Source organism: Neisseria mucosa, from assembly GCF_003044445.1.
In the GTDB taxonomy this organism is placed as follows: domain Bacteria; phylum Pseudomonadota; class Gammaproteobacteria; order Burkholderiales; family Neisseriaceae; genus Neisseria; species Neisseria mucosa_A.
Map to the genome: position 1 here is coordinate 1 of NZ_POWX01000001.1, position 112,764 is coordinate 112,764.

Sequence of the window (112,764 nt, forward strand, 5' to 3'; positions counted from 1 at the left end):
CTTTTTAACTTCTGGTCTGCTTCAAAGAAACCGACAGGACAATGTCTAAAACATCATCTTGTCTGTCTTTCAAACAGTGTGAGGCTGTCGCACTCACACTTATCGGTAATCTGTTTTGTTAAAGAGCGAAAACGAATTATAAAGCATTTCAAATCATTGTCAATCAAAACCTTTCTCAAAACCTCGAAAAATCAGACCAACTGTGATATACTTGTCAGTTCGTTCAACCGCCGCCGAAGCAGCGAAGAACCGAACTATACCCTCCTCCTCAAAAACCGTCAACTCCCAAACCGCAAAAAATTCTGCAAAAACCGACAACAATCTGAAATTCAACAGCTTTTATTTCAGAACTCTCAACACATTATTTCAAAACACCCTCAATCCCAAATCCAAACAACTCAAAACCACCAACTTACACATCAACAAATAACAAAGGTCGTCTGAAATCAATTTCAGACGACCTTTGTTAATCCAAATACACCATTAACCGAATAACTTTCATCTTAACGCTGTAACAAGATTTCCAATACAAACTTGCTTCCTACATAAGCAAACATGAGACTGACAAATCCGATAATTGTCCAAACGGCGGCTTTTTTACCGCGCCAAGCAGTCATGCTGTGTTTAAGCAGTAAGCCGCCATAAATTAGCCATGAAAGGATGCCGAATACTGTTTTATGGGTAAATGTAACAGGTTTGCCAAATACAGCCTCTGCAAAAAAAGTCCCGCTGACAACTGAATAGGTCAATAAAATAAAACCTACCCACATCCCCTGAAACATGAGTTTTTCCAAACTCAGTAAAGACGGCAAAAAACCGGACAAACTGGAAACACGTCTTCTATGCAGATTACGGTTGAGCAGCAAAATTAAAACGGCAAACAAAGTCACAATACCGAATAAACCGTATGCCAACAGCGATGTACCAATGTGCGACATAAACGGCAAATCATTGATTTGGTAGCCGACATATTTACCCGGAAACAGCGCACCCAATAACAAAGTAAACGCTGCGCACGGATATAAAAGCAGCTGCAATCCGCGCAGACGATAGAAAAAACTACCAACGAAATACACCAGCAGCATTAACCATACAATCAAACTGACGGAATACCCAAAGCCCATAATCAATACTTTGTCTTGAATGACAGGCATGAGCAATACGGCACCGTGCATGGTTAACGCGGCACCCAAAACTGCCAGTTCGGCTTTTAGGGGATAATCTTTAATATCTCGGGTCTTGTGGTTGAACCAAACGAATATACCCAATCCGGCATACACCAGTATCAGGCAAATCAGGATAGTCGGCATAACAAACTTTCTTGGCGCGCATACATAACCGCACGCGATAGTGTAAAATAATCTCAATTTTATTTTAGCAAAGAATGCCCCGAACAGGGCAGCTATTATCATTACCAAGGACAAGCATGTTAGACAACTTAACCAACCGCTTTAGTAAAGTTTTCAAAAATATCCGCGGTCAAGCAAAACTGACAGAAGACAACATCAAAGAAGCTCTGCGGGAAGTCCGCCTTGCCCTGCTCGAAGCGGACGTGGCTCTGCCCGTCGTAAAAGAATTTGTCAACAACGTCAAAGAAAAAGCTCTCGGACAGGAAGTTACCGGCAGCCTGACTCCCGACCAAGCCTTTATCGGCGTAGTCAACGAAGCCCTGATCGAATTGATGGGCAAGGAGAATTCCTCTTTAGACTTGGCGGCTGTACCGCCTGCTGTCGTTTTAATGGCAGGTCTGCAAGGTGCCGGTAAAACCACCACTGTCGGCAAACTCGCACGCCTGCTGAAAAACGAACAGAAGAAAAAAGTCTTGGTCGTTTCAGCCGACGTGTACCGCCCTGCCGCTATTGAACAGTTGCGCCTTTTGGCTGAGCAAGTCGGCATCGACTTCTTCCCTTCCGATTCCAACCAAAAGCCTGTCGAAATTGCCACCGCGGCGATTGATTATGCAAAAAAACACTTTTACGACGTCTTAATGGTTGATACCGCCGGACGCTTGGCGATTGACGAAGAGATGATGAATGAAATCAAAGCCCTGCACGCAGCCGTCAAACCTGTGGAAACCTTATTCGTCGTCGATGCCATGTTGGGCCAAGACGCCGTAAACACCGCACAAGCATTTAACGAAGCCCTTCCGCTGACCGGCGTCATCCTGACCAAAATGGACGGCGATTCTCGTGGTGGTGCGGCATTGTCTGTGCGCCACGTTACCGGAAAACCTATCAAATTCATCGGTATCGGTGAAAAAATCACAGGACTCGAGCCCTTCTACCCAGACCGTATCGCCAGCCGCATCCTCGGCATGGGCGACGTGTTGAGCCTGATTGAAGATGTCCAAAAAGGTATAGACGAAGAAGCCGCTGCCAAAATGGCGAAGAAGCTGCAAAAAGGCAAAGGCTTCGACCTCAATGACTTTAAAGAACAAATCCAGCAAATGCGTAATATGGGCGGGCTGGAAAGCCTGATGTCAAAAATGCCGGGCGAACTAGGTCAGATTTCCAAACAGATTCCCGAAGGCACGGCTGAAAAAGCCATGGGCAAAGTCGAAGCCATCATCAATTCCATGACGCCTAAAGAACGCGCCAACCCAACCCTGCTCAAAGCCAGCCGCAAACGCCGCATTGCAGCAGGCGCCGGCACCAGTGTTGAGGAAGTCAACAAAATGCTCAAACAGTTTGAACAATCGCAACAAGTCATGAAAATGTTCAGCGGAAAAGGACTGGGCAAATTGATGCGTATGGCAAAAGGCATGAAGGGCATGAAAGGAATGTTCCCTGGAATGTAATTAGCAGGAAATATAAGAGAGGTCGTCTGAAAACTGAAATTGGGTTTTCAGACGACCTCTTCGTATTGAGATTGTAGTCAGTCAAAAGCATGGCCATCCACTATTATAAAAAAATAATAGTCATCCCCTAACTGTAAAGCGCAACCGCTTTTACCCATGCAAGCACCTCCCGAGACAGTTTGCGCAAATAATTTAACGTCGAATCACCGCACGCCCCTGAAGCATACAATTCAACAGTTTTACCCTGCCAATAGCGCTTAGCAAACCAAGAGGCTCGCGCAAGATGGAAAGCATCGCTGACAATGATGATTTTGTTCGCATCCCGTAGCTTCGGTACACTCAGCACAATATTTTCATATGTACTTTCCGAATGTTCTTCCAACCGTATTTTTTCGGACGGTACACCCATTTCCACGGCCATATCGTGCATAGTTTGAGCTTCATTGCTGCCGTCGTCGTCCGTTCCTCCGCTCATCAGCAATTCACCCACCTTACCTTGCCGATACAATCTGACACCTGCTTCAACCCGCGAGCGCAAACAAGGATTAGGTTTTCCTCTGCGGTTAACAGCATTACCTAAAACAACGGCAATATCGGCAGAAGACAGGTTTTCAGACGACCTTTTTTCCACATTAACAGCACATAGATGCAGCCAGCTCAAAACAGCACACCATACCAAAAGACAAACGATGCACAATATCCAATACTTTTGCATTAATACTCCGGTGGATTTTGACCTTAGGGCATCATAGCATAATTTCTTTCACCATCTTCCAAGGTTTCAGACGCCCCCTTAGCCGCCAATTACTTATTGCATCCCTCCCCTTCCATCTTTATAATGCGCACACTCTTACGGGAGTAGCCATCTGATGTTTGCTGATCATCAGAGCCGTTATCAACATAATTGACTGAGTTCGACAAAGATCGGTCATGGTGGCGGCATCTTCCAGACAACTGGAAGACAGGCAAGACGTAAGCGTTGTCCATACCCTTGCGGGCGGTATGTGCAACGCTTTTTGTTTTTGCCCGCTTCGGTTGAGTATCTTATGGAAGCATTTTTCTCTTCAATGTTGGGCGTTGCCATTGCCGAAATCGGCGATAAAACGCAACTGCTCGCTCTTTTCCTTGCCGCACGTTTCGCCCAGAAAAACGCGGTAGTCTCCGGCATCTTCATTGCCACTTTATTGAATCATTTGGTCTCCGCATTTGTCGGCGTATGGCTGGCGGAAGCCATTTCTCCTGAGACCGTCAAATGGGTCATCGGCATCAGCTTCATCGCGGTCGGCTTGTGGCTGCTCTTGCCCGATAAAGATGAAAGCCCCGACAGCCGATGGCTCAAATACGGCGCGTTCGGAGCGACGGTTTTCCTGTTTTTCATGGCGGAAATCGGCGATAAAACCCAAATCGCAACGGTCTTGCTGGCGGCAAAATACCAATCCTTATCCATGGTCGTACTCGGCAGTGTCGCCGGACTGATGTTGGCAACCGTTCCCGTGGTTTATCTGGGCGATATGCTGATGAAAAAAATCCCCGCCAAAGCCGTGCGGATTTCCGCCTGCGTACTGTTTTGCGTATTGGGCGTCATCACTTTGTCCGGTGGCGGCATTATGTTGAAATAGGTCGTCTGAAATGTGGGAAATCTTATTTAGACATCCGGATTTTGTTGCCATTAACAAACCTTGCGGCGTATCCGTACATCAGGAAGAGGGCGAAGTCAGCCTGACGCAGACGCTGGCGGCACAGCTCGGTCTTGAGCAGATTTGGCTGCTGCACCGCTTGGACAAGCTGACCAGCGGCGTGCTGCTGTTTGCCCTGAACCCGCAAAGCGCATCGAAGCTGGCGCAGCAGTTTGCCGCGAAAACCATGCGTAAAACTTATTTGGCGCTGGCAACGGACAAGCCGTCTAAGAAGCAAGGTTGGATCAAAGGCGATATGGAAAAATCGCGGCGCGGCGCATGGAAACTGACGCGCGGCATGGAAAATCCCGCCGTGACCGAGTTTGGCAGCCAAAGCCTAGGAGCTGGTCTGCGCTTGTTTGTCCTGCATCCGCACACAGGCAAAACCCACCAGCTTCGTGTCTCCATGAAAAGCTTGGGCAGTCCGATTTTGGGCGATACGCTCTACGGCGGGAAAGCTGCATCGAGGATGTTTCTCCATGCTTGGAAAATCAAATTCGACTATCAAGATCAGACGTTTGAAATCGTCGCGCCCTTGAGTGAGGAATGGCCTCCATTGGATTTCATTCATGAATAAATCCAAAATATCTGACAAGGTTTCGTGTATCGCATCAGATAATCGAAAATAAAAAACCGCTAAGAAAGAGGGTAGTTAGGGCAACACCTTTTCAGAGTCGAAAATAATACGGGCGGCGTGGTTTTCTTTCCAGCGGTGTAGATTGTCGGTATGCCAGCGGCGGGCGATTGATTCAAAGGTATTTAAAGCGGCGGCTTGCCGTTCGCGTTTTTCCTGTTGCTTGGCTTCGCTGGGGTCTTGCCCCGATACAAGCAAGCGGCGGGCATTTTCGGCGGCTTGGCGGGCTTCTACCAGTGATATGGTCGGATATTTGCCGATAGTAAATGTTTTCTCTTTGCCATCTATACGGTATTTCAGGCGGAAAACTTTCCCGCCCGCCGGTGTAATTTCAAGGTACAAACCGCCGCCGTCAAACAGCTTGGTCTTTTTCCCTGTTTCGGCGGGCTTGGCGTTTTTGATTTGTCGGTCATTCAGGGGCATGGTGGGGGTATGTTTTAGGGGGTATTTTCAGATACCCCGAATCATACCCCCTAATATTGGTTGCTTCAATTAAGCTGAATTAGACGGAATTATACAATCAGGAAGAAGACAATAGGATAGCAATCAGTCTGAAAGCCTTGTGTTTATTAGGCTTGGTTAATGGCATTAGACGGGATTAAACGAAAAAAACGCTTAGAATTTCTAAGCGTTTTTGTGTGTTGGTGCCGACAGCGAGATTTGAACTCGCACAGCCTACGGCCACTACCCCCTCAAGATAGCGTGTCTACCAATTTCACCATGTCGGCATTTGAAAAACTGTTATTTCTGCTGCTGAGGAGCGGGTGCAGCAGGTGTGGGTTGGTTTTCAGCGGGAGCGACGGGCTTAGGTGCCTGCTTGGTTTGTTGTACGTTGCTGAAGTCCAAACCGTGTTTGTTTGTATGGGTATGGATATAAACCATTGCCATGCAGGTTGCGAAGAAGAAAGTTGCTGCTATGGCGGTTGCGCGGCTCAGGAAGTTTGCGTTGCCTGCGGAACCGAATACGCCCTGCGCGCTGCCGCTGCCTGACCCGAAGGTCGCGCCTGCGTCCGCGCCTTTGCCGTGTTGCAGCAATACTAACACAACCACTGACAAAGCGGAAATAATATTAATAATCCAGATAAGGGTTTTAAAGGCTTCCATATGTTTTCTACGAGGCTTGTGCTGCGTTGATGATGGCGGTAAATGAGTCATATGATAATGACGCGCCGCCAACCAATGCGCCGTCTACATGAGGTACTGCGAAGATGTCGGCTGCATTGTCTGCTTTCACACTTCCGCCGTAAAGAACGCGGATTTTAACATCGCTTCCGCACAAAGACAAGATTTCTTTGTAGATGAATGCGTGCATGTCGGCAATTTGTTCTACGGTGGCGACTTTGCCGGTGCCGATTGCCCATACCGGCTCGTAGGCGACGGCGATGTTTTTGGTGTCCAGCCCTTGCAATACGGAGAGTTGGTGGGCGATGACTTCGTGTTCTTTGCCGGCTTCGCGCTCTTCGAGGCTTTCGCCGACGCACAATAAGGGAATCAGGCCTACGTTGAGGACGTTTTCCATTTTGCGGCGTTGGATTTCGTTTTTCTCGCCGAAATAGAGGCTTCGTTCGGAGTGTCCGATGAGGACGATGTCTGTGCCGATGTCGGCGAGCATTTCTGCGGAGACTTCACCTGTGTAGGCGCCGTTGTTGGGGAAACGGCTGACGTCTTGGGCGCAGGTGAGGATGCGGTTGTTGAGGACAATCTGCATGGCGTTGTGCAGTTGCAACAGGTAAACGGTCGGGGCGGCGAGGCCGATGAGGACGCGTTCGGCGGTGGGCATGATGCGGAAGCGGTGCATGAGTGCGTTGTTGTTTTGGAGTCGACCGTTCATTTTCCAGTTGCCGATGACCCATTTTTGATCCCACATTCCGATTTGGTGATGCATCTTTTTTGCTCCGTGTTGTGTTTCTTTGGCTGTACGCTGCGTGTAGCGTGATGTAACGTGAAGTTTAGTGGATATGCGACGGGTTCGCAACTTGAAACGGGCGGAATGTTTAGATACGGGATGGCTACTTGGAGTCGTCTGAAATGCTGTTTCAGACGACCTGTTCTATAATAACTGCTTGATATAAACATATATAGGACATGGCTATGCACACGCTTCATTTTTCAGCTTCGGACAAGGCCGCGCTTTATCGGGAGGTGTTGCCGCAGATTGAGTCTGTGGTGGCGGATGAGACGGATTGGGTGGCGAATTTGGCGAACACGGCGGCGGTTTTGAAGGAAGCGTTCGGCTGGTTTTGGGTGAGTTTTTATTTGGTCGATACGCGCACGGACGAATTGGTTTTGGCACCATTTCAGGGGCCTTTGGCATGTACGCGGATTTCGTTCGGACGCGGGGTGTGCGGTCAGGCTTGGGCGAAGGGCGAGACGCTGGTGGTCAAGGATGTGAACGCGCATCCCGACCATATTGCCTGTTCGTCTTTGTCGCGCTCGGAAATTGTGGTTCCGCTGTTTTCAGACGACCTTTGCATCGGCGTGTTGGACGTGGACAGCGAACATCTGGCGCAATTTGATGAAACGGATGCTTTGTATTTGGGCGAACTGGCGAAGATTTTGGAAAAACGGTTTAAGGCTTCGCGTCAGGCGGCTTGAGACTGAAAAAACAGGCGGGCGGCGCGCGCTGAAGTTGGCGCGGCGGTTGTGTGGTTTTATAATGTCTGCCATTGCTAAAACAATTATTTAACGGAGCACAAAATGGATTTTGAAAAAGCGCGGTTCAACATGGTCGAGCAGCAAATCCGTCCGTGGGATGTATTGGATTTTGACGTTTTGGACGCTTTGGAGGAGATTCCGCGCGAGCGTTTCGTGAACGAGTCTTTGCAGGGCTTGGCGTATGCCGACATGGAGCTGCCGCTTGCCAATGGTCATAAGATGCTCGAGCCGAAAGTCGTGGCGCGGTTGGCGCAGGGTTTGAAGCTGACCCAAACCGATACGGTTCTGGAAATTGGCACGGGTTCGGGCTATGCGACCGCGCTCTTGGCGAAACTGGCGGGCAAAGTGGTTTCAGATGACCTCGATGCCGAGCAGCAAAACCGCGCCAAAGCAGTGTTGGACGGTTTGGCTTTGGACAACATCGATTATGTGCAAAACAACGGGCTGACTGAGCCTTCCGCAGGCGCGCCGTTTGATGCGGTTTACGTCGGCGGCGCGGTGGATCGCGTGCCCGAAGTATTGAAAGAGCAGTTGAAAGACGGCGGCCGCATGGCAGTCATCGTCGGTCGTCAGCCGGTACAGCGCGCGCTGCTGATTACGCGCAAGGGCGATCAATTTGAAGAAAAAGTCTTGTTCGACACGCTGGTCGCGCATTTGGACGATAAAGAAAACCGTCCTTTCGGCGATTTCGATTTTTAATCTTTTTTGAACTCAAAGGTCGTCTGAAAACCAGCCGGACATGGCGAAACGTTTTCAGACGACCTTTCATTGTTTCCATCATTTCACACACACAACATCATGACGATTCCACAACTCACCCCGTTGCAACTGCAACAATGGCAGCAAGAAGGCCGCGCGTTCCATCTGTTGGACGTGCGCACCGACGAGGAAACCGCCGTCTGCGCCCTGCCCGATGCCATCCATATCCCGATGAACCTGATTCCACTGCGCCAAAACGAGCTGCCCGACGACGATTTGCCGATTGTGGTTTACTGCCACCACGGCATCCGCAGCCTGCATACGGCGATGTATCTGGCGGACGCGGGTTTTGAAAATCTGTTTAACCTGCAAGGCGGGATTGATGCTTGGGCTTTGCAGGTGGATGGGACGATGGCGAGATATTGATAACGCCAAAAGGTCGTCTGAAAACCTGGATTCTGTTTTTTTTCAGACGACCTTCTTTCATATTCCCGCTTCAATAATGCGGCGGAATTTCATCACGCAGGCTGTAAGGTTCGCGCTCTCCGTTTGCGCCTTTGTCTTGCATTTTCTGATAAAGCAGCCTCAACTGCGCCTGCTGTAAATCCAGCGTCTGCTGCATTTTCGCCACCGTATCGTTCAGGCTGCCAATTAAGTCTTCCTGAAGCACGGTTTGGATTTCCAGCTCGGTGATGCGGTGTTCCAATTCGTCCATTTCGCTCATTTACAGCACCATCGCGGCAATCCAGCCGGCAATCATCAGCGGGATGTTGTAGTGGATAAAGGTCGGGATGACTGAGTCGCGGATGTGGTCGTGTTGTCCGTCAGCGTTCAAACCCATGGTCGGGCCGAGCGTCGAGTCGGAAGCGGGCGAACCGGCATCGCCCAACGCGCCCGCCGTGCCGACGATGGCAACGGTTGCCAGCGGCGAGAAGCCGAGGCTGATACACAGCGGCACATAAATCGCGGTAATAATCGGCAAAGTGGAGAAAGAAGAGCCGATACCCATGGTAACCAATAATCCGACAAACAACATGGCAAATGCCCCCATGCCTTTATTGCTGCCGAAAAGCTGCATACTGTGTTCGACCAGTGGTTTGATTTCGCCTGTCGCAGTCATGACTGCCGCAAAGCCTTGTGCTGCAATCATGATAAAACCGACCATCGCCATCATTTTTATGCCTTCGCCGAACACATCACTGGCGGCATTACGGTTCATCACGCCAAGCATCATGAAGACGGCAAAACCCAGCATCGCGCCCAATACCAGCGAATCTTCATACATCAACTGAATCGCAAAACACACGCCGATTGCGATTGCCGCCACCAGACTGCGGTAAGCTGAAGGTTGCGGTTGTTCGGATGCTTCGCGGTTGTCCTCGGTATCAACGGTATTGGTTTGATAAGAACGCGGTTTGCGGTAATGGATAAACGCCAAAATCAGCCCCGAAACCATACCCAAGGCAGGAATCGCCATCGCGTGCATGACGCTGATGTCTTTTACATCCATACCCGCAGATTTGATGTTGCCCAAAAGAATGTCGTTTAAGAAAATCGCACCGAAGCCGAAAGGCAGGAACATATAAGTCGTAACCAATCCGAACGTAATCACGCAAGTAATCAATCGGCGGTCAACTTTCAAACGGTTAAACACCAGCAAAAGCGGCGGAATAATCATCGGAATGAAGGCGATATGGATAGGCACGACGTTTTGACTCATGATGCCCATCGCCAAAATAATCAGCAACAGCGTCCATTTCACCGAACTCTCGCCTTTTACTGCATCCTGACTGCCATTGAGTTTGCGGATAATGCCGCCCGCAAGCTGCTGCGGCAGCCCGGAATAGGTAATCGCCATCGCGAACGCACCGAGCATCGCATAAGACAAAGAAATCCGCGCGCCGCCCTTCAGACCTTCGTTAAACACGGGAATAATCCCCGACTGAGTAACATTGCCAGCCGCATCCACGACGTTTTCCAGCGGCATTCCGGCCACCAAGCCGCCGACGAACGCACCGACAGTCAGGCTCAATACGACGTGTACGCGCGACAGCGACAACACGAGCATCACGATTACTGCAATCACTACGGCATTCATGCCTTTTCTCCATTTCAGACGACCTGTCGGCCATCTATTTATATATTAAAAGAAACATCATAACCTAACATGATTTAACACGCTAGGGCAAACCGCCTTTCAGACGACCCGCCCTACCCCGCTGCCTAAAATAAAGGTCGTCTGAAAACAAGTGAAACAAGTTTTCAGACGACCTTGGGTGGGTTTTGGGTTGCAAGCACCGCGTGCGTGCGTATCGCATACACCTTATACCCGATGCCCAGTTTCAGTAGGTCGGATTCTCGAATCCGACGGCTATTTGAGATGACAGCGGCTTTTGTCGGATACAAGTATCCGACCTACTGCTGGTTAATCCTTTTTAATCGGCGGATTGGCATTAATCGGCAACGACGAGCGGGAAACTTTAACGTTTGGATAATGCTTGCGCATCAAATGCTGAAACACTTCCGCCTTGCGCTCTTTTCCACTCTTTTCGTAATTCGTTCCCAAAATGACTTCGTCCACAATATCGCGTATATCGGCATAAGGCAGATAGACGGATTTTGTGGTTGGGCAATATTCGATTTTGTCCGAACCGATTTGTTCAATTTTCAGCAATCGGAACTCTTCCTCATCACGGAAAGCAAAATCTTTAAATAGATAGCGGATATATTCCAAAGCTTTTTTGTCTTCATCGCTGATATTATTAGATTTTTCCATTAACTCCATCAACGCTTTTTCAAGCTTGTCGATACGCAATTGATGCCAACTTGGATTTTTTCCTACAGGTTTTAATCGAATGCCGAATTTTAGTTTATTCTTATTCAACAACCATTTACCACATTTCTCTTCAGCAATATATTCATCGTGATAAGCGATATAAGCTACCTGATAAAGCGGCAGGTTTTCATCTTCTGAACCCGCTACATCTGCCTCTATTGACTCTTTGAAACCTTTATTCTGTTTATTTGTAAAACTTCTGAACGAAGCAGAAATATCAGGCTCTTTCAACCAATCCCCGCTTTTATTAAATACCAAGCAGCAACCCGACGCTTCTACGCCGTTTTCTTTACCATACAGGCGGAACTGGTTCAAATCGTTTACGCGGCTGGAAAAGCAGGTAAAGAAAGCATTATAGGCAGGGCATTCAGCCTTGTTTTCCAATTCCAAATCCTGCAGATTCAGCAGCTCCAACAGCCCTTCCCCTTCGGTCGGGTCGTTCATATAAGTGGAGCTGCCAATTCTCATTGGACTAACCTTATTACTGTCAACAGAAACTTTATCATCGGCTTTATCACTGACAATGCCGAATAATCTTTCGCATACTGAAGGCGAAGTATAATGGGCAAGAGGAGTTGATCCTAATTCCATAGGAGGGATATTTAAAACTGCCAGAATGGTAGTGATGGCGTTTATTAATCCTCCTTCTTGAGTTTGAAATAAATCTCGTTGTATTTTCTGTTCTTTCCATTCGAAATATCTGCCCCATCTTTCTTGAACTGATGATAGTAATTTCTTAGAAAGCTCCAGTCGTTGTTGACAATATTTATCATTCTGTTCAAGCTCAGCTGCCACTTCAGTTTCGACCTTTAGGGCCTGCTGAAAATAACAAATGCCTAGTATAGATTCGGCTTCGTTCTGTTTCTGAATGCTGTTTTTGCCCTCCAACTGTTTAGCAAGATACAAATACTGTTGAAAATGCTCAATAGCCTGCCTAAACAACTCATCCGCAGCATTACCTTTGGCTTGTATTGTCTGTATTAAATGGCAAAAACCTAGCCAAGATTGAGCATTGATTTGTTCCTGAATACTGTTTGTGCCTTTCAACTTTTTGGCAAATTCCAACGATTGCTGGAAATGCTCAACTGCCTGTACAAATAACTGTTCCGAATCCTTTCCTCTAACTTTCATCGCTTGCTTTAAATAGCAATGACCTAACCAATGTTGGGCATGGTTTTGTTCTTGAAAGCTGTTTTGTTCATCTACCAGCTGTTCGGCAAGCAATAATTGCTGGTGGAAATGCTCAACTGCCTGTACAAATAACTGTTCCGAATCCTTGCCTTTGGCTTTCATCGCCTGCTCTAAATAGCAACGGCCTAGCCAATGTTGTGCATTGATCAGAATCTTGCTCTTTTTATCTTCAATCCCATCTAAAGCCTGATTCAGCTTCTCAATCGCTTCGTCAAATTTTTTGTTATTAAATAACTCTATGCCTTCATTAATTAAATCTTGAGCATTCATTGTCTTATCCCTTTCTCAAAACAATCTGTTAAACGTCATACCATCTCAATGCGCCTCTTCCCAATTCATTCCCACGCCAACCTCAGCCACCAGCGGCACTTTCAACATCCCTTCATCCACTTTCGCCATAATCTGCGGCAGTTTTTCTTTCACTAAATCCAGCTCGGCTTCGGGTACTTCCAGCACCAGTTCGTCATGCACCTGCATAATCAGTTTGCTTTGCAAGAGATCGTCTGAAAGCCAGCGGGACACGTCTATCATGGCGCGTTTGATGAGGTCGGAGGCGGTGCCTTGCATGGGGGCGTTGATGGCGGCGCGTTCGGCTCCGGCGCGGGCGTTGGCGTTTTTGTTGCGGATGTCGGGCAGGTAGAGGCGGCGGCCGAACAGGGTTTCGACGAAGCCTTGGGCGGCGGCTTGTTCTTTGGTGCGCTGCATGTATTCGGCGACGCCGGGATAGCGGGCGAAGTAGCGGTCGATGAAGGTTTTGGCGGACAGGTTGTCTATGCCCAATGATTTCGCGAGGCCGTATTGGCCCATGCCGTAAATGAGGCCGAAGTTGATGGTTTTGGCGTAGCGGCGTTGTTCGGGCGAGACGTTTTCGGGGGCGATGCCGAACACTTCGGCGGCGGTGCGACGGTGTACGTCTTCGCCGTTTTGGAACGCGGCGATGAGGGTTTTGTCGCCGGAGAGGTGCGCCATGATGCGCAGCTCGATTTGGGAATAGTCGGCGGAAACGATGACGCTGCCTTGCGGTGCGGTGAAGGCGCGGCGTACGCGGCGGCCTTCGGCGGTGCGGATGGGGATGTTTTGCAGGTTGGGGTTGTTGCTGGCGAGGCGGCCGGTAATGGCGACGGCTTGGGCGTAGGTGGTATGCACGCGGCCGTCTTTGGGGGAAATCATTTCGGGCAGTTTGTCGGTGTAGGTGGATTTGAGTTTCGCCAGGCTGCGGTTTTGCAGGATGATTTTGGGCAAGGGGTAGTCGGGCGCGAGCTGTTCGAGCACGGCTTCGTTGGTGGAAATGCCGCCTTTGGCGGTTTTTTTCAGGCCTTTGGTGGGGATGCCCATTTTGTCGAACAGGATTTCTTGAAGCTGTTTGGGCGAGTTGAGGTTGAACGGCTGGCCTGCGGCGGAGTAGGCTTCTTGTTCGAGCTTCATCAGTTCGGCACCGAGTTCGGCGCTTTGACGGGCGAGTTCGGCGCGGTCGATTTGTACGCCGTTGCGTTCCATTTCAAATAAAACCTGTGCGACGGGTAGCTCCATTTTTTCATACATTTCAAGCTGTTTGGCGTCCATTTGCGCGCGCAGGTGCGCTTCGAGGCGCAGGGCGAAATCGGCGTCTTGGGCGGCGTATTCGGTCGCCTGCTCGATGGCGACGTCGGCAAACCCGATTTGCTTCGCGCCTTTGCCGCACAGCGATTCGTAAGTAATGGTTTCCAAGCCCAGCCAGCGTTCGGACAATTCGTCCAAGCCGTGTCCGAGATGGCTCTCGATGATGTAGGAGGCGAGCATGGCGTCGCCGGCAATGCCGTTCAGGGCGATGCCGTAGTTGGCGAAAACGTGTTGGTCGTATTTGAGGTTTTGTCCGATTTTTTTCAGGGCGGGATTTTCCAAATGTGTTTTCAGGCGACCTAATACGTCTTGCAAATCAAGCTGTTCGGGCGCAGCAGTCAGGCTGTGTCCTACGGGAATGTAAACCGCTTCGCCCGCTTGGAACGCGATGCTGATGCCGACCAGCGCGGCGTTCATTGCGTCTAGGGAAGTGGTTTCCGTATCAATGCCGATTGTGTCTGCCTGCGACAGTTTGTCCAACAAAGCGGCAAACTGCGCTTCGGTGGTAACGGCTTGATAATCCAGCTTTTCAGGGGCTGGGGCATGTTCTATGATTTTTTCAGACGACGTTTCCATGTCCAACGCCGCCTGTTCGCCTATCGTATCGCTGCCGAACAAATCGCCGTCCGCCGCTTCGTACATACGGCTTTCCGCTTCTTTCAACCAAGTGCGGAAGCCCCAGCGTTTGAAATCGACCGCAAGCTGCGACCATTTCGGCGAAGTGCGGCGCAGGCTTTCGAGGCCGTCTGAAAGCTCGGTGTGTAAATCCACATCAGTTTTAATCGTTACCAAATCATACGACAGCGGCAGTTGGGGCAACGCGGCTTGCAGGTTTTCGCCCACCTTGCCTTTGATTTCCGCAGCGTGTTCCATCACACCGGCCAGCGAGCCGTAGGCTTCCAGCCACTTCACCGCCGTTTTCGGGCCGCATTTCTCCACGCCCGGCACATTGTCCACCTTGTCGCCCATCAGCGCAAGATAATCGCGGATTTGGTCGGGGCGCACGCCGAATTTTTCTTTTACACCCTCAATATCCAGCGTTTCGCCGCTCATCGTGTTCACCAGCGTCACACGCTCATTCACCAACTGCGCCATGTCCTTATCGCCGGTAGACACCACCACATTCCAACCCGCTTCGCCTGCCATCGCCGCCAGCGTGCCAATAACGTCATCCGCTTCCACTTGCGGAATCACCAGCACCGGCCAGCCCATCAGCCGCACCAAATCCGGCAAGGCTTCCGCCTGCGGACGCAAATCGTCCGGCATCGGCGGACGCGTCGCCTTATAGTCGGGGAACATCTCGTGGCGGAAATTCTTGCCCTTCGCATCAAACACCACTGCGCAATAATCATGCACATAATCCGCCCGCAGACGACGCAGCATATTCAACACGCCGTAAAGCGCACCCGTCGGCGCACCGTCAGGCGCGGTCAATTGCGCCATCGCGTGATACGCGCGGTAGAGATAAGAAGAGCCGTCAACGAGGAGGAGAGTGGGTTTGGACATGGTGAACCTGCTTGAAATAAGTGAAAAATAGATGGATGGATTATAAAGGAAAAGGCAAGAGGTCGTCTGAAAGCAAGTTTTCATGGCATAACACGTTCCACTCAAAACGCCCTTCCCTTTTCGCGACCAGGCCGTTAGACATTGCCGTAAAAAGGTCGTCTGAAATTTCAGACGACCTTTTCACATACCCGCAACACGCTATCCGTCAATATTCCGCCGAATGCCAAAACGGCTGCCCTACGGTCGGCGTACTGGCTTGCGCTTTGGTGCGTGCTTCGACCGGTTCGGCTTCAAATGCCAGCCGTCCGGATTCGACGGCGAGTGCAAAGGCGCGCGCCATGTTGACGGGGTCGCCGCTGCGGGAAACGGCGGTGTTCAGCAATACGCCGTCAAACCCCCATTCCATTACTTGAGCCGCCTGCGAGGGCAAACCCAAGCCCGCGTCGATAATCAGCGGCGTGTCGGGCAGGCGTTCGCGCAGGACGTTCAGCGCGTAGGCGTGAACCGCGCCCAAACCCGTGCCAATCGGCGCCGCCCACGGCATCAACGCCTGACAGCCCGCGTCAAGCAGGCGGCGGCAGGCAATCAGGTCTTCGGTGCAATAAGGCAGCACTTTGAAGCCGTCTTTAATCAGGATTTCCGCCGCTTCGACGAGCTGGAACACATCGGGCTGCAGCGTGTCGTCATCGCCGATGAGTTCGAGTTTGATCCAATCGGTTTCAAACACTTCACGCGCCATCTGCGCCGTCGTTACCGCTTCTTGCACGCTTTGGCAGCCTGCTGTGTTTGGCAGCACGGGGACGCCGCTTTCTTCCAATAGCGACCAAAATCCCTGACCGTGTGCCTCCCCGCCGCTTCCCGCGCGGCGCAGCGAGACGGTAATCATCGCGGGCTGGGCGGTTTGGATGGATTGTTTGAGGATTTCAGGGGTCGGATAGGCAGCCGTGCCGAGCAGCAGCCGTGAAGGGAAAGTTTCTCCGTATAGGGTGAGCATGATGGGTTCCTTTGTATAGTGGATTAACTTTAAACCAGTACGGCGTTGCCTTGCCGTACTATCTGTACTGTCTGCGGCTTCGTCGCCTTGTCCTGATTTTTGTTAATCCACTATAACGTTGTTTTGGGGACAGAGGTCGTCTGAAAAGGCAAAACCGCCTAGCCGCCGACCACCGGCCGCACGATATCGACTTTGTCGTTTTCGTTCAAAACCGTTTCCGCATACGCGCCTTTGGCGACAAATCCGGTATTCACGGCGACGGCAAAGGGCTTTTGCGGCGCGGTTTGGGCGATGAGGTCGGCAACGGTTGTGCCGTGAAGTTCGGCGGGTTCGCCGTTTAAGATGATGTTCATGGTTTCTCGATATTTCTGTATTTATAGCGGGCTAAGTTTTGCCTACACGGTATAGTAGATTAAATTTAAACCAGTACGGCGTTGCCTCGCCTTGCCGTACTATTTGTACTGTCTGCGGCTTCGTCGCCTTGTCCTGATTTAAATTTAATCCACTATAAATCGAACCTTTTCGCTTTCGCAGGTCGTCTGAAATTTGGTTTTCAGACGACCTTATTCATTCCACAAAGCCTGAAACGCTTTAACCACGGCTTCGGGATTTTCCGCTTCGATCACAGCGCGGACAACGGCGAGGGAGGAAACGCCGGTGGCGAGTACGGCTCGGGCGTTGTTCAAATCGATGCCGCCGATGGCGACGACGGGCGTGCCGCCTGCCTGTTTCACATATTCGCGCAGTTTGTCCAAGCCTTGCGGGGCGGTGGGCATTTGCTTGGTTGTGGTCGGGAAAATCGCGCCGCTGGCGACGTAGCTGGGATGTACGGACAGGGCGCGGTCGAGTTCGGCGACGGAGTGCGTACTCAAACCCAAACGCAAACCAGCGGCGGCGATGGCGGCAAGGTCGGCGGCGTCCATGTCTTCCTGTCCGAGATGCACGCCGTATGCGCCCGCTTCTATCGCCTCGCGCCAGTGGTCGTTGATGAAAAGCTGGGTACGGCTGCCCTGACAGGCGGCGACGCAGCGGGTGATTTCACGTTTCAATTCGTCGCCGTGCAGGGTTTTACAACGCAGTTGCACCGTGTCGGCACCTGCTTTAACCATGCGCTCCACCCAATCGGCGGTGGGAACGACGGCGTAGAATTTGAGCGGGGATTTTAGGGGCGGGAAGGTCATGGGGTGTCCTTTTAAATTATCGCTGATGGCGTTCTTGCAGGCGTTCGGTATGCGCCCGCAGTTTTTCGCCATCGGCTTGGTATTCGTTTGAAGACAGCACGGCGGTTGCCGCTTCTATTTCCTGTGGCAGCAATAAGGTCGTCTGAAAACGTCTGATATAGGATGCTGCCTGTCTGATACGGCAGACATTCGGCGGCATTTGCGTTTTCAATTCACAATCACCGAGAAAAACCACCATTGAATGAAATTTTTCTTCCGGCAGTTTCAGCAGTTCGGATAATGCTTTGATGTGTGCGTAATTTTGGCGCAACGGATTTTGAAAGTAGTGTTTCTGCTTATAGACGACTTGAGTCCATTTCGATTGCTTCTCGCTGCCGAAAATCCAACCTGTGTAATTTTTGGTTTCTATGACAAATATCCCGAAAATTGAAACATAGATATGGTCGATTTGCGTCGTGCAGCTGCGGGACGGAATAATCAAATCGTGAAATTCGATATAGGTTTCTTCATCCAAATCTTTTCCGATTACAGAACGGACTGCCCGTTCGCCTATGCGTCCTTTTACTTTGGGATTTTGGAGCAGAGCTTTCAAAAAAAGTAGGGGAATGACGAGCAGGAAAATCCAAAAGATACCTGACAGGTTTCCTATTGCTTGTTCAATCATGACGTTTTCCTTTTTGTTTTGTTGTTTAAGTTAAAGTGAGCAGCTTGGTATAGCCATCTAATGGGGTCGTCTGAAAACATCGAGTATTCACATTCATGCCGTAAAGTAGAAGACGGATGATACTTGATGGGAAGCTTCCCCCTCTTATAACCAACGGCGAACGCGCCGACAGTAAGACTCGTATTCTGCGCCAAATTTCTGCGCCAAAACTCGTTCTTCGGGCATGATTTGAAAGCGTGTCATATAGGCAACAAATGCAGCCAAAAACAACCACGGCAGCGGGTGCGCCAAATAGCCCGCCCATGCGACCAGCCAGCAGCCCATACCCGCATACATCGGGTTGCGGCTGAAACGGTAAACGCCGTCTGAAACGAAGTGTTCGGTTTGTTCGGGGTTGAACGGGCTGATGGTCGTGCGCACACGGCGAAACGCCCACACACCCAATACGCCCAACAAAGTCCCAAACACCATCAAAACAACCGACAGCAATATAGGAAAGCGCGGCAGTATGCCGGCCAAAGCCGACACTTGGACAGAAATGTACATCAACAACGCACAAATAAAACATATCGCCGGCGGCGGAATTTTGGTTTCTAAATTCATATTGTTACCTTTATAAAATTGATAGCACGACGTTTTCAGACGACCTCAAACTTATTTCTCAATATACGCCAAACCGCTTTCTTCATCACGTTCGGGCGCGTCTTTTCCGTCAAACAGTGCCACTGCCAATCTGACGGCGGCCGCGGTTACGGCGGGGGAAATCATGAAGCCGTGGCGGAAAAGGCCGTTGGTTTCAATCAGGCGTCGGGCGCGGCTGTAACGGATTTCGGGATTGTGGTGGTTGAGCGTGGGGCGCAGGCCGGTGGCGATTTCGAGGATGTCGGCTTCGCCGAAGGCGGGGTGGACGGCATAGAGCGCGGACAAGAGTTCCAACCCTGAACGCACGCTGGCGGGGGCTTGGCTTTCGCTTTCGATTTGGGTCGCGCCGATGACGAAGACGTGGTTTTCTTTCGGGGCGATGTAGAGCGGATAACGCGGGTGCAGCAGGCGCACGGGGCGGTTGAGCGTGATTTCGGGTGTGTAAACCCGCGCCACTTCGCCGCGTATGCCGCGCAAGGTGCTGGTGTGTTCGGGAGGTTGGTTCCACGCGGTTTTTGCGCCGTAGCCGCGGCAGTCGATCAGCCAGTCGTATTGGGCTTGCAGGTCGTCGGGGGCACATTCATGTTCCCAGTGGCAAGGGACGTTCAGCCCGTCCAAAGCGTCGGCAAGCGCAGACAGCATCTGCCGCCCATCGAGCTGACCTTCGGTCGGCAGGTAAAGGCCGTCTGAAAAACGTCCTCCGAGTTGCGGTTCGCGTTCGGCGATTTCATCGGCGCGCCAACGGACGATTTCGTCATCCGCCACGCCGCCGCGTTTGAGATGGCGGACGAACTCGCCGGATAATGGTTTGTCCTGCCCGTGCCACACGATCAGGCTGCCGTTCTCCTGCAGCATGGTCGGTGTTTTCAGACGACCTCGTATGTTGCGCCAAAGCGGAATGCTCTGTCTGCCCAGTTTGATGACTTCAGGCGTAGCTTCGACTGCTTCTGCAGCTGGTGCGAGCATGGCGGCGGCAACATAAGCGGCGGCGTTTTCGCCTTTGCGCCCGCCTTTGTCAAAGAGGGCAACCGATAAACCTTGTTCTGCAAGTTGTAAGGCAGTCAGACGGCCGCAGAGGCCGCCGCCGAGAATGGCGATACGGGGCATGGTGGATTCCTTTGCAGTATTTGGGCAGTCGGGAGGACGAAAGATAAGACGGAAGCGGAATCCACCGAATGGCGGGAAATGCGGGAAAGGGAACGGAAGCCTTTTCAGGCGTTTGACAGCTTGTTTCCTACGCAGGCATTACCCCGACAGGTTCTACGGATTCCGCTGGCGCGGTCTCAGCTGTTTGCGGGAACAAGCAGCACTCCGACAAGAAAAATATGAAGTTTATACAGATTTGTTTATTTTGGCAAAAGATCGTCTGAAAATACAAGTTCTCATGAAGTAAATACTTTAAAAAAAGTAATTTTCCAAATCAATCTTGGCACTTTGTTCAAATGAAACGCTCTATTAAAGAAATTTGTTTCAAAACACGAAAATGAAAAACTTCAAACACAAACAAATAACGATAACTAAATAATTACCTAACTAAAAAATAATTTATAGCATGCAATTCAAAATCTTGAATTACCAATAAAAAATGTCATCCGCAATGCGGATGACACTTAATTTCAAAGCAATTATTCGCTAACTGTATTATCAGCTTTATCAACTAATTCAACGAGTGCTAACGGGGCATTATCGCCTTTTCGGAAACCATACTTCAGCACACGAACATAGCCACCATTTCGGGCAGCAAAGCGTGGACCCAATTCATCAAACAATTTAACCACAACATCACGATCACGAGTGCGGTCGAATGCCAAACGACGGTTTGCCAAGGAAGGTTTTTTACCCAATGTAATCAAGGGTTCTACTACGCGGCGCAATTCTTTAGCTTTAGGCAAAGTTGTCACGATAGTCTCGTGAGTCAACAATGAGTTCGCCATATTACGCAGCATTGCAGCGCGATGGCTGCTTGTACGGTTTAATTTGCGGTTACCATTACGATGACGCATGTCATTATCCTTTAATCTTCAAACTTACGGCTTTTCTAAGCCTACAGGCGGCCAAGCTTCCAATTTGGAACCTAGTGTCAGACCTTTAGATGCCAACACTTCTTTGATTTCATTCAAAGACTTACGACCCAAATTCGGAGTTTTAAGAAGCTCTGTTTCAGTACGTTGAATCAAATCGCCAATATAATAAATATCTTCAGCTTTTAGACAATTAGCTGAACGTACAGTTAATTCCAAATCATCTACCGGGCGCAGCAGGATAGGATCAATAGGAGGAGCTTTTTCTTCAACTTCTTCTACTGGAGTACCTTGCAAATCAGCAAAGATAGACATTTGATCAATTAAAATACGAGCGGCACTACGTACAGCTTCTTCAGGATCAATAGAACCATCAGTTTCAATATCTAAAACTAACTTATCTAAGTCCGTACGTTGCTCTACGCGCGCAGGTTCAACTTCAAAGCTAACACGACTGATGGGCGAAAAGCTCGCATCCAACTGAATTGCACCAATCTGACGGTTTTCATCACGGACGACACGACGACCGGAAACAGATTGGTAGCCACGACCCTGCTCAACTTTGATTTCCATCTCAATTTGACCGTTCTCAGCCAAATGACAAATAATATGTTCAGGATTTAAAACTTCCACATCATGTGGCAATTCGATATCACCGGCAACAACTGCCCCGGCACCTGACTTTCTCAAAGTTAACTGAACTTGACCACGTCCATGCAGCTTAAATACAATACCTTTGACATTCAATAAAATATCGACAACATCTTCTTGAACGCCATCAACAGTAGAGTATTCGTGCAACACACCGGAAATGGCCACTTCAGTAGGAGCAAAACCATTCATGGATGACAGTAAGATACGACGCAAAGCATTACCTAAAGTATGACCAAAACCGCGCTCAAATGGCTGCATAGATACTTTTGCACGAGTTGTAGATAAAGTATCGACATCAATTTGACGAGGTTTCAAAAATTCGGTTGTGCTATTTTGCATTTAACTGTCCCTCACTGAGCTAGCATTATTTAGAGTAGAATTCTACCACCAGCTGTTCATTAATATCGCCAGTTAATTCTGAACGATCCGGCATATTTTTAAATACACCTTCCAATTTGTCTGCATCAACAGAGACCCAGTTTGGCAAACCAATTTGAGTTGCCAAAGTTAAGGCTTCTTGAATACGAACTTGTTTTTTAGCTTTCTCACGAACAGCTACAACATCACCTGCTTTAACTTGGAAAGAAGGAATATTTACAACCTGACCGTTAACGGTAATTGCTTTATGAGAAACCAGCTGACGTGCTTCTGCACGAGTCGAGCCAAATCCCATGCGATATACTACATTATCCAAACGAGACTCTAACAATTGCAACAGTAATTCACCGGTAGAGCCTTTACGTCGATCTGCTTCTGCAAAATAGCGACGGAATTGACGTTCCAAAACACCATAAATACGACGAATCTTTTGTTTTTCACGCAGTTGCAAGCCATAGTCAGACAAACGTGGTTTCTTTGCACCATGCTGACCAGGAGCTGAATCAAGTTTACATTTAGAATCCAAAGAACGACGAGCGCTCTTCAAAAATAAATCGGTGCCTTCTCGACGTGCCAATTTACATTTAGGGCCAATATAACGTGCCATGTTTCAATCACTCCTTTAAATACGACGTTTTTTAGGCGGACGGCAACCGTTATGAGGCAACGGAGTAACGTCAGTAATACTGGTAATTTTAAAACCAAGAGCGTTGAGTGCACGTACAGAAGACTCTCGACCAGGGCCAGGACCTTTTATACGAACTTCTAAATTTTTAACGCCATATTCTTGGGCAACTTTACCAGCTGCTTCTGCGGCTACCTGAGCTGCAAATGGTGTACTTTTACGAGAACCTTTAAAACCAGCGCCGCCAGAGGTAGCCCAAGACAATGCATTGCCTTGACGGTCAGTGATTGTAATGATGGTATTGTTGAAAGAAGCATGTACATGCACAATACCTTCGCTTACGGTTTTACGTACTTTTTTACGTACACGCGAAGCTGTGTTTGCTTTAGCCATTAATAAAATTCCTTAAAAATTATTTTTTACCAGCAATCGCTTTACGCGGACCTTTACGGGTACGGGCATTTGTGCGAGTGCGTTGACCACGACAAGGCAAACCACGACGATGACGGAAACCACGATAACAACCCATGTCCATCAATCGTTTGATGCTCATCGTTACTTCACGACGCAAGTCACCTTCTACTTCATATTTAGCAACTTGTTCACGCAAAGCGTCTAATTGAGCCTCGTCCAAATCTTTTGCTTTAGTGGTGGGAGCAATATTTGCTGCCTCGCAAATCAATTTAGCACGAGTAGCACCAATACCATAAATAGCCTGCAAGCCAATTACGATATGTGCATTATTAGGGATATTCACCCCTGCAATACGAGCCATATTTTTTCCTTTAAACGGCAAAGTTCGTCACTATACCACAAAGTCTTACTAAAAGAAAAGTTCCCTTAGCCTTGACGCTGCTTGTGACGAGGATCAGTACAAATTACACGAACTACTCGATTACGACGGATAATCTTACAGTTGCGGCAAATTTTCTTTACAGATGGTTGTACACGCATTATATTTCCTTATATCGTTCTATCTAGCTCGAAAAACAATCCGAGCTCGAGTTAAATCATAAGGTGTCAGTTCTACCGTCACCTTATCCCCAGGAGAGATCCGGATATAGTGCATACGCATTTTCCCGGAAATATGACCTAATACAACATGGTCATTCTCAAGCTTTACTTTAAAAGTTGCGTTAGGTAGAGTTTCAAGAATCTCCCCCTGCATTTGTATGGTATCTTCTTTAGCCATAATTCTACTTACGTGATAAAGATTTCATATCAAGACCGCTCATTAAACTCTCATATTGTTGAGTCATGCGGTAAGAGTTAATTTGGGTACTAAAGTCCATTGTCACTACAACTAAAATTAGTAAAGATGTACCACCCAAATAAAAAGGAACATTCAAAGCTGTTGTCAAGAACTCTGGAATTAAACAAATAGTTGTAATATATAACGCACCAAATAAAGTGAGACGCAACACAACCTGTTCCAGATATTGCGAAGTTTGCTTACCTGGTCGAATTCCTGGCACGAAAGCACCACTTTTCTTTAAATTCTCTGCCATTTCTTTTGGGCTAAAAACCAAGGCTGTATAAAAATAGCAAAAGAAAATAATTGCCACTGTAAATAGCAAAATATACAAAGCTTGCCCATGCTGAAGCAAACCAGCAATTTTATGCAACAAACCGCCTGTATCACTAGGACCAAACCAACTTAACAAAGTTGATGGAAACAAAATAATACTTGATGCAAAAATGGGAGGTATTACGCCTGCCATATTCAACTTAAAGGGCATATGCGTATTTGAACCTTGCATTACACCACTACCAACTTGGCGTTTTGCATAATGCACAGGAACTTTACGCTGAGCACTTTCAAAATATACAACAATATAAATTAACAGTAACGCACCAATAACAATTGCTATGGGCAAACCAAATCCTCGACTCGTTAAAGCTAATAATCTCGAGATACCGGAAGGAATACCGGCAGCAATACCAGCAGTAATGATCAAAGAAATACCATTCCCAATTCCACGTTCTGTAATCTGCTCACCTAACCACATCAGGAACATTGTACCTGTGACTAAGCTGACTACAGTAGAAATATGGAACTCCAAAGAATTAGTAACAACCACACCTTGCTGGAATACAAAGGTAGCTACACCAAAACTCTGTAAGATGGCCAATAGTACCGTACCATATCTTGTATATTTCGTAATAACTTTTCGACCAGCCTCACCTTCCTTTTTTAATGCCTTTAAAGAAGGAACAATTTCAGAAGCCAACTGAACAATTATTGATGCTGAAATATATGGCATGATGCCAATTGCAAATATACTAAAGCGCTCTAACGAACCACCAGAAAACATGTTCAACATGCCTAGTATGCCGTTCCCAGCGCTTTCGTATAATTTAGCTAAAGCAACAGCATCTACGCCAGGTACTGGAATATGAGCACCAATACGAAAAACAACTAACGCCCCTAAAAGAAACGTTAGGCGTTTTTTCAGATCTCCAAATTTGGACAAGCCTGATAAAGATTGTTGATTAGCCACTATAATGCAAGCCTTATTCTTCCACTTTACCACCAGCAGCTTCAATCGCTGCTTTAGCACCCTTAGTGGCCTTAATGCCTTTCAAGACAACAGCTTTTGAAAGCTCACCAGAGGCAATAACTTTCACATTAGAAACAGCTGCAGGAACCAACCCAGCTTGCTTGAGAACCAATACATCAATCTCATTTACAGCAAGTAAGTTCAATTCATTCAAACGAATCTCAGCATTTGCAGCAGCAGTCAATGATTTAAAACCACGTTTTGGCAGGCGACGTTGCAAAGGCATTTGACCGCCTTCAAAACCTACTTTATGAAAACCACCAGAACGGCTTTTTTGACCTTTATGACCACGGCCACCAGTTTTACCTAAACCGCTACCAATACCACGACCCGCACGACGACGGGCGTGGGTAGCACCCTCAGCAGGTTGAATAGAATTTAGAAACATATCAAGACTCCACTTTCAACAAGTAGCTGATTTTGTTAATCATGCCACGGTTTTGAGGGGTATCTAAAACCTCTACTGTATGCTCACGATGACGCAAACCTAAACCACGAGCACATGCACGATGAGATTCAATTGTACCAATCAGGCTCTTCACCAATGTAACTTTAATCTTTTTTTGCTCAGTCATGGCTTGCTCCTAAAATGTCTTCTACTGTTAAGCCACGTTTAGCAGCAATATCTGCAGGTGTATACAACTTAGACAAGCCGTCTAATGTAGCTCGTACAATGTTATAAGGATTTGTAGAACCATGCACTTTAGCAGAAATGTTATGAATACCCATAGCATCAAAAACTAAGCGCATAGGACCACCTGCCTTTACACCACTACCTTCTTTAGCAGGCTGCATAAAGACTTTTGTAGCGCCATGACGTCCAATAACCTCATGATGAATCGTACCATTTTTTAGAGGTACTTTAATCATAGAGCGACGAGCCTGATCCATTGCTTTTTGAACAGCTACCGGCACTTCTTTTGACTTACCTTTACCCATACCAATACGACCATCTCCATCACCAACAACAGTTAGTGCAGAGAAAGCCATGATACGACCACCTTTAACTACTTTAGTCACGCGATTAACTGCGACCATTTTTTCAATCAGGCCGTCACCGCGTTCTTCAATTTCATGTTTTGCCATCTGAAAGTCTCCAATTATTAGAAGCTTAAACCATTTTCACGTGCAGCTTCAGCCAAAGCTTTCACACGACCGTGATATTGGAAACCTGAACGATCAAAAGCAACTTTTTCTACACCTACTGCTTTAGCTTTCTCAGCAATACGCTTGCCAACCACCGCAGCTGCTTCGACGTTGCTACCAGATTTCAGGCTACCACGTACCTCAGCTTCCAATGTAGAGGCTTGAGCCAATACTTTATCACCTTCAGCACTAATTACTTGAGCATAAATATGATTATTGCTACGGAACACACATAATCTTACCATTTTCAAGTCCGCAATTCGCGCACGGGTTTTGCGTGCACGACGGAGTCGGGTTGCATGTTTATCCATTAGTGAACCTCAATTATTTTTTCTTGGCTTCTTTCATCACTACCACTTCGCCTACATAACGAACACCTTTACCTTTATAAGGTTCAGGAGAACGGAAAGCACGAATTTCAGCAGCGACTTGACCAATCACTTGTTTATCTGCACCAGTCAAAACGATTTCTGTTTGGCTAGGGGTTTGAACAGAAACACCTTCAGGCATTTCATATACGATTGGATGGGAAAAACCTAAAGACAAGTTTAAAACTTTGCCTTGAGCTTGAGCACGGTAACCTACACCAATCAACTGCAGTTTTTTCTCAAAACCTTCAGAAACACCTTTAACCATATTATTAACTAATGCACGAGCAGTCCCTGACATAGCATTTGCCTGCTTACTGTCATTTTTTGCAGCAAAAGTCAATTTGCCATCGTTCAGTTCAATGGCTACATCAGAATGCAAAGGAAAGGACAACTCGCCATTCTTACCCTTGATAACCAATGCTTCTGTTCCAAATTTTACTTCTACACCAGCAGGAACAGTCACTGGGTTTTTTGCGACACGTGACATTTACTTTTCTCCACTAGGCTACGATGCACAACAACTCACCACCAACGCCCTCAGAACGAGCCTTGCGGTCAGTCATCACACCTTTAGAAGTACTAACAATAGCGATACCCAAACCGTTCATAACATTAGGAATTTCGCTAGAAGCTTTGTAAATACGCAAACCTGGACGTGAAACGCGTTTAATTTGCTCAATCACAGGGCGACCTGCATAGTATTTCAATTGAATTTCCAATACCGGCTTCGCATCAGCAGAAACCGAAAAATCCTCGATATAACCTTCTTCTTTCAAGACTTTTGCAATTGCACACTTTAATTTGGAAGAAGGCATGGCAACTACTACCTTATTGGCACGTTGCGCATTACGAATACGAGTCAACATATCGGAAATAGGATCATGCATACTCATTATTAATACTCCTATCACCAGCTAGCTTTAACAACACCCGGAATCTCGCCACGCATAGCGATTTCACGGATTTTAATACGACCCAAACCGAATTTACGGAAAGTACCACGAGGACGACCTGTCAAAGCACAACGACGACGTTGACGTACAGGAGCTGCATTACGTGGAATGGATTGGAATTTCAGACGAGCTTCAAAACGCTCTTCTTCAGTCGCATTCGCATCATTAATAACAGCAAAAATTGCCTCACGTTTGGCTGCAAACTTTTTCGCCAAAGCTTGACGTTTCAGTTCACGATTAATAAGTGCTTTCTTAGCCATGATTATCCTTTAAACGGAAACTTGAACAGCGACAATAAAGCTTTAGCTTCTTCATCAGTTTTTGCAGTAGTTGTAATAGTAATATTCAAACCACGCAAAGCATCAATTTTATCGTATTCAATTTCCGGGAAAATGATTTGCTCGCGAACACCCATGTTGTAATTACCACGACCATCAAAAGATTTGCCACTTACACCACGGAAGTCACGTACTCGAGGTAATGCAATAGTAATCAAACGATCCAAGAATTCGAACATTTGATCACGACGTAATGTTACTTTGCAACCTACAGGATAATTATCGCGAATTTTAAAGCCAGCGATAGATTTACGAGCAACAGTAACTACTGGTTTTTGACCAGCAATTTTTTCCAAATCAGATACCGCATGCTCCATAACTTTTTTATCAGCAACAGCCTCTCCAACACCCATATTTAAAGTGATTTTTTCAATACGAGGAACTTCCATTACTGACTTGTAACCAAACTGCTTAACCAATTCAGGAACAACTGTATCTTTATAAAACTCTCTCAAACGAGCCATGTTATCTCCTTATGCTCCAATAACAGAGCCATTTGATTTGAAGAAACGAACGCGCTTCACTTTGCCTTCATTTTCAATCAGTTTAATACCAACACGGTCTGCTTTATTAGTTTCCGGATTCAGGATTGCAACATTAGAAATATCTAACGGCATTTCTTTTGAAACAATACCACCCTCAATACCACGCATCGGATTAGGTTTTTGGTGACGTTTAACAACATTAACACCTTCAACTACAACTTTACCACCCAATACACGAACCACTTGACCTTGCTTACCTTTATCCTTACCAGTGATCACAACAACTTGGTCACCTTTAATGATTTTATTCATCGCGCTATTCCTTATAACACTTCAGGCGCCAATGAAACGATTTTCATAAATCGTTCAGTACGCAACTCGCGGGTTACCGGACCAAAAATACGGGTACCCAGAGGTTCAAGTTTATTGTTTAACAACACGGCGGCGTTGTTATCAAATTTAATCAACGCACCATCAGGACGACGCACACCTTTAGCAGTACGAACAACAACTGCATTGTACACATCACCTTTTTTGACACGACCACGTGGGGCCGCATCTTTAACTGCGACTTTAATAATATCGCCAACAGAAGCGTAGCGACGCTTAGATCCGCCCAACACCTTGATACACATCACGCGACGTGCACCAGAGTTATCAGCCACATCTAAGATGGTCTGCATTTGAATCATATTAGTACCTTTAAATTAACCAACTTAATTTACCATTTTCATATAGCTGGCTCACTTATTTAAATTAAGCTAACTAAATGAAACCATCACGGTTCTAGTAAACCAGTCTTGGATCCCGAAGGGAAGAAACTTCCAGAAGAAACTGAAAGATAAGAAACGAAGTTTACACGCAAATTCACTTTGGCGCAACACTTCGTTTCTTATTAAAGCCAACTGTCTTAATTTTTAAACAGTACGTGCTTTCTCAACCAGTTCTTTAACAACCCAAGATTTGGTTTTTGACAGTGGACGAGATTCCGCAATTACCACTACATCACCAATTCCATATTGATTATTTTCATCATGGGCATGGATTTTAGTTGATAAACGGATAATTTTACCATACAGAGGGTGTTTTACTTTACGCTCAACCAACACTGTAACAGTTTTGTCCATTTTGTCGCTTACCACTTTGCCTTGCAAAGTACGAACATTTTTATTTTCGCTCATTACTTAGCACCTTTTTCAGTTAAAATGGTTTTAATACGAGCAATATCGCGACGTACACGTTTTAATTCGCTTGGTTTACCCAATTGACCAGTTGCATTTTGCATACGTAAGCCAAACTGAGCTTTCAACAAGTCCAACAAATCTGCATTTAATTGCTCAATAGATTTGTCTTTCAATTCATTTGCTTTCATTATTGACCTACCTGTCTTACTACAAAGGTCGTAGGAATAGGCAATTTGGCAGCAGCCAATTCAAATGCTTCGCGAGCCAAAGCCTCTGGAACACCGTCCATTTCATACAACACTTTGCCTGGTTTGATTTCGGCAATGTAATATTCCACGTTACCTTTACCGCCACCCATACGAACTTGAATAGGTTTTTCAGTAATTGGTTTATCAGGGAATACACGAATCCAAATACGACCACCACGTTTAATGTGGCGAGTCATTGTACGACGAGCAGCTTCGATTTGGCGGGCAGTCAAACGACCACGACCAACGGCTTTCAAACCGAACTCACCGAAACTTACTTTGTTACCGCGAGTAGCAATACCAGTATTGCGACCTTTTTGTTGCTTGCGGTATTTCAGTCTAGTTGGCTGCAGCATTACGTCCACCTGCCTTTCTTTGTTTCTTTTCATGCTCAGGTTTAGCTGAAGTCTTTACACTGCCTTCAGTATAGACCCAAACTTTCAGACCCAGCACGCCATAAGTAGTATGGGCTTCGCTAGTTGCATAATCTACGTTTGCACGCAAAGTATGCAGCGGTACACGACCTTCGCGATACCATTCGCTACGAGCAATATCTGCACCATTCAGACGACCTGAGGTCATAATCTTGATGCCTTTTGCACCTGAACGCATAGCATTTTGCATAGCGCGTTTCATAGCACGGCGGAATTGAACGCGTTTTTCCAATTGCTGAGCAATACCATCAGCAATAATTTGCGCATCTAATTCAGGTTTACGGATTTCTTCGATATTGACATGAACAGGCACACCCATCAGGGCTTGCAAATCACGTTTCAAAACTTCGATATCCTCACCTTTTTTACCAATTACTACACCCGGACGGGCAGAGTGGATGGTAATACGTGCAGATTTTGCAGGACGTTCAATAACTACGCGACCAACAGAAGCATTCGCCAATTTTTTACGCAGGTAGTTACGAACATCAATGTCTTGTTTCAAAACAGCAGAAAAGTCGGTGCTTTTAGCAAACCATTTTGAAGCCCAGTCTTTAGTTACCGCCAGGCGAAAGCCTGTAGGGTTAATCTTTTGTCCCATAGCTTTTCCTTAGTTGCCCACTGTCACGTTGATATGACAAGTTTGTTTTTCAATGCGGTTACCGCGACCTTTGGCACGAGCTTGGAAACGTTTCAAGCTTGGACCTTTGTCAACAAAGATAGTTACCACTTTCAACTCATCAATGTCGGCACCGTTATTGTGCTCGGCATTTGCAATAGCTGATTCCAATACTTTTTTAATCAACTCAGCACCTTTTTTAGGACTGAAAGTCAAGATATTCAAAGCCTGGGCAACGTCTTTACCACGAATCAAATCAGCTACCAAACGAGCTTTTTGAGCTGAAATACGGGCATTTTTATGTTGTGCATTTACTCTCATGATTCACCTTATTTCTTTTTAGCCTTTTTATCAGCCAAGTGGCCTTTAAAGGTACGGGTCAATGAGAATTCGCCTAATTTATGACCAACCATGTTATCACTGATAAAAACGGGCACATGAGTGCGACCGTTGTGTACAGCAATGGTCAGACCGATAAAGTCAGGCAGAATGGTAGAACGACGAGACCAAGTTTTAATCGGGCGCTTGTCGTTGCTTGCACGAGCAGCATCTACTTTTTTCAGCAAATGCAGGTCTACATATGGGCCTTTTTTCAATGAACGAGCCATACTAATTAACCTTTATTTGAGTAACGACGACGAACAATCATGTTATCCGTGCGTTTGTTATTACGAGTGCGGTAGCCTTTAGCAGGAGTACCCCATGGGCTAACCGGTTCGCGAGCTTCACCGGTACGACCTTCACCACCACCATGCGGGTGATCGACAGGGTTCATGACAACACCACGAACGGTCGGACGAATACCACGCCAACGATTGGCACCGGCTTTACCGATTTTCTTCAGGCTTTGCTCTTCGTTACCGACTTCACCGATGGTTGCACGGCAATCTACGTTGATTTTACGAACTTCGCCAGAGCGCAGACGGACTTGAGCGTATGCACCTTCTTTAGCCAACAATACCGCAGAAGCACCGGCAGAACGTGCAATTTGTGCACCTTTACCAGGTTTCATTTCGATACAGTGGATAGTCGTACCAACGGGAATGTTACGGATCGGCAGGGTATTACCTACTTTGATGGCAGCTTCAGCACCGGAAACCAATACAGCACCGGCTTGAATACCGCGAGGAGCGATGATGTAGCGACGCTCACCGTCTGCATAGCACAACAGTGCAATGAAGGCAGTACGGTTAGGATCGTATTCAATACGCTCTACTTTTGCAGGGATACCGTCTTTGTTACGTTTAAAGTCTACAACACGGTAATGGTGTTTATGACCGCCGCCTTTGTGACGTGTGGTGATATGACCATTATTGTTACGACCGGCAGTAGAATTTTTCTTTTCGAGCAAAGGTGCATAAGGCGCACCTTTGTGCAAACCTTCTGTTACCACGCGAACCATGCCGCGACGGCCTGCAGAAGTTGGCTTCATTTTAACGATTGCCATTTTGTTTATTCCTTATCTGCAGCTGCAGCAGCGGCTTCCAAATCCAACTCTTGACCGGCAGCCAAGCTTACATATGCTTTTTTAACATCGCTGCGGCGGCCCAAAGTACGACCAAAACGCTTAGTTTTGCCTTTAGTGGTAACGGTAGTTACAGAAGCAACTTGAACACCGAACAGCAGCTCAACAGCAGCTTTGATTTCAGGTTTGGTTGCATTTGCCAAAACTTTAAACGTCATTTGGTTGCGTTTTTCAGCCAATACGTTGCTTTTTTCAGAAACGATAGGTGCCAAAATCACTTGAGTCAAACGTTGTTGATTCATACCCATTGCTCCTCTAATTGTGCAACCGCATCTTTAGTGATGATTACTTTTTTGTAACGCAGCAAGCTGTAAGGATCAACTTGTTGAGCTTCCAAAACCAACACATTTGGCAAGTTGCGTGAAGCCAAGTAAACATTCTCATCGAGCTGTTTAGTTACAAACAGCACTTGCTCCAGACCCAGATTTTTCACTTGTTCAGCAAAAACTTTGGTTTTAGGAGTTTCAGCAGTCAACGCTTCGATAGCAAACAAACGCTCGTCACGAGCCAATTGGGACAGGATAGTCGCCATACCGGCACGGTACATTTTACGGTTTACTTTTTGAGTGAAGTTTTCGTCGGGTTTGTTCGGGAACGCGCGACCACCTTTACGCCACAGCGGAGAAGAAGTCATACCGGAACGGGCACGGCCGGTACCTTTTTGACGCCATGGTTTTTTGGTTGAGTGTTTTACTTCGGCACGGGTTTTTTGAGCGCGGTTGCCAGAGCGGGCGTTTGCCAAGTAGGCATTTACCAGCTGATGAACCAACGCTTCATTGTATTCGCGAGCGAACAAAGCATCAGAAACAGACAGACTGCCTGAAACTTGTCCTTTAGCGTCAATTACTTTCAATTCCATTACGCACCTACTTTCACGCTAGGACGAACTACAACATCGCTGTTGACCGCACCCGGAACAGCACCCTTAACCAACAGCAGTTGGCGTTCTGCATCAACACGTACAACTTCCAGCTTTTGGACAGTTGCTTTAGTGTTGCCGTATTGACCGGCCATGCGTTTACCGGGGAACACGCGACCTGGGTCTTGCGCCATACCGATAGAACCTGGAACACGATGAGAACGGGAGTTACCGTGGGAAGTACGTTGGGCACCGAAGTTATGACGTTTGATCGTACCGGAGAAACCTTTACCTTTAGAGGTACCGGTTACATCGACCAGTTGACCGACTTCAAACATAGAAACGGTGATTTCGTCACCGGCTTTCAATTCAGCCAGTTTTTCTTCAGTCAAAGCAAACTCCATCAAACCGCGACCGGCTTCAACACCTGCTTTTGCAAAGTGCCCAGCTTCGGCTTTGTTGACACGGTTAGCTTTTTTCTGACCAAAGGTAACTTGAACGGCAGTATAGCCGTCAGCATCTTTGGATTTTACTTGTGTAACGCGGTTGGCAGACATATCCAAAACGGTTACCGGAACAGAAACACCCTGTTCGTCGAACACGCGGGTCATACCAACTTTGCGTCCAACCAGACCTAAAGTCATGATTATTTTCCTTTTAAAGTAAAGGGGCGGGCTACGATTGGCCTGCCTTCGGACAAAGATAAAACTTGGCACAAATGCACCAAGTCCGCCATTATAATCGACAAATCAAGCAAATACCAATCTTTTTTTAACACAGGGGCTTACTCATGCTTTTTATCTCTATAAATTGATATTTCGCCGTCTATATACCCGAGGGAAGCGACGTGTTGTTTACACACAAATCACCTTCCATATTTAACAAAAGGTCGTCTGAAAACCACAATCACAGGTTTTCAGACGACCTTTTATCCTACCGATACATTCAAACAGCGGTCTGTTTCGCTTTATCTCCGTTCCAAGGCGCAACTTTAAACAGCAGCAGCATACCCGGAATCCCCAACATAAAACACAGCCAGAAGAAATTGACGTAGCCCATCGCTTCAATCAGAAACCCTGCTGTCGCATTCATAAACGTACGCGGTACGGCGGATAGGCTGGACAGCAGCGCAAACTGCGTGGCGGTAAATGCGGTATTGGTTTGTTGCGCCATATACGACACAAATGCCACCGTACCCAGGCCTACACCCACTGCCTCGGCAGCAATAACGACTGCCAACATGGTTCGTTCTGATGCGCCTACATGCTCGAAATGTCCGAAACTTGCCAGCCATGCAAAACCTAAAATCGTCACCCATTGCACCAAACCAAAAAGCCACAATGCACGGTTCACGCCTAATTTGTTTACCCAAATGCCGCCGATAATCCCGAAAATCACCGCCGGCCACAAGCCTGCATTTTTCGCAATCAGTCCGATGTCGGTCTTGGAGAATCCCATGTCGATATAAAACGGTGTTGCCAAGGCGGTTGCCATGCTGTCGCCCAGCTTATACAGCAAGATAAACGCCAAAATAATCAGCGCCTGCGTAACGCTTTGACGGGTAAAGAAATCGCGGAACGGCTCGATAACGGTATCTTTCAATCCTTTTGCAGCGACGGGTTGGCGGGCCGGTTCTCGCGCTACGAATAAAGTAGCCAGCAACCCCGGAACCATGAACAGCGCAGTAATAATGAAGACGGACGACCAAGGCATCCTGTCGGCCAAAATCAAACTCAATGAAGCCGGAATCAGCGAGGAAATACGATAGGCATTTACATACAGCGAGTTACCCAAAACCAACTCTTCATCGGATAACACTTCTCGGCGGAAAGCATCGATCACAATATCCTGACTGGCGGAAAAAAACGCTACTACCAAAGACAGCCCCAAAATAATGGACAAGTGTTCTTGCGGGCGGACAAACGCATAGGCAGCCAAAAGCAGCAAAAGCGCTATCTGCATCACCAACATCCAGCCGCGCCGCAAACCTAAAAACGGCAGGCGTACAGAGTCCATGAGCGGAGACCAGATAAATTTCCAAGTGTAGGGAAAACCGATCAGGGCAAACAGTCCTATGGTTTTCAAATCAACATGTTCGCTGCGCAGCCACGCCGGAATCAGGCTATATAGGAAATAAAGCGGCAGCCCCGATGTGAAGCCTGTAAAAATACAGATGAGCATATTGCGCGAAAAAATCCGCTGCATCGTGCTTGGTTGTGAAGCAGTCATAATAGGTCAGCAACATCAAAAAGAAAGGCGCATTGTAACAAATCCTGTTCAAACAAACTTTAAACTATGCATAATAATCAAAAAGGTCGTCTGAAAACCGTTTTTCCGTTTTCAGACGACCTTTATTCTTTGCTTTGTTTAAGCGGGTTACGCCGTTTTCTTTTCGCGTATCGGCAGGTTCAGCAACGCCGCCGTTCCCGCCAACACCGCGTCGGCATACCACATCCAGCCGTAATCGTTGAATTGGTAAATCACGATGCCGCCGATATACGAGCCTAAAAAGCCGCCGATTTGGTGGCTCAACATGGTCAGCCCGAACAGGGTCGCCAGATAGCGCGTGCCGAACAGCTTGCCTGTAATCGCAGCGGTCGGCGCGACGGTGGCGAGCCAAGTGAAGCCCAGCGCAGCGGCGAAAATGTAGAAATTGACGTCGGTTCTCGGGGCGGCAAGGTAGATCAGCACCATCGCCACACGCGAGGCGTACAGTCCGAACAAAACATATTTGCCCAAAAACCGCCCCGTACACCAGCCCGAAAAAATGCAGCCCGCGATGTTCGCCAGCCCGATAATCGCAATCGAAGTCGAAGCGACCGAAGCGGGCAGACCGCAGAGCGCGATTTCGTTGGGCAGGTGGGTTACCAAAAACGCAATGTGGAAACCGCAGGTAAAAAAGCCCAAGTGCAGCAGGATGTAGCTTCGGTCTTTAAACGCCGCTTTAACCGCCTGCCCCAGCGTTTGCCCGTTTTCAGACGACGTGTGGTGCGTGGCGACAGCGTTTTTGCCGCCCGCCAGCCACCACGAAATCGGCAGGATCAAAAGTGCGATGCCGCTCCAAACGTAAAACGTTCCCGTCCAGCCGACGGCGGGTAATATCAACAAACCCTGCACCAGCGGCGCAAACAGAAACTGCCCCGCCGAACCGCCCGCGTTGACCAGACCCGAAGCCAAACCGCGTTTGTGTGGCGGTACTTTCGCCGCGACCTGCCCCATGATGATGGAGAAACCGCCCGCGCCCGTTCCGAATGCAAAAAGCAGCCCGATTGCCAGCATCAGTCCCCAATAAGTCGGCATCTGCGGCACCATCAGACAGGCGCAAGCCAACAGCAGCGCGCCGCCGCCCAACACCTTAAACGCGCCGAAACGGTCGGCAAGCGCGCCGGAAAGCGGCTGGGACAAGCCCCACATCAACTGGAAAACGGCGATAATCAGGCTGAACTCTTGGATACTCAGTTCGGTAGAGTCGACGACCGGACGGACAAACAGCCCCATAGTCATGCGCATACCAATGGTAATCAGCAGGATGGAGGCGGCAGCGGTGATAACCAGCCAAAGGTTGGGGGATTTTTGCTGTGTGTGGGTCATGGTTATGATTTGTTTCTATTGAAAAATGCCGTTCAATCAACCGGCAAAACGACGGATTTTAACAAACGGGCTGACGTGGGCTAAATAACGCCTAATGCTTTGATTATAGCCAAAACCTCTATCCGTGCCACCTTGTCCGTTTCCTTTTATACGCAAGACAGGATGTGGAATGCGGACGGAAATTCAGTGCATAAAAAACGGCAAAGGTCGTCTGAAAACCCGAAATCCGATTTTCAGACGACCTTTGTTCAAATAAATGGCAATTTATTTATTAAGAAATTAATTATACTGACTTATCATTTTTTTATTTTTCATAAGCATCTTGTTCAGCACGAATATGCTCATAATATGCATTCATAGGGTGCTTGGGATGCATTCGTGAATATCCTGTGACAAAAACTCTAACCTTATGCTCAGGTAGAATATGTGCCTGTATATAAGCTTCACTATCCCCAACATATTCAATAGGAACTTCCATATTTATATGTTCCCATTTATCTGGTTCTTCTCTTAGAACAATCAATGTTACAGGAACTGGTTTATCAACCTTAATAGATACACAACAAACAACTGCTCCGCCTCCATTATATGACAATGCATCCATTATAACTTTATTATCCTCCTCTCCTAACATTACCGTAGCAGCCTCTCTCGTATAACTATATACTTCCATTGAATAAGTTTTAGTTAAAGGCTTATTATAATATAAACTAATCATCAGGATAGATACTATACAAACCGCTATAATTAGTAATCCTTTAGTTCTTTGCTGCATTGAAGATCATCTTTCTTTAACCCAATAAGCTAAATCTATAATTACTTAATATAAATTTAAAATACTTCCTATTTTAAAATACTTTCTATATCATCTTTATTAAAAATTCAAGGAAGCTTCCCTCTAACTTCATTATTATCAAAAATAGTAGGAGTATACCCGATAAAATTCTTAATAAAAAAACAAATTATTCATGTAAGCTTCTATTTTTCTTTAAGAACTATTCCAATCAATATATTTATATGCTCATATTTTTTAGTAGCAAGGGGGAAGTACATTTTCAGTTTTCTATTTTTACTTAATTTAGTATATATTCATTTCCACTTCACTTAGATCGAATAAATTATCAAATCGGGACTTTTCAATCACAAAAGATTATTCTAATTAAAAAACAATATTTTATTATAACCCATCATGCAAAGTGCAGTGCGTGCTTTATCAATAAAGAATTCATTTTATCCCCTGACTCACTGAGCACCCAACAGATTTAACAGGCAAAACCTACGCTACGGCTTGACTGAAATCCCTCTGAAAAATTGAAACTTGGATTACAGTCCGCGTAGACGTAACGGTGCGGGTATTTTTGATTAACTATATTGACAAAAAATTAGGAAACACAGACGATATAACAGGAACACAAAACAGACAAAGGTCGTCTGAAACCAGAATTTTGGTTTCAGACGACCTTTTTATCGATTCAGGCATCTACACTCACGATGCCCTTTTCTTTCAGCCTTTAGTCTTTGCGCGTTTCCACCAAGACCATTTCGGCAGCGGCGACAGGTTCGGCTTCGACTTTCGGCACGTCCGCGCGGCGCAGACCGGATTCGGGTTCGGGCTGAACCTGTTCGGCAAAGGCTGCGACGGCTTCGGGATCGGTTTCGACAAACACCAAACCGCCTAAGTCGGGCATCGCAGCAACGGCAGGGGCAGTTTCTTCCGCTTGGCTTGCTTCCAGCGCAGTTTGCGGCTCGGATTCTGCTGCTTGGGCGGCGGCCGCTGCTGCTGCGGCAAGGGCTTCGATGGCGGCGGCGGCTTCGCGCTCGGCTTTCCAAACGACCAGTTCTTCCTCCATTTCGGCAACGGCTTCGACCTCGCCTTCGGCAGGGACGGCGGTCATCGGTTGATAGCCGTCTTCGGTTTCGATGGCGAATACGGAAGTCGAAGTTTCTTCAACACTGCCAATAGCGGAGTCGATAATGCTGCATTCGTCGTCGGTGCTGTCTTCGATGAGGATGTCGCTATCCACATCTTCGCCTTCGATGGAGAACACGAACGCTTCTTCAGCAACGGTAACAGGTTCGGAAACCACGACAACCAAAGGCTCGCCGCTATCCTCTGGAGCGGGAATGGTTACGGCAAAAGGCTCTTCTTCGACGGTATCGCCCATAACGTGTGCGGCGGCGAAGAGGACTTTGTCGGCGGTATCGTGAATATTCAGGTACTGCTCGATTTTGGCGGCAGACGGAATATTGCGTTTTTTACCGTTTTGACGGCGGTCGCGCTGATTATTGCGTTCGCGGCGGTCGCGTTGGTTGTTGCGATCGCGTTGGCGGCGTTCGTTGCCTTTCGGTGCATCGGTATCGGCGGTTTGCACGCCCTCTTCCGCCACATTGTCCACTGCTTCGGACAAGGTTTCTTCCGCGCGGATGTCCGCTTGTTCACGGTTGCGTTCGTTGCGGTTGTTGTTGCGGCGGCGTTTGTTGCCTTGCGCCTGCTCGTCTGAACGGGATTCGTTTTCAGACGACGTTGCGGCGGCGAGTGCTTGGACTTCGAGGTTTTCGGCTTCCGCTGCGGCATTGCGCTCGTTTTGACGGTTGCGGCTGCGGCGGTTGTCTTTGGCGTTGCGGGTTTCATTTTCCGCTGCCTGATTGTCCGCTGCTTTGTCTTTGAAGTCCGCCACTTCGCGCACTTCTACCTTGCTGCCGTCGTGCCTGTTGTTGCGGCGCGGGTTTTGGCGGCGGTTGTTTGCGCGGCGATTGCCGGAATTGCCGTTGCGGTTGTTGCTGCCCGAAGTGCGTTTTTCTGCCACTTCGGCAACAGGCGCGGTTTCTGCTGCGGTATTGCCGCCGAAAATGCGTTTGAGCCATGCTTTGAAGCTATCCCACCATGAACCGTTCTTCTGCTCGGCTACGGTTGGGGCAGGCTGGGTGTGGCGCACGCCTTTGACGGCGGGTTCGGGGCGGGCGGCTTTGGCTCTTTCGCTGCCGAAAGGTTTGGCGGATTCGTCTTCTTCCGGCTCGGCAACGCGTTTGTAGCTCGGTTCGCCGTCTTCTTCTACGTCGTCGATGCGGATGCGGTTGATTTCGTAGTGCGGATTTTCCAAGTGGATATTCGGAATCAGGACGACGTTGACGTCCAAACGCTCTTCCATCGCAAACAGCTCGGCGCGTTTTTCGTTCAACAGGAAGGTGGCGACATCGACGGGCACTTGGGCGTGTACTTCGCCGGTGTTGTCTTTCATCGCTTCTTCTTGAATGATGCGCAAAACGTGCAGGGCGGTCGATTCGATGCCGCGGATGACGCCGGTACCGGCGCAGCGCGGACAGGCGACGTGGCTGCTTTCGCCCAAAGCGGGTTTCAGGCGTTGGCGGCTCAATTCCAAGAGGCCGAAGCGGGAGAGTTTTCCCATTTGCACGCGGGCGCGGTCTTTTTTGAGCGCGTCGCGCAGGACGTTTTCAACATCGCGCTGGTGCTTGGGGTTTTCCATGTCGATGAAGTCGATGACGACCAAACCGCCCAAGTCGCGCAGGCGCATTTGGCGGGCGACTTCTTCAGCGGCTTCCATATTGGTTTTGAACGCGGTGTCTTCGATGTCCGAGCCGCGGGTGGCGCGGGCGGAGTTGACGTCGATGGAAACCAGGGCTTCGGTGTGGTCGATCACAATCGCGCCGCCTGAAGGCAGGCTGACGCTGCGAGCGAACGCGCTTTCGATTTGGTGTTCGATTTGGAAGCGGGAGAACAGCGGCGTGTGGTCTTGATAGAGTTTCAGACGACCTACGTTGCTCGGCATGACGTAGCTCATGAACTCGGCAACTTGCTCGTAAACTTCTTGATTGTCTACCAGAATTTCGCCGATGTCGGGACGGAAATAGTCGCGGATGGCGCGGATGAGCAGCGAGCTTTCCATGAAAAGCAGATAAGGGTCATGATGCGCTTTTCCTGCTTCTTCGATCGCCTGCCAGAGTTGTTTGAGGTAGTTCAAATCCCATTCCAACTCTTCCGCACTGCGACCGATACCGGCGGTACGGGCGATGATGCTCATGCCGTTCGGAATGTCGAGTTCTGCCATAGCGGCTTTGAGTTCTTGACGCTCTTCGCCTTCGATACGGCGGGATACGCCGCCGCCGCGCGGGTTGTTCGGCATCAATACCAAATAGCGTCCGGCAAGGCTGATGAAGGTGGTCAGCGCCGCGCCTTTGTTGCCGCGTTCGTCTTTTTCGACTTGAACGATGACTTCCATGCCTTCTTTGAGCACGTCTTGAATGCGCGCCCTGCCGCCTTCGTAATCGCGGAAATACGAACGCGATACTTCCTTAAACGGCAAAAAGCCGTGGCGGTCGGTTCCGTAATCCACGAAACACGCTTCCAGCGACGGCTCGATACGGGTGATGATACCCTTGTAAATATTACCTTTGCGCTGCTCTTTACCCAGCGTTTCGATGTCCAAATCCAAAAGGTTTTGCCCATCGACAATGGCAACGCGCAGCTCTTCGGCTTGCGTTGCATTGAACAACATTCTTTTCATAATGATTACCTCGCACAGGCGGGCAGCCTTTTCAGACGACCTGCCTGCTCTGTCAGACACTCTGCGAGGCGGGCGGGATTAGGCATAGCCCGCGCCCCTTTTCGGCGCGGGATGCAGAAACCCGGATGAGCAATCAGTTTTTGAATTGAAGTCCGCAAGGTTGCACGCCGCCCAAAACAATGCGGCCGTGTGCGGAAGGATACGGATAAAGAAGGCAATAAAGAACAATGCGGCGGAACGCTCCGTCCGCCGCCGAAGTCCGGACGGTACAGGTCCGGCTTAGAAAACAGGTAGCCGACATCTTCTTATTATCGTTATGCCGGAAGTTTCGAACGGTGCGGCGCGGCAGGTTTGTCAAACACCCGCCCCTCGTCTTATGCCCGGTCAAATCGGCAAAATCAAATCAAACTTAATTACGCTCCTGCGTTTACGGGCTTTGGCATAAACGCAGGGAAAATGCTTTGCAGAGTGCGTTTTTAATATAAAATCTCGTTTTAACAATACCATCCGTCCCATACGGCCTGTTTGTACAGGTTTCTGCCGAAACGGATGTTCGGGATTATAGATGAAAACGCACACAATAAGCAAAGATTCAGTCAGCCTGATTACCGTCGCCGAACACGAAGCCGGCCAACGCCTTGACAACTATCTGATAAAAATCCTCAAAGGCGTACCCAAAAGCCATATCCACCGCATTATCCGCGCCGGCGAAGTGCGCCTGAACAAAAAACGCTGCAAGCCCGACAGCCGCATCCAAACAGGCGACCTGCTCCGTATCCCGCCCGTGCGCACCGCCAAAAAACAAAGGTCGTCTGAAAACCGCGCCCAAGCCGTACCCGCGCGCGAATTTACCATCATCTACGAAGACGACGCGCTGCTCGTTATCGACAAACCCGCAGGCACCGCCGTCCACGGCGGCAGCGGCGTGAGTTTCGGCGTCATCGAACAAATCCGCCGCGCCCGCCCCGAAGCCCGCTATCTCGAACTCGTCCACCGCCTCGACAAAGACACCAGCGGCCTCTTGATGATCGCCAAAAAACGCAGCGCGCTCGTCAAACTGCACGAAGCCATCCGCAACGACCACCCCAAAAAAATCTACCTCGCGCTGGGCGTAGGCAAACTGCCGAACGACAGCTTCCACGTCAAACTGCCCCTGTTCAAATACACCGGCGCACAAGGCGAAAAAATGGTGCGCGTCAGCGAAGACGGACAATCCGCGCACACCATCTTCCACGTGCTCAACCGCTTTTCAGACGACCTCCTGCACCAAGTCGGCCTCTCGCACCTTACCCTCGTGCAAGCCACCTTGAAAACCGGCCGCACCCACCAAATCCGCGTCCACCTCCAATCGCAGCAATGCCCCATCGCCGGTGACGAACGCTACGGCGACTACCAAGCCAACAAACGCCTCCAGAAACTCGGTTTGAAACGGATGTTCCTCCACGCCGCCGAGCTGCACCTCAACCACCCGCTGACAGGCGAAAAACTCATCTTAAAAGCCCCGCTGCCGCAAGAATTGGCACAATTTGTCTTAATGCTGGAAAACGCAGGGAAGGTCGTCTGAAAGATAAATCATGCCCTCACATCACAACATCCTACCTGCCGAAGAATTTGTCCGACGCTGGCTGAATTTCAAAAAAAGTTATCTGTCAGAATTGAAAAACCGCCGTTCCGTTTCCGCGACGGCGCAAAAAATAAACATGCTGGAATTAACGGACAAGCAACGTCGTCTGTTTGACTCCGCATTGGAATCGGCGCTGGACGACATAATGTATTCCTTATTGCTCGGCTTGGATGGCGAAGCGGAAATCGGCGGGATACAGGAATCCTTTACCATCCTGAATGAAAACGGTGAAACGGTTTCCCCATGTGGTGAATTGTCCGATGCAGCCTACATGCTGATCCGCCAAACGGAAAACTGATTGCTCAGGTCGTCTGAAAATTTTTCTATATTTTCGGTCAACGTAGCCCACATTACAGCTCGCTCGGAAAATGAAATACCAACTGTTCCCGAAAACACCCAAAGGTCGTCTGAAACCCGTAGCGCGGGCTTTGCCCACGAAATAAATGTGAAAATAAAGACAGTTTCAAATTGTCAGACAACAAGTTTCGCGGGCAAAGCCCACGCCTTTCAGACGACCTTTTTTTCCGCTACCATAACGCCCGACACAACACGGACAAACACCATGACCCCGACACAGCAACTCCAATCAGGCATACAGGCATTAGGTTTGGACCTATCCGCAGAACAGCAAACCCTGCTGCTCGCCTATACCGACCTGCTCAAAAAGTGGAACAAGACCTACAACCTCACCGCCCTGCGCGACGAAGCGCAAATGGTCAGCCACCACCTGCTCGACAGCCTGACCCTGCTCCCCTACCTCCAAGGCGCGCAGACCATGCTGGATGTCGGCTCTGGCGGCGGACAGCCCGGCATTCCCACCGCCATCTGCCGTCCCGACCTCAACATCACCCTCTTGGACGCCAACACCAAAAAAACCGCCTTCCTGCAACAAGCCGTCATCGAACTCGGACTCGCCAACGTCCGTGTCGTCAGCGGCCGCGTCGAAGCCGTTCAAGACTTCCAAGCCGACATCATCACCAGCCGCGCCTTCGCCGAACTCGCCGACTTCGTCAACTGGACGGCACACCTTTTGAAAGACGGCGGCCGCTGGGTCGCCATGAAAGGCGTGTACCCCGAAGAAGAAATCGCCAAACTCCCCGACACCGTCGCCGTCGAACGCGTCGAAGCCCTCCAAGTCCCCGGTCTGGACGCAGAACGGCATATGGTGGTTTTGAAGAAGGTTTGAACATGACACAAGGTCGTCTGAAAACCTGAAACAGGGCTTTTCAGACGACCTTTGTATGTATGCGGAAGCATAAGCGTGGGCGTTTTGCCATTTCAGTCCACTATAAAAAACCGCCCTACTTGCAGGGCGGTTTTTTGATTTACCAAATATCGGATTTGATTTTGCGTTTCAAACCCGGATGTTCGGAAAGTTTGAAGACGGGGTCTTTGCCCATTTTCAGTTTCGCCGTGTAGTCTTTCAGCAGCAGGAAGGCAAGCGGAGAGAGGAGAAGGATGGCGACAAGGTTAATCCATGCCATGATGCCCATGGCCATGTCCGCCATATCCCAAACCAGAGGTACTTTGGCAATTGCGCCGAAGTACACCCATGCCAAAACCAGCATACGGAAAACGGCGGTAACCAGCCAATGGCTCTTGATGAATTGGACGTTGGACTCGGCATAGGCATAGTTGCCGATAACGGTTGAAAAGGCAAACATAAATAGGATGACGGCAAGGAAGCCCGCGCCCCATTCGCCTACCTGGCTGACGATTGCCGCTTGAGTCAGCGCCGCACCGCTCAAGTCTCCGTAAGGTTGTTGATAGGTCAAGACGATAAAGGCGGTGCATGAGCAGACGATGATGGTATCGACGAAAACGCCCAGCATTTGAATCATGCCTTGGGAGACGGGGTGCTTCACTTCGGCTGCGGCTGCGGCGTTCGGCGCGGAACCCATACCCGCCTCATTGGAATACAGGCCGCGTTTGATACCCTGCATCATGGTGGTCGAAATCAGACCGCCGAGGAAACCGCCTGCAGCCGAATCGAAGTTGAACGCGTTGGAAAAAATCTGACCGAACACGTCAGGAATCAGGGAAATATTGGTAACAATGATGAAGAGTGCTATGACGAGATATAAAACCGCCATCAGCGGAACGATGATTTCCGCGGCTTTGGATACGCGGCGGATACCGCCGAAGATAATCGGGGCAGTCAGAATGACTAGAGCGACGCCGACATAGTGTTGATCCCAGCCCCATGCCGCTTTGGTGGTATCGGCGATGGTATTGGTCTGTACGGCTTCAAATACAAAGCCGAAACAGAAAATCAGGCTCAGGGCGAACAAAACGCCCAGCCATTTTTGTCCCAGGCCTTGAGTGATGTAGTAGGCAGGGCCGCCGCGGAAGTGGTGATTGTCGTAGTCCCGGACTTTAAAGAGTTGAGCCAGTGAAGATTCGACAAACGCCGAACTCATGCCGATTAAGGCGGTTACCCACATCCAGAACACCGCGCCCGGTCCGCCGAGTTTGATGGCAATCGCCACGCCGGCGATGTTGCCCACGCCTACACGGCTGGCAAGTCCGGTAACGAAAGCCTGAAACGGCGTAATACCGTGCGGATCATCGCCTTGTTTGCGGCCGCCGAGCATTTCTTTGATACTGCGTCCGAGCAGGCGGAATTGTACGAAACCGGTGGCAAGTGTGAAGAACAGACCTGCACCCAACAATACATACACCAGCCCTGCCCACATCGGATCGTTGATTTTCTGAACCCATTGGTGCAGTGATTCGGTAAAATTATCCATAAAAAGCCTTTCTAGATACGGCTCTCCGAAGGGATAATCCTGTCAAAGTGCCGCAAAGCTGTTTTCAGACGACATCGGGACAACACCCAACGCCAAAACGCGCTATTCTAGCAGACTGTTGACAAACTGAAAAAACTTTACAGTTTCAGCATTGGTATAATCTTGATAAATATCATAGAGTTTCTTTGCATTACACTACACAGGCTCCGATTTGGGCAAGCAAAAAAGGTCGTCTGAAAGCATATTGCAGCTTTCAGACGACCTTGCTGTTTTACGGTCCATAAAAAACGGCATGGCAAAAGCCATACCGTTGTAGGGAATATATTGTCGACTAAGCTTTCCGATATGGGTTTTCCACACCTTCAATCAAGGCTTGCAGGTATTCGCGCAACTGTTTTTCACTGCAGCCCATCAGAAGCGCGTCTTCAAATGCGTCTTGTGCTGCTTGATAAAGCTCGGTCATGTTTTCCGTCATGACTTTCACTTTTTCAGTGCAGGATACGATTTGCCCGTCGTCGTCGTACCATTTTGGCATTTCAGGCATACTCACGTTGTTGCTTTCCTAGACTTAATTGAGAAAACGGGACGGATCGTTTTTCTTCACGCGGCGTGCAAAGGCGTATTTGGCGTTCCAGTATTTGTTGCTGAGGCTGGTGATTTCAATGCGTTTGCCGGTACGCGGAGCGTGGATGAAACGATCGTTGCCGATGTAGAGTCCGACATGGGAAATCCTGCCGCGTCCCATCGTGCGGAAAAATACCATATCGCCCGGCTGTAATTCGCCGCGGGATATGCCGACACCCATTTTTGCCTGTTCGGCGGAGGTACGGGGGAGGTTCAGCCCCATTGAGCGTCTGAAGATATGCTGCATGAAGCCGCTGCAATCGAAACCGGTAGATGCTGATGTGCCGCCGTAACGGTAGGCAACACCTAAAAGCCCCATTGCGCTGCCGATGAGTTCGTCGGCACTGTCTGAACTTCTCGATGCACGGACGGGTGCTGCCGAAGCTGAAGGAATGGAATGTACAACGGGAGTTGCCGCGCGCGCGGGTTGGAAATTTATCTGCGGAGCCTGTGCGGGGGCAGGCTGTTTTGCATCTTCAAATTGGTTTAAAACCTGCTGCCTATTTTTGACGAACGAATCGAGATCGTCGGCGTTTGCAAAATGAATGCCGGACAGCATACAGGCCGAAACCAATAGTGCCGCCAGCCTGGATAAGGCTTTCATGTTTGACTGATTCCATTTTCAGACGACCTGTCTGCCGCCTGCTATTATGTTATTCTGTATCTGGGATATGCAGGCGATTGTATATAAAAAACAGGATGTTTGGCAAAAAAGCGTCTGTTATATTGCGTTAAAGCGTTGTTTATAAAAAAATTTGCAAAGACACTCAACCGATGATGATACCCACTCTGCTCGCTATGCGCGACTTTTCCAGAATGCGCGAAATTATTACCGTACTGACGAAATACGGCTTGGGCAGCTTTGTTCAGCGTATCCGTTTGGGCGCAGCGGGCGGAGACGAAGTGCATCCCGACAGCCGTTATATGAGTACGCCGCGACGCTTCCGCAAAGCGTTTGAGGAGCTGGGTCCGACCTTCGTCAAACTCGGTCAGGTATTGTCCACGCGGGTCGATATTTTCGGGGCGGAGTGGATTGAAGAGTTCGAACAACTGCAAAGCAACGTCGCGCCGATACCGTCGTCTGAAATCTATACTTTGGTCGAAGCCTATCTGGGCAAGCCCGTTTCCGAAGTGTTCCGCAGCATAGACCCGAAACCCGCAGGCAGCGCGTCGGTGGCTCAGGTACACCGCGCCGAACTTTTAGACGGAACCGCCGTCGCCGTCAAAGTCAAACGCCCCGACATCGAGCCGGTCATTCAGGCGGATTTGCGGATTTTGAACCACCTCGCCAGACTAATGGAATCCGAAATCCCCGAAGTGCGCCGTTACCAGCCCGTATTGATGGTCGCCTATTTTGCCAAGAGTCTGGCGAAAGAAACCGATTTATCGGTGGAGCTGCGCTATATGCAGCGCTTCGGCCAGACCTTTTCAGACGACCCTTTGGTCCGTATCCCCGCCGTCTATCCCGACATTTCCAACCGGCACATCCTCGTACAAGACTACATCGGCGGCACGCTCCTGAAAGACGCCGACCTTGAAACCATGCCCCACACCTTGCGCAGCGGACTTGCCGGACGGATTACCGACACCCTCTTCACCATGATGCTGCGGCAAGGCTTTTTCCATGCCGACCCCCATCCGGGCAACATCTTCATCAACGACAACGGCGGCATCACCTTCATCGACTTCGGGCTGGTCGGACACCTCGGCAACACCCGCCGCCGCGAAATCCTCAACCTCATCAACGCCCTGACCAACAACGACGCGCTGCTCATCCAATACGTTCTCAGCGACTGGGCGCAGGGCGATTTGCCCGACGAAAACCTGCTCGGTGCAGACGTTTTAGAAATGCTGCTCAACTACGAACACACCGCCGTCCGCGACCTGCGCGTCAGCCAAGTCATCAACGACATCACCTCCATCATGCGCCGCCACGGACTGACCCTGCCTGGCGACCTCGTGATGCTTTTCAAAACCCTCATCACCCTCGAAGGCGTCGTCAAACGGCTCGACGGCAGTGTCGAACTGCTCGAACGCGCCAAACCCATCACCGAAGCTGCCGTCAAAGAACAAGCCTCCGCCGCCCACATCGCCCGCAATGCCAAAACCCAACTGCGCACCCTGTTGCAAATGGCGGGGTCGCTGCCGCAAGACTTCTTCAGGCTGACCAGAATGCTGCAAAAAGGCAAATTCGGCATCACCCTAGACCTCAAGCAGTCAGACCGCATCAGCCATCAAATCGACAGCGCCGCCAACCGCCTGACCATGGGCATCGTCACTGCTGCCCTGATTATTGGTTCGTCCATCGTCATGAGTATAGACACCGGCCCCAAGTTTATCGGCTTCGTCGGCTACCTTATCGCCTTCGCCAACAGCCTGTGGATTATCTGGTCGGTGTGGCGGTCGGGGAAGCACTAGCTGCACGTTTACTCAGATAATCAATCAGCTCAAAAACAAACAGGTCGTCTGAAAACCAAGGGCGCAGGATTCGCCAAAACGTTTTCAGACGACCTTGATTTCCCTGCGGACGCAACCATATAGCCGTCAATCCGTCATCCAGATATAACAGAGGAATTTATGCCGCAAACCCAGATCAACCACGCCGACATCCGCACCCGTTTCATCTTCGACGATATGCCCGTTCGCGGTCTGCACGTCCGCCTTGAAAACGTATGGAAACACATCGTCGGACAAAAACACTATCCCGCCGCCATCCGCCGCGCCTTGGGCGAACTCCTTGCCGCAGGCGCGCTCCTGTCCGGCAACCTCAAAACCGACGGCACGCTCATCGTCCAAGTTCAAGGGCAAGGTCGTCTGAAAATGCTCGTCGTCGAAGCCACTTCCGACCAAACCGTCCGCGCCACCGCGCGCTGGGACGAAACCGCCGAAATCAACGACGACGAAAGCCTGACCGACCTTCTCGGCAGCAACAGCGTCTTCGTCCTCACCCTTCAGCCCAAAGACGCAGAACCTTGGCAGGGCGTCGTCCCGCTCGAAGGCGGCAGCATCGCCCAAATGCTTATCAACTACACCAAACGCTCCGAACAGCTCGATACCCAAATCGTCCTTGCCTCATCAGACGATGCCTGCGGCGGACTTTTGGTGCAACGCCTGCCTGAGACAGAACCTGACGCGGCATCATGGGAACACGTCGGCACGCTGGTTCAAACCCTGACTCCCGAAGAACTGACTGGACTGGACGCACAACACGTCCTCTACCGTCTCTTCCACGAAACCCCTCCGCGCGTCTTCGATCCGGAAAGCATCGAATTCGCCTGCACCTGTTCGCGCGGGAAAGTCAGCGATATGCTGCTCATGCTGGGCGGCGAAGAAGTCGGCGGCGTGGTCGCCGAACAAGGCAGCATCCAAATCGACTGCGACTTCTGCCATGCCAAATACGTCTTCGACGAAACCGATGTCAACGCCCTCTTCGGTGCCGATGTGGTCAACGCCGTCTTAGACGAAGCCAAGCGTCTGCAATAAACATCAACGCTTAATATTAATTAAGCAAAGGTCGTCTGAAAACGATTTTAGGTTTCAGACGACCTTTCTTTTATTGATACGGTTCAGGCTTTAGGAGAAACAAGCCCGTAACGTGTGTTTCCCACAAGTCCGAACCTTATCACCTGCTTTAAAATCAAAGGCAGATGGATACCAAAAGGTCGTCTGAAACCAAACATGTGGTTTCAGACGACCTTTTATTTCAAATCTTCAAAAGATTAGATTATTTTTTGTTCAAAGAGTCGCGGATTTCGCGCAACAGCAATACTTCTTCGCTAGGCTCTGCAGGTGCTTCTTCGGCAGGTGCTTCGGCTTTTTTCATGGAGTTCAATGCTTTGATAACGGCAAAAATCGCAGCAGCAATGATCAGGAAGCTGATAACGGAGTTAATGAACAGGCCGAGGTTCAGGGTAACAGCACCGGCTGCCTGGGCTGCTGCCAAGCTGGCATAGCCGCCTTCCGGAGCAGCTTGCGCGCCGTCTTTCAGGGTAATGAACAGGTTGGAGAAGTCAACGCCGCCGATCAACAGACCGATAGGGGGCATGATTACGTCGTCAACCAAAGATTTAACGATGCCGCTGAACGCAGTACCGACGACCATACCGACTGCCAAGTCGATAACGTTGCCGCGCATAATAAACTGTTTAAATTCTGAAGCAATAGACATAAATGTCCTCCTGTATGTTTGTGGATAATAGAGTGAAATTTTTAAAAAAGCGCATCCGAAGCGACGGACGGACTTTTCCAAACCGGCAGGCATGGTATCGTGTTATTCGTTAAACAAATTTTATAAAAGTTAAAATTTGTTTTTATGACAAAATTCCCGAAATATGCCGCCTTTTATATGAAAAAAGAACCGTCTGAAATAGAAGTGTAACTTTTTTACACCACTTATTCAGACGGATTTTTGCGTAATAAGTTGTCTTTTTCTACGAAATATTACAAATCATTACGCCTCTTCGTCGTTCAGGGCGTTGATGCTGTAACCGCCGTCAACGTAAGTGATTTCGCCGGTAATGCCTGAAGAAAGTTCGGAGAGCAGAAAGGCGGCAGTGTTGCCCACTTCATCGATGGTTACGTTGCGGCCGAGCGGGTTGTGGGAAGCGACGTGTCCCAAGAGTTTGCTGAAATCGGCAATGCCGGAAGCAGCGAGGGTTTTGATCGGGCCGGCGGAAATGCCGTTGCAGCGGATGCCTTCTTTGCCCAAGCAGGCGGCGGTAAAGCGGATGCCTGCTTCGAGGCTGGCTTTTGCCATGCCCATGACGTTGTAGTTCGGAATGGCACGAACCGCGCCCAAGTAGCTCAGGACGACGATGGCGGAGTTTCTGCCGCGCATCATCGGACGGGCGGCTTTTGCCAATGCGGGCAGGCTGTATGCGGAAATTTCGTGTGCGGTGTTAAACGCTTCGCGGCTGATGCTGTCGAGGAAGTCGCCGCTCAAAGCTTCTTTCGGGGCAAACGCGATGGCGTGCACCAAACCGTCGAGGCCGTCCCAATGTTTGCCCAAGTCAACGAAAACTTGGTTGATTTCGTCGTCGCTGGCAACGTCGCAGCGGAACACGAGTTCGGAACCCAATTCGGCAGCCATTTTGCGGACGCGCTCTTCCAGTTTGTCAACAACGTAGGTAAACGCCAAATCCGCGCCTTGTTCGCGGCAGGCTTTGGCAATGCCGTAAGCGATGGAACGCTCGGAAATCATGCCGGTGATCAGGATTTTTTTACCTTGCAGAAAACCCATTTTTTGTCCTTTAAAGTGTGGTATTGCGGTTTGATGAAACTGGGCATTATAGCAAACTGGGGCGGTTTCGGTATAGAAAACAAGAGATAACCTGTCGTCCTGACAGAAAAAGAAGGTCGTCTGAAACCTTTTGAGACGACCTTTGCACGTCAAATCCCTTATAATGCTGCCCATTGTTTTCAACGGAAAAGGTCGTCTGAAATGACTCAAAACGCAAGCAACCTATGCTGGCTCGATATGGAAATGACCGGGCTTGACCCCGAACGCGAACGCATTATCGAAGTCGCCATGATTATCACCGACTCCGATTTGAACGTCTTGGTGCAGTCCGAAGTTTATGCCGTCCACCAAAGCGACGAACTGCTCGACGGCATGGACGAATGGAACACCGCCACCCACGGTCGCACGGGGCTGACGCAGCGCGTGCGCGAATCGCGGCTGACCGAAGCCGAAGTGGAACAAAAACTGCTCGACTTTATCGCGCAATGGATTCCCGAAAAAGCCACGCCTATGTGCGGCAATTCCATCCATCAAGACCGCCGCTTCATGGTCAAATACATGCCGCGCCTCGAAGCGTATTTCCACTACCGCAATCTGGACGTATCCACCCTGAAAGAACTCGCCAAACGTTGGAATCCGCCCGTTGCCAAAGGCGTGGTGAAACGCGGCTCGCATCAGGCTTTGGACGATATTCTCGAAAGCATTGAGGAAATGCGTTATTACCGCGAAAACTTCTTGAAACTGCCTTAAATCCTTGCCAATACAAGCAGCAATACAAAAAGGTCGTCTGAAAGCCTTAAACCCATTCTTTCAGACGACCTTTTTATATTTTGAAAGTCTGTGTAGCGCGCTTACGTCAGTCATACACCCTCCCGAAATCTACGCATCTCCTGCCAAATGCCGCCGTATCAATGCGGTAAACCGACAAAAATGCCGGTCCCACATTTCAAGATTCTGAACAAACGCTGACACACAATTACAGAAAACAGTATAATACACTACTCAAAATGCCTATTCCGATGCCATGACCATCATTCCCAAACGATTATCGCTGCAAGATATCGTCCCGACAGAACCCCCTTTCGAGGGCAATCTTCGGGACTTTTTGCCTTTGCGGCAAATCATGGAAGACGGGGACGAAAAAGCAGTATACCGTATGTGCGGCATGCTGCTTGGCGGCAAGGAAAACCGTAGGGCATTATCAGGCATAGAATACATCGCATCCGGAGGGTTTCCGGATAAGGCATACAGGTTGCTGCATTGGAGCGACCGTTTCGGGCTGGCTGCCGACAAACTGCTGGCTGCCTACGCAGATTTCGGCGAACGCGGGTTCTCAGCGGCGCAAACCGCACTGATGCGTTATTACGCAGAACGCAACGACCTGCAATTTCTCTATTGGGCACAATGCGCCGCCCCGCAATCCCCTGAAGCGCAATACCTTATCGCGCGGCAGTATGCCCTGGCGGATAATTGGGAAAAGGCGCTAAATTGGTACAACCAGGCAGCCTCCCAGGGCTGGTCGCAGGCATGCCTGCAATTAGGGAAATCCTTCCTTTACGGCTGCGGCGTTTCTGCCGATTCTGCGCAGGCAGAAGTCTATTTGGAATATGCCGCCGAACACGGCTGGGTCGAAGCACAAATCCTGCTGGCAGATTTATTGGCGGCAAAAGGAAACAAAGACGCCCTGTCTTGGTACAGCCTTGCCGCCGTTCAGGGCAGCGCGGCGGCGCAAACCGCCTTAGCACGGCAATATCTGACCGGCAAGCTGACCGACCGCGACCCGTTACAGGCGTTCAAATACGCCAGAACCGCCGCAGACAGGCAGTTTCCGGATGCGTTATGCCTGATGGGCGACCTCTGCCGCTACGGACTGGGCATACGCCCCGATTTATCCGTCGCGCAACAATACTACCGCCACGCCGCCGCATTGGGCAGCATGGCTGCCGTACAGAAGCTGCTCAGCGAGGCCGCCCTGCACCAACCGGAACATTACGAAAAACTCAAATCCGAAGCCTTGCAGCGTCAGGAAACCGAGCAGCTTTGCCGCTCTGCCGCAGCCTGCCTTGACGGCATCGGACAAAAAAAAGACTACGCCCGCGCGCGACGGCTTTATCTGGAAGCCGCCGTCTGCAATCATGCCGATGCAGCAGCCGGTTTGGGCAAAATCTATTATCACGGTCTGGGTATTCCTGCCGATACCGGTTCGGCGGCGTACTGGTTTGGCATAGCGGCGGAACAAAACCATCCTGAAGCGCAATATTATTCGGCATTCCTCCTCTACCACGGACAAGGTACCGCCACGAATGTTCCCGTCGCCTACGATTACCTTCAGGCAGCAGCAGACAACGGATATGGCAACCCGCAGGAACTCAGGGCAATATTGGAGCAATGGCAGTGCGAACGTTGAAGATAATCCGGCATTGATTTCTGCCCGACAATAATAAAAGGTCGTCTGAAAAAGTTTTCAGACGACCTTTTGTCCTTTGCCGAACTCTTTTAATCGGACAATTCCGCTTTCGATTCTTTATCTGCTTTCGCCGACCAATAAGATGCGAGCAGCGAGCCGGAAATGTTGTGCCACACGCTGAACAGCGCGCTGGGTACGGCGACGACAGGGGCTGCGGCAAAATGCGCGGCCGCCAATGCCGCACCCAAACCGGAATTCTGCATACCGACTTCGATAGCGAGCGTTTTTTGCGCATCGTACGGCAGCTTGCAGATTTTAGCCGCGAAAAAGCCGAGCAGGTAGCCGACGGCGTTGTGCAACACCACGACACCGAAAATCAACAGCCCGCTCTCAATAATTTTGCCTTTGCTCGCGCCGACGACCGCACCGATAATCAACACAATGGCAACCACCGAAACCAAAGGCAAGGCAGCGGCAGCGCTTTCGGTCTGTTTGCGGAACACAGTATGTGCAATCACGCCGAGCGCAATAGGCAGCAACACCATTTGAACAATGGAAACAAACATCGCCTGCGCATTGATGTCGAGCATTTCACCTGCCAAAAGCAGGAAAATAGCGGGCGTCAGCAACGGAGCCAGCAAGGTGGAAGCCGACGTAACTGCAACGGACAAAGCAACGTTGCCGCGCGCCAAAAAAGTCATCACATTGGAAGCCGTACCGCCCGGACAGCAGCCGACCAAAATCACGCCCACAGCAACTTCAGCAGGCAAATTTAACAATTTGACCAAAAAATAGGCAGTCAGCGGCATGATAATGAATTGAGCCGCCACGCCGATAAGGACGGCTTTGGGATGACTGGCGACAATTTTGAAATCTGACGGCGTCAGCGTCAGCCCCATTCCGAACATGATGATGCCCAAAAGCCAAGTGATGTAAGGCAGTACCCACTTGAACAATTCGGGGTCGAAGAAAGCAAGGGCGGCGCACAATGCCGCCCAAAATGAGAAAGTTTTGCCGACAAAGTGGCTGATTCGTGCAATAGTGTCCATAAATAGTATGTGCGGTATCGGTTGATAAGATTATTGATTAGGAGAACAGTGAAATAAAGCAACACACAAACATCAAAATCTGTTTGTCGGTTGATATAGTGGATTAACAAAAATCAGGACAAGGCGACGAAGCCGCAGACAGTACAGATAGTACGGCAAGGCGAGGCAACGCTGTACTGGTTTAAAGTTAATCCACTATATTTGTTTCACCTCCGCCCGAACGCGAAGCATACACGGCTTTGTAACGGGGTGTAAAGAAAAGGTCGTCTGAAAGCGTTTCAGACGACCTTTAAACCATTCTGCCCTCACTCAAACAACCTGCCCTGCGCCAGCAACGCCTTCACGGGTGCGAAATCGCAGCGGTGTTCGGGCAGCACACCGTATTTTTGCAGGGCGGCGAGGTGTTGCGCTGTGCCGTAGCCTTTGTGTTTGTCGAAACCGTATTGCGGATAACGTTCGGCAAGCGCGTACATTTCGGCATCGCGCGCGGTTTTGGCGAGGACGGAGGCGGCGGAGATTTCGATGATTTTGCTGTCGCCCTTGACGACGGCTTCGGCGGAAATGCCCAAATCTTTCGGAACGCGGTTGCCGTCTATTAGCACCTTATCCGGCACGACCACCAAACCCTGGACGGCGCGGGTCATCGCCAGCATGGTGGCGTGCAGGATATTGAGTTCGGCGATTTCTTCGGGCGACGCGGAGGCGACGCTCCACACAACTGCTTGTTCTTTGATCAACACCGCCAAAGCATCGCGCTTTTTCTCGCTGAGTTTTTTCGAATCGGTCAGGCCGGGCAGGTCGTAACGTTCGGGCAGGATAACGGCGGCGGCAAACACGCTGCCGACCAGCGGCCCGCGCCCTGCTTCGTCCACGCCCGCAAGGAGGATGGGAGACATAGCGTTTCAGTGATACGGTTCGGTTAACGGGAGAGGTCGTCTGAAAAGGATTTCAGACGACCTTTTGAATGATATAGTGGGTTCAAATAAAAAATAATGTCGGGTTTACTGCCATTATTTTTATCTGTACGGGGGCAGCGACAGTTTTGCAGGGAACCCAAGCCCGCCGCCCTACCCTGTTTTATGCTGTGAAACGTTTTCGCGGGCAAAGCCCACGCTACAAAAATGAACCTGTCAGTTCCGGTCGGGCATTCATACCCGACAAGCCATATGGCCGGTTCACTTCATTTTTGATGCGGCACCTATCGCCCGCCGTCATTCCCGCGCAGGCGGGAACCCAGTCCTCAACTATTCAAAACTATTTAAAGATTGTCATCATTTCAAACTTCTGGATTCCCGCCTGTGCGTGAATGACGACGCGTGGTTTTCTGACTTGAATTTACTGCAAAACCATCAGATTCAGCCCGCAGGTTGGACATACTCTTTACAGGACAATAAATATCAGAGGCCGTCTGAAAGCGTAGCTTCAACGAAGTGAAAACGGGTGCAGCGGGTTTCGCTAAAAGCCTGCTTCGGACAATACGGCTTCAGCCGCCAATGCATCGGTATCTTTCTTCAACAGCAAATGCAGTTCGCGAAAATCCTGTTTCAGCGCGGCGGCGGCTTCGGGGTGGTCGTACCAATAGGCAACGGCGGCGGCGAGTTTTTCCGGCTCGGCATCGTGTTGCAAAAGTTCCGGCACGGCGGCTTTGTCCAACAGGATATTGGGCAGGCCGACATGCGGCACTTTGACTTTGCGTTTCACATAAAAATAGGTCAGCGGCGAAATTTTGTAGCTGATGACCATAGGCCGTTTGCACAAGGCGACTTCGAGGGTGGCGGTGCCGCTGGTTACCAACACGACATCGGCGGCGGTGCAGACGGTATCGGACTGTTTGTCGGTGATGGTAACGGGAATGGCGGAAAATTCAGGCTGCGCCAGAATTTCACCGATGCGCCTGCGGGTGGCGGCGGTGGCGGCGGGAAGCAGGAATTGCGCCTGCGGATAGCGTTTGAGCAGCAATAAGGCCGTCTGAAAAAACAAAGGAGCCATATAGTCGATTTCGCTGACACGGCTGCCCGGCAGCAAGGCGAACACGACAGTTTCGGCGGCCACGCCCAACTTGGCGCGCGCGGCGGCATGGTCGTCGTCCAGCGGCATGGTTTGCGCCATCGGATGACCGACAAACTCGGCTTTGCCGCCCGCATCAAGGTAAAGCTGCGGCTCCATCGGAAACAAACACAGCACGCGGTTGACCTGATGCACGATTTTGTTCACCCGTTCGCGCCGCCACGCCCACACCGACGGGCTGACATAATGAACGGTGGGGATGCCCGCCTTTTTGAGTTTTTCCGCCACGCCCAGATTGAAATCGGGCGCGTCGATGCCGACAAAGACATCAGGCTTGATGCGGATAAGGTCGTTCACCAGCCCTTTGCGGATTTTCAGGATTTCGGGCAGGCGTTTGACCACTTCGACAAAGCCGCGCACCGCCAGTTTTTCCTGGTCGTACAGGCTCTCAAACCCTTCCGCCTTCATGCGTTCACCGCCAATGCCGATAAATTTCGCATCGGGGCGGCGTTGTTTGATGGCACGGATAAGGTGCGCGCCGAGCAGGTCGCCGGATGCTTCGCCGACGCTGATGGCGATCAGTGGGGAATGGTTCATCATCGTTACAGGAAAATAGATTGAGGTCGTCTGAAAGGTTTTCAGACGACCTTATGGAGATTATTCGGCAGGAATCGGCTCAAATTCGGCAGCGGATTGCGGGAACGGTTCGGCAAAATCGGTTGCCGCGGGCGCATCGCTGTCCACCAAGTCGTCGATGTCGATGTTGTCGTCTTCGCTTTGAGGGAGCGTGCCGCCGGTTTGTTGGGTGCGGACTTTCATGTAAAGGTCGCGTGTGTAGCTGTATTTGTCGATGGCTGCGCCTTCGAGGCTGTCGGTCAGGTCGAGCAGTTCTTCACGGGTGTTGATGGCCTGCAGGCCGATTGTGCCCCAGCGTCCTGCTCTGGTGTGGAAGACGGCGTTTTTAACTGGGTAGACGGTGGTAACGGCGTTGCCAATGGTATCGCGTACGGTAGATGGGCCGAACAGGGGGACAACGAAGTAGTTGCTGTTTTTCCAGCCCCATGTGGCGAAGGTGTCGCCGAGGGTGTTTTTATTGCTGGGTACGCCGCCTGCACCGGCTACGTCGATTAAACCGCCAAGGCCGAAGGTGGTGTTGATGCCGACGCGGACGAGGTCTTCGCTGGCGCGTTTGACGTCAAGGCGCAGAACGTTGCTGCCGAAGCTGACGACGTCGCGCAGGTTGTTGAAGAAGTTGATCACGCCGGTGCGGACGGGCTTGGGCGTTATTTTGCGGTAGCCGCGTGCGACGGGGGCGAGGACGTATTGGTCGGCCTTGTCGTTGAATTTGAAGACGGCGCGGTTGTAGCCTTCGTAGGGGTCGGCGGGGTTGTTCTCGGCAAATGCGGGGGTTGAGGTCTGGCCGATGAGGAATAGGAGTGAAGCGGTGGTTTTTTTCATGGGTTCAACCAGTCTTTGATTTCGTAAAGCTCGGACAGGGTGCGCACGGATTCGGGTATGCCTTGCAGGGTGATTTTCCCGTCAGGGCGGCGCAATGCGTCAAGCAGCAGGGACACGCAGGCGGAATCGGCGCGCCCGACGCCGCTCAAATCGACCGCGCGGGTGTCTTTCAGACGACATTGCTGTCTGAAGCGGGTAAAGGCGGTGGCGGTCAGGGTTTTGACGGTAATGTCGCCGCTGATGTGCAGCGTACCGTTGCGAAGTTCGGTTTGCATAGCTGTCTTGTCAACTTAATCTTGGATGATAAAACCTGAAGGTCGTTGTGTGCGAAAGCCATGTCGTCTGAAAACGGACGGCATGGCTTGTCTTTGCATTATTTGCTGCCGTTTTTGGCTTTCAGTTCGGCAATCAGTCCGTCTACGCCTTTGGCTTTGATGGTTTCGCCGAATTGGTTGCGGTACACGGTTACCAAGCTCGCGCCTTCGATGGCGACGTTGTAGGCACGGTATTTATTGCCGCTTTGGTAGGTGGTAAAGTCCATGTTGACGGGTTTTTGACCGGGTACGCTGACTTCGGCGCGGACGATGATTTCTTTGCCGCCTTTATTGACAACGGGGTTGTCTTTGACGTTGACGTTGGCGTTTTTGAATTTCAACATGGTGCCGGAGTAGGTGCGGATCAGCAGGGTTTGAAATTCTTTGGTCAACGCTTGTTTTTGCGCGTCAGACGCGGTACGCCAAGGGTTGCCGACTGCCAGCGCGGTCATGCGTTGGAAATCGAAATAGGGAATCGCATAGGCTTCGGCTTTTTGGCGGGCGGTGTTGGCATCGCCGTTTTTTAAGATGCTCAATACTTGAGTGGCGTTTTGACGGATTTGGTTCACTGCGTCGGCAGGGGCGGCAACCGCCATGCTGATGCTCAAGATGCCGATGCTCAGTGCGCTGATGAAAGAGGTTTTTTTCATGATTAAGTGTCCTAAAAGTATGAATATGATGGTGTACGTTTACTCGGTGGCTTTTGCCGCATCGTCGCCGCCTGCCGCGTTTTTCTCGGCGAAGCTGGTCATGAATTTACCGATCAGGTTTTCCAGAACCATGGCAGAGCTGGTAACGGAAATGGTATCGCCTGCGGCGAGGGGCTCCGTGTCGCCGCCTTGTTGCAGACCGATATATTGTTCGCCCAACAGGCCGGAGGTCAGGATTTGCGCGGAAACGTCGCTGCTGAACTGATATTTGCTGTCCAAATCGAGACGGACTTTCGCTTGATAGGATTTCGGGTCAAGCTCGATGGAGCCGACGCGTCCGACCAATACGCCCGCAGATTTGATCGGCGCGTTGGCCTTCAGGCCGCCGATGTCGCTGAAATCGGCATATACGGTATAAGTCTTGCCGGAATTGCCGAACGCTGTACCGCCCGCCACGCGGAAAGCGAGAAAACCGACCGCTGCCACGCCGAGCAGGACAAACAGTCCGACCCAAAATTCCAATACATTCTTTTTCATTAAAGTTCCTTGAATATCCAATGTGCTTTGTTTCGTTTTCAGACGACCTGTCATTCCGTAAACATCAATGCGGTCAACACAAAGTCAATCGCCAAAATCGTCAGGGCGGACGAAACCACCGTACGCGTGCTGGCACGCAAAATGCCTTCCGAGGTCGGGACGCAGTGGAAGCCCTGATGCACGGCAATCAGCGTTACCGCCACGCCGAACGCGGCGGATTTGATCAGACCGTTGATTACATCGTAATGTATCGTGATGTTGTTCTGCATTTGTGACCAGAAAATGCCGCTGTCCAAGCCCAGCCAAGTTACGCCGACCAAATACGCGCCGTAAATGCCAGCCACGTTGAAAATCGAAGCCAAAAGCGGCATGGAAAACACGCCTGCCCAAAAGCGCGGGGCAACCACGCGGGCGACAGGGTTTACCGCCATCACGTTCATCGCTTCGAGCTGTTCGGTCGTTTTCATCAAACCGATTTCGCTGGTCATCGCACCGCCCGCGCTGCTGGCAAACAGAATCGCCGCCAATACCGGACCCAGTTCGCGCAACAGCGAAGCCGCAACCATATAGCCCAAAATATCGGCGGATTTGAATTTCGATAACTGCGTATAGCCCTGCAAACCCAAAACCATGCCGACAAACAGCCCTGAAACGGCAACAATCAATACCGACAGCACGCCGGCAAAATACACTTGGCGCACGCTCAGGCGCGGACGGACGAAAGCCGTACCGGATTTCGCCAGAATGTTCAGCAGAAACAGCGTAATACTGCCGAGAGATTGAATAAAGCTGAGGGTTTTCGCCCCGACGGAACGGATAAAATTCATAGGTTTCCATTACGGATTAACGGGTTTCAGACGACCTTTTAGGATGATGATGGGTCGTCTGAAAAATAATTTCGGCTTCAGGCAACAACGGTTCAAACATTTCAGACGACGTCTGCAAACCGAGGTCGTCTGAAAACTACCCAAGCAAATCTTGCTGCAACGACGTTTGCGCCGGATAGCGGTATGCAACAGGGCCGTCTGCCAGCCCGCCGACAAACTGGCGCACCCAAGGCGAATCCAGTTCGCGCATTTCCTGCGGCGAGCCGGAGAACATAATTTCGCCGTGCGCCAAGAAAATCACCTGATCGACGATTTCCAAAGATTTTTCAATATCGTGCGTCACCATAATGCTGGTCGAGCGCAAAGCCTTGTTGACGCGGCTGATCAAGTGGGCAATCACGCCCAGGGAAATCGGATCGAGACCGGTAAACGGCTCGTCGTACAACATGATTTCAGGGTCGAGCGCAATCGTGCGTGCAAGCGCGACGCGGCGCGACATCCCGCCGGAGAGTTCGGACGGCATCAGGTTTTCCACGCCGCGCAGACCGACCGCGTTCAATTTCAACAAAACCAAATCGCGGATCACCGCTTCCGGCAGGCGCGTCAGTTCGCGCATCGGAAAAGCGATATTGTCGAACACCGACAAATCGGTAAACAGCGCGCCATGCTGGAACAACACGCCCATACGGCGGCGGTGTTCATACAATTCGTCAGCCGAAAAGCCCGCCAAATCACGTCCTTCAATCAAAACCTTACCCGATTGCGGATGAATCTGACCCGTAATCAGCCGCATCAGCGTGGTTTTGCCGCTGCCCGAACCGCCCATCACGGCGGCGAAGTTTCCTTGGGGAATGCTGAAATTGATATTGTTCAGAATCGGACGGTCGCCATACGCGAAGGCAACGTCTTTCATTTCGATGAAGGGTACGGAACTCATGAAGGGGAAGATAGGGCGGGATGTATTTTAATTACTTGCATTGTAAAGCTTATCAAGGTGTCGGGCAATTTTCAGACGACCTTATCAAGAAAACGTCTGTAAAGAAGCGTGAAAATCATGTGTTTGGCAGGAATTTTAAGACCATTGGAATGGTTAAGGCGTGAATCTTACAACCTGCTGTCTTCATTTTAGAACGGGGCAAGTTACAGAACTTAATAATCCTAAACATAACGATTTTCGCCGGCGGGGGAAGTTTTAAATTTATGGCAAGATTTTGTAGGCAAAGACACAACATTCTACAAACAAAACTTACATTTCAAATAATTTTGTGAAAACCATTCCATCAAAAACAAACCGGCCTGCCTGCAAAACAAAGCTTGTTTCACAGACAGGCCGGTTATTTACCGCGTCAATTAAGCAGCGATTTTTTCGCACTCTTTGGTGCAGGCAAGGCAGGATTCATAGCATTGTTTGCATTCTGCGTGGTGGCCTGCGTGTTGTTTGCACGCGGCGGCACATTGTTTGCACGCTTCAACGCAGACTTTTGCCAAAGAAGGAGTCAGCGGAGAGTTTTGGGCGGCAAGGTTTTGCAGCGCGCCGCACAATGCCAACATTTGGTTGACGCCTGTTGCGCAGTCTTTCATTGAAGTATCGCCTTGGCTCAGCAGTCGGATGCAGTGTGCCAAGCAGATTTGACCTGCTTCAACACAGTGGGCAGCCGCTTTTCTGGCTGCTTCATAGGTTTGGGACGCCGCAGCAGGAGCAGCGTGAGAATGGCCTTTATGGTCATGATTTCCGTGAGCGCGGGCGAATGAGGCGGCGGCTGCCAAAGAAACGGCTGTACCACCTAGGAATTGACGACGGTTCATACTGTATTTCCTTATATAATCATTGATATGCAGTTAAACATAACGAATCGCTAAAATCGAAGACAGCGGCTCTCTGCGCATCATTGATGTCGTCTGAAATCAGCCGCTTATTCAGATTTTGAGCGGTTACACTACACTTGCCGGCGCAATCCTATCATTCAGCTGTTCGGCAGACAATAGGTCGAAAGTCGAGAATCTACTTAATGAAGTATAAAAAGGCAAAGCCTCCAATATTCCAAACTATAAAAAAACCTGCCAACGATGTGGCAGGCTTTTTTAACAGAATGAATTATTTGTCCGAATTATTTTGACGACGCAAAATAGCCGGAATTTCAAAATCGTCTAAAACAGATTGGTTACTGAAATCCGCGGCAGTCAAATTCATTGAGCGGATACCTCTGTTGGTACGAACCAAGCCATCCACATTACCAGCTTGCGCAGACTGAGCGGCTTCGGTATTTCCGCTAACCAATTTTTGTGTACGGACTGCCGCACGCATTTGGTTTTCGCTGCCGTTTTCTTTCAGACCGGTCGCAATAATGGTTACGCGGATAGCGTCTTCGCCCATATTGTCATCTTCGGCAGTACCGTACTTGCATTCAGCTTCAGGATGTGCATTCTCGTTAACCACTTTCATGATTTCACGATATTCGGACATTTTCAAGCAATCCGGAGCGGTAGTGATATTCACCAATACACCGCGCGCGCCATCCAAAGTCACATTATCCAACAAAGGGCTGGAAATCGCTTGTTCGGTTGCCAAACGGGCGCGGTCAATGCCTTGAGCAAAACCGGAACCCATCATCGCGATACCTTTGATGCCCATTACGTTTTTAACGTCGGCGAAGTCAAGGTTGATGAAACCGGGACGGGTAACCACTTCGGAAATACCGGCTACAGCATCGCGCAGGACGTTGTCCGCTGCACGGAACGCTTCACGCATGGTCACGTCTTCGCCCAATGCAGTCATCAATTTGTCGTTCGGGATGATAATCAATGAATCGACTTGACCTTTGAGCTGCTCTAAACCTTCTTGGGCAATGTGCACGCGTTTGCCTTCGTAGCCGAAGGGACGGGTAACAACCGCAACGGTCAGAATACCCATTTCTTTGGCAATCTCGGCAACCACAGGAGCCGCACCGGTACCGGTACCGCCACCCATACCGGTAGTGATGAACAACATATTCGCGCCGCGGATAGCATCTTCAATGGCTTCGCGATCTTCTTGTGCAGCAGCACGACCGATTTCAGGATTGGCACCCGCGCCCAAACCACGGGTAAGATTAGTACCCAATTGGATGCGTTTTGCCGCATTATTTTTACCTAAAGATTGCGCATCAGTATTGGCACTAATAAATTCAACACCTTGGATGATGTTGGCAATCATGTTGTTAATAGCATTGCAACCGCCGCCACCCAAACCGATTACTTTAATGACCGCAGGGCTTGCGGCTGATTCAGCTACGTCGTAAACAAATTCCATTCAAATGACTCCTGCGCGCCCTGCATCGAGGACGGTCCAAAAATTAGATATTATCCGTATTATATAAGAAGTCTTCAGACACTGGCAAAATACTTCTTATTCATTCACCATTACCGTTATTTTTTTACTACATTTTTTAACGAAAGCATACAGGTTCTTAATTGTTGCAAGTAGTTTCATTCCGACAACGACTCATTTTCCCTGTAAGCAAAGTAACGGAACAATCAGAAATTGTCTTTAACGAATTTCATCAGTTTTGCCCACAGACTGATTTTTTCAGTCTGATCATGAACCACAATCGCACCAGTCACCGGCGCGCCGTCTTCCTCGCCTCTTGCCGCCTGCAAAAGACCGATAGCGGTTGAGTAGCGCGGATTGCGGATGCGTTCGGATACGCCGCCCATTTCTTGAGGTACGCCGATGCGTGCAGGCAGACCGAACACTTCTTCGGCAAGCTCAACAATACCGGTCAGCATAGATGCGCCGCCGGTCAGAACGATACCTGACGTGAGGACTTCTTCAGGGAAGCCGGAACGGCGCAATTCGTTAAGGGTCAACTCCAAAATCTCTTCAACGCGCGGACCGATGACGCTTGCCAAAACACGGCGTGAAATCTGACGGGGCTGGCGGTCGCCGACGCTGGGAACTTCGACCATTTCGTCCAAGCCTTCCATATCGGGAATCGCCACGCCGTAGTGGATTTTGATGTATTCGGCAGCGCTGTGCGGGGTGCGCAGTGCTTGTGCCAAGTCTTTGGTAATCAAATCGCCCGCCACGGGAATAACGGCAGTATGGCGGATGGCGCCGTTGGTATAAACGGCAATATCGGTCGTACCCCCACCGATGTCGATGACGCACACGCCCAAATCTTTTTCGTCTTCAGTCAAAACAGCCTGACCGCTCGCCAAGGGCTGAAGCATGATTTGATCCATCTGCAAACCGCAACGATGGATACATTTTTGGATGTTTTGCAGGGCGGTATTGGCGCCGGTAATAATATGTACACGGGTATCGAGACGGACGCCACTCATGCCGATAGGCTCTTTGACACCGGGCTGGTTGTCGATAATGTACTCTTGTACCACGGTATGCAGGATATTGTGATCCGGCGGGATATTGATGGCTTTGGCGGTTTCGATGGCGCGATCGATATCGGCTTGCGAAACTTCGCCGTCTTTGATTTTGACAACCCCTTGCGAATTCAAGCTGCGGATATGGTTACCTGCGATACCGGTCGTAACGTGGCTGATTTTGGTATCCGCCATCAATTCGGCTTCATTGACTGCCTGCTGAATGGCTTGGGCCGTCGCGTCAATGTTGGTTACCATACCTGCTTTAAGGCCGCGAGACGGTGCCTGTCCGAGTCCGACGATGTGGATTTCGTTGTCGTCTTGTACTTCGCCAATCAGGGCGATGACTTTGGATGTGCCGATATCGAGGGCACTGATATATTTACCTTGTTGTTCCATTATATTTGCTCGTTATTTCGCTGGAGTTATAACTATTTGTCTGTATTGGCAATAGTTTGCTTCACGCCATTTGCTTGGCTTTAGTCGTCTGAAACATTTTCAGACGGCGTCTCTGATGTGTAACGCACGGAAAATCCGTCTTTATACCGCATATCAACGTAGGATAACCGATTTTGATTTTTACGCAACAGCGTCGGCCAAATTTCGGCGAAAAGTTGTAAGCGTTTGATTTCGTTTTCCCTTCCCAGCCTGACGGTAATCCCGTTGTCCAAGACCACCAACCAGGCGGAGCGCGGCGTATAAATCAGTTCTTTAATCGCCAGATTTTGCCGGCGGAGGATGTCGGAAAATTCTTCGTAGTGTTTGACCATGTCTTTGCCCGTACCCGGCTGTCCTTCAAAGATTGGCAGCTTGGCTTTGAGCTGGGCGTCAAACACATTGCCTTTGGAATCGACCAAACCGCCGCTGCGCCAATGCGCGACAGGCACGCGCTCGGTCAAATGGATTTCGACAGTATCGGGAAAGCGGCGGCGCACCATGGCGGAATCCACCCACGGCAGCTTTTGAAAGGCTGCCTGAATACCGTCCAAATCGGCACGGAAAATATTGCTGTGCGTGTGCTGTTGAGCGGCGCGCTGAAGTGCTTTCCCGTCCGAATAGGTCAGCTTGCCCTGTATAGACACTTGTTTGACGGGAAAATGATTGGAGTTGTATAGCCAGGCTATGCAGGTGCCGATGAGCAGCAATGCCATCAGCAGCAATAGCCAGCGGGTCAGCCGACCCAGTGCGCTTGCGTCATCCCACATGTGCGGTTTTCAGAATTTCAATGCATAAATCGGCAAAATCCACGCCGGTATGGGCGGCGGATTTCGGTACTAAACTGTGGCTCGTCATGCCGGGCAGTGTGTTGATTTCCAAAAGGTAAAGTTTACCGTCGGTATCCTTGAGGAAATCGACGCGCACGCAGCCCTCTGCCCCGATTGCCTGCGCCCCGCGGACTGCCAGGGAACGCATCAGGTTTTCTTCAGCCTCGCTCAAGTCTTCGGACGGACATTGATAAACAGTGTCGTCGCGGTTGTATTTGGCTTCGTAGTCGTAAAACTCGGTCGCGGGGATGATGTGTATGCTGGGCAGGCCTTTGCCGTTCAATACGGGGCAGGAATATTCGCCGCCGCCGATAAATCGCTCGGCAATGATTTCGCCTTGAAGGTGTTTCAATTCTTCGTAAACGCTTTTCAGACGACCTTTTTCTTTCACTTTCACAACACCGACGCTGCTGCCTTCGGCTGCCGGTTTAACGAACATGGGCAAGCCGAGTTGTTGTTCGACGGCATCGAAATCGGAATCTTCGTGCAAAACGGCAAACTCGGGAACGGGCAGCCCCAAAGCTTGCCAAATCAGTTTGCAGCGGTATTTGTCCATGCCGATGGCTGAAGCGGCGACACCGCTGCCGGTATAAGGAATGCCCAACAATTCCAACGCGCCCTGAACGGCACCGTCTTCGCCGTAAGTACCGTGGAGGATATTGAAAGCAGTTTGGAAACCTTGGGTTTTCAATTCCGCCAAGGGCGTTTCTTTAGGATCGAAGGCGTGTGCGTCTATACCTTTGCTTTTTAAGGCATTCAAAATGGCGGCACCGCTATCCAGCGAAATTTCGCGTTCGCTGGAAAAGCCGCCCATCAATACGGCTACTTTGCCAAAATTCTGCATTGTTTTTGTTCTTTCTTGATTACTTCATTTTTTGATACAGGTCGTCTGAAAACGAATCGGGTTTTCAGACGACCTTAATCTTGCTTCCCCACCCGATGGAACATCGCTTCATCGGGCGGCTATCTCGGCATCACGATAAAAATTTCCGCCTCAGGCTTTTTTCGACAACTCCAGCATCGCGGCAGGTACACGGTTGATGCTGCCTGCGCCCATATTCAACACGATGTCGCCGTCCTGTAAAACGTTCAACAGCATTTCGGGCAAGTCGGCGACGTTTTCGCAGTAAATCGGCTCGAGTTTGCCCAATACGCGGATGGCGCGGGCAAGGGCGCGGGAGTCGGCGGCAGCAATAGGCTCTTCACCGGCGGCATAAACTTCAGTCAACACCAGCGCGTCAACAGTATTGAGGACTTTGGTGAAGTCTTCGAACAAATCGCGTGTGCGGGTATATCGGTGCGGCTGGAAGGCGAGCACCAAACGTTTTTCCGGATACGCGCCGCGTGCGGCGGAGAGGGTTGCTGCCATTTCGACGGGATGGTGCCCGTAGTCGTCCACCAACAGCGCGGTTCCGCCGTTGGGCAGCTTGATGTCGCCGTATTTTTGGAAGCGGCGGCCGACGCCTTCGAAACCGAGCAAGCCGCGCTGAATCGCTTCGACGGATGCGCCGACTTCCAGCGCCACGCCGATGGCTGCCAAAGCATTGAGGACGTTGTGTCTGCCGGGCATGTTCAACACGACTTCAAACGGCGCCTGCTCATGTCCTTTCATTTGGACATGAACGGTAAACTTCATTTGCGCACCGACGCTTTCGATGTCGGTCGCGTAAATATCGGCGGCATCGTCCAAGCCGTAAGTGGCGTAGGGTTTGCTCACTTTGGGTAAAATCGCGCGGACGTGTTCGCTGTCGATACACAAAAACGCTTTGCCGTAGAACGGCATACGGTGGATAAAATCGACAAACGCCTGATGCAGTTTTTCGACGCTGTGTCCGTAGGTGTCCATGTGGTCTTCGTCGATATTGGTGACGACGGACATAATCGGAGTCAGATGCAGGAAGGACGCATCGGACTCGTCGGCTTCGGCGACGATATATTCGCCTTTGCCCAAGCGGGCGTTGGTACCTGCGGCATTGAGTTTGCCGCCGATAACGAAAGTGGGGTCGAGACCTGCCGCGCCGAGGATAGAGGCGGTCAGACTGGTGGTCGTGGTTTTGCCATGCGTACCGGCAATGGCGATGCCGTCACGGAAGCGCATTAGTTCCGCCAGCATCAGGGCGCGCGGAATGACGGGGATTTGCTGCTCCAGCGCAGCGACGACTTCGGGATTGTCTTTTTTGACGGCGGTAGAGGTAACGACGACATCCGCGCCGTTGACGTGTTCGGCGGTATGACCGGGATAAACTTGAATACCCAAGCTGCTCAAATGCTCGGTCACCGCATTTCGCGCCTGATCCGAACCGGAAACTTTAAAGCCCAAATTGTGTAAGACTTCGGCGATACCGCTCATGCCGACGCCGCCGATACCGACAAAATGGATGTTGGTGACTCGATTTTTCATCATGATGTTGCGTTCCGGTGGATTTTCGATGCGTAAAGGCGTTATTTTAAAGGGCTATCCGCTTCTGCGCCATAGTTTTCTTGTAAATTAAAGATGTTTTGGCATACAGGATTTCACATTGGTTGCAATATGGGTAAAAAAGGGGCTTCGCTTAGCGGCAAATCTTTGCTACTTTGCCCATTTTTAAACTTGATTTCAGCTACCAAAACACTAGAAAAAAACAAAACATAAGGTCGTCTGAAAACCATTTTCAGACGACCTCGTGCTTATCAACTGGATGGCACTTGTATCCTCATCAAGCGCATATCCAGTTTGCGCCGTCCCCACGCGGTCGCATACAAAAGGCGCAAAAGCCACGGATAACGCGGTTTGCAGACGCTGCTCAAGCAGGCTTCTTCAATAATTTCCACACCCGGCATCAGCCGTCGGATGTCGTCCGTTCCGCTTATCGCCCAGCAGAACTCGGGCGGTTTGTCCATTTTACCGAGCGCGTCGTGGCGTTTGCTTTGTCCGATGTAGGCTTTGGGAATGGTATCGAAGGCAAGTTGGGCGTGCGGCAGACGGCGCGCAACCTGTTTGAAAAAGTCCTGCACCTGCGCCTCTTCAAAATACATCAACACGCCTTCGATCACGAGCAACACGGGTTTGCCGTGCGCGGCGACGGTGTTCATCCACGCTTCGTCGAACATGGACGCGCCCAGATAATGATTGTCCGATTCGGGCAACAGCATGCGCCGCACTTCAATCACTTCCGGCAAATCCAAATCATACCAAGCGGTAATGCGCGGCCTGCCCAAGCGTTCGTAACGCGCATCCAGCCCTGCGCCGATTTGCACGACGACGGCATCGGGATGTTCGGCGATAAAATGCCGGGTCATATCGTCCAACAGCTTCGCCCGCCCGCAACAGCCGACCTGCGATGCTTTGACTTTGGCAAACTTGCCGAAGTCGTAGTCTATCTTGTCCAACATCCGCACGGCTTCGTCATCACGCAAAAGCGGCTGCGCCCTACCCTGTTCTACGGCCTTTGCCCACAGGGGAATCAGCATGGTACTGGACAGTGCGGAAACGGTTTCGGGAGAGATTTTTGCAGACATGGCAGCCTCCAATGAGAGAAATTCCTATTTACATCATACTCCCGCACAATACGGCTGCCAAGTTGCAAAAAGGTCGTCTGAAACCCGTTTCTTGGTTTTCAGACGACCTCTGTTTCGCTCATCACATTATGTCATCATGCCGTACACGCGATGGCGGCTTCCGCCACGTCGTCCGCGCTGTGCGGCAGCGCCAATGTGCGGGCGTTTTCCGCCCATTTGAGGCATTTTTCGCGGTTCAAACCACCGAGGATTTCAGCGAGCTTTTCCGCTGTCAACTGGGTTTGCGGCAACAGCAATCCTGCCTCCGCCTGCACCATAAAACGCGCGTTGGCGGTTTGATGGTCATCGACGGCATAAGGATACGGCACCAGCAGCGCGCCCAGCCCCGCCGCCGTCAACTCGGCAATCGTCAGCGCGCCGGCACGGCAAATCACCAAGTCGGCATCGCGGTAGGCGGACACCATGTCGGTAATAAATTCCACGCATTCGGCTTTCACGCCCAGCGCATCGTAATCCGCCTGCAAGCTGCCCAGCTTGCCCCGGCCAGATTGGTGGTACATCTGCGGGCGCGCATCGTCGGGTAGCAAAGCCAATGCTTGCGGTACGGTTTTGTTCAAAACGTCTGCGCCCAAACTGCCGCCGACCACCAAGATTTTCAGACGACCTTCACGCCCTTGGAAGCGTTCGGCAGGCGCAGGCAGGTTGGCAATATCGGCGCGGACGGGGTTGCCGACCAAGCCGCCTTCATGGCTGAACGCTTTCGGGAAGGCGTACAACACCCGCTTCGCCCAGCGCGACAGTTGGCGGTTGGACAAACCAGCCACGGCGTTTTGCTCGTGAATCACAATCGGCACGCCGCACAGCTTCGCCGCCAAACCGCCGGGGAAAGTTACGAAGCCGCCAAAACCGATGACGCATTCGACGCGGTGTTTGCGGATAATCCGCTGCGCTTCGCGGACGGTTTTATACAAAGTAAACGGCAGCATCAGCTTGCGTTTGATGCCGTTGCCGCGCACGCCTTTAATCGCCAGCGTTTCGAGCAGGATGTCGTATTGCGGCACGATGCGCTCTTCCATCGAGCCTTCGCTGCCCAGCCAAATCACATGATGGCCGCGCGCACGCAATGAATCCGCCACCGCCAGCGCAGGGAAAATATGGCCGCCGGTACCGCCCGCCATCAGCATGAAAGTTTTACCGCCCATGATTTACTCCACTTGGTAACCGCGCATTTTTTTGCGGTTTTCATAATCGACGCGCAACAACAAAGTGATGCACACCAGCATGACCACAACCGCCGAACCGCCGTAAGACATCAACGGCAACGGCAGCCCCTTGGTCGGCAAAATGCCGATGTTGACGCCGATATTGAAGAAACTTTGAATACCTATCCAAACACCGATGCCGTTGGCGACATACGCGCCGAACGTCAAATCCAAATCGCGCGCCTGCCGTCCGATGGAAAAGGCGCGGACGACCAGCCAAACATAGCAAGCAACCAAAATACACATACCCAAAAAGCCGAATTCCTCGCCGATGACGGCAAAGATAAAGTCGGTATGCGCCTCGGGCAGGTAGAAGCGTTTTTCCAAGCTCGCGCCCAAGCCCTGACCGAACCATTCGCCGCGCGCAATCGCCATCAGCGAATGCGTCAACTGGTAGCCTTTGCCCAAAGGGTCCGCCCACGGATTCAAAAACGCCGATACGCGCGCCATGCGATAAGGCGCAAGCATAATCGCCGCCGTCATGAATGAAGCCAGAATCATCCCCATCATGATGAAATACTTGGCAGGGAAACCCGCCAAAAACACCATAGCCATCGTAACGCCGACAATGACGACGAACGAACCGAAGTCGGGCTGGAACATAATCAACACCAAACCCGCGGCAATCAGCCCGCCCGGAAACATAATCTTCTTCACGCTCTGCAACACTTCCGCCTTGCGCGTGAACAGGCTGGACAAATACAAAACGACGGCAAGCTTGAACAACTCCGTCGGCTGGATATTGACCGGTCCCGCGTGAATCCAGCGGGTTGCCCCGTTAATCTCCCGCCCCAAAAACAAAACCAGCAGCAGCAAAAGCCCCGAGAAGCCGAAATACCAGGGCATAAGCTTTTTCCAAGTGTTTATGCTGATAAAAGACAGGCCGATGCACACAGAAACACCGACCGCGACAAACAAAGCCTGCTTGCCGACAAAAGAAAACTGCGTACCGCCCTCCGCCGCCGCGTAAGCAATCGAAGCGGAATAAATCATCACCAGGCTGAACACGGTCATCAACACCGTCATCCACAAAAGCGATGTATCGAATTTCTGACCGCTGCGGGAAATCGGGCGGTCGAGAATTTTGGAAAGACTAATCATGAACAAACATCCGTTACGGAACAAACGTTTCAGACGACCTTTTGGATATACGGGTCGTCTGAAAATATCGAAAATCAGAAAAACGTCATTCTAAAGGTTTCTTGGCAAAGCAACAATTCAGATTCTTTAAAGACAGTCGGATTCCGGCATTCTTTGCGCCCTCCCCTACCCTTTGATACCCAAAAAAGGTCGTCTGAAAACGTTTTTATGTTTTCAGACGACCTTTTATGAATCTTTTCTTCGATCAAATAGACCGCTTTTTATCCAATGCACCCCCTAAACCAACTGCGGTATTTCCGCCCACGGCTGTATCTGTTCCAACTGCGCAGCGAGGCTAAGCAGCGTGTCTTCGCGCCCGTGTGCGGCGGCGAACTGGGTGCCGACGGGCAGCCCGTTATGCCGGTAAAGCGGCACGCTCATGGCGGGGTTGCCGCTCATGTTCAGCGGCGATGTATAGCCGACGTATTGCAGCGTTGCAGCGGCTTCTTTTTCTAAAAACGGGTTGTTTTTCAACAGAAAACCCAAACGCAGCGTGCCGAACGGCAGGCGCATGGCTTTTTGCGCGGCGGGTGGCGGCATCAGCTCGCCGATTTTCGGCGTGGTGCGCGGGCAGACGGGCGTCATCAACACGTCGTAGCGCGTAAAAAATGCTTTGGCGGCACGTTCCTGCGCCAGCATCACGTCGCGCGCCCATGCCATTTCGCCCGCGCTGATTTGCCGCCCCTGCACAATCATTGCCCACGTTGTCGGCTCAAGCAGGTGGTGCGGCAGTTTTTGTCCGGTTTCATATTGATATTGGTAGAACAGTTTTGCCGTTTCGCCCATGACGATGATGCGGGCGGCTCGGTTGAGCTGTTCGGGCGGCGCAAAATCGGGCGTGGCTTCTTCCAATTCGTGTCCCGCGTCTTGCATCAGTTTCAAACTATGGGCGAACGCGGCTTCCGTGCCTTCGTCGTTGCCGCCGCCAAACCATGTCTGTTTCCAAAAAGCGATTTTCAGACGACCTGCTTCTTGTTTCAGGCTGTCTGCAAAACCATTTTCGGGCGGCGGCGGGCAGGCATATAGGGCGCGGGCTTGGGTTTTGGCGGCGATGTCCAGCAAAACCGCGCTGTCGCGCACGCTGCGGGTCAACACATGATCGCATACCAAACCTTGCCACGCCTCCGATGCGTTCGGTGCGTAACTGCTGCGGCCGCGCGTGGGTTTCAGCCCGAACACGCCGCAGTTGTGCGCGGGCAAGCGGATGGAGCCGCCGCCGTCGCTGCCGTGCGCTGCGGGGACGACGCCCGAAGCCACTGCCGCCGCCGCGCCCCCGCTGCTGCCGCCTGCGGTGTAATCCAAATGCCACGGATTGCGCGTGATGCCGTAGATTTCGGTTTCGGTAACGGGATACGCGCCCCATTCGGGCGTGGTGGTTTTGCCGAACACGCGCAGCCCCGCATCGAGATAGGCTTGGGTCAAATCGCTGTTTTGCTTGGCAATGTAATGCTGCATCATGCGCGAACCCGACCATGTCGGCGCGCCTTCCCAATCCGCCAGCAGGTCTTTGAGCAAAAACGGCACGCCCGCCAGCGGCGTATCGGCATTTTCAGACGACCCCTGCCACGCCGCCGCGCGTTCGCGCAAATCGTGCGCCAATAGATTGAGCTTGGGATTGACTTCGTCCAAGCGGTTTAAAGCAGCTTGCAACACTTCATCGGCGGAGACTTCTTTTTTGCGGATCAGTTCTGCCAAACCGACGGCATCGTAACGGATGTAGTCTTGAAAATTCATGGGTTTTCCTTTCGGATTGATCAACACACGTTTTGTCGGTCAGGCATGACTGCCCGCCGCTTCGCCGTTTGCCCGCATAGGCAATTTTTATAGTGGATTAAATTTAAACCAGTACGGCGTTGCCTCGCCTTGCCGTACTATCTGTACTGTCTGCGGCTTCGTCGCCTTGTCCTGATTTAAATTTAATCCACTATAAGAAACAGTAGCACCGTATAAAGTAAAGAAACAAGTTTGCCGTTGCTGCAAAAAGGTCGTCTGAAACCGACTTGACGTTTTCAGACGACCTTTGAGGCAATGGCGCACAAGGTTTACGGTAAAACCAACCCTCTTTTCATCTTTCAGACGACCTTACAAAGCCTTAAACGCTTCGATAAACACTTCCGAACGGTGCGCATAGCCTTTGAACATATCAAAGCTCGCGCAGGCGGGGCTGAGCAGCACGATATCGCCCGCTTCGGCTTGGGCGTATGCCGTCTGAACCGCTTCTTCCAAAGTGGCGCAGTCGGTCATATCCAGATCGCAGCCGTCCAAATCGCGGCGGATTTGCGGCGCATCGACGCCGATCAGGAACACGCCTTTTGCCTTGCCGGCAAGCGCGTCGCGCAGAGGCGTGAAGTCCTGCCCTTTACCCATACCACCCAAAATCACGAAGAGCGGATTTTGCAAACCGGCAATCGCGGCGGCGGTCGCGCCGACGTTCGTGCCTTTGCTGTCGTCGATAAACACCACGCCGTTTTTCTCGCCGATTTTTTCGACGCGGTGCGGCAGGCCTTGGAAGGTTTTAACGTGTTCGAGCAATGCTTCGCGCGGCAAACCGACGGCTTCGCACAAGGCAACGGCAGCCATCACGTTAGCGGCGTTGTGCAGGCCTTGCAACGGAATGTCTTGCGTGGCAATCAAATCTTCATTGCCCTGTTTCAGAGTGCGAAGCCCGCCCGTGGTGCGACCTTCCTTATCCAACCAAAAATCGGCTTCGTGTTCCAACGAAAACCATTTCACCTCGCGCCCGGCACGCTTCATGGCGCGGCAGAACACGTCGTCCGCATTCAAAACCTGCACGCCATCGCCACGGAAAATCTTGGCTTTGGTATGCGCGTAGTCGAGCAAATCGTCGTAGCGGTCGAGATGGTCTTCGGAAATGTTCAGCACCGTCGCCGCAGTCGGGCGCAGGCTTTCGGTGTTTTCCAGTTGGAAGCTGGAAAGCTCCAACACCCACACGTCCGCCTTTTTACCTTCGCGCTGCAATTCCGCTTCCAAAACCGGCGTGCCGATATTGCCCGCGATGACGGTATCCAGCCCGCACTTGATGCAAAGATAGCCGACCAGGCTCGTTACCGTGGTTTTGCCGTTGCTGCCGGTAATCGCAATCACCTTGTCGCCACGGCGGTTCACAATGTCCGCCAACAATTCAATGTCGCCCAACACACGCCCGCCGTTTTGCTTGAACGCCTCGATATCCGGCTGACGCTCACTGATGCCCGGACTGAGCGCCAGAATATCGAAGCCGTTGGAGAGCGCATCTTTCAGACGACCCGTGTAAAACACCAGCCCGTCAAACATCTTACCGATTTGCGACACGCGCTCCGGTTTCAACTCCGCATCATAAGCGGCCACCTCCGCGCCGTTTTTGCGCAGGTAGGCAATCATGGAAATGCCCGTACCGCCGAGTCCGGCGACGAGGATTTTTTTATCTTGGAAAGTCATTTTGGTTTTGTCCTAAAACAAATCATATTGAGCGGGGAGATGTCCGCCCCCTGCCTAAACCGCTTTCAGACGGCATTGCGAACCGATTAATAACCCGCCTTCAGGCGTTGGTAATTGTCGCAGCCGTTTTGGTCTCCGTTTTGACACGCCTTGCCAAGCCATTCTTGAGCGAGCGCAAGATCTTGGCGCACGCCGTGCCCTTTGTAATACATTACGCCCAAATTGGATTGGGCTTTGGCTAACCCCTGTGCTGCCGCCTGCCGATACCATTTGACCGCTTCGGCATCATCCCGGCGCACGCCTTGTCCATTTTCATACAACACGCCCAAATTGAATTGGGCTTGGGCTAAACCCTGCGCTGCCGCCTGCCGAAACCATTTGACCGCTTCGGCATCATCCCGGCGCACGCCGCGTCCTTCGGCATACATCACGCCCAAATTGTATTGAGCTTCGACTAACCCTTGCTCCGCCGCCTTACGGAACCATTTGACCACTTCAGCATCGTCTTGGCGCACGCCTTGCCCATTTTCATACATCACGCCCAAATTGAATTGAGCTTGGGCTACCCCCTGTTCCGCCGCCTGCCGATACCATCTGACCGCTTCGGCATCGTCTTGGCGCACGCCTTGTCCTTCGTCATACATCACGCCCAAATTATATTGGGCTGCTGCATTTCCCTGTTCTGCCGCCTGCCGATACCATTTGACTGCTTCGGCATCATCCTGGCGCACGCCGCGCCCGGTTTCATACATCCCGCCCAAATTGAATTGGGCTTGGGCTAACCCCTGATCCGCCGCCTGCCGATACCATTTGACCGCTTCAGCATCATCCTGGCGCACGCCTTGTCCATTTTCATACATCCCGCCCAAATTGAATTGGGCTTGGGCCAACCCCTGATCCGCCGCCTGCCGATACCATTTGACCGCTTCGGCATCGTCTTGGCGCACTCCTTGCCCTTGTTCATACATCACGCCCAAACTATATTGAGCTTGAGCATTCCCTTGTTCTGCCGCCTTGCGATACCACTGCACTGCCTGTTTATAATCCTGACGAACTCCTTCGCCTTTGTAATACATCCAACCCAAATTATTTTGGGCGTATGCATTCCCTTGCTCCGCAGCTTGAAGCATTTTCTTAAAATTTGGCACATCATCAACCCAAGCTGCTTGCCCTATGCCCAAAGCCAGCAAAGCAACCATCATTTTTTTCAACCATGTGTTCATCTTAAAATCCTTTTTTATTCAGAATGTTTTTGGGTTTGTCTATGTATTTCAGACGACCTTGGGAAAGGCTTCATTATCCTACTTAATCCAATGTACGGTAAGCATTACAACTTTGTTGTAGTTCCGTAGGTCGAATTCCTGAATCCGACATTTCAAAATTACCACAACAGTCAATCGATAGAATCAGATATTTTAATTTTGCAGAATACGAATATCCCGCCCGAAAAAAATACTTTTCAGACGACCTCAAGCTTCAAAATAACCGTCCACGCCGTATTGCTTTAAGACGTTTTTCAGTTCGGGAATGCGGATTGCGGGATCGACCGCCATCGGCGGCATGGGCGGTTCTACGCCTTCTTCGTTTTGGTTGCGCATCCAGTCCGCCATCGCAAAAATGCGGATAAGGACGGGCTCGGCGAGGTCTTTGCTGATTTCCAGTTCGTTCATGGCTTGGGCAAAGCAGGCGATCCATTCGTCGCGCACTTGCATATTCACGGCAAAGGGCATATGCCGCGCCCGCAGCATGGGATGGCCGTATTTCTGCTCGAACAAGGGCGGGCCGCCGAGCCAGCCGCTGAAAAATTCGTAGAGTTTTTCGCGAATCAGTGTCATGTCTTCGCCGTGCATCTGGCGCAGGGCGCGGTATTGCGGCTCGAGTTCCATCAAGTCGTAAAAGCGGTCGGTCAGGTTGCGGACGCCTGTTGCGCCGCCGAATGCGTGATACATGTCATTCTTTCTTTCAAGGTCGTCTGAAACGGGGATTTTAATGGACTGCGCCGCCTGCGTCATGCGCGAGGTCGTCTGAAAACGCGGCCGGTGCAAAATCAAACCGGCAAACGGGTTTTCAGACGACCCCAAGGGCGTTATGATTCAATTATTAACAAAGATTCATAAACTGCCCGTCTGCAAAGCGGCAAACCATAGAGGAAACCCGACCCATGCACACCATCCGCGCCTTGCTCGTCCTGCTCGGCTGCCTCGCGCTCGGCGAAGCCGCCGCCTACCTTACGGGCATCAAGCTGCCCGGCAGCATTATCGGCATGGGCATTTTGTTTGCCATGCTTCAGGCGGGGTGGGTGAAAGCCGAGTGGTTGCAGCAGCTTACCGACGCGCTGATGTCAAACCTGACGCTTTTCCTCGTACCGCCTTGCGTCGCTGTCATCAGCTATTTGGATTTGATTGCCGACAGTTGGCTGTCGATACTCGTCTCCGCCGCCGCCAGCACCGTGTGCGTCCTGTTGGTTACAGGTAAGGTACACCAATGGATACGGGAGAAAATCTGATGGACGGCATCCTTTCCCTGTGGCAACAGCCCAGCGTCCTGCTTTTCCTGACGCTGGCGGTTTACGCATTGGCACTCATCCTCCGCGCGCGGACGGGCTATCTGCTGCTCAACCCCGTCTTAATCAGCACCGTTACCCTGATTGCCTACCTCAAAATCCTCGACATCGATTATGCCGTGTACCACGATGCCGCGCAGTTTATCGACTTCTGGCTCAAGCCCGCCGTCGTCGCGCTCGCCGTTCCGCTCTATCAAAACCGTCAAAAAATCTTCAGCCAGTGGCTGCCTGTTATCGTCTCGCAGCTCGCCGGCAGCGTTACCGGCATCATCACGGGCATGTATTTCGCCAAATGGCTGGGCGCGGATCGCGAAGTCGTCCTCTCGCTCGCCGCCAAATCCGTGACCAACCCCATCGCCATTGAAATCACCCGCACCATAGGCGGCATCCCCGCCATCACCGCCGCCACCGTCATTGTCGCCGGGCTGGTTGGGCAGATAGCCGGTTATACCGTACTTAAAAACACCGTCGTCATGCCCTCGTCGATCGGCATGTCGCTCGGCACCGCCTCACACGCCATGGGCATCGCCGCCTCGCTTGAACGCAGCCGGCGCATGGCGGCATACGCAGGGCTGGGACTGACCCTCAACGGCGTACTGACCGCCGCCATCGCCCCGATTATCATCCCAGTATTAGGATTCTGAACACTTTTCAGACGACCCTCGATGAACCAAAAGGTCGTCTGAAAACCAAATCAACAACAACCCCAAACAAAGGAGCAGCAAAATGGCAGTCAACCTTATAGAAAAAACCGCAGACCAACTGCTGAACATCGACGGCATCCAACTCTTCACCGCCCGCGCAGGCATCAAACAAACCGACCGCGCCGACCTGACCCTGATGGTATTTTCCGGCGGCAACACCGTCGGTGCCGTCTTCACCACCAACCGCTTCTGCGCCGCCCCCGTCCACATCGCCAAATCACACCTCTTCGACGAAGACGGCGTGCGCGCCATCATCATCAACACCGGCAACGCCAACGCAGGCACAGGCGCGCAAGGCAGAATCGACGCCATCGAAACCTGCGCCGCCACCGCCGAACAAACCGGCTGCAAACCCTCCCAAGTCCTTCCCTTCTCCACAGGCGTCATCCTCGAACCATTGCCCGTCGGCAAAATCGTCGCCGCCCTGCCCAAAATGCAGCCCGCAGACTGGGCAGACGCCGCACGCGCCATCATGACCACAGACACCGTGCCCAAATCCGCCTCGCGCGAAGGCAGCGTCGGCGAAAAACACACCGTCCGCGCCACCGGCATCGCCAAAGGCTCCGGCATGATCCATCCCAACATGGCAACCATGCTCTCCTTCATCGCCACCGATGCCAAAGTTTCCCAACCCATCCTCCAGTTGATGACTCAAGAAATCGCCGACGAAACCTTCAACACCATCACCGTTGACGGCGACACCAGCACCAACGACAGCTTCGTCATCATCGCCACCGGCAAAAACAGCCAAAGCGAAATCGACAACATCGCCGATCCGCGCTACAAACAGCTCAAAGACCTGCTCGGCAGCCTCGCCCTCGAGCTTGCCCAAGCCATCGTCCGCGATGGCGAAGGCGCGACCAAATTCATCACCGTCCGCGTCGAAAACGCCAAAACCCGCGACGAAGCCCGCCAAGCCGCCTACGCCGTCGCCCACTCGCCGCTGGTCAAAACCGCCTTCTTCGCCTCCGACCCCAACCTCGGCAGACTGCTCGCCGCCATCGGTTACGCAGGCATCGCCGATTTGGACACCGACACCGTCGAAATGTATCTGGACGAAGTATTGGTTGCCGAAAACGGCGGCCGCGCCGCAAGCTACACCGAAGAACAAGGGCAGGCAGTGATGGCGAAAGACGAAATCACCGTCCGCATCAAACTCCACCGCGGACAAGCCGCCGCCACCGTCTATACCTGCGACCTGTCGCACGACTACGTCTCCATCAACGCCGACTACCGCTCGTAAGGACAGATTTTAAGTTTCGGTTTTCAGATGACCTTGTGCGTCAGTAAACTCAGTTTGTGGGCGCAGCCTGCACCACATCAATGGAAACACGATCGAAAAGAACGATATTTCCAGCAGTTTTCAACTGGTAGCGTGGGCTATGCCCGCGAAAATATAAAAGGTCGTCTGAAACCTGTGCGCAGGCTTTCAGATGACCTTTGTTTTTTCAAAAAAACAACCCGTGGGCAAAGCCCACGCTACGGCCGGCTGTTTTGCAAACACCTGTTGCATAGGGCTTCCAGTGGATTCCCGCCTGCGCGGGAATGACGGAATGTAATCTTTACCATCATCTCAGCGCGTGTATCGTCCGCAAAGCGTCTCCGCTGAAAAAATGCAAAAAGGTCGTCTGAAACCCTATTCCCAAGTTTCAGACGACCTTTGTTCCAATCAACCCTACAACACAGCCGCCGCTTTCTTCAGTACCTGCCAGGCATATGCCTTCAGGCGCGGTTGGCGCAGCAGGCGGGCGGGGTGCGGGATGGTGAAATACGGTATGCCGCCGCACAATTCGTCCATGACCGCCATCATTTCTTTCTGTTCGAAAACCTGACCTAAAAACAATACCGCACGGGCTTGGGACGATTCCAATTCATGCTTCAGTGCAGGCAATTCGGCGTGGATTTGCGCTTCCGAGGGATGTGGGCTGAACACGGGAGCGGCTTTCACCCAACTGGTTTTGTGCGCCTGCTGCGGGCTGAGTCGGATGGCGGCGAGCATATTGTCCAGCAGGACGCCGGTTTCGCCGTGGAACAATTCGCCGTGCAGCGTATCTTCGGTCGAAGGGCAGATGCTGACCACCATCAGGTGCGCGGTTTTGACTGTGGCGGACAGGCGCGGGAGGTCGTCTGAATGGTGCGGAGCGGCAGGCAAATCTGCCGTGTTTTGGATGCTGCGGGTTTGTTTGTCCGCAGGCGTTTCCTGCTTGGGTTTCGCGTCGGGCTGACGGGCCGCTTCGACAGCCGCGGTTTGCTGGGATGGCATTTCGCGCTCGGGTACGTCCTGTTGGTTTCCGCCGTGTACGGCTGCCATTGCCGACAGACGCGCCTGATGCGCCCCTGCCGACAGAGTGCGTTCCTGACGGGGGATGGGAGTCTGAACCGACGCTGCCGCGGGTTTGGGCATAGCGGTTTTGGGAGCGGTCAAAGCAGCGGGAATGGTTTTTGCCCCGCGCTTGAGCCACATCGGCCCCAGTCCCAAGGCTTCGTGCAAATGGAGGTAACGGCTGCTTAACATGGTTTTTCCATCAAAATTGCGTCTTCATATCCGCCCTCGGGCAGGGGGTAATAATTTTTCCGCCGGCCTGTTTCGATAAAACCGTATTTGCGGTAGAGGCCGATGGCGGCGGCATTGCCTGCGCGAACTTCCAACAACAGGCGAGATACGCCTTGACTTGAGGTCGTCTGAAACCAATATGCCAAAAGTTTTGAGGCGATGCCTTGTAGGCGGTACACCGGGGCGGCGGCAATCAGGTGCAACTCGGACTCGCCGCAGATTTCGCGCCAGACGGCAAAACCGCAGATTTCGCCTCCGCGTTCGCAGACGCAAACGGTATCGGCAGGATTTGCTACCGCTTCGAGAAACTGCCGCTCCGACCAAGGCGAGGGATTGCCCGCCGCATCGATTGCGGTCAGGGCGGCACAGTCATCAGAGCTTGCTGGACGGATGTTCATGGTTTCGCCTTCCTTTCCGCCTGCTCTTTCGCCGTCAGGGCGATCTTGTCGCGGACGTATAACAATTCGGCATGTGCGGCGTCTGCCGCCGGATAACGCCCGCTCAGTGCCAGCTCGAGAAAATCGGCGGCAGTCGGCATGGACGGCATGCCGTCGAAAGGCGGCTTGTCAGCCAAGGCAAAGGCGTTGCCCACACCCGCTCCGAAGGTTTGTCCTTGCGGCAAAACGATTTCCGAAGCCTTGCCGACATGATAATCGCCCAAACGCGTATGGGATTGCGTGTCAAACCACGCATAAAACACTTCGCCCATACGCGCATCGGTCGCCGCCAATACGCAAGGGCAGTCGGGAACCAGATAAGCCGCCGCATCCAAACTCGGCACGCCGATAACGGGTGTGTCGAAAGGGGTTGCCAAACCCTGCACGACACCCGCCCCGATACGCAATCCGGTGAACGCGCCCGGTCCTTGCGCATAAACGATGCCGCCCAAATCCGACGCGCCTATACCCGCCTGTTCGAACAACACGCAAATCTGCGGCAGGATGAGTTCTGACTGGCGCGTACCGACGTTTTCATGATACAGGCGCACCTCGCCGTCCGCACGCAAAGCGAGTGAGAGAAAAGAGGTACCGGTATCGACGGCAAGAATGGGACGTGAAATATCGATGAGCATGGAATCTGTCCGTAATGTGTTGAAACGGCATTATAACATTGCCCGCAGAAGCAGTTGCTTGGTATAGTTTGCCCGTTTTCAGACGACCCATCCCCAAAGGTCGTCTGAAAACCCTGCCGCAACGCAGTCAAAACGGACACGGCAAGTCCCACCCAAACCGATTCCCAACAACCCGCTCCAATCCCAAAACCATGACGGCACTCCTACCAACCGACTATATCGGACGCTTCGCCCCCAGCCCCACCGGCCTGCTCCACATCGGCTCGCTGCTGACCGCGCTTGCATCCTACGCCGATGCGCGCGCAAACCGGGGCAAATGGCTGGTCCGTATGGAAGACCTCGACCCGCCGCGCGAAATGCCCGGTGCCGCCGCGCATATCCTGCACACGCTCGAAGCCTTCGGTTTCGAATGGGACGGCGAAGTCGTTTGGCAGAGCCGCCGCCATTCGCTGTACAGAGACGCCTTGGGTCGTCTGAAAGAAAAAGGCCTGCTCTATCCCTGTTATTGCAGCCGCAAAGACTGGCAGGCGGCCGCCGCCCAAGGTGCCGACGGATTCGTTTACAACGGACGCTGCCGCCGCCCCGAAGACCGCCCGCACACCGACAAACCGCCCGCATGGCGCATCCGCGTCAACGACGAAACCATCGGTTTTGACGACGGTATAGTCGGACATTACGCCCAAAACCTCGCCCGCGACATCGGCGACTTCGTCCTCTTGCGTGCCGACGGATTTTGGGCGTACCAGCTTGCCGTCGTTGCCGACGATGCCGACCAAGGCATCACACACATCGTGCGCGGGCAAGACCTGCTCGTTTCTACCCCGCGCCAAATCTACCTGCAACGCTGCCTCGGCTTCGCTACTCCGCATTACGCCCATCTCCCGCTTTTGGTCAACAAACACGGGCAGAAATGGTCAAAGCAGACGCTTGCCCCCGCCTTGGACGAAAACCATAAAGAACAATTGCTCCGCCAAGTCCTGCAATACCTCAACCTTCCGCCCGCACCCGAAGTTTCCCGCCCGCAGGCACTTTTATCTTGGGCGATAGAACACTGGCAGCCGCATAAAATACCGATACATGATATAGTTACGGAGTAGATTGGCGAGATTGCAACAAATTACTCGAGATATTATTCGAATGTAATTATTTTTTTACATAACACGCACATTAATACTTCATATTTACTATAATCGCCGTAACCAAATGCATAACGGGAAGACGGCCATCCGTGCCGACTTTTCACCCGACAGTCAAACTTAAAAATAACAAAAGAAAATCATTATGTTAAGTGTCATTATTGTTGAAGACGAAGTGCTCGCCGCAGAACGCCTGCGCATCTTGCTGGAAGAGTGCAACGTCGTCATCCTCAACGTATTCCACCACGCTCAGCCCGCTTTGGACTGGTTGAGTATGCACGAAGTCGATATCGTATTTGCCGACATCGGACTGCCCGAAATTACCGGACTCGAGCTGGTCGAACGCATCAAGCGTGTCGCCAAACGCCAGCCCGAAATCATCTTCACCACCGCCTACGAAGAACATGCCTTGCGCGCCTTCGAACTGGCGGCAGCCGACTACCTGCTCAAACCCATCCGCTCAACCCGCCTACAAGCGGCATTGGACCGGGTCAGCGAAAAATACCGCGAAAAAGCCGACGACTTTACCCATTTCCAAGTCTTCAGCCGCGACCGCATGATCGAAATCCCGTGGCAGCAGGCGCGTTATCTGATGGCGGAACACAAAACCGTCTTTCTGGTTACCGGCGACAGACAAAGCTACGAACTGCCCAAAACCTTGGTCTACTGGGAAGAATTGTTGGGCGAAAAAATCATCCGTCTCCACCGCAACGCCCTCGCCTTCCGCCACACATTAGACTACCTGATACGGTTGGACGACGACGATGACAGCGATTCCGCCTGGGGCGCGCAGATATTGGACATCCCCAAACCCCTGCCCGTCAGCCGCCGCCAGCTTTCCGCCATCCGCAAAATCCTCAAAAGCAAGGTGTAGATTTGCCGATAAACCCCAAACCCTGCCTTTCATGCGCAGGGTTTTGTTTTTCGGGTTCAACCTGCTGTTCATCAGGTGCATTAAAGTAAAAAAAATCGCAAGCCAAAATGAAAACAGGACATTTGTCAGCCACCTTTGCCGACTGCGCAGGAATGACGGCATTATCAGATCATCCTTTAGGACTTGGCGACAAATAATCGCCGCCCGTCATCGAATCCCACGCTAGACAGGGAATAGGAAAAGTTCGCCTCTTCGGCAAACAAGGTCGTCTGAAAACAAATGCCGCTGGTTGTGTTCAACCTGAAGCCGTTTTCAGACGACCTTTTATCTGGTTTGGAAAGCCGGCGTATTAAATTTAAATCAGAGCGGGCAGTGCAGTGCCGTACGGGTTTGCACTTAACCCATACCCCCTTCAAAACAAAACGGGCGGCTTGGATGGCCGCCCGTTGGATTGTCCCGTTGTTTATTTGATGATTTGGTTCAGCTCGCCTTTGGCGTAGCGGTTTGCCATTTTTTCAAGGGAAACGGGTTTGATTTTGCCTGCCTGCCCTTCGCAGCCGAATGCGAGGTAACGGTCGAGACAGATTTGTTTCATGGCTTCGACGGTTTTGCTCAGGTATTTGCGCGGGTCGAATTCGGACGGGTTTTCTGCCATGAAGCGGCGGATGGCGCCGGTGGAGGCGAGGCGCAGGTCGGTGTCAATATTGACTTTGCGCACGCCGTGTTTGATGCCTTCGACGATTTCTTCTACGGGTACGCCGTAGGTTTCGCCGATTTTGCCGCCGTATTCGTTGATGACTTTCAGCCATTCTTGCGGAACGGAGCTGGAGCCGTGCATGACGATGTGGGTGTTGGGCAGGGCTTGGTGGATTTCTTTGATGCGGTCGATGCGCAATACGTCGCCGGTGGGCGGACGGGTGAATTTGTACGCGCCGTGGCTGGTGCCGACGGCGATGGCGAGCGCGTCCACGCCGGTGTCTTTGACGAAGCGTACGGCATCTTCGACGCTGGTCAGCATTTGATCGTGGGAGAGTTTGCCTGCCGCGCCTACGCCGTCTTCTTCGCCGGCTTCGCCGGTTTCGAGGTTGCCCAAGACGCCGATTTCGCCTTCGACGGATACGCCGCAGGCGTGGGAGAAGTTAACGACGGTACGGGTGGCGTTGACGTTGTATTCATAGGTGGACGGGGTTTTGCCGTCTTCGAGCAGCGAGCCGTCCATCATGACGGAGGAGAAGCCCAGTTGGATGGAGCGTTGGCACACGTCGGGCGATGCGCCGTGGTCTTGGTGCATGACGACGGGGATGTGCGGGAATTCTTCGACGGCCGCCAAAATCAGGTGGCGTAAAAACGGCGCGCCTGCATATTTGCGCGCGCCGGCGGATGCTTGAACGATAACGGGAGCGTTGACTTGGTCTGCGGCTTCCATGATGGCGCGCATTTGTTCGAGGTTGTTGACGTTGAATGCGGGCAGGCCGTAGCTGTTTTCGGCGGCATGGTCGAGCAGTTGGCGCATGGATACGAGTGCCATTTAAATCTCCTTGGTGAGGTAGCGGGATGGTGATGTGGGAAATTATAATGTTTTTCTTATTAAAAAACTACACAGGGCTACATCAGTTTTATATATTAATGAGATTTTGGGCAACTGCGGCGGGCAAACGGTGCGGTCGGTATTTGTCTGACATGGTTTATAATAACGGTTTGTTTTCGGGGTCGTCTGAAACGGCGGCGGGAGGTGTGTGATGGCTAAGTTGGCAGTGGCGGATGTGGATGCGGTGTTGTTTCAGACGACCTTGCGCGTGCAGGTGGGCGATGTGAATTACGGCGGCCATCTGGCGAACGATGCCGTTTTGCGCTTGTGCCATGAAGTGCGGATGCGTTGGCTGGCGGATTTGGGCTGGAGCGAAACGGACGCGGGCGGCGCGGGGCTGATTATGGCGGACGCGGCGGTGCAATATTTGGCGCAAGGCTTTTACGGCGATGAACTGTCGGCGGAAATGGGCGTCGAGGATATCGGCAAGGGCGGGTTTGCGCTGTTGTTCCTCCTGACGCGTATTGCGGACGGCAAGGTGCTGGCGCGGGTGCGCACGGGCATGGTGTGTTTCGATTATGCGCGCCAAAAAGTGTGCCGATTGCCGGAGGCTTTGAAAACCGTGTTGGAGGTCGCCTGAAAATGTTGGCGCGCGATTTCGGACTGTCTTTGGACGGCTATTTGAAAATGTTGGGACAACAAGGCAAGTCGGCGCACACGCTGTCTGCCTACGGGCGCGATTTGACCGAACTCGTGCGGCTTTTGACTGAAGGGTCGTCTGAAACGGCGCAGGATTTGAAGCGGCACGATTTTGTGGCGGCGTTGAAACGGCTGTCGCAACAAGGTTTGAGCGAACGGACGCTGGCGCGCAAATTGTCGGCGTGGCGGCAATATTGCGGCTGGCTCGTGCAGTCGGGCATGATGGACAACGATCCGACCTTCAACCTGAAAGCCCCGCGCCTGCCCAAACGCCTGCCCAAAGCCCTGCCGCAGGAAGAGTTAAACCATATGCTCGACAGTGCGCCCGTTGATGACAGTTTGGCAGTGCGCGACCATGCCTTGTTTGAACTGATGTACGGCAGCGGCCTGCGCCTGAGCGAGATACACGGCTTGGATTTGGGCGATGTGTTGCTGGACGAAGGCTGGGTGAGCGTAACCGGCAAAGGCAGGAAAGAGCGACAAGTCCCGCTGTCGGGCAAAAGTGTCAAAGCCTTGCGCGCCTATCTGTCCGAACGCGTGGCGGCAGACGGCGAAACCGCGCTCTTTACCGGCAAAAACGGCACGCGGCTCGGACAGCGGCAAATCCAAAAACGCCTTCAGGCATGGGCGGTACGGCAGGGCAGCGGGCAACACATTTCCCCGCACATGATGCGCCACAGCTACGCCAGCCACCTTTTGCAATCCTCGCGCGACATCCGCGCTGTGCAAGAACTGTTGGGACACAGCAACCTCTCGACCACGCAGATTTACACCAAGCTGGATTTCGACCATCTGGCCAAGGTTTACGACGAGGGGCATCCGCGGGCGAAACGGAAAAAGTAATTCAACAAAATCAACGGAAACATCATGATCAGCATTTTCGACATTTTCAAAATCGGCATCGGCCCCTCCAGCTCTCATACCGTCGGCCCCATGAAAGCCGCCGCCGCCTTTTCAGACGACCTCAAACAATCGGGGCTGGACGCGCAAACCGAACGCATCGTCATCGACATTTACGGCTCGCTGGCGCTGACAGGACGCGGACACGGCACATTCGACGCACTCCTGCTCGGCTTGGAAGGCAGCCTGCCGCACGACATCCCCCTCGCCGACATCCCCGACCGTCTCGAACGCATCCGCACGCAACACATTCTCCGCCTCAACGAACGCGAAATCAGCTTCAACCCCGACAGCGACCTGAACATACGCGGCGACCAAGTGTTGCCCAAACACCCAAACGGACTGAATTTCACCGCCTACGGCAAAGACGGCGGCAAACTCAAAGAACAAATTTACTACTCCGTCGGCGGCGGCTTTATCGTTACCGATCAAGAATTTGACCAACAAGCCGAACAAACGCGCCAAGTCCCCTACCCTTACACCAGCTGCGCCGAACTGCTCGCCCAATGCCGCATGAACCAGCTCGACATTTCCGAAGCCGTGTTGGCAAACGAAGCCGCGCTTGCCGGTTGCAGCGAAGCCGAAATCCGCCGCCGCGTTGCCGGCGTTGCCGACGTTATGGAAGGCTGCATCAAACGCGGGCTGGCAGCAGACGGCGAACTGCCCGGCGGCTTGAACGTCCGCCGCCGCGCCCCGCAGCTTGCCGCCAAACTCAAAGCCCTGCGAGAAACAGAAATCGTCAACACCCAGCTTTGGCCCATGGTTTACGCCATGGCGGTCAATGAAGAAAACGCCGCCGGCGGACGCGTCGTTACCGCCCCGACCAACGGCGCTGCCGGCATCATCCCCGCCGTCCTGCACTACTTCCGCAAGTTCAACCCGCACGCCACACAAGAGCGCATCGAAAACTTCCTGCTCACCGCAGGCGCGATCGGCATCCTCTACAAAACCAACGCCTCCATTTCCGGCGCGGACGTCGGCTGCCAAGGCGAAGTCGGCGTCGCCTGCTCCATGGCGGCGGGCGCATACGCCGAAGTCATCGGCGGCACGCCCAAACAAGTGGAAAACGCCGCCGAAATGGCGATGGAACACCATTTGGGGCTGACCTGCGACCCCGTCGGCGGACTGGTGCAAATCCCCTGCATCGAACGCAACGGTATCGCCGCCGAAAAAGCCCTCAAACTCGGCACCCTCGCCCTGCTGGAAGACGGCACGGGCAAAAAAGTCTCGCTCGACGAAGTCATCCAAACCATGCTGCAAACAGGGCGCGACATGAAGTCCACCTACAAAGAAACCTCGCTTGCCGGACTCGCCATCACACTCCAGAAAAAAGCCGTCCCCGTATCCGTCCGCGTGGTGGAATGTTGAAAACGGAAAAAATATGAAAAAGGTCGTCTGAAACCGAGTACAAACAGGTTTCAGACGACCTTTCCACCCACCCGAAACGCTGAATTTTCCAGCAAAATCAGGTATAATAACGGTCTATTTCCGTCCGTCGGACAGCTTGACCGTCCGGGTGGTGCGTTCAACTGTCGTTCAGACGACCTCAGCAGAAATTCTTTTAAAAAATCTTACAGATAAAGACCATGACTGACCAAAAACACGAAGAATACGGCGCCGACAGCATACAAGTGCTGGAAGGCTTGGAAGCGGTACGCAAACGCCCCGGTATGTATATCGGCGACACGCAGGACGGCAGCGGCCTGCACCACATGGTGTTCGAAGTATTGGACAACGCCATCGACGAAGCACTGGCGGGACATTGCGACAAAATCACCGTAACCATCCATGCCGACAATTCCGTCAGCGTGGCCGACAACGGGCGCGGTATGCCCACCGGCATCCACCCGAAAGAAGGACGCTCCGCCGCCGAAGTCATCATGACCGTATTGCACGCGGGCGGTAAGTTCGACAACAACAGCTACAAAATCTCCGGCGGCCTGCACGGCGTGGGCGTGTCCGTCGTCAACGCGCTGTCCGACTGGGTAACGCTGACCATCTACCGCGACGGCAAAGAACACTTCGTCCGCTTCGTGCGCGGCGAAACCGAAGAGCCGTTGCGAGTGGTCGGCGATTCCGACAAAAAAGGCACGACCGTACGCTTTCTCGCCAGCGCTGAAACCTTCGGCAATGTCGAATACAGCTTCGACATCCTTGCCAAACGCATCCGCGAACTTTCCTTCCTGAACAACGGCGTGGACATCGAATTGACCGACGAACGCGACGGCAAACACGAAAGCTTCGCCCTTTCCGGCGGCGTGGCGGGTTTTGTGCAATACATGAACCGCAAAAAAACGCCGTTACACGAAAAAATCTTCTACGCGTTCGGCGAGAAAGACGGCATGAGCGTCGAATGCGCGATGCAGTGGAACGACAGCTATCAGGAAAGCGTGCAATGCTTTACCAACAACATCCCGCAACGCGACGGCGGTACGCACCTGACTGCATTGCGCCAAGTGATGACGCGCACCATCAACAGCTACATCGAAGCCAACGAAGTTGCCAAAAAAGCTAAAGTTGAAACCGCCGGCGACGATATGCGCGAAGGTTTGACCTGCGTGTTGTCCGTCAAACTGCCCGACCCCAAATTCTCGTCCCAAACCAAAGACAAACTGGTTTCCAGCGAAATCGGCCCTGTCGTCAACGAAGTCATCAACCAAGCACTGACCGATTTCCTTGAAGAAAATCCGAACGAAGCCAAAATCATCACCAGCAAAATCGTCGATGCCGCCCGCGCGCGCGAAGCTGCCCGCAAAGCCCGCGAAATTACCCGCCGCAAAGGCGTGATGGACGGTTTGGGGCTGCCCGGCAAACTCGCAGACTGCCAAGAAAAAGACCCTGCCTTGTCAGAGCTTTATCTGGTCGAGGGCGATTCCGCAGGCGGTTCTGCCAAACAAGGCCGCGACCGTAAATTCCAAGCCATTTTGCCGCTCAAAGGTAAAATCTTGAACGTCGAAAAAGCCCGTTTTGAAAAAATGCTCGCCAGCCAAGAGGTCGCCACCCTGATTACCGCGCTGGGCGCAGGCATCGGCAAAGAAGAGTTCAACCCCGAAAAACTGCGTTACCACCGCATCATCATCATGACCGATGCCGACGTGGACGGCGCGCACATCCGCACCCTGCTCCTGACCTTCTTCTACCGCCAAATGCCCGAACTGGTCGAACGCGGCTACATCTACATCGCCCAGCCGCCGCTCTACAAAGCCAAATACGGCAAGCAGGAGCGTTACCTCAAAGACGAGCTTGAAAAAGACCAATGGCTGCTCGGCCTTGCTTTGGAAAAAGCCAAAATCGTTTCAGGCGGCCGCACCATCGAAGGCGCAGAACTTGCCGACACCGCCAAACAATTCCTGTTGGCGAAAACTGTCATCGAACAGGAAAGCCGCTTCGTGGACGAACTCGTCCTGCGCGCCATGCTGCACGCTTCGCCCATTGATTTGACGTCGTCTGAAAACGCCGATAAAGCCGTTGCCGAACTTTCCGGTTTGCTCGACGAAAAAGAAGTCGCCCTCGAACGCATCGAAGGACACGAAGGCAACCGCTTCATCAAAATCACCCGCAAGCTGCACGGCAACGTCATGGTCAGCTACATCGAACCCAAGTTCCTCAACAGCAAGGCTTACCAAACCCTCACTCAAACCGCAGCCGCGCTCAAAGGCTTGGTCGGCGAGGGCGCCAAACTCTACAAAGGCGAGAACGAGTACGATGTGGACAGCTTTGAAACCGCGCTGAACATCCTGCTCCAAAACGCGCAAAAAGGCATGTCCATCCAGCGATACAAAGGTTTGGGCGAGATGAACCCCGAGCAGCTTTGGGAAACCACGATGGATCCCGCCGTGCGCCGTCTGTTGAAAGTGCGCATCGAAGACGCCATCGCCGCCGACGAAGTGTTCGTTACCCTGATGGGCGACGAAGTCGAACCGCGCCGCGCCTTCATCGAAAACAACGCCCTGATTGCGCAAAACATTGACGCTTGATAGGGGCTGAAGCATGAAAAGGTCGTCTGAAAATGGGAATTTCCGGTTTTCAGACGACCTTTTTGATTGGTGGGAACCAAGACAGATAAAACAAATACGGCTGATTCATTTATTTTTTGATATGACACCTACCGTCATTCCCCGTACGGACAGAGATAGGCATGCCAAAATAGCTTTCTTGTTTTCATTCACCTTATTTCGTGGGCGAAGCCCACGCTACAAATTGCACAGGACAGACAACCGTAGCGTGGGCTTTGCCCACGGGTTGTTTCGATAAAAGGTCGTCTGAAATCTCTCCGCTACCGTCATTCCCGCGCAGGCGGGAATCCAGGCTTCTGCATTTTGAGAATGCTTCAAAGCTGCTGCCGCTTCAACTTTCCGAACTCTTGACAACGCGGGGATGATGCCCAAATAAACAAGCAACCGCAGCTTGTTTGCCCACGGATTGATTCTTATCTACAAACAGTCGTCTGAAAAAACGGAGTACAATTTTCAGACGACCTTTTATCGAAACAACCCGTGGGCAAAGCCCACGCTACGATGTCTGCCCTGAAAGTTTGTAGCGCGGGCCTCGCCCACGAAATAAGGTGAATGAAAACAAGAAAGCTATTTTGGCATGCCTATCTCTGTCCGTACGGGGAATGACGGCAATAAGCATTTCAGACGACCTTCAGACAGGTTTGGCTGCAATACCGTAGGGGCAAATCAAGACCCAACGAATTCTTTTCACACCAATGCCTTATCAAGTTTATCAACCCTCCCTGCTCCACCCGTAAGCCGAAAATTCCTGCCCGACACCCCCCAACAAAAAACAAACCCTGTTGCAATATCATAAATTACGGTAAATTCGTAAAGGAAACCCCTTACCTTCCAACCATCAAGGAGTAAGCCATGCGTTTGATTATCGCCGCCCCCGCCAACGGAACAACATTAAAAAACGCGCTCAAGGCGCATTTGCAAAACGATCCGCGAGTTGACAGCCTAACCGATTTATCCTCACCGGATGGCACCTATCCGCAGCTTTCATTTGCTTCGGCGCAAGAGGTAGCGGCAGGGAGAGCCGACCGCGCTATTTTAATTTGCGGTACAGGAGTAGGTACGGCGATTGCCGCAAATAAAGTCCACGGCATACGGGCAGCAACGGCGCATGATTTAATCACTTTGCGCGGTTCTGTAGAAAACTACGATGCGCAGGTATTGTGCATGGGGCAAAACGTCATCGCTACCCCTGCTGCATGGGCATTGGTGGATATTTGGCTGGATTTGCGCCACGACACGGGTAGCGGATACGCACCGAAAATCGGTGAAATCGAAGCCTACGAATGCGGTAAGTAGTACGGTTTTTGCAAAAGGTTAGTCTAGACTCGCCATTCCCGTCCCGCTTGTATGAGGATGGCCCGTCGTAGCATGAGCTTTACCCGCAGATTATTTTTGAGGTGAGGTCGCCTGAAATTCCCTCCTACCGCCGTCATTCCCGCGCAGGCGGGAATCTAGAAATGTGAAGTTGCGGCATCCTTGAAATCTTCCCAAAATACCGAGGCCTGGATTCCCGCCTGCGCAGGAATGACAAAATTGCAGCCCTATTTTTTTGATCTGCCATATTTCGCGGGCAAAGCCCACGCTACGGTTGCCTGCCTGAAAGTTTGCAGCCTGGGCTTTTCCCATGGATTAAGTTTTATCCCAAAAACGGTCGTCTGAAAAGCCTGCGTACACAGGGATTCAGACGACCTTTTATTTAACGGATTAAAATAAACAGGATATTTTCAACAGCTACTTCCGTGCAGAGAGAAGCAAAAATGGCAGCATGGACGGAGCTTTTTGCCAGACATAAATGAGAACCGGCCTGAAACCAGCATACTGACGTATCCTGCATTTTATCCAAACAGACAAAAAGAGCCTGCATAAAGCAGGCTCTTTATTTAGACTAATCGTATCAGATTAGAATTTGTGACGCAGACCAACTGTACCAGCAGTTTTCTCGTATTTGTTGTCGCCTTTGCCTTCTCTCAACCAACCGGCAGAAATCAGGGCAGAAGTGCGTTTAGAGAAGTCGTAGTCAGCACCGACGATTACTTGGTTGTATCGGCTGTTGCCTTGTTTCTCACCGTTTTCTTTAGCTTTGAAGCCGTGAGCGTAAGAGACGCGGGGCATTACATTACCCATACGGTAACCGGCAGTTGCAGCAACTTCAGTTTGCTCGTTTTTCTTGCCGCTGTCTACGTTTTTAGAAGCATCGTATTGACCTGCAACGGCAAACAAAGCGTTGTTAGCATCGTAACCGACAACCAAACGATGAGTTTGATGGTCTTTGACAGAAACACCAGTTACATCACCAACTTCTAAACCCCAGTCATTATTTGCACGGGCTGCCTTAACATCATCGCGATTGGCTTTTTTCAAGTCATACTTGGCAAATTGACCGGCGTAACGACCGAAGAACCCTGCATTCTCATAATTCAGACCGGCATGGTAAGATTCACCGCTCTTAACTTCATGAGTATATTTGTCTTTGGCATTCGCATTGTCACGCGGTTGGTATTGTACGCTTGCGCTGAAACCGGACAATACAGGTGAATCATAACGTACAGACACTTTACGATCTTCTACACGTTCGAGTTTGCCTAATGACAAAACATCTGCGTTTGCATCACTGGCTTCCCAAGGATCAATGCTGTCGCTGCTGTCTTTCAGAGGGGTATTCAGTTTACCCGCACGGATTTTACCGAAGCCGCCTTCCAAACCGATGAAGGACTCGCGAGTACCCCAACCTTTGTCAGTACCGGCAACAGAAGTATTTTGCTCTACTTGCCAAATAGCGTTCAGGTTGTTGCTCAGGTGCTCATGACCTTTGAAACCGATGCGTGAACCGTAGTCAGCGATTTCAGTAGCAGTTTTGGTTGTATCTCTGGTAGTTACACCGTTAACTGTAGTTTTTTCTTTAACTCGGGAAATGTCAACACCGGCTTTAACTTGACCGTACAAGGTAACGTCAGCCATAGCTGCAACAGGCAAAGCTGCCAAAGTCAGAGCAATCAGAGATTTTTTCATTGCTGTATTCCTTTTTCTATCGTGAAGAAATAACTTAAGCAGACCCGGACAGAGTCCGCTTAGGCTTTACATTATCGCTGGAATCAGCGATTCCATGACTCTCACTATAATTGTTCCTTTCTAAAAAAACAAACTTTATTCACTTCCCCTTCTTCCCCCCTTACGCCACACCACCCTGTCAACAACATAAGATTCTAAATATTTCCTTTATAAATCATATGGTAATACCGATTTTCCTATTGTTTGCATTTTTACAACACAGATTTCCCGAACGGTAGTTTTTTAGGACTGGCTGTTGTTTTTTGGCTAATTCAGGCAAGCGAGGAAACTGGAAACATCGTTCAGGTATTCATGCCTGCATTTACCCTGATAGGGTTTGTCGGGCATAAATATCTCCCGATCTGCGGTAGCTGTCATTCCAGCTCCGTAGTACAGGCTTTATCTGCGGGTTGGTCTATCGAAAAGAGCAAAGGTCGTCTGAAAAAATGCGTATAGATTTCAAACGACTTTTTATAGTGTATGAAAATAAAGACAGGATATTTCAAATCTCATTCTTGATGTGAAAGAAATACAAGAGCTTGAGTACGGTAATTTTTGAATATTTTTCTAAAAATCAATGCTTGGATCCTTGTCGGCACGGGAATGACCAGAATTTTCTTTATTGAAGGGAAGAATAGGTTTGACAGTATTTCGGACAACCTCACAGCCATTCGGGCATTTCGGGACGGATGATGCCGAACTCGGGCGGATAATCCACCCCGGTCAGATACAGCCCGTCAGGCATAAAAGTTGGAGGGGCTTTTAATCGACTGCGTTCTTCGATTAAGGCTTGGAATTCGGAAACGCTCAGTCTACCACTACCGACATAAACCAATGCGCCCATAATATTACGCACCATATGGTGTAGAAAGGCATTGCCATGCAAATCCAGTTTGAGAAGTTGCGGCGTACCGCTGATTTTTGCACTGTATAGGGTTTTAACGGGTGATTTTGCTTGGCATTCGGCGGCGCGAAAGCTGGAGAAATCATGTTCGCCTTCTAATAATAATGCCGCTTGCTGCATTTTGTCAGGATCAAGTTTGAGGTGCGTCCACCCTACCCTGCCTTGCAATATCGGGGAACGGACGGGAGATGATTCCAAAAGGTAACGATACCTTCTACCGTATGCGTCAAAGCGGGCGTGAAAATGTGGGGCGACTTGCTGTGCGAACAATACAGCCACACCTTCGGGAAGATGGGCATTGACGCCCCGCACCCATGCCTGCTCGGGACGGACTACTGTGGTATCGAAATGGACGACTTGTGCAGTGGCGTGTACGCCTGTGTCGGTACGCCCGGCAACTATGGTTCGGATGTTTTCACTCGCAATTTGACTGAGTGCATATTCTAAGGTCGTCTGAACAGTAGGCAAGTCGCCGGCTTGTTTTTGCCAGCCGTAAAATCGGCTGCCATCATAAGACAGGATTAATGCCCAACGGCAAACTGAGGGCTGCTTTGAAGAAGGAAACATCATAATCGGTGAAGGCTCGATATTCGAACAAAATCATACGAAAATTGCTTATCCGACAGTATAGCAATAAAAAAGATGCCGCTTTTAGAAACGGCATCTTTATTTTTCTTTCCCCAAAGGGATTGTCAGATTAATCAGCCTAACTCTGCCAACAAGGCTTTGGTTTTATCCAAGATATCGCCGGTAGCCTCTTCCATCAGCTCTTGCAAAGTTTCACGGGCTGCACCGGGGTCTCCAATTTCGACATACATTTTTGCCAATTCGTATTTGGCTTCTAAAGGAGCGGTCATTCCGACGGATTCGGAAATAAAGCCTGAGTCAAATGCCGACTTGCTTACTTCTTCATCAACTGTTAGGTTTTCCCATTCGATGGTCTCTTCTACTCCGTTACCTTGGGAATCAGCCAATCCGAAATCTTCGTCGCTTTCTTGGAAGGTAATGCCTTCATCTTGTTTGATTTCAAAAGGCTCTTCGGCTACGGCTTCATCGGCTGAGGTATCAACGGAAGCAAACTCTAAAGCCTCGTCCCCATTTAATTTTTCAGACGATGTTTGCTCAGATGTTGTGAACTCAGGCAGCGGCTCGATAGGCTGGGATTCGGTTTTTTCCGAGAAGAAGTCCCATCCTTCTTCTGCTTCTTCAAAGTCTTTGACATTTTCTGCGCCAACAGTCTGCTCCTGCTGTTGAACCTCAGAAGCGTCGGAGGCTTCGTAGTCAAACTCCAAATCAGAAACTTCTTCCGCAACGGCGGATTCGGTATAAGAATACTCTTCCTCACCTACTGAGGCATCCGCCTCTTTGGTTTCTTCACTAGCGTCATGGAAAGACGTGTCAAAGTTTGATTGGACCTCATCAAATTGCTGAATATGGGCCGTATTATCAGGCTCTACTACTGATTCCTCTTGATGTCTGCTTTCTATAACTACTGAAACCGGTTGATACGGATTCTCCGGCTCGGGCTCATAGACGCTTTCTGTCGATTCAACAGAGTCCCAATCCAAATCACGGCGTTTTTCCGTTTCCTCATCCACGGTAACTGCGCTGGATACGATGCCGACGTGCTTATCGTCAATATCGTCAATATTAATATTGATCTCATCTTCAGCGGCTTCTTTGGCGGCATTGGGCTGCACAAAGAAAGCTTCGTCGTCAAAATCATCCTCGATAGACAGTCCGTCAGGCTCTTCTTCAGGAACAACTTTCGCTTGAACAAACTGTTCGGGCTTCACCTCGTCGGCTATCACGGTTTCTGCAAAGCTAATGTCGTCATCTTCTTCGTCATATCCTGCAGAAGGAACAGGTACGACAGGCGCGACAGCAGCTGCTTTTCGTTTGCCCAAAGCTTTCAGCAACAGCAACAATGCCAACAGCGCACCGCCGCCGATTAACAGCCAGCGCCATAATCCGCCATCTTCAGACGACTCTTCTACTGCTTCACTTTGAGCAGCGGAATTTTGCTGAGCAGCCAAAGCTTCTTCAACTTGGGCTTCCGGTGTAGATTTTGCTGTTTCACTTGCAGCGGTTTGTTCTGCGATGCGGGGTTGTAATACTTCCTCAGTGCCTACGGATGAAGCAGCTTGTTCTTGTGTTGCACCCTGTGGAGCGGAAGCGGTTACTTGTGCCGGTTGTTGTTCAAGCTTGGCTTCTTTGTTTGATTTAGCCTCTTCGCCAGCCTTATTTTCACCTGCCTTATTTTCCGCAGATGCATTAGTTTTGGCAGCTTCTGATTTTTCAGACGATGCTTTAGATGCTGCTGCGGTCTGCGGCTGCTGTTTATCAGACACAAGAGGCTTCTCGGCAGACTGTTTAGCAGCTGCCTGTTTCATATCGAACTGGGTCGGGATATTTAATACTTTGCCAGCCAACATATGGTCGGCATTTTTATTGATGAACACACTAGGGTTGGCTTTTACCAATGCCTGTATTGCCTGCTCGACCGTCATACCCTGAGGACGGATACGGGTCGCAATTTCAGTCAGGGTTTCACCCTGTTTGACTAAATGTCGTTTGCCATAACGCGGCTCGCCCTGTACAGAAGAGGCTGCATTTTGCATCTGTTTAGGCTGTGTTTGGGCATTTTTTGACTTTTTATTGTCGATTCCTTCTTTACGCGTATTATTCGCAACATCTGCAGACGCATTTCCACTACGCAGCGCACGGTTAATCCGTTCGCGTGCAGCTTGACGGTCTATCTGCTGGGAAGCATATGCGGGAGGCGGCTCCTGACGAACGCGGGGCGTACTGTCGCCCTTGACCGAGTAATCAGCCGGATCGATGATTGCGGTATATTCTCGAGATTGAGAGCCGGTGCTGACTTGGAAAATCAGCACAGGGTCTTTGATGGCTTTAGCCGAACGGATATTGATGACCGCACGATCGCCCGCTCTGTGAACGCTGGTTCTGAGGTTGGCATTCGATACGGAAGCCTTGCCGCCGTTAAATAATGCCTGTGCTTCTTCTCCGGTTACGGTGATGTTGCCGGAAAACGGCTCACCCAAATGCGATTGAACATTTAAACCGCCCAACCCTGCGCTTGCACCCACCGAAACCGCTAAGGCAACGGAAGCTGCGATAAGTTTGATTTTGTAATGTTTTTTCAAAACTTGTCCCCTATGAAATGAATCCTGCGGTACTGCCGAGTACTTAACCGTCTATTACGATATATTACGTTATGATATAGTCTAAGTCCCTAATCTGCCAAGTAACACTGTCATTTATGTTATCAAAAATGTCATAAACCGTTGCTGTTTGCATCGGTGTGTTTCTTTTTTACAAATCTATCGGGAACTTATTTTATCATTCCGTTTGCATTTTTAAAACCTTACAACAAACTGTCGGCATATCAAACAAACCAAAGTTTGAGGTTTACGGTAATGCAAAAAACCGCGGCTGCCTGTATGATTGCCGTTTGTTTGTTTGGTTTCCTTATTTTTGTTTTTTATATATGAAAATTCTGAGTGATTTATTGGCGGTAATTTTGTTTTTTCTGACTTATACGGTTACGAAAGACATGATTGCCGCGACAGCCGTAGCTTTGATAGTCGGTGTTTTGCAGGCGGCCTTTACCTATTGGAAATTTAAAAAGCTGGATACGATGCAGTGGGTCGGATTGGTTTTAATCGTGGTATTCGGCGGGGCGACCATCCTGCTGAAAGATCCGCGATTCATCATGTGGAAACCGTCCGTATTGTTTTGGATAGGCGCACTGGTTTTGCTTTTCAGCCACCTTGCCGGGAAAAACGGACTTAAGGCGACAATGGGCAAGGAACTCGAATTACCCGATACCGTCTGGAATAATCTGACCTATGCTTGGGTAGCGTTTCTCGTATTTATGGGCATAGCCAACTGGTTTGTATTCACTCATTTTGAAAGCCATTGGGTGAATTACAAGATGTTCGGTTCGACCGGACTGATGTTCGCTTTCTTTATCGCTCAAGGTATTTATTTGGGCAAACATTTACCGAAGGAGAATTAAGCAATGGAATATTATATGCTTTTGGCCACTGATGCAGACGACGTGCATGAAGCCCGTATGGCTGCACGTCCTGATCATTTGAAACGTTTGGAGGCTCTGCAAGCCGAAGGGCGCCTTCTGACAGCCGGACCGAATCCCCTGCCCGACAATCCCGAACGCGTCTCCGGCAGCCTTATCGTCGCCAAATTCGCATCGCTTGACGAAGCCCAAGAATGGGCGGAACAAGATCCTTATGTCGCTGCGGGCGTATATGAGGAAGTTTTGATTAAGCCCTACAAAGCTGTTTTTAAATAATGGATATGCGTTCAGCAATAGAAGGTCGTCTGAAAACTCTAAACCCTCAGATATTCGAGTTTCAAGACGACAGCCATTTGCACAAAGGACACGTAGGCAATAAAGGCGGGGGGCATTATGCTGTAACCGTCGTCAGCGAGGCTTTCACCGGGATGAAACGTATCGAACGCCAACGTATGGTTCAAAACCTGCTCCAAGACCTGTTTGCCGGCGGCTTCATCCATGCCTTGAGCATTAAGGCGGCAACGCCCGACGAATATTTCCATTGAATTATCCGTAGTGTTTCAAATTAAAGAGAAGATTATGAGAAAAACCCATTTTACAGCCGCATTGGTTATGGCCGCCCTATCCTGCAGCCTGTTTGCCCAAACTCTGGTTACCGTCAACGGACAAGCCATCGACAGCAGCGTGATTGACGGACAAGTTGCCGCCTTGCGTGCTGAAAACAAACAAATCCAGGATTCTCCACAACTGCGACAAGAGCTGGCCAACCGCCAAGTTATCAGCACGGTTATCGCGCAAGAAGCCAGACGCCGCAAACTGGACCAAAGTGCGGAATTCAAAAAAGCCCTCGAACAAGCCCGTGCAGATGCGAAGAAACAAGGTGCGGACAAAAAACCGTCCTTCAAAACAGAATGGGCGGCATTTGAAGACGACCTGCTCGGACAAGCTCTGGCCATCGACGTATTGCGCAAAAATCCTGTCAACGAACAAGAAATTAAAAAATCCTATGATGAATTTGCCAAATTCTACCAAGGCAGTCAGGAAGTACGCCTAGGGGAAATCGTTACCCGAACTAAAGCCGACGGACAAAAAGCTGCTGCCGATTTGAAGGCGAAGAAGGCTTTTGCCGCAGTATTGAAACAATATTCGATTGATGAAGAAGCCAAAAAAGCAGGCGGTATTCCTCAAGCTTATGTTCCGCTGAAAGACTTGCAAGAAGCCGCACCGCCTCTGTACGCAGCAGTCAAAGACCTGAAAAAAGGTGAAGCGACATCCGAACCGCTGCAAGACGGTAATTCTTACGCCGTGTTTTACGTTGACGACCGCCGCGATGTCAAAGTTCCTGCCTTTAACGAAATCAAAGGCAACATAGCCCGCGACCTGAGTACTGCCCGCATTGACGACACTATGCGTGCGCTCTTGCAAAAAGCCGACATCAAACCTGCCAAATAACCTTTAAGCTTCCTATAACGGATAAGTAAAGGAAATTAAGCCGGATTCTTTTTGCGGCATTGATGCAATCCACCTAAAGGTCGTCTGAAACCATAACGTTTTTCAGACGACCTTTTCTACCTGCATTGCTGTCGAAACACTTTTGTATTTGAATCTGCCGTCAACCAATCTTTTGAAATAGAGATCAAGAACCGCTATGCGAGCCGTCATTCAAAAAGTGAGTTGTTCCCGTGTCGATGTATTGGACGGAAATCATAAGGAAACCTGCGCCGAAATCGATAACGGATTGATGATATTGCTCGGCGTTACCCACGACGATACCGAATTAGATGCGCGCTACATTGCCGACAAAGCCGCCAATCTGCGTATTTTCGAAGACGATGCCGGCAAATTGAACCTGTCCGTCAAAGATGTCGGCGGCTCAATCCTGCTGGTCTCCCAATTCACATTGTATGCCGATGCACGAAATGGCCGCCGCCCGTCTTTCTCGGCAGCCGCCCCTGCCGAACAGGCGCAAACGCTCTATCTGCATACCGCAGAACTATTGCGCGGACATGGTTTGAACGTACAAACCGGCCGCTTCCAAACGCATATGCAGGTCAGCCTGTGCAACGACGGCCCCGTTACCCTGCTGCTGGACTCGCAAAAACTGTTTTGACGAAAATCCTGCTGCAAGATATAGTGGATTAAAATAAAAATGAGACAAGGCGCCAACGTCCGCCGTGTACAAGGTAGTACATAAGGGCGTTGGCAACGCCGTATCATTGCAATTTTAATCCACTATAAAACAAGTATTACCCTTGCCTAATATAATCCAAAGGTCGTCTGAAAAACCAAAAATTGGGTTTTCAGACGACCTTTTTCTATTCGCTTCTGACTCGAAGCCGACTCTATATCCTGCCGCTATTCCAACGTTCCACCCACTACCCGCGCGCCCAACGCTTCCTTCAAAGGCAAAGCGTTCAAGCGTTGCAAGGTCGTCTGAAATTCGGCAAACGGTATCGGTTCCGAACCGAAACGATGCATATGCAGGGTATCTTGCTGACAGTCAATCAACTCGATGCCCAATCCGGCAAGAAACGGAACGGCTCGCGCGAAGGCGATTTTGGAGGCATCCGGCTCAAGGGCGAACATGGATTCTCCGTAAAACACCCGTCCGATTTGTACGCCGTAAAAGCCGCCCGCCAGTTTCAGACGACCTGTTTCATCGGGATAGAAACATTCAAACGAATGCGCATGACCCAAGCGGTGCAGCTCGGTATAAGCGGCTTGGAATTCGGGAACAATCCATGTGCCATCCTGACCGGGGCGCGGAAAGGCGGCGCAATGCGCAATGACGGTTTCGAAACATTGGTTGACCGTTACCCGATAGGGTTTGTTGCGCAAGGTTTTCGCCAACGAACGCCCGATATGCAGATTTTCAGGCACGATGACGGCGCGCGGATCTATGGTATGCCAAAAAAACCAGCCGTCTTCGCTGAACCACGGGAAAATCCCCTGCCGATACGCCGACAGCAGCCGTCCCGTATCCAAATCACGGCTGATACCGACCAAGCCGTCGCATTCTTCCAGCGCGTAAAACGGGTCGGGGAAAGTGTAATCATTAGGGTAAAGCAAGGGGATACTCATCGGAAATCCTAAAATATTTTCTAGTTCTCAGTAGTACGCTGTTCATGTTCCGCAAAAAATTTCAGACGACCCCAAATTCTCATCCGAGGTCGTCTGAACATCAAACATCTTTTAAAACGGGAATCAGCGTTTGCTCTTCGCTTGGCATTCGCCGCACACGCCGTACATATAAAGCGCATGGTCAACGATGCGGTAGCCGTTTTCTTCCGCGATTTTGTCTTGCAAGGCCTCGATTTCAGGATTGTGGAATTCCGTTACCTCGCCGCATTTCACGCAGACGATATGGTCGTGGTGGTCGCCTTTGTCCAATTCGTAAACCGCCTTGCCGGTTTCAAAATGGTGGCGCTGCAAAATGCCTGCCTGTTCGAACTGGGTCAATACGCGGTAAATCGTCGCTACGCCGATTTCCACACCCTCTTCCAGCAAAATACGGTACACATCTTCGGCACTCAAATGCTCTTCAGCATGAGACTCGAACAAATCCAAGATTTTCAAACGCGGACCGGTAACCTTCAAACCGCTGTCTTTCAATTGCGCAATATTGCTGAATTTTTCCATAATATTCAATATCCCTGTAAAGTAATAGACGTTATAATACGCAATTTCAGCCCATTACACCATAGCGGTTTGCAATAAAACCACAAGTCCTGTTTGCATACAAACGATAGTTGGCTGAAATTATAATCAAAGAGATGATTATCGTTTGCTTTTTCGAAATATTCAAGCAATGATACCCTTCCACCCGAATTCGAACAGAAAGGCATATCTGTGAACAAAACCCTCTGTCTTGCCCTCGCCGCCCTCATCGGACTTTCCGCATGCAGCGCCGAACGCGTTTCCCTGTTCCCCTCTTACAAACTCAAAGTCATCCAAGGCAACGAACTTGATCCCCGCGCCGTCGTCTCCCTCCAAGCAGGCATGAGCCGCGACCAAGTCCAACTCCTGCTCGGCACCCCGCTGCTGCGCGACGCATTCCACGCCGACCGCTGGGACTACACCTTCAATACCAGCCGCAACGGCATCATCAAAGACCGCAGCAACCTCACCGTTTATTTTGAAAACGACGTCCTTGTCCGCGCAGAAGGCGATGCCATCCAAAAATCCATCGAAACCCTGCAAGCCGAACAAAGAGCAGCCCAAACCGCACAATAATCACAAGGAAAACGCATGAGCGCATTGAAAATCGCCATCGCCGGCGTCAACGGCCGCATGGGTCGCGTATTGGTTGAAGCCGTCAACAACCATCCCGACACCGTCCTCTCCGGCGCACTCGAACACTCCGGCTCCGAAGTCTTAGGCTTGGACGCAGGTTTCGCTTCCGGTATCAAAACCGGCATCGCCATTTCAGACGACGTTGACGCCGTCCTCGCCCAAAGCGACGTACTCATCGACTTTACCCGCCCAGAGCCGACCCTCAAACACCTGCAAAAATGCGTTGCAAAAGGCGTCAACATCATCATCGGCACCACCGGCTTCGACGACGCAGGCAAAGCCGCCATCCAAGCCGCAGGCGAAAAAACAGGCGTCGTCTTCGCCGCCAACTTCAGCGTCGGCGTCAACCTCACCTTCCACATCCTCGACACCGTCGCCCGCGTCCTCAACGAAGGCTACGACATCGAAATCATCGAAGGCCACCACCGCCACAAAGTCGATGCCCCCAGCGGCACCGCCCTGCGCATGGGCGAAGTCATTGCCGACGCGCTCGGCCGCGACCTCAAACAATGCGCCGTTTACGGCCGCGAAGGCCACACCGGCCCGCGCGATCCATCCACCATCGGCTTTGCCACCGTCCGCGCAGGCGACATCGTCGGCGACCACACCGCCCTCTTCGCCACCGACGGCGAACGCGTCGAAATCACCCACAAAGCCAGCAGCCGCATGACCTTCGCCGCCGGTGCCGTCCGCGCCGCAGTTTGGGTAAACGGCAAAACCGGTTTGTACGATATGCAGGACGTTTTAGGATTGAAAAACAGCTAAAGCCGTTTTCATCCGTATGACACAAAAAGGTCGTCTGAAAAATGTTTTTCAGACGACCTTTTTGATTATTTACAGCAATCAGTTTACACCAATACGCCAACCCTTTTATTCCTTCACAAAACTTACGCCGTGAAGATGGGAATTGAGGATGGCAGTCCGTAAAGCAGTCAGTGCTTTGGGGCGGACGAAGTTCCGACGGTATGCCAAAACGACGCGGCGGTGCGGTACGGAGCCAGAAAACGGTATGATGCTGAACAGTAAATGGTCGTTTTCGGTCAGTGCGGTAGCGGGCATGACGCTGATGGCGAGACCGCTGGCAACCATGTGGCGGATGGTGTTGATGGAACTGCCTTGCAGGGTGTTGGTCAGACCTTGGATTTTCTGCTTGGCGGCAAGCTCGGAACAGCTTGATAAAACTTGGTCGCGCATACAGTTGCCTTCCGTCAGCAACAAAACCTGCTCTTCACCCAGCATTTGCGGGGTAACGGCATCGAGTTCTTCGAAATGGTGCCCTTTGGGGACGATGACGAAGAAAGGCTCGTCATACAAAGGCTCTGTAACAATGCCAGGCTCTTGGAAGGGTTCAGCGACTACGATGGCATCGACGTCGCCGCGTTTGAGCGATTCGGTCAGGATGTGCGTGTAGTTCTCTTCAAGCATCAGGGGCATTTTCGGCGCGGTTTCGCGCAGGGAAATGATGAGCTTGGGCAGAAGGTAAGGGGCGACGGTAAAAATCAGACCGAGTTTGAATGCGCCTTCCAATTCGTTTTGCTCTTCGCTGGCAAGGTGCTTGATCAGCTCGGCTTCTTCCAGCACGCGGCGGGCTTGGGCAACGATGCGTTCGCCCGCTTCAGTGGTGATGATGTCGTTGCTGCTGCGGTCAAACAGGGATACCGACAGCTCTTCTTCCAGCTTTTTGATGGCGATGGAAAGGGTGGGCTGGCTGACAAAGCAGCGGCGCGCGGCACGTCCGAAATGACGCTCCTGCGCGACGGCTACGATGTAACGCAATTCGGTCAAGGTCATGTGTTAAGCCTTTTTCTGTTCCGTTTTTTGTTCAGGCAGGGTGATGTTCAATTCGAGAACATCCATACCGTCCTGCTTTTCTTGGGAAATGCGGATGTCGTCCAAAGAAACGTTGACGTATTTGGACAATACTTCCAGCAATTCTTTGCGTAGGGTCGGCAGATAATCGGGGGCTTTCCCTTCTTGTGCGCGTTCTTGGGCAATGATGATTTGCAGGCGGTCGCGTGCGACGGCGGCGGTTTTCGGCTTTCTGCCGAACAACATATCTATTAATGACATGGCTTAGCCTCCGAACAGTCGTTTGAAGAAGCCTTTTTTCTCAGCTTCCAGGAAACGCATTTCGCGGTTTTCACCCAAGAGGCGTGCGATAACGTCTTTGTAGGCTTCGGCAGCGGAAACGCTGTTTTGATGGATGACGGGTTCGCCGGCATTGGATGCTTGCAGGACGTTTTGCGATTCGGGAATCACGCCCAAAAGCGGGATGCGCAGGATGTCGCAAATGTCTTGCACGGACAGCATTTCGCCTTTGTTGACGCGCTCTGGCGAGTAGCGGGTAATCAGCAGATGTTCTTTAACTGTACCGCCTTGTTCCGCTTTGCGGGATTTGCTTTGCAGGATACCCAAGATGCGGTCGGAGTCACGGACACTGGATACTTCGGGGTTGGTAGTAACGATGGCTTCGTCGGCGAAGTAGAGTGCCATCAGTGCGCCTTGTTCGATACCGGCGGGAGAGTCGCAGATGATGTATTCGAATCCCATTTTGTCACTGCTCAATTCCTGCATGACTTTTTCGACGCCTTCACGAGTCAGCGCGTCTTTGTCGCGGGTTTGTGAAGCGGGCAGAATGAAGAGGTTTTCGCAGTTTTTGTCTTTAATCAGGGCTTGGTTGAGTGTGGCTTCGCCCTGTATGACGTTAATCAGGTCATACACAACGCGTCGTTCGCAACCCATAATCAGGTCGAGGTTGCGCAAGCCGACGTCAAAGTCGATAACGGCGGTTTTGTGGCCGCGCAATGCCAATCCGGCTGCAATGCTGGCGCTAGTCGTGGTTTTACCTACGCCGCCTTTACCTGATGTTACTACGATGATTTTTGTCACGATATTTCCTTTCAAATCTTGGAACGGTTAATCTGTGTCGATTGCGCTGATAACCAGGCGGTTGTCTTGCAATGAAACCTGTACGGCTTTTTTGTGCAGGTGGTCAGGCAGGTCTTGTTCGAAATTGCGGTAAATACCTGCTACGGAGACCAACTCCGCCTGCATGGAGTGGATGAAGATGCGCGCGTTGGTGTTGCCTTTCGCGCCAGCCAGCGCCCTGCCGCGCATGGGCGCATAAATGTGAATGTTTCCATCGGCAATAAGCTCTGCACCTTCACTGACGATACCGGTCACGATAAGGTCGCCGTTTTCCGCGTAAACCTGCTGTCCGGTACGAACGGGGGTGCTGATGAGGACGGTCGGGTTATTGATGACGGTTGCCTGAACAGGCGCAGGCTCTTGGTTGATTTTGGGTTGTTGCGGCTCGGATTTGTCGCTGCGACTGAAAACCAAATGATAACGTGCCGCAAAAGACGACCAACTTTCACTTTCATGGCGCAGCCCTAAAATCTGCATGCCGTAACGGGCAAAAAGGGTCAGCATAGCCCCGATGTCCAATGACTCGGGGTGGTCGAAATCCTGTACGTCTAAAACAAAAGGAACAATATCCAATTCTTGATACTGACCGGCGCGCTGGCGTAGAAACTCTTCTAATTCGGTCAGATCTGCGGTATGCAGGTGAATAGCCAGCACGTCAAGCCGGGCTGACTTTATGTCGAAGGCGGGTTTCATAGTGAGTAAATCATAAAATTTTTTAATTGTGTAAGTTTACCGTGTAAATCTTGGCTATTCAATCCGTTTGGGTCGCCTGAAGTGAAATTTCCCATTCTCTTCTGAATTTCATGAGAAATCGATATGGGTTAATCAAAGTTACAAAGTGGTACAAAAACGACAAAGGTCGTCTGAAAACCAATTTTCCAGTTTTCAGACGACCTTTTCTTTATTATCTGCCTACCTTATTCGGGACGCATTTGTGGGAACAAAATCACGTCGCGGATGGTTTGCGAATCGGTCAGCAGCATTACCAAGCGGTCGATGCCGATGCCGCAACCGCCTGTCGGCGGCAGACCGAATTCCATCGCGCGGATGTAGTCGGCATCGTAGTGCATGGCTTCGTCGTCGCCTGCGTCTTTTTGGGCGACTTGTGATTTGAAGCGTTCGGCTTGGTCTTCAGGGTCGTTCAACTCGGAATAGCCGTTTGCCAGCTCGCGGCCGACAACGAACAATTCGAAACGTTCGGTCAGACCTTGTTTGGTATCGGAAGCGCGTGCTAACGGGGAAACTTCGACAGGGTAATCGACGATGAAGGTCGGGTTCCACAGTTTGCTCTCGGCGCAACCTTCAAACAGGGCAAGTTGCAGGCTGCCGATGCCCGGAGACGGCGGCAGGCTTTCGCCGTGTTTGACGATTTCTTTTTTCAGCCACTCCGCATCGTTCAACTGCTCGTCGGTGTAGTGCGGATTGTATTTTTTGATGGCGTCAAGAATGGTCAGGCGTTCGAACGGGCTTTCTAAATCAACTTCTTTGCCGTTGTAGCTGATTTTCGCCGTGCCGTTTACCGTGCGCGATGCGTTGCGGATGATGTCTTCCACCATCTGCATCATGCGTTCGTAGTCGGAGAAGGCTTCGTAGAATTCAATCATGGTGAATTCGGGGTTGTGGCGAACGGACATGCCTTCGTTGCGGAAGCTGCGGTTGATTTCAAACACGCGCTCTAAACCGCCGACCACCAAGCGTTTCAGATACAGCTCGGGGGCGATGCGCAGGTAGAGCGGGATGTCCAAGGCGTTGTGGTGGGTCACGAACGGTTTCGCTGTCGCGCCGCCGGGAATCGGGTGCATCATCGGGGTTTCGACTTCGAGATAATGCTCGTTCACCATGAAATTACGCACGGATTGGATGATTTGGCTGCGTTTGATAAACGTATTACGCGATTCTTCGTTGGCAATCAAATCAACGTAGCGTTGGCGGTATTTGGTTTCCTGATCGCTCAAGCCTTTGTGTTTGTCGGGCAGCGGGCGCAGGGATTTGGACAGCAGGCGGATGTCAGACACGCGCACGGTCAATTCGCCGTGATTGGTTTTGAACAAAGTGCCTTCCGCGCCGACGATGTCGCCCAAGTCCCAATGGTTGAAATCGTCCAAAACCTCCTGACTCACGCCTTTGTTGTTCAGATAAAGCTGGATTTGACCGGTCACGTCTTGGATGGTGGCGAAGCTCGCCTTGCCCATTTGACGTTTGAGCATCATACGGCCGGCAATTTTGACGGGGACGGCTTGCGGGTCGAGTTCTTCCTTGCTGACTTCGCCGTATTGGGCATGCAAATCAGCAGCAAAGCTGTCGCGCTTGAAGTCGTTGGGATAGGCAATGCGCTGTTGGCGGATGTTGTGCAGTTTTTCGCGGCGCAGGGCGATGATTTGGTTTTCGTCCAACTGCGGCTCGGTTTGCGGATTGTTTTGTTCGCTCATGGTGTTTTCCGGAAAAATAAATCAGGCGCAATCTGTTTCAGACGACCTGATTGAATCACAAAATTTGCGCATATTTTACGCGATGTCGGTGTTTTTTTCTATAAAGGCAAAAATGCCGCCCGAAACCCGAAAATCGGTTGCAGGCGGCATTTCTTTTAACTGAGTCTAATATCGGCAGTTAAATATTGGTTTCCAGATAAACGACTTGGGTTTGCAGATATTCTTCCAAACCGTGTTTGCCGTCTGCGCCGCCGATACCGGATTTTTTCCAGCCCGCGTGGAAGCCCTGCATGGCTTCGAAGTTTTCGCGGTTGATGTAGGTTTCGCCGAATTGCAGGCGGCGGGTAACGTAGAAGGCTTCGTTCAGGTTGGTGGTGTACACGGAGCTGGTCAGACCGAATTCGCAGTCGTTTGCCAAGGCGATGACTTGGTCGAGCGTGTCGAAAGTGGAAACAGGCAGGACGGGGCCGAAGGTTTCTTCCTTCATGATGTCCATGTTGTTGTCGGTGTCGGTCAGCAGGGTCGGCTCGAAGAAGTAGCCGCGTCCTTCGGCGCGTTTGCCGCCGCAGACCAGCGTCGCACCTTGTTTGACGGCGCGTTCCACTTTTTCGGCAACGGCTTTGACGGCGCGCTCTTCAATCAGCGGCCCCATTTCCAGCGCGCCTGCTTCGGCTTCGGCAGGGTTGCCGTAGCGCACACCTTTCATGGCGGCGGTCATTTTTTCAATGAACGCGTCTTTCAGGCTGCTGTGGACATAGACGCGCTCGGCGCAGTTGCAGATTTGACCGGTGTTGCCGACGCGCGAAGCCAAGATGGATTTGACTGCCAAATCCAAATCCGCGTCTTTCAAAACGATGGCAGGCGCTTTGCCGCCGAGTTCCAGCGAGACTTTGGTGATGTTGGCGGAAGCGGCTTCCATCACTTGGCGGCCCGCTTCAACGGAGCCGGTCAGGCTGACCATATCGACTTGCGGATGGGCGGACAAGGCATTGCCGATTTCCGCGCCGGGGCCGTTCACCACGTTGAACACGCCTGCGGGCAGTCCGACCGCATCGACGATTTCGGCGAAGATGTGGCAGTTGATCGGGGTCACGCTGCTGGGTTTGACGACGATGGTGTTGCCCGTTACCAAAGCGGGACCCATTTTGCGGGCAATCAGGAAGAAGGGGAAGTTCCACGGCAGGATGCCTGCCACGACGCCCAGCGGACGTTTGAACAATAAAATGTTTTCGCGCGGGCGGTCGCTTTGGATGATTTCGCCTTCATAACGGCGCGCCCATTCGGCTTGGTAATCGAGATAGTCGGCGGTGAACATGACTTCCACGCGCGCCAAGTCTTTGGTTTTGCCGCCTTCGGCAACGATGGTGTCGGTCAGCTCGTCGGCGCGTTCGCGTATGCCTTGGGCGATTTTGCGCAAATACGCGCCGCGTTCGACCGCAGGCAGCCGCTCCCATGCCGGTTGCGCCGCACGCGCCGCCGCTACGGCACGGTCAACATCCGCCCTGCCGCCTTTGGGTTCGCGAGCGATGGTTTCTTCGGTGGAAGGGTTCAATACGTCGCGCCATTCGCCGTTGAAATCATTTTCAAAGCGTCCGTTGATGTACATTGCCAATTGTTTCATTTCAAGTTCTCCTGTTGTTGTAGTCGTGTGTAATCAGTGTATGCTTAAATTGTCTGGCATACAAGTATATTTGTAGGAGAAGTAGATTATTACGGAGAACATGAAAAAAAAACCTGCTTTTTTCAAAGCAGGTTTTAATATTTGGTGGGTCGTGAGCGATTCGAACGCTCGACCAACGGATTAAAAGTCCGCTGCTCTACCGACTGAGCTAACGACCCGATAAGCTGTGAATTATATTGGCAGACATCCTGTGCGTCAATAATTTTATTGAAATTTTTTTCAATAAAAGTAAACAGCCTGTTATTTGCCGTTAAACTGCCCTATTTTGCTGACCTGTTATGTTATGATTCCCACGCCTGCCTCAAACGAAGTAGGTATTTTCCAGATTAAGAAAGGATAAAACATGAAAAAATTACTGATTGCTGCGATGATGATGGCCGGCTTGGCTGCATGCTCTCAAGAGGCCAAACAACAAACCCAAGAAGCTGCTTCTGCCGTAGCTTCCGATGTCAATGCAGCCGCTTCCGAGGCAAAAGATGCGGCTGATAAAGCAGTCTCCGACGCTAAAGATGCGGCTGCCGATGCCAAAGACGCTGCCGAAAAAGCCGTTTCTGATGTTAAAGATGCTGCTGCCGATGCTAAGGCAAGTGCAGATAAAGCTGTCTCCAACGCTAAGGAAACCGCAGATAAAGCCTTATCGGACGCAACCGAAGCCACAGGAAAAGCAGTTGAAGAAGCTGCCAAAGATGCAAAAAATGCTGCTAAAGATGCTTTGAACAAAGCCGCTGATGCAACTCAAGATGCTGCAGACAAAATGAAAGACGCTGCAAAGTAATTGTTTTAACAACGTATCAACAAGCCGTCGGAATTATTCCGTACGGCTTGTTTTGTTTACCGCGTTTTATTTTTCAGACGACCTCTTGTGTTAAGATGACGGCTTTACCGTGCAGGAAACCTGTTATGACCAATATTCTGAATAAAATCCTTGCAACCAAAGCCCAGGAAGTCGCCGCACAAAAAGCTTCTGTCTCTTTGGATGAAATGAAAAAACAGGCAGATGCCGCCTTGCCCGTACGCGGTTTTTTTGACTCTATCCGTACCAAACACGAGCAAAACCGCCCTGCCGTCATTGCTGAAATTAAAAAAGCCAGCCCTAGCAAAGGGCTGATCAGACCCGATTTCCATCCTGTGCAGATTGCCCACGCTTATGAAAATGCCGGAGCTGCGTGCTTGTCCGTCTTAACTGACGAACAATATTTCCAAGGCTCTCCCGAATATTTGAAAGCGGCACGCGCGGCAGTCGGGCTTCCCGTTTTACGAAAAGACTTCATCATTGATGAGTATCAGATTTATCAGGCGCGTGCCTGGGGTGCTGATGCCGTCTTACTGATTGCCGCC

At 51.1% G+C, this 112,764-nt stretch carries 122 protein-coding genes, 2 tRNA genes and 1 riboswitch (1 of these 125 only partly in view); of the genes, 32 read left to right on the forward strand and 92 right to left on the reverse strand.

The genetic code is table 11. From position 1 onward, the window contains the following. Positions 1-503: 503 nt before the first annotated feature. Positions 504-1,310 carry a cytochrome C assembly family protein gene (locus DBY90_RS00010; protein WP_107986341.1) on the reverse strand — a complete coding sequence of 269 codons (807 nt, stop codon included), beginning with the start codon at positions 1,308-1,310 and terminating at the stop codon, positions 504-506. 116 nt (positions 1,311-1,426) lie between these two features. On the opposite strand from DBY90_RS00010, the gene ffh reads away from it, so the two are divergent. After that, entirely contained in the window at positions 1,427-2,797 is a 1,371-nt protein-coding gene (gene ffh / locus DBY90_RS00015) for a signal recognition particle protein (protein WP_070493744.1), read from the forward strand. Between the two features lie 127 nt (positions 2,798-2,924). Here the strand turns inward: ffh and DBY90_RS00020 are convergent, their stop codons facing one another. Further along, positions 2,925-3,512: a YdcF family protein gene (locus DBY90_RS00020; protein WP_070493748.1), complete on the reverse strand. Its 588-nt coding sequence runs from the start codon at positions 3,510-3,512 to the stop codon at positions 2,925-2,927. A gap of 331 nt (positions 3,513-3,843) precedes the next feature. Between DBY90_RS00020 and DBY90_RS00025 the strand changes: the two genes are divergently transcribed. Beyond that, on the forward strand, positions 3,844-4,416 hold the full coding sequence (locus DBY90_RS00025; RefSeq protein WP_070493750.1) for a TMEM165/GDT1 family protein: 573 nt from the start codon (positions 3,844-3,846) through the stop codon (positions 4,414-4,416). A 10-nt stretch (positions 4,417-4,426) separates the two neighbouring features. Next, entirely contained in the window at positions 4,427-5,050 is a 624-nt protein-coding gene (locus DBY90_RS00030) for a TIGR01621 family pseudouridine synthase (RefSeq protein WP_070493756.1), read from the forward strand. A gap of 75 nt (positions 5,051-5,125) precedes the next feature. Here the strand turns inward: DBY90_RS00030 and DBY90_RS00035 are convergent, their stop codons facing one another. The 4 genes from DBY90_RS00035 to tpiA all read right to left on the reverse strand — a co-directional run bounded on the left by DBY90_RS00035 (position 5,126) and on the right by tpiA (position 6,992). Next, positions 5,126-5,530 (reverse strand): tyrosine-type recombinase/integrase, encoded by a 405-nt coding sequence (locus tag DBY90_RS00035; protein WP_003742929.1) that lies wholly within the window; start codon positions 5,528-5,530, stop codon positions 5,126-5,128. A gap of 219 nt (positions 5,531-5,749) precedes the next feature. Further along, positions 5,750-5,835 (reverse strand) — tRNA-Leu (locus DBY90_RS00040). 13 nt (positions 5,836-5,848) lie between these two features. Beyond that, a complete protein-coding gene (secG, locus tag DBY90_RS00045) occupies positions 5,849-6,211 on the reverse strand; it encodes a preprotein translocase subunit SecG (RefSeq protein ID WP_070493758.1) in 363 nt (120 codons plus the stop codon). A gap of 7 nt (positions 6,212-6,218) precedes the next feature. Then, on the reverse strand, positions 6,219-6,992 hold the full coding sequence (tpiA, locus tag DBY90_RS00050; protein ID WP_003742925.1) for a triose-phosphate isomerase: 774 nt from the start codon (positions 6,990-6,992) through the stop codon (positions 6,219-6,221). A gap of 206 nt (positions 6,993-7,198) precedes the next feature. Between tpiA and DBY90_RS00055 the strand changes: the two genes are divergently transcribed. The 3 genes from DBY90_RS00055 (at position 7,199) to DBY90_RS00065 (ending at position 8,887) form a co-directional block, all read left to right on the forward strand. Beyond that, complete coding sequence (locus DBY90_RS00055; protein WP_107986343.1) at positions 7,199-7,702, forward strand: GAF domain-containing protein; 504 nt, start codon at positions 7,199-7,201, stop codon at positions 7,700-7,702. A 102-nt stretch (positions 7,703-7,804) separates the two neighbouring features. Continuing rightward, the gene (locus DBY90_RS00060) at positions 7,805-8,461 is read left to right on the forward strand and encodes a protein-L-isoaspartate O-methyltransferase family protein (protein WP_070493764.1); all 657 of its coding nucleotides are present in this window, start codon (positions 7,805-7,807) and stop codon (positions 8,459-8,461) included. Between the two features lie 99 nt (positions 8,462-8,560). Continuing rightward, positions 8,561-8,887: a rhodanese-like domain-containing protein gene (locus DBY90_RS00065; protein ID WP_003768427.1), complete on the forward strand. Its 327-nt coding sequence runs from the start codon at positions 8,561-8,563 to the stop codon at positions 8,885-8,887. A 70-nt stretch (positions 8,888-8,957) separates the two neighbouring features. On the opposite strand, the gene DBY90_RS00070 is transcribed toward DBY90_RS00065, so the two are convergent. From DBY90_RS00070 to DBY90_RS00280, 43 genes are all read right to left on the reverse strand, one after another. After that, a complete protein-coding gene (locus DBY90_RS00070; protein WP_070493773.1) occupies positions 8,958-9,185 on the reverse strand; it encodes a SlyX family protein in 228 nt (75 codons plus the stop codon). After that, positions 9,186-10,559: a Na+/H+ antiporter family protein gene (locus DBY90_RS00075; RefSeq protein ID WP_107986345.1), complete on the reverse strand. Its 1,374-nt coding sequence runs from the start codon at positions 10,557-10,559 to the stop codon at positions 9,186-9,188. Between the two features lie 327 nt (positions 10,560-10,886). Further along, the gene (locus DBY90_RS00080; RefSeq protein ID WP_070774714.1) at positions 10,887-12,758 is read right to left on the reverse strand and encodes a hypothetical protein; all 1,872 of its coding nucleotides are present in this window, start codon (positions 12,756-12,758) and stop codon (positions 10,887-10,889) included. 45 nt (positions 12,759-12,803) lie between these two features. After that, the gene (gene polA / locus DBY90_RS00085; RefSeq protein ID WP_070493779.1) at positions 12,804-15,593 is read right to left on the reverse strand and encodes a DNA polymerase I; all 2,790 of its coding nucleotides are present in this window, start codon (positions 15,591-15,593) and stop codon (positions 12,804-12,806) included. A 205-nt stretch (positions 15,594-15,798) separates the two neighbouring features. Then, the gene (locus tag DBY90_RS00090; RefSeq protein ID WP_003742914.1) at positions 15,799-16,587 is read right to left on the reverse strand and encodes a thiazole synthase; all 789 of its coding nucleotides are present in this window, start codon (positions 16,585-16,587) and stop codon (positions 15,799-15,801) included. A 158-nt stretch (positions 16,588-16,745) separates the two neighbouring features. After that, on the reverse strand, positions 16,746-16,940 hold the full coding sequence (thiS, locus tag DBY90_RS00095; RefSeq protein ID WP_003684673.1) for a sulfur carrier protein ThiS: 195 nt from the start codon (positions 16,938-16,940) through the stop codon (positions 16,746-16,748). A gap of 210 nt (positions 16,941-17,150) precedes the next feature. After that, positions 17,151-17,768 (reverse strand): thiamine phosphate synthase, encoded by a 618-nt coding sequence (gene thiE / locus DBY90_RS00100; RefSeq protein ID WP_003742913.1) that lies wholly within the window; start codon positions 17,766-17,768, stop codon positions 17,151-17,153. A gap of 16 nt (positions 17,769-17,784) precedes the next feature. Beyond that, the gene (locus tag DBY90_RS00105) at positions 17,785-18,432 is read right to left on the reverse strand and encodes a nuclease-related domain-containing protein (protein WP_003742912.1); all 648 of its coding nucleotides are present in this window, start codon (positions 18,430-18,432) and stop codon (positions 17,785-17,787) included. 144 nt (positions 18,433-18,576) lie between these two features. After that, complete coding sequence (locus tag DBY90_RS00110) at positions 18,577-19,035, reverse strand: methyltransferase family protein (RefSeq protein WP_003742911.1); 459 nt, start codon at positions 19,033-19,035, stop codon at positions 18,577-18,579. A 51-nt stretch (positions 19,036-19,086) separates the two neighbouring features. Then, the gene (locus DBY90_RS00115) at positions 19,087-20,181 is read right to left on the reverse strand and encodes an FAD-dependent oxidoreductase (RefSeq protein WP_070493447.1); all 1,095 of its coding nucleotides are present in this window, start codon (positions 20,179-20,181) and stop codon (positions 19,087-19,089) included. A gap of 107 nt (positions 20,182-20,288) precedes the next feature. After that, positions 20,289-20,398, reverse strand: a riboswitch (TPP riboswitch). A gap of 301 nt (positions 20,399-20,699) precedes the next feature. After that, positions 20,700-21,077, reverse strand: a complete 378-nt coding sequence (rplQ, locus tag DBY90_RS00120) for a 50S ribosomal protein L17 (protein WP_019271041.1) — start codon at positions 21,075-21,077, stop codon at positions 20,700-20,702. A 24-nt stretch (positions 21,078-21,101) separates the two neighbouring features. Continuing rightward, positions 21,102-22,088: a DNA-directed RNA polymerase subunit alpha gene (locus tag DBY90_RS00125; protein WP_049228586.1), complete on the reverse strand. Its 987-nt coding sequence runs from the start codon at positions 22,086-22,088 to the stop codon at positions 21,102-21,104. A 25-nt stretch (positions 22,089-22,113) separates the two neighbouring features. After that, positions 22,114-22,734, reverse strand: a complete 621-nt coding sequence (rpsD, locus tag DBY90_RS00130; RefSeq protein ID WP_070493452.1) for a 30S ribosomal protein S4 — start codon at positions 22,732-22,734, stop codon at positions 22,114-22,116. A gap of 15 nt (positions 22,735-22,749) precedes the next feature. Beyond that, positions 22,750-23,145, reverse strand: a complete 396-nt coding sequence (rpsK, locus tag DBY90_RS00135) for a 30S ribosomal protein S11 (RefSeq protein WP_002216249.1) — start codon at positions 23,143-23,145, stop codon at positions 22,750-22,752. 19 nt (positions 23,146-23,164) lie between these two features. Then, positions 23,165-23,527 (reverse strand): 30S ribosomal protein S13, encoded by a 363-nt coding sequence (rpsM, locus tag DBY90_RS00140; RefSeq protein ID WP_003749295.1) that lies wholly within the window; start codon positions 23,525-23,527, stop codon positions 23,165-23,167. Positions 23,528-23,592: 65 nt separating this feature from the next. Further along, positions 23,593-23,706 carry a 50S ribosomal protein L36 gene (rpmJ, locus tag DBY90_RS00145; RefSeq protein ID WP_003697674.1) on the reverse strand — a complete coding sequence of 38 codons (114 nt, stop codon included), beginning with the start codon at positions 23,704-23,706 and terminating at the stop codon, positions 23,593-23,595. A gap of 19 nt (positions 23,707-23,725) precedes the next feature. Continuing rightward, positions 23,726-23,944, reverse strand: coding sequence for a translation initiation factor IF-1 (gene infA / locus DBY90_RS00150; protein ID WP_003684714.1), 219 nt, complete (start codon positions 23,942-23,944; stop codon positions 23,726-23,728). Positions 23,945-23,948: 4 nt separating this feature from the next. Then, positions 23,949-25,253 carry a preprotein translocase subunit SecY gene (gene secY / locus DBY90_RS00155; RefSeq protein ID WP_070493517.1) on the reverse strand — a complete coding sequence of 435 codons (1,305 nt, stop codon included), beginning with the start codon at positions 25,251-25,253 and terminating at the stop codon, positions 23,949-23,951. Between the two features lie 13 nt (positions 25,254-25,266). Then, positions 25,267-25,701, reverse strand: a complete 435-nt coding sequence (gene rplO / locus DBY90_RS00160; protein WP_003742904.1) for a 50S ribosomal protein L15 — start codon at positions 25,699-25,701, stop codon at positions 25,267-25,269. Position 25,702: 1 nt separating this feature from the next. After that, the gene (rpmD, locus tag DBY90_RS00165) at positions 25,703-25,888 is read right to left on the reverse strand and encodes a 50S ribosomal protein L30 (protein WP_039855919.1); all 186 of its coding nucleotides are present in this window, start codon (positions 25,886-25,888) and stop codon (positions 25,703-25,705) included. Continuing rightward, positions 25,881-26,399 (reverse strand): 30S ribosomal protein S5, encoded by a 519-nt coding sequence (rpsE, locus tag DBY90_RS00170; protein ID WP_003742903.1) that lies wholly within the window; start codon positions 26,397-26,399, stop codon positions 25,881-25,883. Before rpsE ends, rpmD begins: the two co-directional genes overlap by 8 nt. A 17-nt stretch (positions 26,400-26,416) precedes the next feature. Beyond that, the gene (gene rplR / locus DBY90_RS00175; RefSeq protein ID WP_003742901.1) at positions 26,417-26,770 is read right to left on the reverse strand and encodes a 50S ribosomal protein L18; all 354 of its coding nucleotides are present in this window, start codon (positions 26,768-26,770) and stop codon (positions 26,417-26,419) included. 13 nt (positions 26,771-26,783) lie between these two features. Then, positions 26,784-27,317, reverse strand: coding sequence for a 50S ribosomal protein L6 (rplF, locus tag DBY90_RS00180; protein WP_003742899.1), 534 nt, complete (start codon positions 27,315-27,317; stop codon positions 26,784-26,786). Positions 27,318-27,330: 13 nt separating this feature from the next. Further along, on the reverse strand, positions 27,331-27,723 hold the full coding sequence (gene rpsH / locus DBY90_RS00185; RefSeq protein WP_003742898.1) for a 30S ribosomal protein S8: 393 nt from the start codon (positions 27,721-27,723) through the stop codon (positions 27,331-27,333). Positions 27,724-27,737: 14 nt separating this feature from the next. After that, positions 27,738-28,043, reverse strand: a complete 306-nt coding sequence (rpsN, locus tag DBY90_RS00190) for a 30S ribosomal protein S14 (protein ID WP_003684736.1) — start codon at positions 28,041-28,043, stop codon at positions 27,738-27,740. Positions 28,044-28,045: 2 nt separating this feature from the next. Further along, positions 28,046-28,585, reverse strand: coding sequence for a 50S ribosomal protein L5 (rplE, locus tag DBY90_RS00195; protein WP_003684750.1), 540 nt, complete (start codon positions 28,583-28,585; stop codon positions 28,046-28,048). 9 nt (positions 28,586-28,594) lie between these two features. Continuing rightward, positions 28,595-28,918 (reverse strand): 50S ribosomal protein L24, encoded by a 324-nt coding sequence (rplX, locus tag DBY90_RS00200; RefSeq protein ID WP_003742894.1) that lies wholly within the window; start codon positions 28,916-28,918, stop codon positions 28,595-28,597. An 11-nt stretch (positions 28,919-28,929) separates the two neighbouring features. Then, positions 28,930-29,298: a 50S ribosomal protein L14 gene (gene rplN / locus DBY90_RS00205; RefSeq protein ID WP_002215434.1), complete on the reverse strand. Its 369-nt coding sequence runs from the start codon at positions 29,296-29,298 to the stop codon at positions 28,930-28,932. Between the two features lie 225 nt (positions 29,299-29,523). Beyond that, positions 29,524-29,787, reverse strand: a complete 264-nt coding sequence (gene rpsQ, locus DBY90_RS00210; protein ID WP_003707145.1) for a 30S ribosomal protein S17 — start codon at positions 29,785-29,787, stop codon at positions 29,524-29,526. Next, entirely contained in the window at positions 29,787-29,978 is a 192-nt protein-coding gene (gene rpmC, locus DBY90_RS00215) for a 50S ribosomal protein L29 (protein WP_003675882.1), read from the reverse strand. The genes rpsQ and rpmC overlap by 1 nt, the downstream gene beginning before the upstream one ends. After that, positions 29,978-30,394, reverse strand: coding sequence for a 50S ribosomal protein L16 (rplP, locus tag DBY90_RS00220; protein WP_003675880.1), 417 nt, complete (start codon positions 30,392-30,394; stop codon positions 29,978-29,980). Before rplP ends, rpmC begins: the two co-directional genes overlap by 1 nt. Beyond that, the gene (gene rpsC, locus DBY90_RS00225) at positions 30,378-31,073 is read right to left on the reverse strand and encodes a 30S ribosomal protein S3 (protein ID WP_003742893.1); all 696 of its coding nucleotides are present in this window, start codon (positions 31,071-31,073) and stop codon (positions 30,378-30,380) included. The genes rplP and rpsC overlap by 17 nt, the downstream gene beginning before the upstream one ends. A 9-nt stretch (positions 31,074-31,082) precedes the next feature. Next, a complete protein-coding gene (rplV, locus tag DBY90_RS00230) occupies positions 31,083-31,412 on the reverse strand; it encodes a 50S ribosomal protein L22 (RefSeq protein WP_003675877.1) in 330 nt (109 codons plus the stop codon). A gap of 8 nt (positions 31,413-31,420) precedes the next feature. After that, a complete protein-coding gene (gene rpsS, locus DBY90_RS00235; RefSeq protein ID WP_002215422.1) occupies positions 31,421-31,699 on the reverse strand; it encodes a 30S ribosomal protein S19 in 279 nt (92 codons plus the stop codon). A 5-nt stretch (positions 31,700-31,704) separates the two neighbouring features. Continuing rightward, the gene (gene rplB, locus DBY90_RS00240) at positions 31,705-32,538 is read right to left on the reverse strand and encodes a 50S ribosomal protein L2 (protein ID WP_003742892.1); all 834 of its coding nucleotides are present in this window, start codon (positions 32,536-32,538) and stop codon (positions 31,705-31,707) included. Positions 32,539-32,543: 5 nt separating this feature from the next. After that, positions 32,544-32,858 carry a 50S ribosomal protein L23 gene (gene rplW, locus DBY90_RS00245; RefSeq protein WP_002231529.1) on the reverse strand — a complete coding sequence of 105 codons (315 nt, stop codon included), beginning with the start codon at positions 32,856-32,858 and terminating at the stop codon, positions 32,544-32,546. Next, on the reverse strand, positions 32,855-33,475 hold the full coding sequence (rplD, locus tag DBY90_RS00250) for a 50S ribosomal protein L4 (RefSeq protein WP_002218573.1): 621 nt from the start codon (positions 33,473-33,475) through the stop codon (positions 32,855-32,857). Before rplD ends, rplW begins: the two co-directional genes overlap by 4 nt. Next, complete coding sequence (gene rplC / locus DBY90_RS00255) at positions 33,475-34,119, reverse strand: 50S ribosomal protein L3 (protein ID WP_070439763.1); 645 nt, start codon at positions 34,117-34,119, stop codon at positions 33,475-33,477. Before rplC ends, rplD begins: the two co-directional genes overlap by 1 nt. A 301-nt stretch (positions 34,120-34,420) precedes the next feature. Beyond that, a complete protein-coding gene (locus tag DBY90_RS00260; protein ID WP_070439762.1) occupies positions 34,421-35,680 on the reverse strand; it encodes an AmpG family muropeptide MFS transporter in 1,260 nt (419 codons plus the stop codon). 171 nt (positions 35,681-35,851) lie between these two features. Beyond that, positions 35,852-37,066, reverse strand: a complete 1,215-nt coding sequence (locus DBY90_RS00265) for an MFS transporter (protein WP_070493455.1) — start codon at positions 37,064-37,066, stop codon at positions 35,852-35,854. Between the two features lie 304 nt (positions 37,067-37,370). Beyond that, positions 37,371-37,841 (reverse strand): DUF3304 domain-containing protein, encoded by a 471-nt coding sequence (locus DBY90_RS12515; RefSeq protein ID WP_070493458.1) that lies wholly within the window; start codon positions 37,839-37,841, stop codon positions 37,371-37,373. Positions 37,842-38,577: 736 nt separating this feature from the next. Beyond that, on the reverse strand, positions 38,578-41,589 hold the full coding sequence (locus tag DBY90_RS00275) for an Rne/Rng family ribonuclease (RefSeq protein WP_049228831.1): 3,012 nt from the start codon (positions 41,587-41,589) through the stop codon (positions 38,578-38,580). 5 nt (positions 41,590-41,594) lie between these two features. Further along, on the reverse strand, positions 41,595-41,747 hold the full coding sequence (locus tag DBY90_RS00280) for a hypothetical protein (RefSeq protein WP_232501964.1): 153 nt from the start codon (positions 41,745-41,747) through the stop codon (positions 41,595-41,597). Positions 41,748-42,154: 407 nt separating this feature from the next. On the opposite strand from DBY90_RS00280, the gene DBY90_RS00285 reads away from it, so the two are divergent. From DBY90_RS00285 to rsmG, 3 genes are all read left to right on the forward strand, one after another. Further along, on the forward strand, positions 42,155-43,153 hold the full coding sequence (locus tag DBY90_RS00285) for an RluA family pseudouridine synthase (RefSeq protein WP_070493461.1): 999 nt from the start codon (positions 42,155-42,157) through the stop codon (positions 43,151-43,153). A 10-nt stretch (positions 43,154-43,163) separates the two neighbouring features. Then, on the forward strand, positions 43,164-43,511 hold the full coding sequence (locus DBY90_RS00290) for a hypothetical protein (protein ID WP_003742880.1): 348 nt from the start codon (positions 43,164-43,166) through the stop codon (positions 43,509-43,511). A gap of 264 nt (positions 43,512-43,775) precedes the next feature. Next, positions 43,776-44,399 (forward strand): 16S rRNA (guanine(527)-N(7))-methyltransferase RsmG, encoded by a 624-nt coding sequence (gene rsmG / locus DBY90_RS00295; RefSeq protein WP_049228833.1) that lies wholly within the window; start codon positions 43,776-43,778, stop codon positions 44,397-44,399. 139 nt (positions 44,400-44,538) lie between these two features. On the opposite strand, the gene DBY90_RS00300 is transcribed toward rsmG, so the two are convergent. The 3 genes from DBY90_RS00300 to DBY90_RS00310 all read right to left on the reverse strand — a co-directional run bounded on the left by DBY90_RS00300 (position 44,539) and on the right by DBY90_RS00310 (position 47,191). After that, the gene (locus DBY90_RS00300; RefSeq protein WP_049228834.1) at positions 44,539-45,963 is read right to left on the reverse strand and encodes an alanine/glycine:cation symporter family protein; all 1,425 of its coding nucleotides are present in this window, start codon (positions 45,961-45,963) and stop codon (positions 44,539-44,541) included. A 331-nt stretch (positions 45,964-46,294) separates the two neighbouring features. Continuing rightward, on the reverse strand, positions 46,295-46,513 hold the full coding sequence (locus DBY90_RS00305) for a hypothetical protein (protein WP_029609416.1): 219 nt from the start codon (positions 46,511-46,513) through the stop codon (positions 46,295-46,297). Positions 46,514-46,531: 18 nt separating this feature from the next. Beyond that, positions 46,532-47,191, reverse strand: a complete 660-nt coding sequence (locus tag DBY90_RS00310; RefSeq protein ID WP_003742875.1) for a C40 family peptidase — start codon at positions 47,189-47,191, stop codon at positions 46,532-46,534. 170 nt (positions 47,192-47,361) lie between these two features. On the opposite strand from DBY90_RS00310, the gene DBY90_RS00315 reads away from it, so the two are divergent. Both DBY90_RS00315 and hslO read left to right on the forward strand, forming a co-directional pair. Beyond that, complete coding sequence (locus tag DBY90_RS00315) at positions 47,362-49,005, forward strand: ABC1 kinase family protein (RefSeq protein WP_107986347.1); 1,644 nt, start codon at positions 47,362-47,364, stop codon at positions 49,003-49,005. A 159-nt stretch (positions 49,006-49,164) separates the two neighbouring features. Beyond that, on the forward strand, positions 49,165-50,070 hold the full coding sequence (gene hslO, locus DBY90_RS00320) for an Hsp33 family molecular chaperone HslO (RefSeq protein ID WP_070493475.1): 906 nt from the start codon (positions 49,165-49,167) through the stop codon (positions 50,068-50,070). A 241-nt stretch (positions 50,071-50,311) separates the two neighbouring features. Here hslO and mscL read toward each other — a convergent pair whose 3' ends face one another. Beyond that, the gene (gene mscL / locus DBY90_RS00325; RefSeq protein WP_045075311.1) at positions 50,312-50,755 is read right to left on the reverse strand and encodes a large conductance mechanosensitive channel protein MscL; all 444 of its coding nucleotides are present in this window, start codon (positions 50,753-50,755) and stop codon (positions 50,312-50,314) included. Positions 50,756-51,037: 282 nt separating this feature from the next. Beyond that, on the reverse strand, positions 51,038-51,826 hold the full coding sequence (gene fabI, locus DBY90_RS00330) for an enoyl-ACP reductase FabI (RefSeq protein ID WP_107986349.1): 789 nt from the start codon (positions 51,824-51,826) through the stop codon (positions 51,038-51,040). Positions 51,827-52,027: 201 nt separating this feature from the next. On the opposite strand from fabI, the gene orn reads away from it, so the two are divergent. Then, on the forward strand, positions 52,028-52,576 hold the full coding sequence (gene orn / locus DBY90_RS00335) for an oligoribonuclease (RefSeq protein ID WP_107986351.1): 549 nt from the start codon (positions 52,028-52,030) through the stop codon (positions 52,574-52,576). Between the two features lie 274 nt (positions 52,577-52,850). Further along, a complete protein-coding gene (locus DBY90_RS00340) occupies positions 52,851-54,233 on the forward strand; it encodes a tetratricopeptide repeat protein (RefSeq protein ID WP_107986353.1) in 1,383 nt (460 codons plus the stop codon). 89 nt (positions 54,234-54,322) lie between these two features. Here the strand turns inward: DBY90_RS00340 and DBY90_RS00345 are convergent, their stop codons facing one another. The 22 genes from DBY90_RS00345 to DBY90_RS00460 form a co-directional block, all read right to left on the reverse strand. Then, positions 54,323-55,282, reverse strand: coding sequence for a bile acid:sodium symporter family protein (locus DBY90_RS00345; protein WP_107986355.1), 960 nt, complete (start codon positions 55,280-55,282; stop codon positions 54,323-54,325). A gap of 305 nt (positions 55,283-55,587) precedes the next feature. After that, complete coding sequence (rnhB, locus tag DBY90_RS00350) at positions 55,588-56,178, reverse strand: ribonuclease HII (protein ID WP_107986357.1); 591 nt, start codon at positions 56,176-56,178, stop codon at positions 55,588-55,590. Positions 56,179-56,737: 559 nt separating this feature from the next. Continuing rightward, a complete protein-coding gene (gene lpxB, locus DBY90_RS00355; protein ID WP_372338143.1) occupies positions 56,738-57,886 on the reverse strand; it encodes a lipid-A-disaccharide synthase in 1,149 nt (382 codons plus the stop codon). A 60-nt stretch (positions 57,887-57,946) separates the two neighbouring features. Then, the gene (locus DBY90_RS00360; protein WP_107986361.1) at positions 57,947-58,747 is read right to left on the reverse strand and encodes an MlaA family lipoprotein; all 801 of its coding nucleotides are present in this window, start codon (positions 58,745-58,747) and stop codon (positions 57,947-57,949) included. Then, positions 58,744-59,022, reverse strand: coding sequence for an STAS domain-containing protein (locus DBY90_RS00365; RefSeq protein ID WP_107986363.1), 279 nt, complete (start codon positions 59,020-59,022; stop codon positions 58,744-58,746). The genes DBY90_RS00360 and DBY90_RS00365 overlap by 4 nt, the downstream gene beginning before the upstream one ends. 98 nt (positions 59,023-59,120) lie before the next feature. Beyond that, positions 59,121-59,711 carry an MlaC/ttg2D family ABC transporter substrate-binding protein gene (locus tag DBY90_RS00370; protein WP_045075293.1) on the reverse strand — a complete coding sequence of 197 codons (591 nt, stop codon included), beginning with the start codon at positions 59,709-59,711 and terminating at the stop codon, positions 59,121-59,123. A 39-nt stretch (positions 59,712-59,750) separates the two neighbouring features. Beyond that, positions 59,751-60,248, reverse strand: a complete 498-nt coding sequence (gene mlaD, locus DBY90_RS00375) for an outer membrane lipid asymmetry maintenance protein MlaD (protein ID WP_045075291.1) — start codon at positions 60,246-60,248, stop codon at positions 59,751-59,753. Positions 60,249-60,298: 50 nt separating this feature from the next. Beyond that, positions 60,299-61,075 (reverse strand): lipid asymmetry maintenance ABC transporter permease subunit MlaE, encoded by a 777-nt coding sequence (gene mlaE, locus DBY90_RS00380; protein ID WP_070491470.1) that lies wholly within the window; start codon positions 61,073-61,075, stop codon positions 60,299-60,301. A gap of 136 nt (positions 61,076-61,211) precedes the next feature. After that, on the reverse strand, positions 61,212-62,012 hold the full coding sequence (locus tag DBY90_RS00385) for an ABC transporter ATP-binding protein (RefSeq protein ID WP_003779745.1): 801 nt from the start codon (positions 62,010-62,012) through the stop codon (positions 61,212-61,214). A gap of 413 nt (positions 62,013-62,425) precedes the next feature. Next, positions 62,426-62,881 carry a four-helix bundle copper-binding protein gene (locus DBY90_RS00395; protein ID WP_070491472.1) on the reverse strand — a complete coding sequence of 152 codons (456 nt, stop codon included), beginning with the start codon at positions 62,879-62,881 and terminating at the stop codon, positions 62,426-62,428. Positions 62,882-63,170: 289 nt separating this feature from the next. Beyond that, positions 63,171-64,364, reverse strand: coding sequence for a cell division protein FtsZ (ftsZ, locus tag DBY90_RS00400; protein WP_003742838.1), 1,194 nt, complete (start codon positions 64,362-64,364; stop codon positions 63,171-63,173). 224 nt (positions 64,365-64,588) lie between these two features. After that, the gene (ftsA, locus tag DBY90_RS00405; protein ID WP_019271553.1) at positions 64,589-65,833 is read right to left on the reverse strand and encodes a cell division protein FtsA; all 1,245 of its coding nucleotides are present in this window, start codon (positions 65,831-65,833) and stop codon (positions 64,589-64,591) included. 80 nt (positions 65,834-65,913) lie between these two features. Then, a complete protein-coding gene (locus DBY90_RS00410) occupies positions 65,914-66,639 on the reverse strand; it encodes a cell division protein FtsQ/DivIB (RefSeq protein WP_070491475.1) in 726 nt (241 codons plus the stop codon). Then, positions 66,629-67,543, reverse strand: a complete 915-nt coding sequence (locus DBY90_RS00415; RefSeq protein WP_003757235.1) for a D-alanine--D-alanine ligase — start codon at positions 67,541-67,543, stop codon at positions 66,629-66,631. The genes DBY90_RS00410 and DBY90_RS00415 overlap by 11 nt, the downstream gene beginning before the upstream one ends. A 150-nt stretch (positions 67,544-67,693) precedes the next feature. After that, positions 67,694-69,103 carry a UDP-N-acetylmuramate--L-alanine ligase gene (murC, locus tag DBY90_RS00420; RefSeq protein WP_039410413.1) on the reverse strand — a complete coding sequence of 470 codons (1,410 nt, stop codon included), beginning with the start codon at positions 69,101-69,103 and terminating at the stop codon, positions 67,694-67,696. A gap of 266 nt (positions 69,104-69,369) precedes the next feature. Beyond that, on the reverse strand, positions 69,370-70,197 hold the full coding sequence (locus DBY90_RS00425; protein WP_070491478.1) for a class I SAM-dependent methyltransferase: 828 nt from the start codon (positions 70,195-70,197) through the stop codon (positions 69,370-69,372). A 134-nt stretch (positions 70,198-70,331) separates the two neighbouring features. Next, positions 70,332-71,399, reverse strand: coding sequence for an undecaprenyldiphospho-muramoylpentapeptide beta-N-acetylglucosaminyltransferase (gene murG / locus DBY90_RS00430; protein ID WP_070491480.1), 1,068 nt, complete (start codon positions 71,397-71,399; stop codon positions 70,332-70,334). Between the two features lie 3 nt (positions 71,400-71,402). After that, positions 71,403-72,560: a putative lipid II flippase FtsW gene (gene ftsW / locus DBY90_RS00435; RefSeq protein ID WP_070491482.1), complete on the reverse strand. Its 1,158-nt coding sequence runs from the start codon at positions 72,558-72,560 to the stop codon at positions 71,403-71,405. A gap of 276 nt (positions 72,561-72,836) precedes the next feature. Next, positions 72,837-74,333: an amidase gene (locus DBY90_RS00440; protein WP_070491484.1), complete on the reverse strand. Its 1,497-nt coding sequence runs from the start codon at positions 74,331-74,333 to the stop codon at positions 72,837-72,839. A gap of 348 nt (positions 74,334-74,681) precedes the next feature. Further along, entirely contained in the window at positions 74,682-76,037 is a 1,356-nt protein-coding gene (gene murD, locus DBY90_RS00450; protein WP_070491486.1) for a UDP-N-acetylmuramoyl-L-alanine--D-glutamate ligase, read from the reverse strand. A gap of 86 nt (positions 76,038-76,123) precedes the next feature. Then, a complete protein-coding gene (locus DBY90_RS00455) occupies positions 76,124-77,260 on the reverse strand; it encodes a tetratricopeptide repeat protein (RefSeq protein ID WP_107986369.1) in 1,137 nt (378 codons plus the stop codon). Between the two features lie 246 nt (positions 77,261-77,506). Beyond that, positions 77,507-77,986: a group II truncated hemoglobin gene (locus DBY90_RS00460; protein ID WP_070491501.1), complete on the reverse strand. Its 480-nt coding sequence runs from the start codon at positions 77,984-77,986 to the stop codon at positions 77,507-77,509. A gap of 212 nt (positions 77,987-78,198) precedes the next feature. On the opposite strand from DBY90_RS00460, the gene DBY90_RS00465 reads away from it, so the two are divergent. The 3 genes from DBY90_RS00465 (at position 78,199) to argJ (ending at position 80,547) form a co-directional block, all read left to right on the forward strand. Further along, positions 78,199-78,543, forward strand: coding sequence for a CidA/LrgA family protein (locus tag DBY90_RS00465; RefSeq protein ID WP_070491491.1), 345 nt, complete (start codon positions 78,199-78,201; stop codon positions 78,541-78,543). Continuing rightward, positions 78,543-79,244 (forward strand): LrgB family protein, encoded by a 702-nt coding sequence (locus tag DBY90_RS00470; RefSeq protein WP_070491504.1) that lies wholly within the window; start codon positions 78,543-78,545, stop codon positions 79,242-79,244. Before DBY90_RS00465 ends, DBY90_RS00470 begins: the two co-directional genes overlap by 1 nt. A gap of 82 nt (positions 79,245-79,326) precedes the next feature. Then, positions 79,327-80,547, forward strand: coding sequence for a bifunctional glutamate N-acetyltransferase/amino-acid acetyltransferase ArgJ (gene argJ, locus DBY90_RS00475; protein ID WP_070491493.1), 1,221 nt, complete (start codon positions 79,327-79,329; stop codon positions 80,545-80,547). A 432-nt stretch (positions 80,548-80,979) separates the two neighbouring features. Here the strand turns inward: argJ and DBY90_RS00480 are convergent, their stop codons facing one another. From DBY90_RS00480 to tsaB, 3 genes are read right to left on the reverse strand one after another with little or no spacing between them, the layout of a single operon-like run. After that, the gene (locus tag DBY90_RS00480) at positions 80,980-81,819 is read right to left on the reverse strand and encodes a uracil-DNA glycosylase family protein (protein WP_070491495.1); all 840 of its coding nucleotides are present in this window, start codon (positions 81,817-81,819) and stop codon (positions 80,980-80,982) included. Next, the gene (rimI, locus tag DBY90_RS00485) at positions 81,813-82,256 is read right to left on the reverse strand and encodes a ribosomal protein S18-alanine N-acetyltransferase (protein WP_070491497.1); all 444 of its coding nucleotides are present in this window, start codon (positions 82,254-82,256) and stop codon (positions 81,813-81,815) included. Before rimI ends, DBY90_RS00480 begins: the two co-directional genes overlap by 7 nt. Then, the gene (gene tsaB, locus DBY90_RS00490; RefSeq protein ID WP_070491499.1) at positions 82,253-82,930 is read right to left on the reverse strand and encodes a tRNA (adenosine(37)-N6)-threonylcarbamoyltransferase complex dimerization subunit type 1 TsaB; all 678 of its coding nucleotides are present in this window, start codon (positions 82,928-82,930) and stop codon (positions 82,253-82,255) included. Before tsaB ends, rimI begins: the two co-directional genes overlap by 4 nt. 191 nt (positions 82,931-83,121) lie before the next feature. On the opposite strand from tsaB, the gene gluQRS reads away from it, so the two are divergent. Beyond that, positions 83,122-84,027, forward strand: a complete 906-nt coding sequence (gene gluQRS / locus DBY90_RS00495) for a tRNA glutamyl-Q(34) synthetase GluQRS (protein ID WP_107986371.1) — start codon at positions 83,122-83,124, stop codon at positions 84,025-84,027. A 184-nt stretch (positions 84,028-84,211) separates the two neighbouring features. Continuing rightward, positions 84,212-84,940 (forward strand): LytR/AlgR family response regulator transcription factor, encoded by a 729-nt coding sequence (locus DBY90_RS00500; protein ID WP_039407778.1) that lies wholly within the window; start codon positions 84,212-84,214, stop codon positions 84,938-84,940. 463 nt (positions 84,941-85,403) lie between these two features. On the opposite strand, the gene fba is transcribed toward DBY90_RS00500, so the two are convergent. Continuing rightward, the gene (gene fba, locus DBY90_RS00510; protein ID WP_003761919.1) at positions 85,404-86,468 is read right to left on the reverse strand and encodes a class II fructose-bisphosphate aldolase; all 1,065 of its coding nucleotides are present in this window, start codon (positions 86,466-86,468) and stop codon (positions 85,404-85,406) included. 211 nt (positions 86,469-86,679) lie between these two features. On the opposite strand from fba, the gene DBY90_RS00520 reads away from it, so the two are divergent. The 5 genes from DBY90_RS00520 (at position 86,680) to DBY90_RS00540 (ending at position 93,379) form a co-directional block, all read left to right on the forward strand. Next, a complete protein-coding gene (locus DBY90_RS00520) occupies positions 86,680-87,108 on the forward strand; it encodes an acyl-CoA thioesterase (RefSeq protein WP_107986373.1) in 429 nt (142 codons plus the stop codon). Positions 87,109-87,110: 2 nt separating this feature from the next. Continuing rightward, on the forward strand, positions 87,111-88,010 hold the full coding sequence (gene xerC / locus DBY90_RS00525; RefSeq protein WP_107986375.1) for a tyrosine recombinase XerC: 900 nt from the start codon (positions 87,111-87,113) through the stop codon (positions 88,008-88,010). Positions 88,011-88,034: 24 nt separating this feature from the next. Further along, a complete protein-coding gene (locus tag DBY90_RS00530) occupies positions 88,035-89,435 on the forward strand; it encodes an L-serine ammonia-lyase (protein ID WP_070491110.1) in 1,401 nt (466 codons plus the stop codon). 218 nt (positions 89,436-89,653) lie between these two features. Beyond that, positions 89,654-92,044, forward strand: a complete 2,391-nt coding sequence (gyrB, locus tag DBY90_RS00535; protein WP_070491111.1) for a DNA topoisomerase (ATP-hydrolyzing) subunit B — start codon at positions 89,654-89,656, stop codon at positions 92,042-92,044. Positions 92,045-92,935: 891 nt separating this feature from the next. Further along, the gene (locus DBY90_RS00540; RefSeq protein WP_070491113.1) at positions 92,936-93,379 is read left to right on the forward strand and encodes an RpiB/LacA/LacB family sugar-phosphate isomerase; all 444 of its coding nucleotides are present in this window, start codon (positions 92,936-92,938) and stop codon (positions 93,377-93,379) included. A gap of 603 nt (positions 93,380-93,982) precedes the next feature. On the opposite strand, the gene porB is transcribed toward DBY90_RS00540, so the two are convergent. The 3 genes from porB to DBY90_RS00565 all read right to left on the reverse strand — a co-directional run bounded on the left by porB (position 93,983) and on the right by DBY90_RS00565 (position 99,202). Further along, on the reverse strand, positions 93,983-95,092 hold the full coding sequence (porB, locus tag DBY90_RS00550) for a trimeric porin PorB (RefSeq protein ID WP_107986377.1): 1,110 nt from the start codon (positions 95,090-95,092) through the stop codon (positions 93,983-93,985). 700 nt (positions 95,093-95,792) lie between these two features. After that, positions 95,793-96,605, reverse strand: coding sequence for a tRNA pseudouridine(38-40) synthase TruA (gene truA, locus DBY90_RS00560; protein WP_070491115.1), 813 nt, complete (start codon positions 96,603-96,605; stop codon positions 95,793-95,795). A 131-nt stretch (positions 96,606-96,736) separates the two neighbouring features. Beyond that, positions 96,737-99,202, reverse strand: coding sequence for a FimV/HubP family polar landmark protein (locus tag DBY90_RS00565; RefSeq protein ID WP_107986379.1), 2,466 nt, complete (start codon positions 99,200-99,202; stop codon positions 96,737-96,739). A gap of 344 nt (positions 99,203-99,546) precedes the next feature. Here DBY90_RS00565 and DBY90_RS00570 point away from each other — a divergent pair, with 344 nt between their 5' ends. The 5 genes from DBY90_RS00570 to dtd all read left to right on the forward strand — a co-directional run bounded on the left by DBY90_RS00570 (position 99,547) and on the right by dtd (position 102,205). After that, positions 99,547-100,077 carry a septation protein A gene (locus tag DBY90_RS00570; RefSeq protein ID WP_045072790.1) on the forward strand — a complete coding sequence of 177 codons (531 nt, stop codon included), beginning with the start codon at positions 99,547-99,549 and terminating at the stop codon, positions 100,075-100,077. Between the two features lie 3 nt (positions 100,078-100,080). Next, positions 100,081-100,371 (forward strand): YciI family protein, encoded by a 291-nt coding sequence (locus tag DBY90_RS00575; RefSeq protein WP_003742786.1) that lies wholly within the window; start codon positions 100,081-100,083, stop codon positions 100,369-100,371. Beyond that, the gene (locus DBY90_RS00580; RefSeq protein ID WP_107825999.1) at positions 100,371-100,640 is read left to right on the forward strand and encodes a BolA family protein; all 270 of its coding nucleotides are present in this window, start codon (positions 100,371-100,373) and stop codon (positions 100,638-100,640) included. Before DBY90_RS00575 ends, DBY90_RS00580 begins: the two co-directional genes overlap by 1 nt. Before the next feature lie 34 nt (positions 100,641-100,674). Next, entirely contained in the window at positions 100,675-101,547 is an 873-nt protein-coding gene (locus DBY90_RS00585) for a peptidylprolyl isomerase (protein WP_107826000.1), read from the forward strand. A gap of 196 nt (positions 101,548-101,743) precedes the next feature. Continuing rightward, positions 101,744-102,205 (forward strand): D-aminoacyl-tRNA deacylase, encoded by a 462-nt coding sequence (dtd, locus tag DBY90_RS00590; protein WP_060974702.1) that lies wholly within the window; start codon positions 101,744-101,746, stop codon positions 102,203-102,205. A 245-nt stretch (positions 102,206-102,450) separates the two neighbouring features. Here the strand turns inward: dtd and aat are convergent, their stop codons facing one another. Then, positions 102,451-103,176, reverse strand: coding sequence for a leucyl/phenylalanyl-tRNA--protein transferase (aat, locus tag DBY90_RS00595; protein WP_107826001.1), 726 nt, complete (start codon positions 103,174-103,176; stop codon positions 102,451-102,453). 123 nt (positions 103,177-103,299) lie between these two features. Then, a complete protein-coding gene (gene fur / locus DBY90_RS00600; RefSeq protein WP_003742777.1) occupies positions 103,300-103,734 on the reverse strand; it encodes a ferric iron uptake transcriptional regulator in 435 nt (144 codons plus the stop codon). Between the two features lie 210 nt (positions 103,735-103,944). On the opposite strand from fur, the gene DBY90_RS00605 reads away from it, so the two are divergent. Both DBY90_RS00605 and dapB read left to right on the forward strand, forming a co-directional pair. Continuing rightward, the gene (locus DBY90_RS00605; protein ID WP_016686935.1) at positions 103,945-104,328 is read left to right on the forward strand and encodes an outer membrane protein assembly factor BamE; all 384 of its coding nucleotides are present in this window, start codon (positions 103,945-103,947) and stop codon (positions 104,326-104,328) included. Positions 104,329-104,343: 15 nt separating this feature from the next. Next, positions 104,344-105,153 (forward strand): 4-hydroxy-tetrahydrodipicolinate reductase, encoded by an 810-nt coding sequence (dapB, locus tag DBY90_RS00610; protein WP_107826002.1) that lies wholly within the window; start codon positions 104,344-104,346, stop codon positions 105,151-105,153. A 105-nt stretch (positions 105,154-105,258) separates the two neighbouring features. Here dapB and DBY90_RS00615 read toward each other — a convergent pair whose 3' ends face one another. The 7 genes from DBY90_RS00615 to DBY90_RS00645 form a co-directional block, all read right to left on the reverse strand. After that, complete coding sequence (locus tag DBY90_RS00615; protein WP_003742769.1) at positions 105,259-106,179, reverse strand: hydrogen peroxide-inducible genes activator; 921 nt, start codon at positions 106,177-106,179, stop codon at positions 105,259-105,261. A 3-nt stretch (positions 106,180-106,182) separates the two neighbouring features. Next, positions 106,183-106,458, reverse strand: a complete 276-nt coding sequence (gene minE / locus DBY90_RS00620) for a cell division topological specificity factor MinE (RefSeq protein ID WP_003742768.1) — start codon at positions 106,456-106,458, stop codon at positions 106,183-106,185. Between the two features lie 3 nt (positions 106,459-106,461). Beyond that, entirely contained in the window at positions 106,462-107,277 is an 816-nt protein-coding gene (gene minD, locus DBY90_RS00625; protein WP_070491233.1) for a septum site-determining protein MinD, read from the reverse strand. 27 nt (positions 107,278-107,304) lie between these two features. Then, a complete protein-coding gene (gene minC, locus DBY90_RS00630) occupies positions 107,305-108,009 on the reverse strand; it encodes a septum site-determining protein MinC (protein WP_049228814.1) in 705 nt (234 codons plus the stop codon). A gap of 224 nt (positions 108,010-108,233) precedes the next feature. Then, positions 108,234-109,745, reverse strand: coding sequence for a lysine--tRNA ligase (lysS, locus tag DBY90_RS00635; RefSeq protein WP_070491230.1), 1,512 nt, complete (start codon positions 109,743-109,745; stop codon positions 108,234-108,236). Positions 109,746-109,923: 178 nt separating this feature from the next. Beyond that, positions 109,924-111,366 carry an aldehyde dehydrogenase gene (aldA, locus tag DBY90_RS00640; protein WP_049228810.1) on the reverse strand — a complete coding sequence of 481 codons (1,443 nt, stop codon included), beginning with the start codon at positions 111,364-111,366 and terminating at the stop codon, positions 109,924-109,926. Between the two features lie 142 nt (positions 111,367-111,508). Further along, a tRNA-Lys gene (locus tag DBY90_RS00645) sits at positions 111,509-111,584 on the reverse strand. Positions 111,585-111,769: 185 nt separating this feature from the next. Here DBY90_RS00645 and DBY90_RS00650 point away from each other — a divergent pair. Both DBY90_RS00650 and trpC read left to right on the forward strand, forming a co-directional pair. Beyond that, positions 111,770-112,201, forward strand: coding sequence for an Ag473 family lipoprotein (locus tag DBY90_RS00650; RefSeq protein WP_070491229.1), 432 nt, complete (start codon positions 111,770-111,772; stop codon positions 112,199-112,201). Positions 112,202-112,326: 125 nt separating this feature from the next. Beyond that, a protein-coding gene (trpC, locus tag DBY90_RS00655; RefSeq protein ID WP_070491227.1) for an indole-3-glycerol phosphate synthase TrpC crosses the window boundary here: on the forward strand, positions 112,327-112,764 show its 5' portion. The gene runs 345 nt beyond the window's last position; the window shows 438 of its 783 coding nt (coding positions 1-438); it begins with the start codon at positions 112,327-112,329; the stop codon falls past the right edge of the window.

Bases quoted from the DNA above. Each gene is read 5' to 3' on its own strand.
- DBY90_RS00010 (WP_107986341.1), bottom strand. From the start codon at position 1,310: ATGCCGACTATCCTGATTTGCCTGATACTGGTGTATGCCGGATTGGGT.
- ffh (WP_070493744.1), top strand. From the start codon at position 1,427: ATGTTAGACAACTTAACCAACCGCTTTAGTAAAGTTTTCAAAAATATC.
- DBY90_RS00020 (WP_070493748.1), bottom strand. From the start codon at position 3,512: ATGCAAAAGTATTGGATATTGTGCATCGTTTGTCTTTTGGTATGGTGT.
- DBY90_RS00025 (WP_070493750.1), top strand. From the start codon at position 3,844: ATGGAAGCATTTTTCTCTTCAATGTTGGGCGTTGCCATTGCCGAAATC.
- DBY90_RS00030 (WP_070493756.1), top strand. From the start codon at position 4,427: ATGTGGGAAATCTTATTTAGACATCCGGATTTTGTTGCCATTAACAAA.
- DBY90_RS00035 (WP_003742929.1), bottom strand. From the start codon at position 5,530: ATGCCCCTGAATGACCGACAAATCAAAAACGCCAAGCCCGCCGAAACA.
- secG (WP_070493758.1), bottom strand. From the start codon at position 6,211: ATGGAAGCCTTTAAAACCCTTATCTGGATTATTAATATTATTTCCGCT.
- tpiA (WP_003742925.1), bottom strand. From the start codon at position 6,992: ATGCATCACCAAATCGGAATGTGGGATCAAAAATGGGTCATCGGCAAC.
- DBY90_RS00055 (WP_107986343.1), top strand. From the start codon at position 7,199: ATGCACACGCTTCATTTTTCAGCTTCGGACAAGGCCGCGCTTTATCGG.
- DBY90_RS00060 (WP_070493764.1), top strand. From the start codon at position 7,805: ATGGATTTTGAAAAAGCGCGGTTCAACATGGTCGAGCAGCAAATCCGT.
- DBY90_RS00065 (WP_003768427.1), top strand. From the start codon at position 8,561: ATGACGATTCCACAACTCACCCCGTTGCAACTGCAACAATGGCAGCAA.
- DBY90_RS00070 (WP_070493773.1), bottom strand. From the start codon at position 9,185: ATGAGCGAAATGGACGAATTGGAACACCGCATCACCGAGCTGGAAATC.
- DBY90_RS00075 (WP_107986345.1), bottom strand. From the start codon at position 10,559: ATGAATGCCGTAGTGATTGCAGTAATCGTGATGCTCGTGTTGTCGCTG.
- DBY90_RS00080 (WP_070774714.1), bottom strand. From the start codon at position 12,758: ATGAATGCTCAAGATTTAATTAATGAAGGCATAGAGTTATTTAATAAC.
- polA (WP_070493779.1), bottom strand. From the start codon at position 15,593: ATGTCCAAACCCACTCTCCTCCTCGTTGACGGCTCTTCTTATCTCTAC.
- DBY90_RS00090 (WP_003742914.1), bottom strand. From the start codon at position 16,587: ATGCTCACCCTATACGGAGAAACTTTCCCTTCACGGCTGCTGCTCGGC.
- thiS (WP_003684673.1), bottom strand. From the start codon at position 16,940: ATGAACATCATCTTAAACGGCGAACCCGCCGAACTTCACGGCACAACC.
- thiE (WP_003742913.1), bottom strand. From the start codon at position 17,768: ATGACCTTCCCGCCCCTAAAATCCCCGCTCAAATTCTACGCCGTCGTT.
- DBY90_RS00105 (WP_003742912.1), bottom strand. From the start codon at position 18,432: ATGATTGAACAAGCAATAGGAAACCTGTCAGGTATCTTTTGGATTTTC.
- DBY90_RS00110 (WP_003742911.1), bottom strand. From the start codon at position 19,035: ATGAATTTAGAAACCAAAATTCCGCCGCCGGCGATATGTTTTATTTGT.
- DBY90_RS00115 (WP_070493447.1), bottom strand. From the start codon at position 20,181: ATGCCCCGTATCGCCATTCTCGGCGGCGGCCTCTGCGGCCGTCTGACT.
- rplQ (WP_019271041.1), bottom strand. From the start codon at position 21,077: ATGCGTCATCGTAATGGTAACCGCAAATTAAACCGTACAAGCAGCCAT.
- DBY90_RS00125 (WP_049228586.1), bottom strand. From the start codon at position 22,088: ATGCAAAATAGCACAACCGAATTTTTGAAACCTCGTCAAATTGATGTC.
- rpsD (WP_070493452.1), bottom strand. From the start codon at position 22,734: ATGGCACGTTATATTGGCCCTAAATGTAAATTGGCACGTCGAGAAGGC.
- rpsK (WP_002216249.1), bottom strand. From the start codon at position 23,145: ATGGCTAAAGCAAACACAGCTTCGCGTGTACGTAAAAAAGTACGTAAA.
- rpsM (WP_003749295.1), bottom strand. From the start codon at position 23,527: ATGGCTCGTATTGCAGGGGTGAATATCCCTAATAATGCACATATCGTA.
- rpmJ (WP_003697674.1), bottom strand. From the start codon at position 23,706: ATGCGTGTACAACCATCTGTAAAGAAAATTTGCCGCAACTGTAAGATT.
- infA (WP_003684714.1), bottom strand. From the start codon at position 23,944: ATGGCTAAAGAAGATACCATACAAATGCAGGGGGAGATTCTTGAAACT.
- rplO (WP_003742904.1), bottom strand. From the start codon at position 25,701: ATGTTTCTAAATTCTATTCAACCTGCTGAGGGTGCTACCCACGCCCGT.
- rpmD (WP_039855919.1), bottom strand. From the start codon at position 25,888: ATGACTGAGCAAAAAAAGATTAAAGTTACATTGGTGAAGAGCCTGATT.
- rpsE (WP_003742903.1), bottom strand. From the start codon at position 26,399: ATGGCAAAACATGAAATTGAAGAACGCGGTGACGGCCTGATTGAAAAA.
- rplR (WP_003742901.1), bottom strand. From the start codon at position 26,770: ATGGATAAACATGCAACCCGACTCCGTCGTGCACGCAAAACCCGTGCG.
- rplF (WP_003742899.1), bottom strand. From the start codon at position 27,317: ATGTCACGTGTCGCAAAAAACCCAGTGACTGTTCCTGCTGGTGTAGAA.
- rpsH (WP_003742898.1), bottom strand. From the start codon at position 27,723: ATGAGTATGCATGATCCTATTTCCGATATGTTGACTCGTATTCGTAAT.
- rpsN (WP_003684736.1), bottom strand. From the start codon at position 28,043: ATGGCTAAGAAAGCACTTATTAATCGTGAACTGAAACGTCAAGCTTTG.
- rplE (WP_003684750.1), bottom strand. From the start codon at position 28,585: ATGGCTCGTTTGAGAGAGTTTTATAAAGATACAGTTGTTCCTGAATTG.
- rplX (WP_003742894.1), bottom strand. From the start codon at position 28,918: ATGAATAAAATCATTAAAGGTGACCAAGTTGTTGTGATCACTGGTAAG.
- rplN (WP_002215434.1), bottom strand. From the start codon at position 29,298: ATGATTCAAATGCAGACCATCTTAGATGTGGCTGATAACTCTGGTGCA.
- rpsQ (WP_003707145.1), bottom strand. From the start codon at position 29,787: ATGAGCGAAAATAAAAATGTTCGTACTTTGCAAGGCAAAGTGGTAAGC.
- rpmC (WP_003675882.1), bottom strand. From the start codon at position 29,978: ATGAAAGCAAATGAATTGAAAGACAAATCTATTGAGCAATTAAATGCA.
- rplP (WP_003675880.1), bottom strand. From the start codon at position 30,394: ATGCTGCAGCCAACTAGACTGAAATACCGCAAGCAACAAAAAGGTCGC.
- rpsC (WP_003742893.1), bottom strand. From the start codon at position 31,073: ATGGGACAAAAGATTAACCCTACAGGCTTTCGCCTGGCGGTAACTAAA.
- rplV (WP_003675877.1), bottom strand. From the start codon at position 31,412: ATGAGAGTAAATGCACAACATAAAAATGCCCGTATTTCAGCTCAAAAA.
- rpsS (WP_002215422.1), bottom strand. From the start codon at position 31,699: ATGGCTCGTTCATTGAAAAAAGGCCCATATGTAGACCTGCATTTGCTG.
- rplB (WP_003742892.1), bottom strand. From the start codon at position 32,538: ATGGCAATCGTTAAAATGAAGCCAACTTCTGCAGGCCGTCGCGGCATG.
- rplW (WP_002231529.1), bottom strand. From the start codon at position 32,858: ATGAATCAACAACGTTTGACTCAAGTGATTTTGGCACCTATCGTTTCT.
- rplD (WP_002218573.1), bottom strand. From the start codon at position 33,475: ATGGAATTGAAAGTAATTGACGCTAAAGGACAAGTTTCAGGCAGTCTG.
- rplC (WP_070439763.1), bottom strand. From the start codon at position 34,119: ATGACTTTAGGTCTGGTTGGACGCAAAGTTGGTATGACCCGCGTGTTC.
- DBY90_RS00260 (WP_070439762.1), bottom strand. From the start codon at position 35,680: ATGCAGCGGATTTTTTCGCGCAATATGCTCATCTGTATTTTTACAGGC.
- DBY90_RS00265 (WP_070493455.1), bottom strand. From the start codon at position 37,066: ATGACCCACACACAGCAAAAATCCCCCAACCTTTGGCTGGTTATCACC.
- DBY90_RS12515 (WP_070493458.1), bottom strand. From the start codon at position 37,841: ATGCAGCAAAGAACTAAAGGATTACTAATTATAGCGGTTTGTATAGTA.
- DBY90_RS00275 (WP_049228831.1), bottom strand. From the start codon at position 41,589: ATGAAAAGAATGTTGTTCAATGCAACGCAAGCCGAAGAGCTGCGCGTT.
- DBY90_RS00285 (WP_070493461.1), top strand. From the start codon at position 42,155: ATGAAAACGCACACAATAAGCAAAGATTCAGTCAGCCTGATTACCGTC.
- DBY90_RS00290 (WP_003742880.1), top strand. From the start codon at position 43,164: ATGCCCTCACATCACAACATCCTACCTGCCGAAGAATTTGTCCGACGC.
- rsmG (WP_049228833.1), top strand. From the start codon at position 43,776: ATGACCCCGACACAGCAACTCCAATCAGGCATACAGGCATTAGGTTTG.
- DBY90_RS00300 (WP_049228834.1), bottom strand. From the start codon at position 45,963: ATGGATAATTTTACCGAATCACTGCACCAATGGGTTCAGAAAATCAAC.
- DBY90_RS00310 (WP_003742875.1), bottom strand. From the start codon at position 47,191: ATGAAAGCCTTATCCAGGCTGGCGGCACTATTGGTTTCGGCCTGTATG.
- DBY90_RS00315 (WP_107986347.1), top strand. From the start codon at position 47,362: ATGATGATACCCACTCTGCTCGCTATGCGCGACTTTTCCAGAATGCGC.
- hslO (WP_070493475.1), top strand. From the start codon at position 49,165: ATGCCGCAAACCCAGATCAACCACGCCGACATCCGCACCCGTTTCATC.
- mscL (WP_045075311.1), bottom strand. From the start codon at position 50,755: ATGTCTATTGCTTCAGAATTTAAACAGTTTATTATGCGCGGCAACGTT.
- fabI (WP_107986349.1), bottom strand. From the start codon at position 51,826: ATGGGTTTTCTGCAAGGTAAAAAAATCCTGATCACCGGCATGATTTCC.
- orn (WP_107986351.1), top strand. From the start codon at position 52,028: ATGACTCAAAACGCAAGCAACCTATGCTGGCTCGATATGGAAATGACC.
- DBY90_RS00340 (WP_107986353.1), top strand. From the start codon at position 52,851: ATGACCATCATTCCCAAACGATTATCGCTGCAAGATATCGTCCCGACA.
- DBY90_RS00345 (WP_107986355.1), bottom strand. From the start codon at position 55,282: ATGGACACTATTGCACGAATCAGCCACTTTGTCGGCAAAACTTTCTCA.
- rnhB (WP_107986357.1), bottom strand. From the start codon at position 56,178: ATGTCTCCCATCCTCCTTGCGGGCGTGGACGAAGCAGGGCGCGGGCCG.
- lpxB (WP_372338143.1), bottom strand. From the start codon at position 57,886: ATGAACCATTCCCCACTGATCGCCATCAGCGTCGGCGAAGCATCCGGC.
- DBY90_RS00360 (WP_107986361.1), bottom strand. From the start codon at position 58,747: ATGAAAAAAACCACCGCTTCACTCCTATTCCTCATCGGCCAGACCTCA.
- DBY90_RS00365 (WP_107986363.1), bottom strand. From the start codon at position 59,022: ATGCAAACCGAACTTCGCAACGGTACGCTGCACATCAGCGGCGACATT.
- DBY90_RS00370 (WP_045075293.1), bottom strand. From the start codon at position 59,711: ATGAAAAAAACCTCTTTCATCAGCGCACTGAGCATCGGCATCTTGAGC.
- mlaD (WP_045075291.1), bottom strand. From the start codon at position 60,248: ATGAAAAAGAATGTATTGGAATTTTGGGTCGGACTGTTTGTCCTGCTC.
- mlaE (WP_070491470.1), bottom strand. From the start codon at position 61,075: ATGAATTTTATCCGTTCCGTCGGGGCGAAAACCCTCAGCTTTATTCAA.
- DBY90_RS00385 (WP_003779745.1), bottom strand. From the start codon at position 62,012: ATGAGTTCCGTACCCTTCATCGAAATGAAAGACGTTGCCTTCGCGTAT.
- DBY90_RS00395 (WP_070491472.1), bottom strand. From the start codon at position 62,881: ATGAACCGTCGTCAATTCCTAGGTGGTACAGCCGTTTCTTTGGCAGCC.
- ftsZ (WP_003742838.1), bottom strand. From the start codon at position 64,364: ATGGAATTTGTTTACGACGTAGCTGAATCAGCCGCAAGCCCTGCGGTC.
- ftsA (WP_019271553.1), bottom strand. From the start codon at position 65,833: ATGGAACAACAAGGTAAATATATCAGTGCCCTCGATATCGGCACATCC.
- DBY90_RS00410 (WP_070491475.1), bottom strand. From the start codon at position 66,639: ATGTGGGATGACGCAAGCGCACTGGGTCGGCTGACCCGCTGGCTATTG.
- DBY90_RS00415 (WP_003757235.1), bottom strand. From the start codon at position 67,543: ATGCAGAATTTTGGCAAAGTAGCCGTATTGATGGGCGGCTTTTCCAGC.
- murC (WP_039410413.1), bottom strand. From the start codon at position 69,103: ATGATGAAAAATCGAGTCACCAACATCCATTTTGTCGGTATCGGCGGC.
- DBY90_RS00425 (WP_070491478.1), bottom strand. From the start codon at position 70,197: ATGTCTGCAAAAATCTCTCCCGAAACCGTTTCCGCACTGTCCAGTACC.
- murG (WP_070491480.1), bottom strand. From the start codon at position 71,399: ATGGGCGGTAAAACTTTCATGCTGATGGCGGGCGGTACCGGCGGCCAT.
- ftsW (WP_070491482.1), bottom strand. From the start codon at position 72,560: ATGATTAGTCTTTCCAAAATTCTCGACCGCCCGATTTCCCGCAGCGGT.
- DBY90_RS00440 (WP_070491484.1), bottom strand. From the start codon at position 74,333: ATGAATTTTCAAGACTACATCCGTTACGATGCCGTCGGTTTGGCAGAA.
- murD (WP_070491486.1), bottom strand. From the start codon at position 76,037: ATGACTTTCCAAGATAAAAAAATCCTCGTCGCCGGACTCGGCGGTACG.
- DBY90_RS00455 (WP_107986369.1), bottom strand. From the start codon at position 77,260: ATGAACACATGGTTGAAAAAAATGATGGTTGCTTTGCTGGCTTTGGGC.
- DBY90_RS00460 (WP_070491501.1), bottom strand. From the start codon at position 77,986: ATGTATCACGCATTCGGCGGCGCAACAGGCGTCCGCAACCTGACCGAC.
- DBY90_RS00465 (WP_070491491.1), top strand. From the start codon at position 78,199: ATGCACACCATCCGCGCCTTGCTCGTCCTGCTCGGCTGCCTCGCGCTC.
- DBY90_RS00470 (WP_070491504.1), top strand. From the start codon at position 78,543: ATGGACGGCATCCTTTCCCTGTGGCAACAGCCCAGCGTCCTGCTTTTC.
- argJ (WP_070491493.1), top strand. From the start codon at position 79,327: ATGGCAGTCAACCTTATAGAAAAAACCGCAGACCAACTGCTGAACATC.
- DBY90_RS00480 (WP_070491495.1), bottom strand. From the start codon at position 81,819: ATGTTAAGCAGCCGTTACCTCCATTTGCACGAAGCCTTGGGACTGGGG.
- rimI (WP_070491497.1), bottom strand. From the start codon at position 82,256: ATGAACATCCGTCCAGCAAGCTCTGATGACTGTGCCGCCCTGACCGCA.
- tsaB (WP_070491499.1), bottom strand. From the start codon at position 82,930: ATGCTCATCGATATTTCACGTCCCATTCTTGCCGTCGATACCGGTACC.
- gluQRS (WP_107986371.1), top strand. From the start codon at position 83,122: ATGACGGCACTCCTACCAACCGACTATATCGGACGCTTCGCCCCCAGC.
- DBY90_RS00500 (WP_039407778.1), top strand. From the start codon at position 84,212: ATGTTAAGTGTCATTATTGTTGAAGACGAAGTGCTCGCCGCAGAACGC.
- fba (WP_003761919.1), bottom strand. From the start codon at position 86,468: ATGGCACTCGTATCCATGCGCCAACTGCTCGACCATGCCGCCGAAAAC.
- DBY90_RS00520 (WP_107986373.1), top strand. From the start codon at position 86,680: ATGGCTAAGTTGGCAGTGGCGGATGTGGATGCGGTGTTGTTTCAGACG.
- xerC (WP_107986375.1), top strand. From the start codon at position 87,111: ATGTTGGCGCGCGATTTCGGACTGTCTTTGGACGGCTATTTGAAAATG.
- DBY90_RS00530 (WP_070491110.1), top strand. From the start codon at position 88,035: ATGATCAGCATTTTCGACATTTTCAAAATCGGCATCGGCCCCTCCAGC.
- gyrB (WP_070491111.1), top strand. From the start codon at position 89,654: ATGACTGACCAAAAACACGAAGAATACGGCGCCGACAGCATACAAGTG.
- DBY90_RS00540 (WP_070491113.1), top strand. From the start codon at position 92,936: ATGCGTTTGATTATCGCCGCCCCCGCCAACGGAACAACATTAAAAAAC.
- porB (WP_107986377.1), bottom strand. From the start codon at position 95,092: ATGAAAAAATCTCTGATTGCTCTGACTTTGGCAGCTTTGCCTGTTGCA.
- truA (WP_070491115.1), bottom strand. From the start codon at position 96,605: ATGATGTTTCCTTCTTCAAAGCAGCCCTCAGTTTGCCGTTGGGCATTA.
- DBY90_RS00570 (WP_045072790.1), top strand. From the start codon at position 99,547: ATGAAAATTCTGAGTGATTTATTGGCGGTAATTTTGTTTTTTCTGACT.
- DBY90_RS00575 (WP_003742786.1), top strand. From the start codon at position 100,081: ATGGAATATTATATGCTTTTGGCCACTGATGCAGACGACGTGCATGAA.
- DBY90_RS00580 (WP_107825999.1), top strand. From the start codon at position 100,371: ATGGATATGCGTTCAGCAATAGAAGGTCGTCTGAAAACTCTAAACCCT.
- DBY90_RS00585 (WP_107826000.1), top strand. From the start codon at position 100,675: ATGAGAAAAACCCATTTTACAGCCGCATTGGTTATGGCCGCCCTATCC.
- dtd (WP_060974702.1), top strand. From the start codon at position 101,744: ATGCGAGCCGTCATTCAAAAAGTGAGTTGTTCCCGTGTCGATGTATTG.
- aat (WP_107826001.1), bottom strand. From the start codon at position 103,176: ATGAGTATCCCCTTGCTTTACCCTAATGATTACACTTTCCCCGACCCG.
- fur (WP_003742777.1), bottom strand. From the start codon at position 103,734: ATGGAAAAATTCAGCAATATTGCGCAATTGAAAGACAGCGGTTTGAAG.
- dapB (WP_107826002.1), top strand. From the start codon at position 104,344: ATGAGCGCATTGAAAATCGCCATCGCCGGCGTCAACGGCCGCATGGGT.
- DBY90_RS00615 (WP_003742769.1), bottom strand. From the start codon at position 106,179: ATGACCTTGACCGAATTGCGTTACATCGTAGCCGTCGCGCAGGAGCGT.
- minE (WP_003742768.1), bottom strand. From the start codon at position 106,458: ATGTCATTAATAGATATGTTGTTCGGCAGAAAGCCGAAAACCGCCGCC.
- minC (WP_049228814.1), bottom strand. From the start codon at position 108,009: ATGAAACCCGCCTTCGACATAAAGTCAGCCCGGCTTGACGTGCTGGCT.
- lysS (WP_070491230.1), bottom strand. From the start codon at position 109,745: ATGAGCGAACAAAACAATCCGCAAACCGAGCCGCAGTTGGACGAAAAC.
- aldA (WP_049228810.1), bottom strand. From the start codon at position 111,366: ATGAAACAATTGGCAATGTACATCAACGGACGCTTTGAAAATGATTTC.
- DBY90_RS00650 (WP_070491229.1), top strand. From the start codon at position 111,770: ATGAAAAAATTACTGATTGCTGCGATGATGATGGCCGGCTTGGCTGCA.